This window comes from uncultured Paraglaciecola sp., assembly GCF_963977085.1.
Taxonomy (GTDB): domain Bacteria; phylum Pseudomonadota; class Gammaproteobacteria; order Enterobacterales; family Alteromonadaceae; genus Paraglaciecola.
In genome coordinates this window covers 1-115,343 of sequence record NZ_CAXBNC010000006.1, presented here as the reverse complement: position 1 = coordinate 115,343, position 115,343 = coordinate 1, and the positions used below count along the sequence as shown (strand labels likewise).

The window sequence follows — 115,343 nt, the reverse complement described above, 5'->3', positions numbered from 1 at the left end:
ACAGGCGAAGCTACCCCGTCTTGGGTGGTAAAAGGACAAGATAAATTTAATCAAGCAATGAAAGCCCTCCCCTAGCCGACTGTCGTTCACTATTAAACTGTTAAAAGCCAATGCAAAACATTGGCTTTTTTGTATGTGCTGTCAGAAAAGCGTTATAAATGGGAAGGTTGCAGGGTCAAAGGAGTTTCAAGCATTTTTTGTTGTCTCAAACCTGCTCTTTCGGTAACCATGAGTTGCAATAAAGGCTGCCAAACTTCGGGGCAGTCTTGCTGCCCCCCCCTAAAAATTTTTGTTGCTCTTCTGGGTAATGTTGAGAAATAAGATTAGTCTTTAACCAGTTGAGAGGTGGTAACAATAGGTGGCTACATTGACTTGATACGGCTATTCGCAAACCAGCTAAATCAAAATCACCGAAGTAAATAACCGGACGTTCATGACGACTAAGTCGCCAATGCTTGAGCAACTTAGTCGCAGCTACTGAATAGTGACTGTCGCCACGGTAAATTGCTAATACTGTTCCTAATTCACAAGCTATTTGTGTTTGGAATAAATGCCAATCATTAAAGCTGTCACGGTTTTCAATTATGACCAATGAATCATAGCCAGTAAAATCCAACTCACCTAAATCGAGCTCAACATTGACTTGACCGCTTTTGTAAAACGCCTGCTGAAATCCATCAAAGCAGGCATTATTGTTGAGTGCTACCAAAATAAGATGGTCAGTGGGTTTGATTTTTCCTTGTTTCTCATCGGCACTTTTAAAGGAAGCACTTTGGTGAGTATCTTCAGAAAAATCCGCAAAAATATCTTTTGCCATAACAACCAGATAAGCATCTCGAATTTTGTTGATAGCTTCACGGCTGAAACGATATTTCTTACTGGCAACTAACCATTTACCAGGCTTGATATCTTCATGTTCACACCACTTTATAATATCTTTAACTGTTGCTACTTTTGTTGTGTAGGCTGTGTCATCGTGCATCAACATATCATGTTGCTGTGTTAACAGTATCTTAGCCTTTACACTCAAACTGCCCTCATCACAGTCTTATCCTGCAGCCTGAAAATCACCAAAGAAACGCATACCAACAGTGACATCTTGAATAATATGTAACTGATTAAATCGGCTTTTAGGGGAGCTGTCTTTTTCTAGCATAAAACTATGTTTGTTCTGCTCTGGCAAACCTTGATATTCCGCCACAATTTGAAATAGCCACATTTCTGGCTCCCAAGGTAGTTCATGCTCAGTCAAATAGTCCACTCCGCTTAACGCTTGGGGGCTTTCTATCACCCGAATAAAAAAATCCTCTACATCTTTGGCGAGCTGTTTTTGTTCAGTGGCGACTAAGTTTTGTAGCGCCATTGTAAAACCTTCCGTTTGCTGCTGCGACTTAATGTTGTGTTCTGGCTCTCTAGGCACGGCGCGGGCAAGTTCGGCTAAGGTATAACTATCTTGGGGTCTGTCTAAAGCAATAAAGGCTTGAGCGTGGATGCTGTGAGCTTGGTTGATTACCGCAGGTACTTGGCTACGATTGGGGTAGTCACCCACTTGGAAATTAGGATGTTGACGTAAAAAAGCGCTCATACGATTAATTAATAAGGCTTTATCTTGTTGTTGACGGAAGCGGGACATCAACAATACTAGGCGTTTTTGCACTTCTAACAAAGAGCCTGAATGCTCAGAAATGCGCGCCTGTAGTTGACTCACTAATAACTTACGTAATGCACCATCACTGCCCGCTAGTTGGATCAGATCGTCAAAATTGATAATGCCAAAACCGTCGAGTATCCGCCTCAGTTGCCTTTGGGCTAATTCTATTTCTAAAATTTTGTCATCCAAGCTACTCACAAAACCAAACTCGGTATTGAGTCTATGCCAAAGGCTTTCAATGGCATCACCAAATTGCCCTGTCATGTCATTGACACGCTCATTTAACAACTGCAAGTGATGCTCAGTGGCGGCGTAATCACCTTTTTGTCTGGCGGCTTGTAAGGATTGCACTCGAGTGTGAATTTGGTCGAGGTGTTCGCCCACGTCTGAGTTGATTTGACGTTTTCGTTCATCTTGGGTCAGGCTGGCAATCAGCTCGTTAACTATTGGTCGCAAACTTAAAGACTGCTCATCAGGGTAGAACAACACTCGGCTATCCAGCAGTTTTTGTAACCCTTGTTGCGAAAAGGCAGACTCGTTGATTTGCCCTTCTAAATAGCCCTGCATCAAGGCATCAGCATGTTTGCCTATTAACTCTAAGCGCTCTTTGCCTAAAGTAAATAGCGGGTTACTTTGCGCGCTACTTTTTTGTTTAGGCGACTGACTCAAAACATTACCTCTTGTTCTGGGATCTCGTCGTCAATTGGTAGGTTTTCTTCATCTTTGATAAATCGAACTAACTCGATAAGTTGTTCCACTTTACCGGTGACTATATAAAACAAACGATCTTTATGGGGTTGATGCAAATACCCTAATTCTTTGATCCGTTTAAAAACTTGTTTGATCTGCATATCCGGCTTGTCACTGCTGGACTTAAACAGCTTGTCATTAGCAAGATGGCTTAAACGCTGAATAAGCGACTGGTTATCTACCACTTTAGACTCAAAGTCTTGCAGTTTAATGGTATCGCCTAGGCTTAATGCGCCATCACGGCCTAAAGCTTCTTGTACCAGTTGCATCCATTCCAACATAGGCAATAAAGATTGCACTGTAGTGGTAAATTGATGACTAAGATGCTGACGGGCGTTTTGCGTCAAATCACAATAGGCCAGAAAATATACCGAGCCATCATCACTTTTGGCCACACGCCTGTTTAACGGCCTTAAAAAATGATTTAAGTCATCTACCAATTCGTCATTTTGCAACTTATGAAAGCTATGTTCGTCGGTCACTGAACAAATATACTCACCTTCCAATAAACGTTCTAATAATGGACCATTTTCTATCATGAGTTCACCTGCAAGGATTCGTTGCTAGAGGTTTGATTTTGTTGTAAACGCTCAGCAATTCGGCTGAGTTTAGGTTCAATTTTTTCCAGATGTTGTTTCTGTTTATCAATCAAATATCGATGTTTAAACAACATCAACACATCTGACTCTGGATTCGGGAATGCGCCCAAAATATGAATATGGTTGGTGTCACAGGCTTTAAAGAGTTTTTCTACATTGTGATAGGCCAAGGTGCCAATCTCGTCAATAGGCCAATGGATATGGATATTTGCTTGGTTACGCAATAAACGCGTAAAGGCCAATAAAAATTTACACAAAATAAGATAAGCCATGCCGTGACTAGAGGACTCCAGCAGTTGCCTGTCGTTTTTAATCACCAAGTCCGAACCGCCTTCATTAAGATGTAACTCCAAGCGCAACAATGATTCAATGCTGTAATTAGCATCATTGGGTAATACTTCAACCACATCGGCTAGATTATCTAAATAGGTTTCACTTGGCAGAAAATCGTCAGAGGTGTTCCACTTATTGTATTGCTGGGCAAAACGTTTGAGTGGCGCCCAAAAGTTAAGCTCATCAACTGTAGAGATAATTTTCACTTCAGAACGAGCGATGCCGTCTAAGGTTAAATCATCAGAGACTTCATCGGTAAGACGTTTACTTTGCTGAGCGATTTTGCGATTAATATCACTAAAAACAGTGAAGAACTTGTTTAGATCTCCGCCTATGGTTTCTCCTTGTTCAACAATTTGGCGCTGTCGAGATTCTAAAATACTCAATAGTCGCTGCAAAATAGGCAAACGTTCGCGCACATTGGCATCTTCATCTAATACCCCAAAGGCTTGCGTCATAGTATCCAAGAAATCTTTACCCGCATCTTTACCTAAAGTGCCTTCAAATTCGTTTAGTGCTTCTTTGAGCTTTTTCTCTCCTCGGCTGCGGCTTTCGAGGGCTTCAGTACAGCGATTGATGCGCTCAGCTTGATCCCCTAAGTTAACATCATGCTGTTCTGCTGTTTTAAAGGAAAATACGATAGAACTAAGTTGCCTTACCATAGGCTCAATTTCAGTCATCAAAGAAGCAAAGCCTGACAAACTTTTTTCAACGGTCACTAACACTTTAGATAATTCAGATCGTTTAGTTTGGTATTGATTGCGCAAAGTACTTTGCTGCTGATCCAATTGCTGAGCCAGTGCTTTTAATTCAGCTTCTTGTTCTAGTAGTTCTGGACGTTGCTTCAACCAATCGGTTTGTATAAAGGTTTTATATTCGTTTAGTTCATCACGTCTCGAAGTCACACCTTGAAGATGATTCTTTAAGGCTTCTGTTTGCTGTTTCAGCTCCCTTAAGGTATTGGGATCAATGTCTTTGTTGGCTAATTCTTGATTAAACGCATCTTCAAGTTGTTTAATCTGTTCACGGTTTTGTTGACGTTTATAATCGACTTGACGCTCTAACTCTTCAATTTGTTCATCTAAAATTGATAACTCATCTTGCCAACCTGTCTTAAATTCTAAAAGTTGTTCTTCAAAATCTGACTTTAATACATCAATGGCGTTTTGTTTTTGCCCTAAAATTTGTTGTTTTTCATCTAGGTACTGCTGCAAGGCTAGTTTAGCTTGTTGTTTACGCTTTTCTAACACTGCTTTAAGCTCATCGGCAAAACGCTGTTTAGCGCTTTGGGCATAGGCCACTTCTTGTTCAGCCTGTTCAAAGGTGCGATTTTTTTCGGCTACAATTTCTCGCTGTAACTCTGCCTCACGATGACAGTCGTCCAATTCAGACTCAGCATGCTTTTGTTGTTTTTCAGCCGCAGTTAAGTGTTTTTTAGCTTGCTCTAAAGACAAGGTTAAGGCGGTTTCGTCTTGGGCATAATCAGGGGCATCAATGGCGGCTAAATTTAACTTCACACCCAAAAAGCTATTCGCTTCATCCTCACTGATATCCGCAACGATCTGTGGAGATAAATCTTTTTTATTCAGCAATGGCTCATTGATGAGCTTACCTATGCTCTGTTCCCAGCCGGGTTTATGTTCACGGAGAAACTGTCTTAAGCTATCTTGTTCGGGTGAAAGTTGTTTATGTAGTTGCTGCAAGCGTTCTTTAGCTTGCCGCGCAGCTTGCCTTGCTTGGTGTAATACTTTATCTGCTTGTTCTCGTTTACTTCTAAGGGTTTCATAGGTATTTTCGGCTTCCTTCTTGGCGCCTGAACTTTGTTGCCATGCTCGCTGAGCAAGTTCTAAACGTTTGTCGGCCAGTGCCCCGTTTTCAATTTCTTGATCTGTTGCCGCGGCTTGTTTGGCTTGGTGTTCTTGACGCACTATGCTGCGTTCTACTTCTAATAATTGTTGATCAAATTCTTTTGCTTGGTGCTCTCTACGCAGTTCAAACTGACCACGTAAATCCACTTCTTTTTCGCTATGAGTTTGACGAAGCGTTTCTTTTTGCTGACTTATGCTTTTGACTTGAGCCTGATTTTTACGGGATAACCGTTCTAAAGACTCAGACAATTTAAGCTTTTGTTGTTCAAGCTGACTCTGTAAGTCTTTATGCTGCTCTATTAGTAAATTATATTGCTCTAACTTTTGTTCATACTCTTCGCGCTTCAGAGGCAAAGCGTCCATATCTTTTTGGAGTTGCTCAATATCAGAATCTTGATATTTCTCATACTGCTGCTGAATATGATCTAATCGCGAAGACTTAGCTTTAAGGTTTTCAGCGGTTTCACTGACGCGGCTATTCAATAAACCTTCGGCCTGTTCAAAGGAGTCTTTTTCAGTACTTTGTTGGCTTTTAATTTTACTGCGCTGTTCTTGGGCATCGGCCTTTTGTGTAGCCAAAGATTGTAAGTCTTTTTCCAATATAGGCTTAAGCTGTAGCAACTGATTTTCGATGATATTGAGTTTTTCAGTTTGCGCCTGAATTTTCTGATAGTCATTCTGCATCGACTGCAAACGCATAGTCTGACGCATCTGGGTGATCCACTCACGGGCTTTAGTATTTTTCACTGTAGTAGTAGGCTGCACTAAACCATCTTCTTCAAAAATGGCCGCCAGCATAGTGCGCAAAGTGTCCATCTTGCCTTCTTTGGCATGCACCGCACTGACCAGCTTTTCCATATGTCTGATACGATGTTGGCTAGATACTAAACTATAACGACTCGCTAACTGCCTAAGTTTTGTACTTTCACGCCCTGTGCCTCGACCGACACTGACATCATTTTGGATAATATTACGGAATTCACTGGTCGCTTGAATTTTATGAGAAAAATCAATACTTAGCTGCCTGAGCTGTTTTATCCACTGTTCCGGCGACATCGCTTGAACGTTACCTTGCTCGGTATCCACCAAAATTTGTTCTTGGTGATACGCCGCTTCTACAAAGCGATACTGAACCCCATCACTCCCTTTGCGAGTTAATACCACTTGGCAATTCTGCCCGTCTTCCCTTTGATACTCATAAATCAGATAACTATTAGCATGAGGCAAATAAAAATCATCAAACTTTTTACGGGTTTTAGGCACCACTTTACTGGGCAACTCGCCATAAAAAACTGGGATCAAACGTTGTAAAGTGGTTTTACCCGACGCATTAGTACCACAGATATTACTGTGACCGGATACATCAAGTTCAACAAAACCGGGAAGGTGACAATTAATCAGAATTATGCGGTGTAACCCAGGCATAGACTTCCTTAAATCAGGGGGTTAAATAACCTTGAAATTTTACCAAGAAGCGCCTCTCTTTAACACTAGAATCAATACTTATGAGCAGTTTTTAATGGGAGTCAAATTAGCCCTAGATTAAATTCAAGATCCACTATCCCTAATAATTGTTGTCTGACAAAATGTGACGTAAATAAATTAAGGGAAAACCTAGATGATAAAATTGACAGTGACTCATAATATTCAAAGTTTGGCATTTTTCTTAGGGTTAAGCCTAATTACTTTATCTGTGTTAGCCGAAGAAAACAGTGCAACGCCTGAGCATGTGCAACAAGCAGTCATTCAGACCCCTTTAGGCAGTATTGAAATTGAGCTTTATTCAAATCAAGCGCCGCTAACCGTCGCTAACTTTATTCGTTATATTGAGGCAGGCGCTTTTAATAATGGCAAATTTTATCGAGTAGTGCGTTTAGACAATGATAATGGCTCACCCAAAATTGAAGTTATTCAAGGTGGCGCCAATAGTGAATTTGACGACTTTGCAGCCATTCCACTCGAAACCACTAAACAAACGGGCATTAAACATCTAGACGGTGTTTTATCTATGGCGCGGGGGGCACCAGACACAGCAACGTCTGAGTTTTTTATCTGTATCGGTGCGCAACCCTCTCTAGATTTTGGCGGAATGCGTAATCCAGACGGCCAAGGCTTTGCTGCTTTTGGGCGTGTAACTAAGGGAATGCATATTGTTAAAAAAATCCATCAAATCCGTGAAGCCAAAAAAGTAGAAGACAACTATGTAAAAGGTCAAATGTTGGCGCAACCTATACCTATGCTAAATATTCAATTACTAGCAAACTGATCGAATTATTCAATCAATGAGTATTTAATTACAGCATATAACGACTTAACGAGAATAACATGTTCGGTTTTTTAAAAGCAGACCCAGTCAAAAAATTACGTAAAAGCTACGATCAAAAATCCACCGATGCCATGTTGGCCCAGCGTAAAGGCGACATTAAAACCTATTCAATGCTCACCGCCGAAGCAGATGTAATTTGGAAAGAAATAGAAAAACTCGAATCCGTAGAAAAATAGCAATCTATGTACATAGTTACAGAGTAGTTAACTCAGTATTGTCGGTATTCATTAATCGCAGATTGCAGTAACTTGGTTTTAGCCGCCTGAGAAGGAAGTGAGTTAGCTAAAGCTTGGTAGGCATCAAGGTTGTTGGCATTGAGATAAGGGGTGATGTCTTTAGCAACAATTCTTGAAACGTAAACGCTACCGGTTTGCAGCGTTTTCATCAATAAAGCGTCAACCTGCTCAGATAAAGACGGGTAACGGAGCAATTCTTTTAATGCTAACTGCATCACTTTACTGTCATAACTATTGCCAAGAGTGGTTATTAGGCTGTGTGCATTGTTACTATTTGGCGCCTGTTGATGCATCATTTCTAATGCTTTAAATTGTACTCGTCCTAAAGGGCTGCTAATAAATTCATTAATGGTTTTCGCTAAGACGGGATCTTCGTGCTGATATTCAGCATATAAGTCTTGCAAGGATTGCAAACTGTCCACTAGGCGTTTTTCTTGTTCAAACATGGACGCTCTAGGATCTTGTTCATTCGCTTTGCATAATCCTGTTTGCTGGCAAGATCGTGCTGCTTCCAAGCTCGCCATTATGCTTTCTCGAGTTTGATAAAACTCAGGTTCAACTGGCGGAGTCTGTGTAGTAAGAAGCTCAAGATTGGTATTTCCCTCTTTCTTAATCTCGGCTTGTAGTGATTCAACGGCTTGAGCAGGCGTATTAACGTCTGCTTGTTCTAGTTCCGTTTGTTGTTGCTGCCAAATAAATGCGCCCAACCCCATAAGGAACAGCCCTATAAACACAATTTTATACATTGTTTTTCCGCCTAAATATCAACAACACCGACAACAATAAATAGTACAAGGACCCACCCGAGTTTGATGTTGGCTCACTGGGGACTGTGGGTGTACCAGGAGTTGGCGCAGTAAAAGACGTCCAATTTGCAAGGGTTGACTCAGGTAACAATTTACCTGCATATAAATACCCAGTTAATCCATTAGCGCTAACTTGATAATACACTTGATTGTCGTTACCTGTTACCACTGTGTTCAATACCTCGGCCTCAGTGCCAGTAGACAATTTACCTAGACTAGTCGCTCCTTCACCTAGTCTATCAGCAATCGAGACTCCATCAGCTTGAGATATATAAACCTTATCTCCTTGCATCGCAATATACCGAGCACTGCTTGGCAAATCTTCATGATCAAGCGGTGATGCCCAATCAGCAAAGTCCCAAACTCCACCTGCGTAGATATACCCTTCATTGCTACCATCATAGCGGATACGGTAATAGCGGCTTTGATCGGCAGGTGTACCTGCAACTATATCTAAAATTTGATAGGCCTTGCCAACCACGGTATTTGCACCTGTATCTGTGCCTCCAGCCGTTTCGCGAATATTAATCGCTTTTTCAGCTTGAATGCTTTGCCCTACTACAAAACTGTTTTCCAAAAAGCCTAAACACTGATGTTTCTCGTACAGGGTTTGCCCATAAGCCTGACTCTGCTGCTCATCTAATATAACTGCTTGAGCTAGCAAGATGCGATCGAATTTAGCACTTAAACAACTGGCATTTTCAGGCTGTTCAACACAATAAAACTGCCCGTCTTGCAACACGCAAGTCTGCTCGTTGGTGAGTTTTACAAAATTGTATTGCCATAGGTTTTCGGGATTATGTAAGGAATACTCTGGAGGCGAATATTGAGGCAGACAAAACTCCACACCTTCCATTAAACATTCCACATCAATGACAGAAGTTTTATGCTGGTCTGCAATATAGTTAAGCCACGTCTGCGCCGCATACTTGTCGGCAAAACCTTCATCTTGCCATGCGATGTTGTCGTGCCAGCGACACAATTTACTTGGCCCTCCATTGTAAGCAGAGTAAGCAGAACGGGTTCTTTCTAGCCAATTATTGCTGCTCACACAACTAGCAGACTCGGCGTTTTGCCATTCGGCATAAAATATTTCCATGGCGTACACCATGTTTTCAAAAATTTGCCAACCCTTACCTTCATTGATTTGTGCAAAGTGCCAACGGTCATCGATTTGCATCATGCCATGACCGTGCCCAGAATCTCCTCGCATCATCTTCAGTCGCCCATCAATCACTGCATCTCGGTAATGACTCCAAAAGGTTTCTTGATTGGCTAAGGCTTGAATGGCATAAACCCAAGCGTTGATCTCATCCGTTTCGGCATTGGGTTTACGAATTGACAAATAATACTTGGCGGAAGCTGTGATCACAGCGTTCATTTCGTTCATGTAACGTGCACGTTCAGTAGACACAGGCTCGGCTGCATCAAATATAATCTCGTCTAGATAGTCACGTACAAAGTCAGGATCACCAAAAGGTTCGATATCACAATAGGCTGGCGCAGTACCAAAGGTCCAACTGGTGTTCACTTCGGATTTGTGGGCACAAAGATAATAGGCTTCGGTGTCATTTACAGCCGCCCTAGATTGCAAGCTCAAAACACAGAAAAACACCAAAATGACAAATGAAACAACCTTCATTTTTTATTTCAACCCAAGAAAACAATAAGAATAATTTATTCTTATTGTGGAGCTGTGTCAAACCATTTGGGGGAAGGGTGATATTAAAACCTACGCTATGCTTACCGCCGAAGCAGAAGCACTCTGGCAAGAAATAAAAAAAAGAGGCAGATAAAAAATGAGAACCTAAAAAGCTTGTTTACCACAGAGAACACAGAGCGCTTCGCTACACAGAGGAACAGATGGGTGTAAATGCGTAAACCAATTATCATTTGTTTTGCTTTTCTCTGTGCCCTCCTTTTCCTCTGTGGTTCAAATTTTTAAGCTCGTATCGCTCGGTGACCAACTCGTAGCTATTCACTCGTAGCTACTTTCAATCCAGCTTTCAAAAATCAGACATGCCGAGACACTGTCGACTTTTTGTTTATCAAGCTTCTTAAAGCCACCCAGTTCAAATAATCGGGCTTTAGCATCTACTGTTGTAAGGCGTTCATCACAGGTTTCAACTGCGACTTTGTATTTGGCGTTAAGGCGATTAGCGAATTTTTTGGCAGAAAAAGTCACTTGTTGATTGCTGCCATCCATATTCAGTGGCAACCCCACCACCGCCAGTTGTGGAGACCATTCGGCAAACAACTTAGCGACTAATTCCCAATTAGGAATGCCATCTACAGCTTTAAGTGCATTGAGTGGAGAAGCAGTGCCTGTTATCTCCTGCCCTACTGCCACACCAATGCTTTTAGTACCAAAGTCAAAAGCCAATACGGTGCGTTCACCTGGTTTGGTCATAAGTGATTCATCAGGCATGACCTATATCAGGACCAAGCTGCCACACATCAATGCCTAAGCGCTGCACTGCGGTTTCCCACTTTTTATGAATGGGTGTCTCGAATAACAGCTCGTAATCGGCTTCGACCATCAACCAAGAGTTAGTTTGGATTTCTTCTTCTAATTGCCCAGCAGTCCAACCGGCGTAACCCAACATAATCAAAGATTTTGCTGGGGCGTCTTGGTTGCCCAATGAAGAGATGATGTCTTTAGAGGTAGTCACCATTACTTCTGGTGTCATAGTTAAACTTGAAGCCCAACCGGGTTGTGAGCTGTGCAATATAAAACCACGGTCTTGGCTAACTGGACCACCCGCTAAGATGATCTCATCCGCTTTTTCGTCAATGACTTCGGCTTTATCATCAACTTGTTTAACCAAATCTTTTAACTTCATGCCAACAGGCTGATTAATGATTAGCCCCATTGCGCCATGTTCGTTATGTTCACAAATATAAGTGACAGTTCGGGCGAAATACGGATCGTCCATACTCGGAGACGCGATGAGTAAATAATTCTGCAAACTTTGCATTTAGAAATTAGGCTCCTTTGCCGGCAGCAAGTCGATTTTCCCCTAGACGCTTTTCAATGGCATCAAATAACATACCGGTAATATTCACGTCGTATGCCGCTTCAATCTCTCGCACGCAGGTGGGGCTCGTCACATTAATTTCTGTGACTCTATCACCAATCACATCTAAACCAACAAACATCAGACCTTTTTCTACTAGCAATGGCGCAATAGTTTCGGCAATTTTTAAATCAGACTCTGATAAGGGTTGGGGTCTGCCTGTGCCACCCGCAGCCAAATTTCCGCGAGTTTCACCTTTAGTGGGTAACCTTGCTAAGGCATAGGGAACCACTTGGCCATCAACAATCAGGATACGTTTGTCACCGTCTTTAATTTCGGGTAAAAATTTCTGAAACATAGCGTAACGTGTGCCTAACTCAGTAAGCGTTTCAATAATCACTCCAAGGTTATTGCCGTCTTCTTTGACCCTAAAAATTGACGTGCCGCCCATACCATCCAAGGGTTTACATATGATGTCTTTATGCGTTTGGTGAAACCCTCTAATTAACTTGGAATCTCTAGTAACAAGTGTATCTGCCACTAAATCAGGGAACCAAGACGTAAACAGCTTCTCGTTAAAGTCTCGTAAACTTTGCGCTCTGTTGACGACTAAGGTACCAGTTTGCTCCGCCAGTTCAAACATATGAGTGGCATAGATAAACTCATTGTCCACTGGAGGATCTTTACGCATTAAAATCACATCTAATTCAGCTAAACTTTGATGCAATTCGTCACCTAAGGTAAACCATTTTTGAGCACTAGGCTCAACGGCCAAAGCCGCCATACGCGCCATGGGTTGACCATTTTGCAAATACAAGTCGCCCATTTCCATATAAAACAATTCATAGCCCCGCTTTTGCGCATCTAGCAACATAGCAAAACTGGTATCTTTTTTGATATTGATGGCCTGAATAGGATCCATCACTATGCCAAGTTTAATGGTCAAAATTGTTCCTTAAAGGTGTTGTTCAAACGTAAACTGAACGATTAAAAGACTGGTCAGTATAGATGAACTTGATCTTGAGGTAATTATTACAGAATTCAAGCTTGTATTTGACTCAATGCCATAAAGATTGAATTTATAGACGTTAACATAGGTAATTAACCTGCACATTAGCCATGGGCAGGTTATTTTAAGGGGCTAAATCTTCTTCGCGGCCTTTTTGGCCTGTTTAGACAACTCTTGATTATCTGTTTCTGCCAAACGCAAATAAATCACCTTTGCCTCTGACTTCTGGGAATTGAGAGCCATCAGATTAGCTAAACGAAATTCAGCCCAAGGTTTAGGCGACATTCCATCTAAGTCTGGCGCTTTATCGATAAATTCTTGCAAAGCCGCGATGCCAGCAACAATATTTTTCTCACCTAAAACAGCGGTTTTGCCTAGCTGGTACAAAGCATTGTATTTTGCAAGGATACTTTCTTCCGTTTTAGCCTCTTTGTCGATAGCGGTGCTGAGTTCTTCAAAGGCAGCTTGATAATTTTCACTGCGCTGTTGATACATGCCCGCTTGAAAGTAAAAGTCAGGTAAATCTTTATAAGTCAGTTTGGCTTGCTGTAAAAGGTTCTCAGCTAAGACATCGTTATCTTGAGATAACTCGTAGTTTATCTCAGCTTCTAAACCCGCCTTTGGATCAAGTTGTTTAATTTTTTCCAATTGCTCTTTGGCTATATCAAGGTCGCCACCAGCAATGCTAGGAGCACTTGTGTGAAATTGCATCAGCCCATTTCGATATTTTATGGAGTCTGGTTCAAGCTCTACTGCTTGAGTAAAACTGTTCACAGATTTTTCTGCATAACTTAACGCAGAAAAGATTGAGCCAGAAGCCTGACGCCCCATTATTGCACCACGAATATAATAAGTTTCTGCATCTTTTGAAGAGAGGCTTAGCGCTTTTTCAATCCAGTCCTCAGCCTCATCTAAATCAATGTCCATATAAATTTTGGCCAAATACACCAAAGCATTTGGATTTTCTTTTTGTTTCTCAAACAAAGCTATGGCCTGCTCTGTTTGCCCAGACTTGAATAAGGCTACGGCATTATCAAACGGTGATAAGTCGCTGGCAACAGATAAAGTTGCAAAACTGAGGCAGGCTGTAAACACTATCGATGTGGTGAACTTTTTTGACATTATTTTCCTTAATTTAAATTATGCTGGCAAATTATTGCAGGTTTTCGGACGCTGACTTGAGTATTCAGTTCCATTCACTTTATTCACGGTGATGAAAGTTAGCACTCGGTTACCTCTATCAACCATTCATGTCAGAATAATTTAGCATCCCGAAATAACAGTTAAGTTCAGCCAACTTCGCTCAAGGTACGTTGTTGTCTCGTAATTCTTCTAGTTTAAATTTGTATTTTCTACTGACCTTAACACTGTCACCAGATGTTAATTGCGCTAAATATTCACCATTCGAGTTAGGGGTTAATTTTTGCAATTTGCTCAAATTGATCATCGCCGAACGATTCACCCTAGGAAAAAGGCTGGGGTCAAGTTCTTGCTCAAACTGTTTAAGGGTTTTACGAATAATATGGGTACCTTCTAAAGTATGTACACACATATAATCTCCAGCGGCTTCAATCCATGAAATATCATCAAGCTTCACTCTGAGCCATTCTGAGCCACTTTTCATTGAAACCGTTTGCTGCAGTTCACTCATAGAACCACCACTTGTTACTTCTAAGTTACGAATAAATCCATCGATGGAGTTGCCGGTTTTACGGCTAAGGAGTTCATCAAGCTTTTGATGCTGAAGCACTAGATCGCTATCAAAAAATGACGCCACTAACTTCCTTAAACAACTCGCTAATCTGTCATCTGAAAAAGGTTTCAGTAAATAATCAAAGGCCTGAAATTCAAAGGCATTCAGCGCAAATTCCCTAAAAGCAGTCACAAAGACTACTTTAGGTACAGGAGAGGTATTCTTTGACAACTGCTCAGCCAACTCAAGTCCACTTAACCCTGGCATTTCGATATCTACAAAAGCAATATCTGGGTGAAATTGTTCAATCGCTTGCAGCGCATGTTGCGCAGACGGGCATTGTGCCACTACATCAAACCTAGTATCACCCTCTAGCCTAAGCATAAGACCTTCTCTTGCTAGAGGTTCATCATCTACGATAATGGCAGTCAGTTTACGGTACATGAATACTCCATTGGAATTGAGATTTGTACCCGATAACCGGCTATTTGACCACGAACAATGTTAAAGCTGTGCTTATTCGGATATAAAACATTCAAGCGGTCGACAATATTCTGCACGCCAACGCCTTTGTGGCCAGATGCTGTTTGCCCTTTATCACTTGTTGATGTATCCAAAAAAGCGTTATCTTGACTAGGTCCGTTGTCAGTGACTTCCATCTTTAAATAACCATCTTGACACTTAGCCGTTACCTCAATTAAGCCTCCACTAGACATCTGAGCAATAGCATACTTAATAGAATTCTCGACTAGGGGCTGTAATAACAAACTCGGAACAAGTAAAGCTTCCGCTTCAGGTTCGATTTCAAATTTTACTGAAAGCCTGTCATCGAAACGGGTCTTTTCGATTTCCAAATACAGCATCAGTGCTTTTAACTCTTCATACAAGCGGATCTTTTTTTCAGGATCATTGTCTAACGAAAAGCGCAAAAAAGTAGACAAGCGAATCAACATGCCATTGGCTTTATCTTTGCTACCTCTTAACACTAAGGTCGAAACAGCGTTGAGGGTGTTAAATAGAAAATGTGGATTAATCTGATACCGCAACATCTTAATTTGCGAAATATGGGATAAACGAACAGCCTCAATGTAAAGTTTCTTTTCATTGATCAATCGAAAATGGTAATTGATACCAAAATACAAAGTGCTCCAAACAAAAATCATAAAAAACGCATAACTAGCTGACATGAACAACATATACCATCTAAAACCTTCTGAGGGATTACCTGCGATAAGAGATAAAACATCAAAATCTTCGTAGAAGTACCACATTGCGAGGTTTTTTACCGGCGTCCAAATACCCGAAACAATAAGACTGCAAAGCGTTATGGCGGCAATTAACCAACCTGAGGCTAACCCCCAACATTGCCGATAAATATACCTTAAGGGCCACGTTAGGAGCGCTGCAAAGATCCCCGATAACACCAAAGGGAAAAACACTTCAAATCCAAGTTTGTTAAAGTCACGATAGAAAAATACATTGTCCACAGTGAAAATAAACACGTAAGTCATCCACCCCAAACAGTGTAAAAGCCAAAACGAGGGTTTATCTTTGTTGGCTATAAATTTTTCTGCTGCGTCATTCACTTACATTATCAACTTAGTGTACATAAATTAGGAATCAACCCCTAAAAACTCGAAAAGTGAGGCTTTGTGACCCTGTCCGATTTTAACTTCATCACCGTTATTTAAATGTAATAGTGAAAAACGTCCTAACTCACTGCTCAAAGAATTAATTTTATCAACATTGACCATGGCTGACCGGTGTACCCGAATAAACTTTTCTGGGTTAAGCTGCATTTCTAACTTAGAAAGTGTTTCTCTATGCAACAACATACGGTTTGCACAGTGCAGTTCAACATAATTTGCCGAACCTTTTATCCAGATAATATCTTGCACATTTACAAATTCAACCGCACCTACTGATTTCACAGCTAAAATGCTTTTACTTGGTTTGACAGTTTTTCTCTTTAACTTTTCCACTTTTTGTAAAACAGTAGCTAATCGACTATTTTCAAATGGCTTAAGTAAATAGTCTGTTGCCTCAAGATCGAATGCTTGAATCGCGTACTCACTAGAAGCCGTTGTAAACACCCAATGACAATCGAGACTTTTAGCAAGCTTTCTGGCCAACTCAATACCACTACCACCTATAATATTGATATCCATAAAACATACGTCAGGCCGATGTTTTAAGAGTAAACTTTCTGCTTCTTTAAATTCACCAGTTTGGCCCACTACCTGCCAATTTCCTTGCTCCTCAACAAAGCTAGTTATTCTCTCTCTCGCTAAGTTTTCATCATCAATTACTATGCAGTGATACATATTTATCTTTCCTGAATTTATGTGGGACAGAATATACATTTTGAGGGATAAACAATGAACATTTCTGAGACCAAATGCGGTAATTTGGGATCAATGGAGTTGAGGCTTTACAATTTTTGTTCAAAAGAAGAAAAGGCTGCGCATTATTGCAACAGCCTTTGCTTAATTCAGGAAGCAATACATGTTTATAAATTTAGTAAAACATATATTCATCGGGTCACTACTCCGACTATCTTAGTGTAAGTTTATGAGTTTGAATTAAAACCCAAATGTGATGAATCATCCAGATGATGGGATGAACTTCACCATATTTTAATTAGGTAACATCTTGACATAATTAGAAAATAAACTAATTCGGTAAAATAAAAGATATCCCAATTTATGGGCCTTAAATGACGTGGCTAAACCTAACCAAGCTGCGATGTATCATTACGAACGTACAAGTAGCTAATAAGATATACAATCAAATATGAGATTACCTAATTAACCTTTCCTATAATGCTGTGAAGTTTAGAAATAAAAAAACCAGTAGCTATTCACTACTGGTTTTATCTCACTAAATTATTCTAACTTAAATTTAGAAAACGAATTTAGCACCTAGGTAGAAGCGACGAGGTTCAACCCAATCTTTTGCTTCACCGAAGGCAAATGAACCACTACCCGCTACAAACTGTTCTTCTTCAAGAACCGCTTGATCATCTAAGACGTTAAATATGTCAAGGAAGAATTCTGCTGAGTAATCCTCACTAAAGTCATAGGTGTATTTAACACGCATATCTAAAGTGCCGTATGCTGGAGTTTTTTGACTCGCTACGTTACCAGGTGCAATCCACAGACCGTCATAACCACCAAAGTCATAAGATTCTGTTTCACGCAATGGCAAATAACGACCATAAACGTTTGTTGCTTTGTTATATAAAGTACCAGAGTTCCAGTTATAAACCGCACCAATTTCTAGGCCATTATCGAAGTAATAAGTACCAAATACTCGAGCAGAATGTTCAATATTACCTGGTTGATCATCGTACATATTTGGCGCACGTGGATCTAAGTAATAAAAGTCACCCTGTAAGTCAGCGTTACCATCAGAGTTAGTGTTACCTTGAGCATCGTTATAGGTATATGACGCGCGCATGGTCCAGTTATCTGAACGTAATTTACTAAAGGTTACTTCAACACCTTGATAATCACGTTTACCACCCTTAAGGGTGCCGATTACATAGTTTGAACCAGGGTTTTCAGTATAACCAAAATACGCCAATGGCAATGCTAGGCTAGAGCCATCTAGCTGACCACCTTCTGTGTACACACCCAAATCGTAGTCTTCCATGATATCTCTAGTTTTACGATTTGTATAAGTTACAGAAAGGTTGGTATTTTCAGAAAGGTTTTTTGAATACCCTAACAAAATCTCGTCTGTGTAAGGTGTTTTAGTCGTGGGTGAAAAGAATGCATCTTGTGTAGCCACACCACCACGAGTACGGAAAGTACTCCAGTCACCGTTTACAAACACTTGCTCTTCACGAACTGAGCCAGTTAAGTTACCAGCAAATGACGTCATGTCGGTACGAATAGGATCATAATAACGACCAGCGAAAGCCGTTACTTTAGAATCACCGTCGCCATTAATGTCATAAACCGCACTTAAACGATGGGCAATATCCCAGTCAAAGGTGAAAATTGTAGCGCCAGTTGAAGCAATATGTTCCCATTTTTCAGCACGGAAACCAATATTCAAAGTTAGATCATCAATGATGATTTTATCTTGAAGATATAACGTTTGACCTTCAGTTTGAAGTTTTGATTCAGCTTGTTGAGTCTGGATAATACGATAGACGTTGACATCACCAGTAGGATTACCAGCGGTACTGTCAAATACAATTCCAGGTACATCGGCCGCATCGATGCCAGCACCCGCAGCTATACGATCAATATCATCTTCCGATAGATCTCTCAGCCCCACCCAACTAGGATTAGTTGCATAGTCAGTAAAAGTTACACCCGCATCTGCAGCAGAGATAGACGTATATTGTGCACCATCACCGGTATACACTTCGTTAGTGATGTTTTCGTTGGTTTCAGCTGAATAACCGCCTTCAATAGTGTGAAAACCAAAATCAGTGTCTAGGTAATATTCAAAATTAACATAGGCACTTTCTTTGTTGCGGAATCTCAGGGTATCTGAACCCAAGCCACCAAGATCTGTATCTGTTTGAGTGGTGGTTGATGCGTCAGCAAGATAAGCCACATCATTTCGAGTTGATTTATCTTTGGCTAAATCAGATAGTTCTGACTCATGACTCATAAAACCTGCATTAATTACTACATCATCCCAAGTATGGGTGTAGTCAATTTTAATATTGTCTCCACCTTGAGTACGTGCGCGGTCACGGTTTGATAATGTGTCAAACTCGGCACTACCAGAAATGTCAGTAGGATCATTAAAATAGGTCAGTACTAAACGGTCATTTTCAGTGGCTTGCCAAGTCAGTTTACCAAAACCTAATTTACTTTCATTTTCAACTGTCCGAGCAAATTCACCAGTATCAGCATTAGTTACATCATCTTCACGATTTTTAACTTGATAAGAAGCAAAAAACCATAGTTTGTCTTTAATGATTGGACCGCCTAGAGTCACAGCAGTATCAAAAGTTGAAAACCCACCACCAGCTTGAGATTCGTTATCGTAGTCACCCACTAAACTATCGTTTTGCAGGTAATAGTTGATAGAACCATGGAATTCATTACCACCTGACTTAGTGACCACTCGTGACACTAAACCACCACCACCAGCATATTTAGCATCTAAACCACCAGTAATAACTTGTTGTTCTTGGATGATTTCTGAGTTGATGTTACCACCAAAGGTACCAGTAACATTATCGGTTACGTTTACGCCATCGATATAATAAACGTTATCTGTAGAAGCACCTACAGTACCGCCAGCATCAGAGTAGTTAACACCTGATTTAGAAGAAGGGTTACCACCCGTACTTGGTTTGACACCTGGAGTCAATTGTAGGTAAGACTGATAAGAACGGCCTGTTGGCAGTGACTCAGTCATATCAAGAGTAATATCTAAACCTGTTGTAGCTGAAGTGGTATCAATTGCAGCCATAGATCTGCCGGAAACAGTGATTTTTTCCATATCAGAAGATGAACTGCCAATAGCATAACTAAGGTTTAAGCTTTTACCCGTTTGTACTCTAACGTTTGTAGCTTCAAAAGACTGGATATTTGCGCCGTTGATGCTAACTGTATACTGGCTAGACGCGTCTAAGCCTCTAAGTGTTACATATCCATCTGCATCTGTAATAGCGTCTTTACTTGCTAAAGAATCTGGCGCTTTAACTAATACTGAAGCGCCAGATACTGGGCTACCGTTAGCGTCGGTTACTCGAATTTTTAAACCACCGGTATCTAGTGCGAATGCTGCTCCCGAAAAACCGAGGGCCGCTACCACAGCTAAGGCCGTTAAATTTTTTCTAAATGTAATTTTTCCCATGAAAAACTCCCTGATATGTATTTTTAGTTATAAATGATCGATCTACTGCGAATGCAGCTTGCCGATATTACGACGCTATCAAAAAGTTCAATTGGGAAGCTAGCTTAGGGACGAACACAACGCACAGTGTGTCTAAGACCGGATTAATTAGGGACGGAATTTTTGGTTTTCTAAAATTGTGGTAACAAAAAATAAAGCGCTAATTTGCGGTATAAATCATTAGAAAAACAGTGAGCGCTGCCAACCCATTTACAATGGAAATAATATAGGTATAACGTCACTCACTTTGGAAAATCATATTAATTCTCTATAACTTTGCCAATAGAGCGTCATAATCCACTTTGCTCATACGAGCCATGAACTTACCGGTATTTTCGGCTTTGTTTACCATAGCGAAGGTGACTGGGTCATAACCATTACAGACTAAACCTTTACTCACCGCTTTAGCGTTAATACCGCTGTCTCTAATAGCAATATGAAGTTTTATCTTACTATTACTTTTAATAGCCTCACATATTTTGACTAAATTTGCTTCGGTTTTTTTGTCGATATATCTAGCTTGTGCACTGCCAGCCAAAAGAAGCCCTGCTGTAATAATGCTACCAATAATGATCTTTTTCATAATGTCTCACCTTTTGTTTATTTAATTCTGCATGATTGCAACTTCATGCTTAATGTAGAGGCCAAGGTGATTTAAAGATGATTAAAAAAGCTTAAACACGGCTAAATGCGACTAAGCGACCAACCTACTATCTAAAGCGATAAACTATCGTTGTTAATCATAAGTTAATCGAATTGTGAGTTATTTTGTTACATTCTCCTGTGACAACATAATCCAAAAGTGGTCCGCGGACCGTTGCTAAACAACCGTTCAGATTGTACGTTAACGTAACAGAAGTAAATACAGAAAAGCCCTGAAGAACAGGGCTTTTGAAGTGAATAACAGTACAACTAAATTAAAACGCGTTTTCCTGATGAATTTTAATAAACAAATTTGTGCCATGTTTGCTGTAATCTACTTTATATTCTTTACCGTTAATGGTTTGCACAAATAACAAGATTTTTTCTTCACCAAATACATCAATGCTTGTGAGATCGACTAATTCCATATCTTGGTTTTTTGCTTCACGTTTGTTTTCAGGCACTTTTCCAGCATATTCTTTAATGCCTTTATGGGTAACAACAATAGGAGGATGGTCTTCACCATTAACAACAAGTAAATCCAATTTCCGAATTTTATGAATTAGGGTATTGCGACCACTTACTAAAAAGGGCTTCTCGGTCATTTTGTTCTCCGTTGAAAAAGTGCGCTAAATTAATTTTAGTCTATGTTTTTAAGAAGATACCAAAGTTCTTTTACCCTTGCACTCCTTAGTTTTTAAGCAGTCAGGGGGATTCTGACGGAATATTGACACTAGAATTTAAAAACTGGTAGTCAGTCAAGCTTTGTAAAAAAGCAATGAGATCCTGTTTTTGTTGTTGTTGCAGCGCAAAACCCGCCAAAAACGGGCTTTTCAAAGGGTTAGTCACTCCCTGCCCTCTGCCACCTGCAGCATAAAAATCAATCACCTCCCCTAATGTAGCCAAACTACCATCATGCATGTAGGGTGCACTCACTTCCACATTCCGCAAGGTAGGGGCTCTGAACTTGCCCATATCCTGGGGTTGTAGAGTGACTTCAATCAAACCTTGGTCGTTGACGGGGTAAGCACCTTGGTCGTCAACCTTATATAAACCAGTGTTATGAAAGGGTCGTAGATCTAACCTTTGATTTTGGTGTTGACTCGACTGAGTAAAGTTGAATCCCCCATGACAATGAAAACACTCAAATGTTTCTGAGAAAAATAATTCCATGCCCCTTTTTGCTGCATCAGACATAGCATTGTCATTGTTTTGATAAGCATACTCATCAAATGCAGAGGCAAAGCTTGTTAAGCTTCTAACATAGCTGGCAAGAGCTTTTACTATTCGGTCAAAGTTCACTTCACTATCATTAAAGGCATGTTCAAACAGCTTTGCATAATCAGGGGTAACAAATCGTTGCAGAATTGTTTTCTCGTGACCTGTTATGCCTAATTCAATAGGGTCTTCAGAAAACATTGGAATAAGAATTTGCTGTTCTATTTTATTCAACCCAGAATGGGCCCATGTCAGATTGCTGTTATAAGCCACGTTCACTAAAGACTGAGTATTGCGCCTGTGATTTTGACCAGTTGCGCCCACCGCCGTTTTTTTAGGTTCAGAAAAAGCGAACTCTGGCTGATGACAACTCGCACATGACATGGATTGGTTAAACGACAACCTGAGATCAAAAAACAACTGTTTTCCCAAGGCAACTTTGGCTTCTGACATCGGATTATCTTTAGGCACTAATGGACTTGGAAACCCCTCAGGCAAGTGCCAATCATATTCACTTGAACTCACAGAAGGCGGTGTACAGCTTAATAAAACACCACTCAAAATGAAAAAACACCCCACTTTGATAACCCAAGTAGAATTCATGATTAGTGCCACTCAAATACGTCTTGAGTTTTCAGGTTAGACATCAAAATAGCGCAGCTTTGTTGATCGGAATGAAACAAACATGAACCGCCGTTTTCCATAGATACGTTAACTAGCAGTCTGTCCAGGTGCATAACAAGTTTTGCACCATTGTGTTTTTTATCCAAGTGAAAACTGACTCTATTCGGTTGCACACACTCCTCTTGGGGCGCACGCATAGTCGAAACAGCAGTGCAACCAACACTGCCTAGGTGAAATACCCACGTTTTACTGGGACCTTGCATGTCTAACCTAAAAAATTTGTGACCTGAACGCCACGACCAAAACATACTAGGTAGATTCAGCGGAGAAGGTTGTAATAAAGGGTTCTGATGATTTAGCGCAAATGGCACCGCTAGCGTAAACGACAGTTGTTCTGCGGAATCGAGGTCAACGGGTACTGCGAATTGCACATTATTATTGGTAGTAAGTCGCGCCGACTCTACCTGACTGTCTGGTGTTGAATTGTCTTCTACAGCCTCTAGCATTTGAGATTGTGAATCACAGTCATCCAAATTTGGTTGCAGCAACACCACATCATTTGTTTGCCAAGGTGTTGACCTAAGCTGTGGTTGCAGCACAGTGCTTTCGCCAGAGAACTTAACATTACTGATAAAAAAAGCTAATTGTTGGATAGTCCAAACTTGCTGATTATTTTTAAACCCATTACAAGTTAACTCGCTACCATTATGCCAAATTTCAAGGGTGATACTGTCTGCCTCATCTAACCTAGAGCAGCTACTAATAAACGCCATCAAGCAGCCCAAAGAAAACATTAAAAAGATTCTTTTTACCCCTATGGAGAACAAAAAATTGGATATATCAGGTCTAAAAGGTAAGGTGTTAACAAGCTTCATAAAGTAATAGGTAAATTTCATGCGGTGTTTAATTGGCGTCATAATGATACTGGCCATAGGGTACAGTCAAGGCGTTCTAGCCCATGCAGAACATGATAAAGCACGTTTTGTTGCCAACAACGGTGATGATGTTGGTAGCTGCAACAATAGATTTCGCCCTTGTAAAACAGTCACTTACGCCGCTCAAAAAGCAAATAAAGGCGACACTATTTTAGTCGCCCAAGGTCAATATGTTATTGAATCAGAGCAAGACTTGTTGTATTTCACCGGTCAAATTGTCCCCGTTTTAGGAGGCTACAATCAAGTAGAACAATATCAGGGGCAAAATCCCGATACTTATTTAACGTCGATTTCGGGAGTACCAGCCGAATATGCACAACAACTTAGCCAACAAGGCTTTCATGTCATACGAGATACAAAAGGTGCAGCGAAATTAAGTGTGCTAGGCAAAGGCCTCAATCTTTCGCAACTACAATTAATGCAACAAAAACAACGCAATACCACTTGTATTGACGGTAGCGCAGATGGTTTTGAATGCAATAACATGTCGTTATTGGCCCATGTTCCCTTAGCAGACTTTCCCAACAATCCCTCTGCTGCAAACGATATATGGGGTCATGTGGATTTAAACACCGCAAAAGAATACGCCATTATCGGCCTTGTAAATGGTGTAGCAGTAGTCGATGTGACAACAGCAACTTCGCCGGAAGTAGTCGGCAGTATCACTGGTTTTTCGTCATCCTGGAGAGATATAAAAGTGTATCAATACTTTGATACATCCACTCTAAGATGGCATGCCTATGCTTATTCCACCACTGAGGCCAATGAAGGTTTAACTATCATCGACCTAAACGACTTAGACAATGGAATTTCCCTTGTTAAGCGCCAGAAGACAGACAGTAGCGCCCACAATATATACATCAGTAATCTGGATTATTCGCTAAATATTCCTTTGGCTGGGCAAGAGCCTGCGGTGCATATTTTAGGATCCAACAACTTTGGCGGCTCGTTTCGTTCTTACGCATTAACTGATCCTGAAACATTGGGTGCTACCTACTCCAATTCATCAGGCACTCGCAACGATTACACCCACGATGCCGCCACACTTATAGTAAATGACGCCCGAGCGCAAACCGATTGTGTACATGCGAATAATACTGACTGCCTAGTTTTTTTAGATTTCAACGAAGACAAACTCATAGTGTGGGATCACACTGATAAAAATCAGGCGATAGAAATAGGCTCAGGCTCCTACCCTAATGCCGAATACACCCATTCAGGTTGGTGGAGCGAAGACAAACAGTTTGTCATAGTACATGACGAACTAGACGAACAAAGACTTAACCTCAATACCACCTTAAATATTTTTGATATCAGTAGTTTGAGCACCCCTACATTAGTAGGAACTTGGACTGGGCCAACTCGCGCAATTGACCACAATGGCTTTGTTAGAGGTAATCGATATTATATGTCCAACTACGAACGCGGCGTCACCGTTCTTGATATTACTGATCCAAGCGATCCCGTTGAAGTGGGTTTCTTTGATACCTATCCCGTATCAAACAACGCTGGATTTAATGGTGCATGGGGAATCTATCCTTTTTTACCCAGCGGCAACATTTTGGTCAGCGATATCAACAGCGGATTATATATTCTTCAAGACCAAACATTGGAAAACGACACCGGTAATATTGCCTTCGAAACCAAGCAGCTTAGTGTTAATGAAGGCCAAAGTGTCAGTATTCAGGTCAACAAAATTGGAGTTGGAGCCAGTACTGTGGGTTACGAAATACTACCGGGATCAGCCAACCAAGAGGACTATGTAGTAACAAGCGGCGAACTACAGTGGACAAGTAACGACACCCAAGCTCAAAACATAGTGCTACAAACAAGTAACGACACACTAGATGAAATCACTGAAACGCTCTTTATACGCTTATTTGACCCTAAAAAGGGAGCCACTTTAGTCAATCCAAGTATCGCCACAGTGCAAATCATAGATGCACTGCATCAAGGTCAAATTGTATTTGCAACTGATGAAGTAACCGTAAAAGAAACCGATGGAACAGTACAAATTGCAGTAACCCGCCAAGGCGGCAGCGATGGTACTGTAAGTGTGACCTATTTACTTAGCTCAGGAACAGCAATATTGGGCGCCGATGCCAGCATAACGAATGGCACCCTTGAATGGTTAGACGGCGATAATGCAGACAAATTCATCAATATCACTTTATTGAACGACAACGAAACTGAATCACAAGAATCCTTGCTAATCACACTCTTATCTGAAGATTCCAACCTACTTGGCAATCAAGCGACTCTTAACATAGCGATCCGTGACGATGAATCAAACCAAGCCCCTATCGCAACAGTTGCAGATAACTCTGAAGTTAATACTAGGCAAAATGTTACTTTAGTTGGCAGTGGCTCCGACCCAGAAAATCAACCTCTCATATATCAATGGCAGCAAATATCTGGCACTAATGTCACAATTAACAATGCCAATACCCCAGAAGCCAGTTTTACTGCACCCAGTGCTGCTGCAACGTTAGAATTTTCACTGACCATAACAGATGATTTTGGCTTAACCAGCTCTGCTAATGTATCGGTCACTGTTGTGGCAGTAGAACAACCACAATCCACATCATCTGGAGGTGGTAGCATAAACTATTGGTTACTTATGGGTTTATTATCATTAGTATTGATGCGGATTTCCCTAAGCCGCTGCATTCCCAATCATGATATCAATCCAATAAATAAACGACTTAAATAAGATTGATAACAGCAAAGTAGTAGCATAATCCCAAAAAGTTAACGCTTACCACAGCATTAATGAACAATATTTAGGCAGTTGAATTATAAATTGTAAATTCTTGCACTTTCTGACGCGCCAAAGTGATGACAAGTCCAAAAAAACTGCTTATACTGCGCGTCGCTTTTAACCCACTTGGGTTAAAACATGTTTTAAAATTTAAAGTGGCCCTTTAGCTCAGTTGGTTAGAGCATACGACTCATAATCGTCAGGTCCCCTGTTCGAGTCAGGGAAGGGCCACCATTTTTTAAAGACCTTGCCGTGATAGTATCCACTAACCAAAAGCCAAATAACGCTCAGTTTATAGCAAGGTTGTAGCAAAATAATCTGTAATAGCTAATTTCTTTTAATTAATAAAAGCTATATTGGTTTTAAGCGATAGAGGCAAGCGTTTCGTAATAGTGTCAATTAAATGTCTCTAAGAATGTAGAAATATCTACCATTAACTAAAGGATACAAAATCTCACTGTACTACTAATGAAGTGTATGACACTGCGGAGCCAGAGATTCGAATCGTCAATGGTGCGCCATTTTTAAAAAGATTAAGCCTTAGTTAAAACAATTAAAACCTTAAAATAGAATTTATCTATAAATAGTGTATCGTTGATGTTCACTAACTCTAGTGCTAGAATTTCTATAGAAAATGGAGTTAACAATGACTACGGAAAACCAGCAACTAAAACAACTTTCCGAGCTTTTTAGCGCCGTAACTATCCGAAAAATTGCGGATGGAAATTTTGATATTGTTTCCCGCTTCGCTTCACTTTATTGTTCTATTGTTAAAGATTCATTTCTAGACCTAACCCTTGAACAATTGTTTGAAAATTCATTTCATATATTGTCAAAAAAATATCGGAATGAATATACGTATAAAAGCCTATTATTAAACAAAAAGCTGATGGGAACCCATTCAGTAAAAACATCATCAATGTTAAGTGAGCTTCGGGTTGGAAGTGCCAAAGCTGATTTTGTAATGTTGAATGGCGTGGCAACATGTTTCGAAATAAAAACAGAAAGAGACAGTTTGGAAAGACTGCCTAACCAATTGACGGAATATAACGGATACTTTGATCAAACATACGTAGTCCTAAGTGAATGCGATGTTGAGCGCTATCAATTAAAAATCCCTAGCATAGTGGGGATTATATCCTTAACAAATCGCAACCAATTCAGTGAAATCAGACCTTCCTCAATGGAATGTGAAGGCTATACACCTAAAATGGCAGTTAATCTATTACGAGCAATAGAATTAAAACAGATTGTTTCGATATTCAATACAAATGTCGAAAACATCCCAAATACTGAACTTGTGAAATACTGCGAGAAAGAGCTAAATCTAGTAAGTGCGATTGAGTTGAAAGAACTTGTGTTGTCTCAGTTAAAAATGAGAGGAATGCGTAATAATAGCTTTATGGCAGCTCTCCCCAAGAGTCTCAGGGCGGCAGGGGTAGCGTATAAACTTTCTATTGACCAGCGTACCAAGTTAATGATTAACTTAGGGAAAGTTCTTTCGCAAATGGAACGTGCATGTATTACCCCGTCCTTCGAGCTAAACAGTTCGAACTAATAGCTCTTAGAGAGATTGTTTCTCACGACCCGCAATTATTTCAACAATTCACCCCAATAATCGAACCTGTTAATGACACCTATAAGCCTTTTTTACGTGCAATAGAGGCATTAAATTCAATTGACATTACTCCGTTAGTTCTAATAAATCCCACAGTTGGAAAACTTAAAAATGATTGGCTTAATTTGGATGAGCTAGTTGACCTCAATTACTTACCCACAATAGAATTTAACAGCGACACAGAAGAATTGGCGTTACAAAAAGCTACTTCGATAGGGATTGAAAACATAGCAGCTTTTGTAATTGAAGGATGTTCCGTACAAACATTAAAGGCACTTGATGGGGTTGATACGTTAATAGTTGATACAGATATTGTACAAGCGGGGCGTTACCAAAAAAGTCTCAATACAAAGGTAGTGCTTCTACAAGATGGTTTTAGACGACAAGATAAAAATGCAGAATACTCAGGCCGTACAGCTTTCGGCAGTGCCATTGCAGACTATAGAAATTCTAGACTACATGGGTTTTCAGACTATACCATTACTGGAAGGTTTTTTAGTGAAGGTGGAGGCCCTGCATACGTTGTCGCAATACACCTATCTGAGTTATTAAAAGATGACTCTGGCTTCGGGCCAGAAGTGCAAATACTTATCAATCACTATGTTTCTGAAGATAATGGTTCAGCCGTTGATCCAGCTGGAAAATTTATGGAAGCTTTAGCAAAGCTCATAGAGGACGTGAGTGGCAGAACGGAGTGTTTTTTTGATTCTACTGGTTTAATAGACTTTAAATCACTTTATTCGCAAAGACACTTCTCTGGATTAGGCTCTGCTAAAAAAAATTCCATTAAACATCACATCGAAACTATTGCTCAATATTTGCTTGAAAATGACTAAATGTTGTAATACGTGTTTCACTGATAGCGAATTGAGACGTAAGATCCGAACTGATTCGATTAGTGAGGACAGCGATTGTGATTTTTGTACTGGTGAAACTGAGGTAACAGTTAATTGTGAAAGTCTGAAATACGATTTTGAATTCCTCATAGACACTCTTTTTGTAAAAGGGGAAGGTGAGAACTCTGATGATTTATCTATTTTAATACAAAACAAATTATTGGTTTTTAGTGATAATGTAGCTTCGCCTAGTGATTTGTTGAAAAACATACTAAATGATGAACGAATTTATGATGGCTCAACAAGATATTATCCAAGGATGATGGAAGTCGAGTTTTCTAGCTACTGGACTGAACTACGTCAAGAGTTGGTAGAAAAAAATCGTTTTTTTCCACAAAACCGTTTATTTACATCTTTGTTTAGAGATCAGTCAACAGAAAACAGAGTATTTATTGAATTAGTTGGCCAACTTACAGATAGCATTCCAATTGGTAGTAATTTTTGCAGGGCGAGAATAGCTAACAATATTTTGGATGATGATCAAATGGGTAAGCCTCCCAAAAAACTAGCTACCGATGGAAGAGCTAATCCGGTAGGTATTGCATATTTATACACTTCGGAGGAAATAAGAACGAGTGTATCTGAAGTACGCCCAAGTATTGGAAATACTATCTGTGTCGCAACCCTCTCATCTCTATTAAAGCTAAGAGTCATAGATCTTACGGCTCCAAGAAGAAAATTTAATCCCACGACTTTTGAAGATAAAGAGTTGGTTATAGCGCTATCCATAGTTGATATGTTAGAACAGCTTTCTATGGAACTATCTAAACCTATTGCTCAAGACCGAACTTTAAACTATTTACCTACACAGTTTTTCTGTGAATTCATAAAGTCTTTAGATCTAGTTGATGGAGTTAAATTTAGTAGTTCTTTTGACGGACAAAATAATATTGTATTTTTCGAACCAAATAATAGTAACTACTTTTCTATTACGGACAAAAAGCTAGCCAGAATAGATGCGACTCAACACACAATCGTCGATATTTAGTCCATTCAGTACAGTTATTTACAATACTCCAAGTGAAGGTTAAAAAAGTTAAATTTACCTTACCAACCTACCCCACCTGTCCCAAATTGGAATAGGTGGGACAGGTAGTATAGGTGTTTTGCTATTCAAAGATTTCTAATCTTTCATGTCCTAGCAATCTAGCAAAACTTGTCTGCATTTCTTCTGTTGAAGGCAACTCATACATCGCATTTCTACCATGTTTTCCTGACCGATCAATGCCCATACGCTGGACTAACTTGCCAACTGCACTTCGAACTTGAGGGATTACAACGGTGTAACCACTGTCTTCCATCCATACTTTACAATTATTAACTAAATCACCTGTATTTAGTCTGACTGCCCCCCCAAAGGGAGCGTCCTTGCACAACTCAGAGAACATATAGTGCTGATATGGTGTTAAGTTTTGTAGTTTCTCATCCAATAGCGCTTTTGTTACTGGTGCTCTGCGTGGGTCGAAATTTGAAATGTCGCATATCATTAAATATTTGAGCAAATAACTCGGACCATTAGCATTTATCCAATTCCATAGATGATCAAAATATTCACGTTTTTGAGCATATTCAGCAGATGGTTCAAGAACAAGAAAACGCCTTTCTCTACTTCCCGCCCTTAACACCTGCTCGTGATTGCTAGCAAAAATAAAACGAGAGTAACTAGTCATGTGAATAGGATCAATTCCCTTTCGCTCAAGGCATACTCTAGGTTCAGTAATTAGTCCTTTAATCTTATCTGCCGTTCTAGGATCTGTTAGGTCAACTTCATCTGCAAACACCAATTGCTGATTTGCAACAACGCTATTAAATCGCCCCGTTAATTGATAAGCACCGTTTATTTGCGAAGCATGCGTGCCTAAAATACGCTTTAATGGTTCAAAAAAAGTGCCTTTCCCTGTGCCTTCTACTGATTTTAGTACAATAGCCACACCGGGTTTTTCCATGGGCTTTTGCACCAAATGAGCTAAAAAACTTATCAAGTAATCGTATGCTTTTTTATCACCGTCACAAATTACTTGCTTAAGATGAAACAAGTAAGGTTCAACATCACCTTGTAATGCTTCTACACCAAACCCTTCATACAAATTGTAAACTTCAGGTGGGCAACGTTCTGGCTCTGGACAAAAATTCAACCCCGCTGATTTAAATACTTTACCAGACCACCTCAACCAAGCATCGCCAACATTTAGTCCTGCGATACGATGTTCTGTTAGAAAGTGATTTTTAAAATCGCCAATGCTTTCTAAACTAAGTTCGCTTCCAACATGAGGGCATGGAATTTTAGATGCCACTTTATGCTTACCACCTACAACAACATGCGAATATTTTTGGTTTAACAAATTTAATCGGGTAATTTCCGCTTCACTTAGTGATTTGCCATTAACGCAATCAACCGCCTTTCCGTACTCGATTGAAGGCGCTTGATTGCGCCTTCCGCCGTTAACGGAATTTTCTTCCGCATTATTGCGTATTGGTGCGTTAGCACAATTGAGTTGCGTATCGTCCCGCTCAACTTCGTTAGCAAGATCAAGTTCTATATCACTTCGCATTGGAGCATTAACGTATTCACGTTGAAATTCGTCAAATTCTGACGAGTCATATAGGTCAGCTTCAGGATAAATATTATTTTCCATTACACACCTTCCCGATTAAATTAGTTAACTTAGAAAAACTATCCAACCAATTGTCGAGGTCTTCACGCAAGTAGCGCACAGACCGTCCAATCTTAAGAAAGGGTGGCGCAGGTGTTCGTGTTGATCTGTTACCTTCCATTCTAGACTGACGTAGAAATGATCGACTCATGCCGATGTACTCTGATGTTTCTTTTTCTGATAAAGCTCTTTTATCTATGTTCATTTTTTCACCTTGTCATTGAAATTTAATTAATGTCTTTAAGACGACTTCAATGTAACTAGGTGAACAAGTGTGGTGACGTTCTGAGTGATTCAGTGACGGTCTGAGTGATTTTTCACTAACAATTTGCAGCTTTTAAAGCTTTTTTTACTTCCGTAAGTGTATTTTCAAGGGTTCTCAGTGAAACTGTTTTTTCGTCAGTTCGAGAAAGTTTATCTCTCCAAACTAACTTGCCTTCAACCGTTTCTAGAAGAATATTATTGGTATCAAATTTTCTGCTGTCTTCTTCACGCATTGAATCCCTCTCGAGTTCAATGAAAATCTGCTTGGCGCTTGATTTTGATATATTAACGAAGGTGTGTGCCACCAAACGGTGAAAATCATTTTTAAAGGTAATATCCCCAACAGGGTTCGTTACTTTTGCTGGCACACTTGTTTCATTCTCAAGTTTCAACAACTCCAGATCACTTAAAACCAATTCGTTCTTAGATATGTTGATATATCTTCGATTGAGAACGCGCTCTGGGTGTGTATTAGATACCTCACTTTTCGATATTGAGCTAAGTACATTCACATAAGTATGCATTAAACCAATGCCTTCAGTAGGTAGTAGAATTACAGGGATCTCGCTATGACGTATACGCTCGTCAATTACTCCATGCCACTTAGCAATTAAATTGTTGGGCACACTAAGATCAAATGGATAATCTATTGAAACGTTTTTTGGAAGATTACCTTTAGGTAATAACAGGGTATCTAGTGAAACTTTACTATTAGATGCGATATCCCTTACTTTTGGCTTAGGGACATATAGCAATCCAGTATATGAAAAAGTACAAAAACCAATTATGCGCTGATTTTCCCATTTACCGACCATTAGTTTTTGCTTATTAACTAAGGTGGAAAAACGAACCACGTCATTTTCCATGTAGTAGCTAATGTCTTCCTCAGAAATACCTTTTAGCTTCTGTAACTCACTAATTCGATAGTATTGTTTATTGACACTAACCATTACAGCGGAAAGCCAATTCCATACGATAATCGGTATCAGTACCGGGACTAACTATTCCCAAAGTCAATTTACTTGCAATAGCCATGCTTTTATCAACTTTATTTGCATCCTCTTCGCTATCAAGAACCCCCTCATAGATGGATTTCATTGATAATATCGAATAAGACTTGTCTTGATGTGCGCAGTAACGTTCTGCATTTCTCGTAGCCCTTACTAGTGCTTTGTCTTTAGAAGCCGCAGTTGTGCTTGTAAAAAGACTGCCATCTTCCATGGGAAGTACTGGGCTATATAAATTGGGTTGTGAAGAACATGCCGCAAAGGTTCCGGCAAAAATTATTCCAAATAGAGATTTATTCATTACGATAATTACATCCTAAACTTTAAAGTGACTTACTATAAAAATATAATGCCAAAGGAACCCGCTTTTACAGCTCCGGATTTCTTGTTTTATTAGCTTCATTTTCAAGGTCGCGCTCATGCAATCCCGTATCGGTAAATTGACTTGATGATTTTCCCTGAGTCCAAAGCAAGTACAAGAATAAAAACACAATTACCAGAGTACATATTTTGTAGACGTCTAATGGCAAATGAAATGATAGTGGCATCATAGAGCGTAAGAAAAGAAGAAGCCAAACTGTAGAAACAAATACGCTAAGAATTTGGTTGATCTTGCTGACTGAAAATTGAGCTGGAGATGTTAGTGGATTTCCTGAAGAGTTGTCTTGCGTTACAGCCACAACTTTGTAGAGAGGACCAAGTGTCATGTCTTCTAGTAGATCAACATGTCTCTCCCAGTTGCTTTGCCAAAACTTACTACCTCGATTCACTAAATACCAAGCAAACGAAAAGACAAGACCAAGAGCTGCAAACAACATAGAAAGCCAAGGTTCTGGATTAGCTGCTTTATATGTTAACGCGTAACCGGCGAACGCGGCAGCAATGAAAGCCCAAAAATACGTTGCCCGCTTCCAATACAGCTCAATTTCAAATTTTCTGATATCTAGCGCATAGTCTAAAGCCCTACCAGCTCGTAAGTCCGATTCCTTCGGGTCATCTTTACTTTTTCTTTGTTTTGGTTCTGCAAATAGCTCTTTATACTTTTCTGTATTCAATTTGTGTTTCCCTGCGGTTAATAGTTTAAAAATACCAACGCTTCGCTCTGCGGCAAATTTGGCACGCATTTGTCCGAAAGCATTGCCTTGTTATGTTTCTTAATACATATCAATACTGTCTATCTCACATTGAGCAGAACTTATTTTTACACTCGTTATTTCCTTGTATGAACTGAAAGAAAAGTTGAAGCTCATGGTTTCGCTATCACTTCCATGGGCGTAAAGACTGTGTGATTCATCTTGTGAGGCAGAGTCTGATTGTGTCGAATATGTTTCTCTTCCCTTGTATTCGATCTCTATGACGCATTCTACCTCTACATCAACATATGCCCCTCCACTATAATCTGTAGAAACCTCATACCTTAACGTCGCATCACAATCACGGTAATAGTTCCCCTCATAGCTTTCATTACAATCTAGATCACCACTGCTTACTTCAACGCAGACTTCTGCATTCGTCTTGTACTCTGTTTCACAATCATCACCGCTTACGCCTTGTGCTCTACGTCGCTGAATTTCAGCGGCAAATGCTTTTTCTAATTCCTTTTGTTTATGAATTTCCTGTGGCGCCATAAGTACACATGATGTACCACTCTTCTTAAACCCGTTATTACAAGCCCAACCACTGCCGTAGACATCAATACTTGCATTTTCCGGAACGACAACCTTTGCGCAATTTTTGCCAGACTTGTAATAGCCTCGATTGCAAGCCCAACCACTGCCGTAAACATCAATACTTGCATTCTCTGGAACGACAACCTTTACGCAATTTTGGCTAAACTTGTAATAGCCTCGATTGCAAGCCCAACCACTGCCGTAAACATCTATACTTGCATTTTCAGGGACTTGAACCTTTGCACACCCCTGATTTGATTTGTAATACCCACGGTTGCAAGCCCAACCACTGCCGTATCCATCAATACTTGCATTCTCTGGAACGACAACCTTTACGCAATTTTGGCCAGACTTGTAATAACCACGGTCGCAAGCCCAACCACTGCCGTATCCATCAATACTTGCATTCTCTGGAACGACAACCTTTACACAATTTTGGCCAGACTTGTAATAGCCACGGTTGCAAGCCCAACCACTACCGTATCCTTCAATACTTGCATTCTCTGGAACGACAACCTTTACACAATTTTGGCCAGACTTGTAATAGCCTCGCTCACAATCCCAGCCAGTTCCAAAGATGCTCGGATCTGAGTTGGGAGGCGTATCGGCTGCAAATAAAGCACAGGGTGCTATTAAGAGTAATAATGCAAAAATAAATTTCATGTGTTTTGCTCAAAAGGAAACATTACATAATATTATGTAGAAGCCAAAGTAACACTCCAACGAATACAAACATTCAGATTCATTAATCTGCCATACAAACAATAAGTTAGAAAGGCTTTTGTATATGTTTGCGACCTTGAGTTTCTAGTAATTCACTTATCCGATCAAATTAACAGCAGCGGCCTTATGTTCTGGCGCAAGATGTGCGTATCGAATGGTCATATCCAGATTTGCATGCCCCAATAATTCACGAACGGTATTCAAATCAACGCCAGCCATAACCAACTTACTTGCGAAGTGATGTCGAAGATCATGGAAATTAAACTCTGATATTTGGGCTTCACCTAGCAGATTATTCCAACCTTTTTTCACATCTGTAATTGGTTTATTTGGTTGCCATTCAAAAACGTAACCATCTTTTTTAGTATCCTTTTGCCATCCGTGTAAGGTTTCTAGCGCTTCATTATTTAGGGGAATATGTCGGGCTTTACCTGATTTGGCATTTTCTGCAATAACCTTAACAACACTATTACTCAAATCAACGTTATCCCAACGCAAATTAAATAACTCACTTTTTCGCATTCCAGTATTCATTGCCAACAAAACCAAAGGCTCTAGATGATCAGCAAAATGACGATCTCTAAGCTCTGGTAACAATGTGTAGCTGCGTTGCTGTCTAAATTTATTACCGTTTTCTCGTTCTGATTTGATCCGCTTATCCCTTTCCTTTAAAGCAACGCGAAGAGAAGACTCTTCTTCCTTATCTAAAAATCGAATTCGAGAATTATCGACCTTTAAAGCTTTAACTTTTTGTAAATCATGACTTTCAATCAATCCCCACTCAACTGCTCGACTCATTGCACCTTTTAACGGGTTAACATAGCTATTTACTGTCGCAGGCTTCATGTTCAATCTACTTTTTTCAGCTCGCCACTTTTCGATCTCCCAAGCAGTTATATGAATAAGCTGACTATCTAAAAGTTGAGGAAATCCAGTTTTTATTGTTTTGATGGTTTTATTGGCTGTTTTGGCGTTTCGAGTTTGTAACCACTCAAAATAAGTATTATCGAGAAAAGTTTCTAATTTGGTATGTTTAGCTTTTAGCGTTTCCCGCTTAGCCTGCTTTTTTACATCCTGAACATCAACACCATTTGCCACCTCCCCCGCTTTGGCCTTAGCTAAATCTCTAGCTTGAGCAGGAGTAATGTGACCATGTTGACCTAACTTATAGTTAACCTGCTTATCTGCAAGTCTATAGAACAAGTAGTAGGTGATTTTACCCTTAGGAGAAATAAGAGCATGAAAGCCGGATATTTCTGTATCATTGACCCGCTTATCTTCGACAATCAGCGCCTTGATACTGGAATTCGTTATTTTCTCTCGCTTTGCCATTTCAACACACCCTTTTCACTTTGTAGCAATTTTATAGCGTGACGAATGTACTTTAAAAAACAAAGACGAACAACAAGGAACTGAACAATACGACATAAACCACTGTTTTATATCGCTTTTAAAAGAAAAAACCGTTCATAACTGTTCATTAAAATTCACTGAAAAACACCATGAAAAACGACTCATAATCGTCAGGTCCCCTGTTCGAGTCAGGGAAGGGCCACCATTTTTTAAAGACATTAAAAGTAACTATCCACTAACTCGTTTATATTTTCCTTTTTGAAGAATCCTATCTAATAGTACTATTTTCATACCTATACATTTTGCATATACAATTTATTTCTTGTTCTTTGGCCAGTTTAAATACCCTGCTTTAAAGAGTCTGCTTGAATACAATTTTCAGTTCAAAGGCCTATTCTAAAGACATGATAGAGCGTTGAATGAATAAAACTTTAAGGTATAAAAAATGATAGGCAAATTGAATTTCAGTACGGTATTCAATATACCCTTCCTTTATTTAGCTTTAATTTTTGCACTGACTATCTTTAATACAATGGCGGATTTCTATTTTTATCAGAAAATGTACTTTTCTAACGACAGAACTTTAGAAGGGCCTGACGTTATATACTTCAGTGGAAAAAACTATAATTATCAATACAGGCAAAGTTTCACCCATTGATTTTAATATAACTATTTAATAGTAAGGCAGTTTGTATTAGATTGGTTATAAAACTGCACTAAAATTCACCACTACAAGGTTGAACCATGCCGTTTCTTTTACGGGGGTAGTTGAAAAAATGGGGACAGGTCAAAAAGCGTGAATAACTTAACAAAATATACCAACACCCCCATTATTGGCCTGCTAATAAAAAAAATAATGGATTTTACAGTCAATCGCGAAGTCAAGACTGTCGCTCGTCATTTTTCTACTTATTTACATCCGTTAATCGCCGAGAACAATGAACTTTGCAACGAGTCATATCGGATAAGAAATGATGTGTTTTGTAAAGAACTAAAGTGTTTGGATATTGGGCATAATGGATTAGAAACAGATGACTTTGACAAATACTCAACTCATTGTTTGATTCAACATATTGCAACGACACGATTTTCAGGAACAATTAGGGTAATTAGACCTGAAACAAACCAAGATACCATTCCACTTCAAAAATATTGTTCAGAATCAATTTCCAAAGGGAAAATTAATCCACAGGATTTTGCCCCACATGAAATATGTGAAATTTCGCGATTAGCTGTTCCAAAAGACTTCAGAAAAAGACTAACAGATAATTTCAACGGCGCCGCAACGGGTGTGATTAATCAGTCAATATATTCAGAAAATGAATTACGTTGCTTCCCGTTTATTGCTGTCGGCTTATATTTATCTGCTGCGTCTGTAGTAATGAAAAATGACATAAAACATACTTTTGTAATGATGGAGCCAAGACTGGCTAGGAGTATGAATTTTATAGGTATTCAGTTTGAACCTATTGGCTCTACTGTAGATTATTATGGAAAACGAGCCCCTTATTATATTAACCCCTCGTTATTGATGGAAAATTTAACCCCTGGTTTTCAAGTGATGTTAAAAGACATAAAAAAATCCCTTTACCATTCATCAAAACATAAGACATTTTTTTAATTTAAATCTCCCGATTTCATAAAAACTTACAAACAAGTGTCAACCTTAGTTAAGAATTGGTCTTCTATCGAGATAGTGGTTAGATAACGGACGCCATCACAACAATGACTAAAAATAAAAGTCAAACTGAAAAAATCAAAGACCCTCTAATTTTCTAGGTACATAATCAACAGGTTTAAAGTGACAAAAAATATTTGCAAAATATTTGCCTTTAAATGCCTTTGGTCGCCCGTGAGTAAGACGCCCACCTTCATATAAAACCATATCTCCTGGCTTTAATATTATATGGTGAGTGCGGTAGTAATTATCCTCAATTTCCAGCGGCCAATCCTCATCCACTTCTTGGGCGACATTAATTATGGCACTTATAATATGCGTCTCCAAGCGATCTCGATGAGACTTCAGTACCGCCTGTTCATGATAGATTCGGATGCCATAGACGTAAGTGGGTTCGAGTGTTTTATCGCACCACTGCTCCATTAAGGGCTTCATCAGATCGTGAATTTCTTTTCGTAATTCTGCGCTCAAATTGATTAGTGTACTGCTATTTTTAGATTTATCTTTTTCATTAAAAATAAAATCGCCAGGCACGGTTTCAATAATTTGCCCCTGCTTATTCGCACAAAAAAACGCTAGAATTTTTTGAAATAAGGGCTTTGGTAAGCGTCCTTTGATAAAACCCGTATTTGTGTAATTAGGAATATATTCATTCGCTTCTTTAATAAACATTGAAGGTTTTGCTGGCAGCGCACTATAACTCCTAAACCATTTAGTGATTACGGCCTTATAGCCCTTAATCACAGGTAACGCTTGATGCATAGTGTTCACATTGGTCGAACCATCAGGATTTAAACTATTCCATATCACAGCCATGCCAGTACGAGGCTGAAACTTTGCACCAACACGAGTGAAATGGGTTTCTCCTCCTTTTTCGACGTCATTCAAATAAATCATGCAAGTAAAAGTGCGTTGCCCCATTTCACCACCATGAGTCAGAATTTCATTCTGTTCAAAGTAGTCGGTGTGTGCTTTAAATTGCTGCCCCTCCTCATAATACTGTCCCTGAATAGCCTCGGAATATGAAGGATGAATGCCTAAAATTTTACAAATTCTAGAATCTATATCCTGAACTATTTTGTCGTTCAATACTGTAAGCTCACATGTCCGACTGGTGCGATAACTCTCGTCTGCTTCATAGCTAGACAATCCAGAAGGCTTCAATTTTGATTTAATTGATCCAATCAGATGCTCGCACTCTGAAGCATTCAAAAAGTCATCAAGGCAATATAGCTCTATTGTAGGATCATTGCATTTTTTCCCATTCGGAATAAATAGTCGACTAGGATCAACTTGGCTTCCATGGTTATGTACTTGATTGACCTGTTTTTTTTGTGCTGCGACCTTCAAAGGATTGACTAAAAGCATTGTGGGTATGCTAGGCGTGAAATTCATTTCCTTACAGATCGCATCATATGCATAACCTTCATCTAACAGTATTTTAAAAATACCGTTTTTATCTTGGCCATTATCGATATTGGTTTTGATCCAGTTTTTCCAGTCTGCATTAAATTCAGAGGTCATGATAGAGACTCTTAGCTACTTGATTGTCTTAATGAGCAAAGCACGCAGGCTCTCATTTACTATTATCGACTCTTTTAAGAAAGAGTTACCCCGAAGCTTATGCTAGCAAATTCTGTGTGTATAGTGTGACGACCATAGAACAATAAAGATTAGATTTTAGATTTTAGATTTTAGATTTTAGATTTTAGATTTTAGATTTTAGATTTTAGCAGTACCCCAACAGCTAAACATCGGATCTTCCAACACACAATACACCTCTTGCGTATTTAATCTCTTTCCGTATTGCTGCAAGACAAAAGATACCCTGTCACCTGAATATAAAAACCCAAATGTCGTTCTTTTGCCCTCTTTAATTAGAATTTCACCTCAAATAGCTCCCGCTGGATATAGATGATCATAAACAATCGCAAATATTCAAAATGTACTTTGCACTACAATAGGAAGCGCTTGTTTTGAATTATGTGAAAACAGTTGAGTAATAGGCCAAAATATCCGACTATAACGTCCGTAAAGGTATAAAAGAGAGCCAAATATGGAAATAGTGACGTTTTATTTTACCTATTCTGCGAGGCCGAAATCGTCCTCCAGTCAATTTAATAAGCGTCTTTGCAAAAATGGATACAACGAAAAAAGCCTGATGGAATCGGAAGAAACAGTGCGATACCTTTAATGTCTTTATTTTGCGACAGTATATGTGTTTGAATTTAAAGGGTTTAATATTAACTTATTGATTTCAGTCTCATTTAAATAACATTTCATAATTGAATATTTGTGAAGCTAGTATAAAAATCAAAGGTAACGTCCTGATATACATACTAAAAATTAAGACTGGCATAATAATTGATAAGTTCGAAGAATGTGATGATAAGTTGCTCTTTATCGTTTAAGTATAAAAATTAATATAATAAAAACGCGAACCTTATATGCAATCAAAATCAGTGTGGGAACAAAGTTCAAACAAAACTAAATCAGCAACTGTCAGTGATTTATTTCAGTTAAGCCCTTTGCACCGCTTTGGCCGTTATTTTTGGGTGGAGAGTGGCGTAAATCACATGATGTCACCAACTAAATGCGATGAAATTTATCGACTAAGGCATAAAGTTTACTGCGAAAAAATGGGCTATGAACCAGTAAATAATACTGGGATAGAAACAGATGATTTTGACACTCGTGCTCACCACGTAGCTATTACCCATCAAAAACTAGGTGATGTGATCGGTTGCACTCGAGTAGTCAATTGTTATCACCAAGATGACTTGTTGCCCATGGAAGTTTTGGCGCAAAATCAATTGTTAGATTCTGATTACCATCCTGAAAAATTTGGCCGTGATAATATCTGTGAAATTTCTCGCCTAGCAGTGGATCAAGAGTTCAAACAAAATCTACATCAAGAAACAAGCGAACAGGAACAAAAGCTGTATCCATATATCGCTTTACATTTATATTACACTTCACTGAAGCTAGCCGCAGAATCAAATCGCCCACATGTTTATTTATTATCCGAATCAAAATTGATCCGCAGTATGCGTTTAGTGGGAATTAATATTATTCCGATTGGTGATTATGTAGCCCATAAAGGATTACGTAAGCCTTGTTATATTAATGCCCAAGAATTTATTGATAATTTACCACGCAAATTTATGCCTATGTCTCAAAATGAATATAGTCGAAATCCCCTCACCGCTGCCCCAAGAACTCTATCAGTGGTGAATGCTTAAAACACTTTTATGAATTTGTGGTATGAACACCTTGTATCTATGGTGTTCATACCACAATCTAAAGCCTCTAAATTATTCAACCTGCCATAGCTATGTATATTTAGTAGCCGCATTAATAGTTATATTCAAAAGGGCTATTATCTGCGGATACTAGTGCCTTTGTTTGAAAATATGTGCTCAATACCCCCACTAGCCGCGATTTAAATATAGCTCAATAAAGGCTTGCGAATTCAGCAATAGTGGACCTCTTTCAAATTGATACAACCCAGAGTATGCTTATTTACCCCTCAGACTAGGGAATAAAATAGGAGTATTTTATTATGAAAACTAAAAGTGGAAAGGCAGTCACTGTTGTTGCCCCCTCAAAACCTGTTGAAGCCTTTGAAGCCGATGAAGCCGATCCTGGAAAGGTGGCAGAGGTAAAAGCTAAACAAGTTGAGAGCAAAAAGGGCAAATATGGCTCAACCGTCGCACCTGCACATAAGGCAATTGAAGACCAAACCCCAGAGGAAAAAAAAGAAAAGACCAGTTGGATCGAGATTGAATTATTGGATGAAGAAGATGCCCCTGTCCCCGGGGAAAAGTATCAGATTGAATTGCCAGACGGCAGTATTGCTAAAGGCACTTTGGATGGCGATGGTTTTGCGAGAGTGGACGGTGTTAAACCTGGAGAATGTAAAGTTACTTTTCCTGAGTTAGACAAAGAAGCTTGGTCATAGAGTTAGCATTGTAAAATAATAGTTTGCGTTACGTTGGTGTATGATTCTAAATCACATAACCAGCATGTTGGACTTGGACTCATGGTGGGATAGTTACGAGTTCAATTCATTCACCCAGTGTTTCAACAAAAAGTAAAAAACGAGCCTCTATTGCATAGAGCAGCTATTGCGCTTACTCTTGCCCTAATTTCTCCCCGTCGAAAATACTCGTTTACAATATTGTTTTTAGCCACTTTTTCCACAAACTGCCTATTACAAATGTACGAATGAAGAAAAGCTCAAAGGATTAATGCTTAGTTATTTAATTATTCTGGTGGCCATCGCAGCAGCTGCCTTGTTACTTTATCCCAAAGTAGCAAATAACTTACTTTGGCGCGCCGCAATTACGCCCTTAGCCTCTATTATTGGCAGTGGATTTTTGGTGTTGGGTCCAATATTGGTGGCATCCTTCGGACAATTTGCGCCTCTTTTTATGATGACCTTATGCATTGTGGCTTACCTTTTTGGCGCGGCAATTCGTTTCAATATAGTAAGGCTAGCCGCACTTAGTGGCGTAAGAACTGCGTTCGAGGAAAAGCTTGAAACACTTTCTTCTTGGGCTCTAGCCTTTGCCTATATTATTTCAGTAGCCTATTACTTAAATCTGCTTGGATCTTTTGCGGTGAGCCTTACACCTCTAAACGATGCCTTCAATGCGCAACTAGTAACCAGTGCTGTATTTGCAATCATACTACTAGTTGGTTGGATCAGGGGATTTCATGCACTAGAGCGTATGGAACAAGTCACTGTCGGAATCAAACTGTCTATCATCGCAGGGCTTTTGTTTGGTCTTGGGTGGTACTTTATTGATAAAGCAGTAGCCAGTGAACTGGTACGAGGCTCCACAACTGTGACTGGTTGGCAAGCCATTGTACTGACGGCAGGTTTACTTGTTACAGTACAGGGATTTGAAACATCACGGTATCTTGGAGACGAATACCTCCCCCTTACAAGAATTCACTCTATGCAGTTTGCACAATGGATATCTACAGCAATCTATATGATATACATTGCTTTTCTAAGCTACCTATTTATTCCTGAAAACTTAGTATTAAGTGAAACAGCGATTATCGATCTTATGGCTGTTGTGGCGCCTGTATTGCCACTGCTGTTGATTGCCGCTGCCATCAGCGCACAATTTAGTGCTGCAGTGGCAGACACGGGTGGCTCAGGAGGTTTGATTACTGAACTGACTAAGGGTTGGGTTTCCCCACGAGCGGGTTATGCTGTTTTAGTAAGCATTGGATTAGTGCTGACATGGGCAATGAGTATTTTTGAGATCATTAGTTACGCATCTCGAGCCTTTGCTTTTTATTATGCACTTCAAGCTTTCATAGCAGCAAAAGGAAGTTACTCAGAAAACGGCTTGACATATAAAGGCACAGGATTCGCCTTACTTGGCATTCTAGGGCTAGTTATTACGGTTTTCGGAACCTCTGTAGAGTAGAGGACTTATCACATTATCCTTTGTGTGAGTATTAATTTAAAAAACTCGCAATCTCGGCTGAATGATACAAGCTTCTTGGTTACTCTGCAGGGTTTGATACTAAACTGCAAAGTGACAAATGACTTATGTCCAAAAACAAGGAATAATTAATGAAAGCATGCCTGACTGGAAATAAACAAAGGCCAAAAATGACAAAATTCAAAGTGATGACGTTAAACGATTTAAAACTCACAATCCCACTATTATTTGCCTCCTTTATAACCAATGTCAGCGCTGCAGCAGATGTCGACCAATCAACAAAAGCCAATGGGGCTTATTGCGCACCGGGTTCAGAACAGGTTCAACTGGATTTAAGCAATGTTAGCTTAACCCGAGAGCAAGGTATTCCATTGATATATCAAGGAATGAACAATATTGAAGGTCCACTTTGGCATGATGGCGCATTGTATTACTCAAACCTAGGCTCTCATCAAGCCAACGATCAGGACTTTGTGTTATCTAACCAAAGTACCATTTGGCGCTGGGTACCAGGCACTAAACCTGAAGTGTGGCTCGACGATACAGTAGCTGGCACTAATGGACTAGCAATCGATAATAATGGCAATTTAGTTGCAACCCGTCAGCTTGACGGCTCGGTTGTTTATATCGATTGGCAAACTAAAAAAGTGAGCCCAATTGTGACTCGTTATGAAGATAAACGTTTTAACTCACCAAATGACCTTACGATCGCTGATGACAACACAATTTATTTCACGGATCCAAATTGGAACACTCCTTCTAATATTGATCCCGCTAATACCCAAGGTGGTGGTGCGCCTGGCTCTCAAGTGCCAGGTCAGCGTATTTACCGCGTTAGCGCCGATGGTAAGGTTAATCCAACACTCGTGACCGAATTAGTTCCGGCTCTACGAGATAAACCAAATGGCATTACTTTGTCTTTGGATCAAAAACAATTGATCGTAGGCGGCATTGCGGGGCTGTGGGCATTTGAATTGAAATCTGGACGCGTATCTAACCCTAAACAACTACTCAACACTCCTATAGACGGATTAGGCAAAGATTGCAGTGGTAATATATATGTCACAACCACGCGTAATTCTCCTACCAGAACTGACGATCAATTAGTGGTGATTCTAAATAAGAACTATGATGAAATTGGAACATTAACTGTCCCAGAGATCCATATAGTGACCAACATTGCTTTTGGTGGGGAAGATGGCCGCACCTTATATGTGACGGGTCTGACTGCTCCGATGGATGGTAACAAAGTACGACAATGTGGTAACGCCGACTGTTTACCTGCGGGTATTTATCGCGCTAGACTCAATGTTCAAGGTTTTCCTTATTAGTCAACTAGTGGGCAAAGGTAAAAATGACGATGATGCGAGCAGTTTGGCGAAGATGACCCAGCTGTATTTATAATTATGTTTAAATAAGATTATTACCCGCCCTAGTAGTAAAACTATCCCTAAGTTTTGCATAACCTAAAGCAGTAATTGAATACAGCTAAAACCAAGGAACCTTCCATGAGTTGGTTATTAAAAATTATTGTGCTGTCACTGACCCTTGGAGCCGTCTCAAATGCCAAAGGGGCAGACAGTGTTAACTTACTGGTAATGATAGAAGACGCCGATAAACACTCTGTCCCAAGAGATAGTCAGATTAATAAACGGGTTCACGCCAGTATTAGTCAACAGCTTAATCAGGTTGCTGATGTTTATGACGAAACTAGCGTCACTCTTAATACTTTTAATCAAGGCCCGGGGCGTCGAACCGATGCAGAGTTACTCGATATTGCTCGCTCTGTCACGCGCCCTCCTATTGATATAGTTGTAGTGCTGAGTACTTATACTGCGGTGACCACAAACGAGTATGCAAAAAAAGCTCGAGCCCGGGTTGCCGGTAAGATATTGAATGCTAAGTCGGGGCAATTTCTGGATAATTTTGAAGTGCAAAGCCCAAGAACTTGGTCTATCCCCTACGCCTGTGACAGACAAACTTGTATCCTTGAAGAAATGGGAGATGAAGCCAAAGTATTGGGTGATGAGTTAGGATTAATTTTAGCTGAAAAATTAAATTGGTTGATAAATGCAGGATCACCTGAATCAAGCACTGCCGAAAAAGCAGAATTAGTGAACGACTACTATTTAGAATTTGATGGTTTTAGCGCCAAACATGTCGCCAACATTGAAGAGTATTTATTGCTATTTTCGGGTTATGTGTCTCATCGCCCAACACAGCAAAGGTTTACCCGCACAACTTTGCTCTATCGCTCTACCACTGGCACAGCAATGCTAAGTAGAAACCTTCTAAAATTACTCGAAGAATTAAACATGCGCGCCACTATTAACTTTGAAGGTAATGCTTTTAGCATAAAACGTATCACCTTAAGGGGTGAAAATGCCAACAGGGATATTACCGAAGGTTGGTAAGGTTTTTGCATTTGCAGCTAATACAGTTTGATTTAACTTAACCAACACAAGTATTTTTAAAGCAACTATGCCACTCCATGCAAAGCAACGCACAATAAACCATCTAATAGGCACCATTATTGGCCTATTATATTTGTGGGTGCAGACAAGTGTTGCCGCTGAACGCTGGAAAATTGTGGTATTACCCGACAAAAACTACCATACCCCAAACCAGCTTCCCCCTTTGGCTGATATTCACAGCACCCTTTCCCAAGGCCTGACAATTGCCTTAACAAACGCAGATTTTGACGTGCTTAATTTGCATTATTTGGGCTTACCAAATTGTATTATTGAAGACTGTTCCACCTTAACCGACCAAGCCATTCGACAAGGGGCAAAACGCTCTGGAAAAGAAGTGAATCTTGCCTTGTTGTATCAACTCACTGCATTTAAACAACGTCAAGCCGCGTCACAAAAATGGTATTTTGGGTTATCTGGACGTTTATTAGATTTACAAAGTGGCGCACAGCAAGATGCCTTTGCGGTTGATAATTGGGCCAATTCTCCAAACCAAAACTGTATAGGTGATTGTCTACATAGCTGGTTAGATCAAAACCTTGCTTTACTGGCGCAGGACTTGGGTGCGGTGTTAAGTGAAAAGCTTAGGGCGTTACCTAGGCGTTTTAATTATCAGTTACAGCTAAATGACTTCAATAGTGCCGAGCTGCAACAAATCGATGAATATTTAAAAAACATCGAAGGTTATGTGGCCGACATTTTATTAGGTGATGCGCAAAGTAAAAACCAAGCACTCCCCCAAAATTCACAGCGCACATACCAATATATCTCTGAACTAACGGCTTCAGAGTTAGGCGCAAAGCTTGAAAAATTAAAGCAGCAATATACGCTGCCACTTGAGTTTGAGTACCACAATGCACAGCGCCAGTTCACTTTAATAGCGACCACTCAATCCGACTCCTGGGACACTTTTAGAGAATTGATTACTGACTTATTTGTTGATTCCTCTGAGCAGCCTCAAATGCAACCATCCGACTTGCCTGAAGAATTAGCGGATACACTCCCTGAGCCACAGCCAGAAACAGATGAAGAAAAAGAGGCTCGCAGAGACCAACAAATGTGGCAGCAAGCTGACAACATTAATACTCTAGAGAGCTACCAACAGTACCTGTCTATTTGGCCTCAAGGCCAACACTTCATGGAAGCCCACACCGCCATAAAGAATTTCCAAGACGATGAGCAAATTTGGCAGCAAACATTGCAGCAATCAAACAGTCAGGCTTTTCAACAATACCTGAGCTTGAAACCCACTGGCAAATATAGAGAACAAGCGAAACAGCAGTTAAAGCGGATACGAGCACTACAACAGCTAGTGCAAAAACAACAACAAAATAAAGCATTAGCAGATGATTATTATTATCAGCGACAAAACTATCCAGAGGCACTGTATTACTATACTCAAGCAGCAACCTTGGGTGATGCGGCGTCACAGTACTTACTCGGAAAAATGTATGCCGACGCACTAGGGACAGAACTCAATATGCGGCAAGCAGCAAACTGGTATGCTCAAGCGGCCAATCAAGGCCACAGACAAGCACAAGCCACTCTAGGTTATTTATATTCTAAGGGTAACGGCGTCAGTCAAGATTATTCTCAAGCGATCAACTGGTATCAAAAAGCCGCCGAACAAGGGCACATTAACGCTCAATACAACTTAGCTTACCTGTATTCAACAGGCCAAGGTGTACTAAAAAACTATGTATTAGCAGCATATTGGTATGAAAAGTCAGCTGCTCAGGGAGATGCAGATGCGCAAAACAGCCTAGGTAAACTTTACGAAAGAGGCTTAGGAGTGAATATAGATTTAACCAAAGCCAAAAACCTGTACCAACAAGCCGCGGCCCAAGGCAACCAAATTGCCCAGCTTAATTTACAAATGTTGAAAAATTAACGCTCTTTTAGGCCATTCCCAATAAAAACCCTTCTAAGTATTGCATAACCTCCATTGGAGGAACGTTATGCAACAACAGACTAATCACGACACTAGCACCCAAGCCATGACCGAAGTCGCTCTAGGACTATCTATGGCATTTTTTTCTTTGTTAATTTTGGCTCTATTTTCTATTGGTTTACCAGATAACGCACAAAAAAATCAGCCATCCCTAAGCACTGACGAGCAACTTAAATTGGCAGGCAATAACGAAACATCTTCCTCCAATTCAGGCTCAGAAAATAAAACCCATCAATATGCCTTTTACTTCAATGGAAAATTTTATGATAAGCAACTTAACCTATTAAGTATCAATCACTTGTCACTTTTTGAGCCACAGCAACCCTTGATCCTTGCGGTACAAGATAAGCTACCTTTGCTGCAAATAATGGCGCTTCGCAAGCAAATCAATCACCCCAACCTTTCCATCACTATGCTTAACCAAACATGGCAAACGCAGTTGGAGAACATACAATGAATACCCCGTCACTCTTCAAAATATTCAGTCTTTTAGTGATATTTTTAACACCACAAGCTGCAGCAACTTATTACTACAATAGTGAAGATATTCAACAACGCATTATTTCAGAAGCCAATCGGCAAAATATCACACCATCATTGGCGCTAGCCATTGCCAAAGTAGAGTCGAACTTTAACCCTAATGCCTTAAGCTACGCTGGTGCCAAAGGTGTAATGCAAATTATGCCTCGAACGGCAGAACAAGCTTTTGGTGTACCTAGAGAGCGATTATTTGAACCCGATGTCAATATAAAGATCGGCGTCAAATTTATTAAACAACTGCTTGAACGTTATAACAATCGTTTGGATATTGCTTTATCACACTACAATGGGGGTTCAGGTGTAAAAAACTCACAAGGAGAGCTTAGAGTGATGCCTGCCACTCAAGGCTATGTCGATAAAGTACTAGGCACCCAACAAGAGTTTTTGCAACACGACAAGCCGATGCCATTTGTTTCTGGGGTTAGGCAATCTCCTATTCAAGCAAGATATGCAGATACTGAAATAGCACAAACTGACCTAGAAATATTTGAGCCACCTTCTCAAAATCCACAAGTAGAAACCTTACGGGCGTTGCGATTGCATAACATTACTCGCAACTACCAAGATAAAAGAAAGCTGACTGCAAACAATAAGGTCGTTCATGTTAAAAATTCGCAACTCGATAATGTCTCACGCCAATCAAAAATGGCAAAGGTCAGGCAATGGGAGTCTATTTATCTAGATTAGGAACTGCATATCCGTTAAATTAAACCTATGACGATAGCAGCAGCAACCCTAGTCAGGCCGAATGACCAATATTATTAACTACGGTATTAGTGAGACCTTAAAAGCCCTGTTTGCCCAGCTAAAAGAAACCCCCGGCCTTAACGGATACAAATATCATCATAAAGATGTAGAGCAACTTTCTAGATATATAGTGTGTCGCAACTATGGCTCGATTTGTTATGAATTGAGTTTTCTGTGCTGGGCAATAGTCAACCATCCTCAGTATTCGTCCTCACCTTTATTGACTTTTTTTTGGGTACAAGAAAATATCCAGCCTAAGACTTTCAGACAAGCATTGAGGGAACCATTACAAACCTCTTCAGGCAAAGCCTGTATCGGTCAGGAGTATTTAGAGCTCCACTTAGGCGACATCGAATTTACGATTTCCCCTACCCGCATTGGTGTCTTAGCTGTGATGTTAGAATTAATTGCCAGTATTGACCCTGCCCAGTTAGCGAATATTGAAAAGCAACTAGTAGATGCCAATGGTCAAGCAGTTAAAAAACTATCCTCAGAACTACAAAAACTGATTTATGCCTACTTAAAAGAACATATTCCAGAAGCCAGTACTCAAGAACGTTTTCGATCAATAAGCGGATGGTTAAAACGACATAAACTGACAACCCAAACTATCTGTGACCAAGATGTACTCAATTTTTGGCTAAATCCACCGGCGCAACCTAGCTATATCAAATATTCCACTGTATTAGACGACCTACTCGACGCCATCCACGCCATTGAAGTGGTTGAAAACAGCTTTCATGCTGACCATGCGTTGAGTTTAGGCAATCAAAGTAACAGCAGTGAGCAAGGTGAAATTAATGCAGATTGGGTACATCATTCTGTGTTTGAACAAGTCGAAAACAACACTGATTTAAGTTGGTTATGCCAATCGCCGAAGTTCTTAACCTTGGCTCAATATCACCCTATGAGTGCTATTTTAAGCCACGGTAAATTGGCGCGCCAATTACCCTTGTCTTTTTTACGTTTAAGTATTTTTGGAGGCTGGCAATCCGTATTGATCCAAGCCAAAAGGAAGTCGCCTCAGGAGGTGACCGATAAACTGCAACACCCCCCCAATCGCCAATACCAAGATTACGTAGCCGAACTCAACGACTCGGAATTGCAATGTAAATATGTACAACAAGTGATTGCGCACATCTTTTACAGTCTGAATAGCCCTTTGTTTATTGGCATTATGCTCAAACAAATGCCAACAGATTTACAACAAGCAATGAAGATTTGGATGCGAGCGCAACTCGCCAACACAACCCAACCTGAAACAAGTCTTTTTTTGCATATCCGGCAATGGTTATCAGAGCACCCTAAGGCACAATTCTGGTTAGATGAAGCGGCAAACCTCTTCAAAAATAATAATAAGGATGGCTTTAAAACCCTGCCTGCAATTACAGATTTGGATATTTATCAGGATGGCAGCGACGCACTCGACCATTGCCATGAGTTGGTTGCCCGCTATTTGTTGGTCATAGCAAAATTAAATCATAAAAATACTCAGTTAGCGGAAATTTATCGCTCTGACCTATGCATATACAGTAATAGATTTAAGCAAATTTATGGAGCATCCCATGCCTGATCAACACTACCTCGCACAGGAGCAGTTATTTACCGCCAAAACCCTGTACCGCGAGTTACATCAGCAATCATCTGAACAAACTCAACTCAGTAAGTCCTTGGTGTTTAATGATCTTGTGCAACTCGCCCAGGCCAATCCAAAAATTGATGAAAAACGGGTGATGCAACAAATTAATCAATCACTAACATTGCGTCGCCAATACATGCAACTGCTGCAAAGAATGGCGTTTGCCATCAGTCCTGTGCAGGCGGCCGCCAGTTCGCAAACTGCAATCAGCAGCCGTAAGTCTGCAGAATTCGAATTGTTATTTAAACGCGACAAGCAATTTTCTGGGCAAGTGTATGTGATACTTAAAATCCCACATACGGCAGAGAAACATCATAATCAAGGCGTTCGTGTGAATTGTTGTTCCGATAAAGTGATTTCCTCATTGCACTTCCCACCTATTGTGGATGGTAAAACGCAGCTATTAATGGAAGAATCAGATCAGAAATTTATAAACATGTTTGATGCCGAGTTTGCAATATACCTATCCTAACCAAAACCTAAGGGTTAAGTCGCACTTGTTTGCCGTTTCTGTGATGACTACAGGGATGCAAACTAGATGAAGACTCATATCTTTATCGCCACCACTCAAGGATTAGTGGCGATACAAAATATCACCCCTATTGATGACGAAGATATCAGCTCGGTGGTGTCCGTTAATGGCACATCTACCACTGCTAATATCAGCAGTAGTTACCACAATTTTGTCAAAAAAGGCGTGGGCATTATTCAGCAAATGTTTGGCGCTTGCAGTTATCGAGTCGATATTAGCGCCCGCATCGACCAAGGCAATAGTTGGCAAGTCGCCATGTATTTGGCCCACTTAGCCCAATCAAAAGGTCTGCTGGGCAACGGCGAAGTCAAACAAGGTGACAAGGTCATTTGTGCCACCGGCGAGGTGAATACCAGCAACCTGCAAGTGTTAGCTGTGAGTGAAGTTGCACTGAAATTTAAATTAGCACAACCACAGCTGCAACACTGGAAAGCGAGCGGTGCTGAGGTACAGTTTTTACTACCACAAGCGAATCAATCAGACCTTCAGCACAACTCCTTTACATTGATAGTTAACAATCTGGAACAGGCTGCAACCGCATTACCCAGCAGCTCACCACAGCATTCGGCAGCTAATATAAAGCACAACAAGTTAGCAAGTGTTAACTTTCGATATATAATTGCCATAACGGCAACAATATTGGCTTTATTAATGTTTTTTGGGGTGAGGGAATTCACCTCTACCACTAATACACAGCAGCAAACTGTCACAACAAAAGACGTTATATCTCAAGAAGATCCCAGCAAAACAATACAATTATTGGCGCAGCTTAAGCAAGATAAAAGCTGTGCCCAAACCGCAATTAAGAATGTATATTTAAGCAATCAAACTTTTAGTGAATTAGCGCTTAGTCAACTCTGTAAGTTGCACCTAAAAATACCTAAATCACAGCTTCAAGTGTTACTGATTGCCCAAGATGCCTATACTGTATTGCCCCTTATTAGAAGTCCACAAGGATGGCAGATACCCTTGCCTAAAAACCGTTTATCAAACCGTCATTATTATTTAGTGACTCTGTCACAAACCCTAAATGAAGAAAAAGTTGAACGCTTAAGAATTTACCGCGAAGCCATGTCTAAACCTGACATGTTATCTGAATCTGCCCTTACACAGTGGTTGCAAACACAAGATGTCGACTTTGTAATTTACACTCATAAGTTAGTGGTGAAATGAGCTCGATAGCAACATAGCTTGCCTACTCATAAAAAGCTTATAACCTAAAAATGTAACGGTTCTAGATTTTTGCACTAGTCTTGAGGGTATTCACCGACATGGATGACACCGAATATGCGCTCGCCTATCTTCTGCTTAACTTTACAGATAATTGTACTATTAACTTGTGTTGCAAGCTTTTGTAGTACTACCAGAGAATCCATTGCAACTGCCAATGCATACAACTCACAACCGCTACAATTAGCCAGTTTGTACCAAGATGACGTAGTGGTAAAAGCCTATTGGATCAGTGAAAAATTAGATGGTATTCGCGCCCGATGGAATGGTGCGGCACTTATTACCCGAAATGGCAATATTATTCACGCGCCAGCTTGGTTTGTGAAAGGTTTCCCGCTCCAGTCCTTAGATGGTGAATTATGGTTAGCGCGCAGCAGCTTTGAAAAAACAGCCTCTATTGTGTTACGGGACACACCCACTGCCGAGTGGAAAAACATCCAATTTATGCTGTTTGATCTACCTGAACATAAAGGCACTTTTACGCAACGTTTGACTGACTTATATCATGTGGCAGCGACCATAGACAGCCCTAATGTAAGGGTGGTCCCACAGTTCAAACTCGCCAATCAAAGTCAACTCATGGATAAGTTAGATGAATTCGTAACCCAAGGAGCAGAAGGCCTGATGTTGCATCATCAAGACGCTTATTATCAGGATGGAAGAAGCACCAATTTGCTCAAATTAAAAAAGTACCAAGATGCCGAAGCCAAAGTAATTGCGCACCTTCCTGGCAAAGGTAAATACCAACACCTGTTAGGTTCTATGTTGGTCGAGATGGACAACGGCATACAATTTAAGATCGGTAGTGGATTGTCTGATAAACAACGGCGACAACCGCCTTCTATAGGCACTATCATCACCTTTAAATATTATGGCCTTACCGCAAAAGGTATTCCGCGTTTTGCAAGTTTTTTGCGGATCACGCCTAAAACAAAAGAACCAAGAACAAAGCAGTTAAAAAACTAAAAAGCCCCTTGGTCACTTCAACTCCCAAGAGGCTTGTAGATTATTGTCTTCCAGTCTCCCCCTACACCACTGACTGGGCTTAGGCCGTTAACTTGGCTTACCTAAAGACTTTACGCTTTAAGTTGATTACCTATAGGCAACTGCCTGATACGCTTGCCACATGCAGCAAAAATGGCATTACACAAAGCCGGAGCATAAACGGGAGTGGCTGGCTCACCGACACCCGCTGGTGGCGCTTCACTGGGGATAATCTCCACCTCTATTTCTAGTGGAGAATCACTCATGCGCGGCACGCGGTAATCGTGAAAGTTACTTTGCTGTGCTCGACCTTTATCAAAAGTAATACCTTCGCTAATAGCGGCAGTTATACCGTAGATAGAGCCACCTTGTACTTGGTTGATCACGGTATCGGTATTCACTACCGTACCGGCATCAATACTTACCCAAGACTTAATAATGTTCAGATCACCGCTATCTGACACTTCTACTTCAACCACTGTGGCCACGTAAGTTAAAAAACTTCTATGGGCTGCGATCCCCAGACCTCGCCCTTTAGGCAGTTTCCTACCCCATTGACTCATCTCCGCGACTTTTTCAATGACATGGCGAAGTTTACCGATATCTAAGGGGTAGGTGGCTTTATCGGCACCGTAGTTGTCGTATTCAGCATTTTGTTCTGTCACATCCAGAATACGAGCGGGGCCAATGGTTTCCAGCAAATAGTCTTTTTGATCTCGCCCTGCTTTGTGTGCGGCTTCGGCAATAAATGACTGAATAGCAAATGCGTGATAAATATTTGATACCGAACGCATCCAGCCGATGCGTGTTTTGGCTGGCGCTTCACCGTTTTCTAACTTCATGTTGGGCGTGTTAATGGGATTATCGGTAAAGCCTAAACGTAACTCGAAGCTACCGGGCGCCGTAGCACCTTCTTGAAATGTTGAAGCAATAGGTGAAAACGCAGTGCGGTGCAAATAGGCTTCTATGGCGCCATTTTCATCTAGCGACGCTTCAATGTGTTGAGCCGATACTGCATGGTAGAAACTATTCTGAATATCGTCCTCGCGGGTCCATTGAACACGAATAGCCTTTCCGGTTTTCATTGACAGATAAGCGGCTTCTGCCGAGAAGTCGGGCTTCGATTTTCGGCCAAAACCGCCACCTAACATAGTTACGTGAACGTTAATTTTTTCTTTCGGCATTCCTAGCATGGCACTTACAGTGGCCATATCGGCTTGAGGGTTTTGGGTGGCAGCCCACACGTCTACGTGATCTTTATAATACATTGCGGTTGCGCAAGGCGGCTCCATAGGTGCCTGAGCCAGATGGGGCGCATAATAATCTGCTACCAGCTTATCACTGGCTTTGGCAAGGATACTGGTCGCATCACCAATTTCACGGACAGATGACTGTGGCGACGAAACAGTGGCAAGTAAGCTGGCCTTAAAGGTTTCTGAATTGTAATCGCCATTTTTTCCATCATCCCATGTCACCGACAATGCTTTGCGGCCTTGTATGGCGGCCCAAGTATTATTAGCAATTATAGCAATCCCACCTTTTGGCTGAAATACAGGTGCGCCTTGTGGTGCGGGGATCTCTACGACGTCTACCACACCCTTAATTGCTTTTGCTGCTTTTGCATCAACACTTTTGACCTTTCCACCCACTACAGGGGGGCGCACAATAACAGCAATGAGGGCTTTAGGCTCCAATACATCGGCAGCAAAAATCGCTTTACCCTTCACTATGTCTTTTAAATCGATATGCTCCATGGCGGTATTGATATAACGCCATTCACTGCGTTTTTTAAGGGTAATTTTATCTAAGGCTGGGGGCGTAATGCTCAAGGCATCATTCACTAGCTCTGCATAAGTAAAGGTTTTCCCGGAACTATGAGTAACAAGATGTTGCTCTGCAGAACATGAGTCAATAGCCACAATCCACCGCGCTGCCGCTGCTTGTCGCATTAGGTAACGAACACTGGCACCCATCTCACGTAAACGTTGCATATTGTAGCGAATACTCCGTGAACCATCGGTATTTTGGTCGCCATACTTAGGATCACCCTTGCCCTGTATCACCACAATTTTGTCCCAGCTGGCTTCCATTTCGTCAGCCACAATTTGCGCCAGAGCGGTACGGATTTGTTGACCCATTTCAGAGCGGTGACAAGTGATTTCAACTATGCCATCAGGACGTAGCGCAACAAATAAATTGGCGGCTTTTGCGGACTCTGATGATTTGGCAAGTACCCCTGCCATTGCTCTAGGTGCTGCGCCAGCAAAGTAAGTACCTAGCACTAAAGCGCCAGCCGCGGCACTAGACTTTAAGAAACTACGACGAGTTAAATCAAAATATTGGCTCATGCGTTTTCCCCCTCAGTGTCAGGAATATAGTACTCAACGCCTGCCATATTTTTGGCTGCAGATTTAATTGCTTTATGAATTCGAGGGTAAGTGCCGCATCGACAAATATTGCCCGACATACCCTGTACAATTTCTTCATCAGTAGGCGTAGGATTACTGGCTAGTAGACTGGCGGCTTGCATCATTTGCCCGCATTGGCAGTACCCACATTGAGGCACTCTATGCTCTATCCATGCTTGCTGAACAGGATGATCACCGTCTTTACTCAAACCTTCAATGGTAGTTATTTTACTGCCTGACACCGCTGCAACCGGCAACACACAAGAACGCTGTGCTACACCATTAACGTGAACAGTACATGCACCACACTGTGCCATACCACAGCCAAATTTAGACCCAGTCAGTTGTAATTCATCCCTTAAATACCAAAGTATCGGCGTAGTAGGATCCCCCGAAAACTCGCGAGTTTCGCCGTTGACGGTAAACGTAATCATAGTTTTATCTCCATTGTCGTAAGTAAACGATAGTCGCTCATTGGTTTACATTGCTTGTTTAAGTTTAAAGAATGAAAAGGTTGCTATACATAAGCTGACTTATGACTCGATAACTACTAATGACCTAAGATACTAGTAAGTAGTTTCATAAAAATGAATCAATAAAATAAAGGATCCGCCCCTATTATTCAACATGCAAACCATGCTGACTTAGCAGACGTGTTTATAATCGACCAAGCTTACTTCTTGACAAAAGTCAGAGTGAACTGACTAATCTTAATTAAGGCTTATGCTTTGACTCTGTTTGAGTAGGCAGCAAAGGCACATTGGAGAATGTTTGTGTATATTTGGCTTCTTTTTCTAATGCTTTTAGGTCCTTAACAACCAGTTGGTTACGCTTTTTATCTATAGTGCCGTCTTTTTTCCAAAGCTGTAATTGCTTATTCACTATCTGGCGGACAGTGCCAGACATTCGCGCTAAGGTGTCATCATTTAAACCATTAACTATATGCTGCTGTTCGTCTTCTTTTCCGCTGATATAAAACTTAATTTTATTAATATGTTTTAAAATTATACGACTCAAGCGCGTGGTGACATTGTGCAAAACCAAACTACTGGCGAGTTCTTCTTTTTCTCGCATTTTTTGCGCTAAATAGGGCATAAATTGTTGATTAAATTCTGGATAGTTCCACAACCATTGGCGCATCGTTTCAAGTTTAACTGACAGCAACTTCACAGTAGTTAAGGGCGCTACAATCACATCATGAGGTTGGTCATCCAAGAGCACAATCAAGTCGAAACAATCACCTGCATACAACATGTCTAAGGTTGCTTCTCTGCCAGTTTCAGGATTGGTTTGTTTAATTTCTACCTGCCCTTCTATTACCACAAAAAAACGCTCTGTTAATAAAGCAGAATTAAAGTAGTCACCTTTGTGCCATTCGTTAAGTTGAAATTCTTGTTGAAAATCGTCAATAAGCGTTGCCGGTAAATCCGCAAAAATATTAGCTTGTTTAACTAATACCGGACTGGCTTTGTGAGGTAGCTGGGAAATGTGTTTCTCCATAGTGAAAGCGGTATGGGTTCTAGCTTAATACCAACCCCATTTAAGAAGTGCTTTTATTCTACCTTGTTGTGACTGGATAACAAAAGCGATTGTTATTTTTCAGTCTAGGCCTTGCCCGCTAATTTATTGATTTTTATATTCAAAACTTAATAAAAACAATTTAGCAGTTACTGTCATATTTGTGACAGAAGCATTTTTTGGCCCTGCGTATGATTGCCCCACTAACCAAACAGCTAAGATTAAACCAAACAGATTAGTCGGTTTATACAAGGTTGTTTATGTAGTCAAACTGCTTAATGGGATAAGCCACTAAGCATCAGACTTTTTATATTAAATGATAGGTGATTATTATGACTAAGATTATTGGAATTGATTTAGGTACAACAAACTCATGCGTAGCTGTTATGGAAGGCGGTAAATCAAAAATTATTGAAAATGCAGAAGGTAACCGCACCACACCTTCTATTGTAGCTTATGCCAACAATGAAACCCTAGTAGGCCAACCAGCCAAAAGGCAAGCTATAACCAACTCGAACAATACCTTATTTGCGATTAAACGCTTAATTGGTCGTAAATTTGATGATAAAGAAGTGCAAAAAGACATTAAATTAGCCCCTTATAAAATTGTTAAGGCAGACAACGGTGATGCTTGGGTAGAAGTCAATGGTAAAGCCTTGTCTCCACAAGAAGTGTCAGCACAAATTTTACGTAAATTGAAAAAAGATGCCGAAGCCTATTTAGGCGAAACGGTAACAGATGCAGTTATTACCGTACCAGCTTACTTTAATGACTCTCAACGCCAAGCCACCAAAGACGCGGGTAAAATAGCCGGATTAAATGTGAAGCGTATTATTAACGAACCCACGGCCGCTGCATTAGCTTATGGTGTGGATAAAAATGCGAAGTCCGACCAAAAAGTCGTAGTTTACGATTTAGGTGGCGGTACCTTTGATATTTCAATAATTGAAATATCCAACATAGACGGTGAAAAACAATTCGAAGTGTTAGCCACCAATGGTGATACCTTTTTAGGGGGTGAAGATTTCGATTTACGCCTGATTAATTACCTAGCGGATGAATTTAAAAAAGACACAGGTATTGATATTCACCAAGATTCGTTAGCCTTACAGCGTATTAAAGAAGCCGCTGAAAAAGCTAAAATCGAGTTGTCATCTGCCCAGCAAACTGAGGTGAACTTACCTTATATAACGGCTGATGCCAGCGGGCCTAAACACTTAAATGTAAAAGTGACTCGCTCGAAATTGGAATCATTAGTGGATGATTTAGTGAAAAACACCATAGCACCTTGCGAGTTAGCCTTAAAAGATGCGGGTATAAGCAAAGGAGAAATCAGTGAGGTAATTTTGGTAGGTGGTCAAACACGTATGCCAAAAGTACAAGAAGCCGTTAAAAGTTTCTTTGGCAAAGAGCCTCGTAAAGATGTCAATCCTGATGAAGCGGTAGCTATGGGTGCGGCGATTCAATCGGGTGTGTTGTCGGGAACCGTTGATGATGTGTTATTGCTGGATGTCACCCCATTAACACTGGGTATTGAAACCTTAGGTGGTGTGATGACTAAGTTGATTGAAAAGAATACCACTATCCCCTTTAGAGCGTCAGAGGTGTTTTCCACTGCTGAAGATAATCAAGCAGCAGTAACAGTACATGTGTTACAAGGTCAGCGTGAAATGGCGGTGGATAATAAATCCTTAGGTCAATTCAACCTAACGGATATTACTCAAGGTCCACGGGGTTCGGTGCAAGTTGAAGTGACCTTTGATATTGATGCCAATGGAATTCTCAATGTATCGGCTAAAGACAAAGCAACAGGCAAGGAGCAAAGCATTAAAATTACCGCCGCAAGTGGCTTAACAGAAGATGAAATTAATCGTTTGGTTAAAGATGGTGAACTCCATGCAACTGAAGACAAACAGAAACGTGAGTTAGTTGAGCAACGTAATCAAGCGGACCAATTGATTCATACTGTGGAAACCTCAATGCCGAGTTTAACAGAGGAGCAACAATCACAGCTTAAAGCACTGATTGAGCAACTAAAAATGGCGGTGAATGGTGATGATAAAGCCGCGATTGAAATGCGTCACAAGGCATTACAAGATGCGTACAGTAACATCATGCAAGCACAACAGGCGCAGACTCAACAAGCAGACGGTCAGCAGCAAAATAACGCTGCCAAGGATAGCGCCAACGACGATATCATTGATGCCGATTTTGAAGATGTCAGCAACGGCTAGTGACAAGTGACAAGTGACAAGTGACAAGTAGATTGTACGAAATCACTCAGTACAAAAATCAAAACCCCTAATATTCACTATTAGGGGTTTTTTATTATCTATTTATCCACTCTCAAAAATTACATTTTCCAGGATTTAAGAGGGATTTTAATTTCGCTATCACTAAACCATTTGATTTCAAGTGGCTCGCCAGCATCTGCAATAGTCTCTTCACTGACATCTTTACCTGTGCCCATATTAACTTGAGCACCAGGGTTTTTATTAACATTGAGCACCATCACTAAACGACTACCTTTTTCGATTAATTTGGAGATCATAGTGCTATTAACGATTGGAATAAGTGTTTTTTGATTCGGAGTGAATAATTGACGATGACTCATGTCTTTTGCATAACTAGCTCGACTTATATAACGCGCCAGTGCAAAGGTTTCGCCGTTGGCTTTGAGTTCGTAAAACTTAAAGCCAATATCCACATCATTTTTATTAATTGCCAGCGCAAAATGACCAGTCACCGACCCTGTTAATTCTTGCGGTTCCTGAAATGTTTCAGTCACAAAGATTAAACCATTAGGTTCGTTAAGTTCTTTTTGGATCACTTGCCACGATTGAGCGTTGTGGTGCGTTTGTCTATCACTCATATCAACAATTTGTGGTATAAAATCCGTTTCATTTTGAAGCTTAGTGGTGAGTTGATATTGGTTTTTATCATTTATATTTTTCCCTAAATGGTAAGTCACTCCTTGTTTATTAAGTGCCATAAGTGACGGTTTGTGCTGCCAAGTATTACTGCCCATTAGTTGATAGTTGATGGTGTCCTTAATGAGTTTTGGCTTAGGTTGGTTGAACAACAAATGATCAAACCATTCAAAGGTCATTTCTTGGGTGTCTTTTTCCAAAGCAACGTCATCTAATTTATAGTTACTGTGATAAGTGCGCGGTATGCCTTGTGCCGTTCCGTGACCATAAGGACCAATAAGAAAGGTGTGATCCGCGTTTGAATTGTATCGCTTATGTTCATTGAAAAAATAGCTAGCAGAAATTGACGCCCCAAAATACCCCGTGATACTCAATACAGGTATATTAATTTTTTTATAGTCTTCTTTGTAAGGCAGCATATTCTGGTAGTAACTATCATAGCTAGAATGCCCTAACCATTTTTGAAACCATGGGTTGGGTTTACCTTCAATTTTATCAATATCTTTAAAGGCACGACCACTTTCAAATAAGGTATCGTAAGCATTTTGCCAATGTTTCCAATCGTTATAAACTGAGTTATCCATGGTTTTATTGTTGGTGACATGGAATGCCCATTGGTAATTAGGAGTGATGAAAATGTTATTTTCAACTGGCAGGCCAACAAAAGGATGCGCAGCTTCAATAGGCACAATAGTTTTTAGGGCTGGATGCGCGTATTTTGCTGCAGCCCACTGGGTAAAGCCCAAATAACTGCCCCCATACATGGCAACATTTCCATCACTCCAGGCTTGTTTCGAAATCCATTCAATCACCGCATTTGCATCTTCACCATCATGCTCCCATGGGATGATGTTGTCGGGGCTTTTAGCTTTACCACGAGTATTGGCAATAACCCCAATATAACCATGGGCTGCGGCATGCATAGCTTGTTTAATTTGCCATTTTTCATCTGCGTAAATAGTAAACTGAAAAGCCGTGGGTCTTTTTTTGCTGTCGCCACGTTTTCTAACCACAACTGCAGATATCGTTGCGCCACCGGGGGTTTTCACCAACACATCGGTTTCTGCCAAATAGCGTTTATTTTCCTCTGCCTCAATTGCTGGCACAACAACAGGCAAAACCGCCTCGTATACTTTGTAAAGCTGATAATTGGAAATAAGGTTGATAGCTTGATATAAGCTTAATTTTTCTTTTTGCTGATAATCAGTGAAAAGACCAAACATGTAATCCTGCCCCATAGGCAAAGACCAGCCCATAGTGGAGCTTGTTTGGAACAATTCTTCATCAGAAAACCCAAGTATTGCACCACTAAAAATTTGTTTTATCCGTTGCTGAAGTGTTTCTTTGGACGATGATCTTTGTTGTGCTTGGGAATAAAGAACATGATGATAGTAATTAACGGGGTATTTCTGATCCCCAATCAAACTCAATGTTTTGTTATGCTGAGCGAGCATTGAGCTAAGTGAAATACCTTCTTGAGTCGTTAAATCAGCAGGAACAATAGCGTCTATTTTCTCAGCCAAACTCAGTAATTGCTGTTTTAGATCTGAAGAGTTCATAAGCTTTATCACATCTTGGTTATTTTCAACCTTATGTTCTAATAGTGATGACGGAGTATTAAAATTGACTGGCTCCACCTCTTCTGCCATTAAAAAACCAATCCAAGGAGTGAAGATTAAAAACCCTAAGCACATTACTGTAAGGTGAATACTGACTCTGTAAAAGTCTTGCATAAATGTCATAGTAAATTTCCTTTAATCAATGAATAATTTCAGAAAGGAGGTTAGTAGCGTTCCAGTGTGAAGTAGTGATAAAACAGTGAAGAGTTGTGACTTTTGGTGACCAAAGCAAACAAAAATGCTATTTTTCCGTAACTTAGACTAGTTTTTGGTAGACGATGCGTTGGCAAATTGAAGCGTTTTTGTTTTGTGAAAAGCAACAAACCTTAAGCAGTGAGCAAGAAGTGCTGCAACTTGAACCCATGGTGGTTGAGTTATTGGCTTATTTTTGCAGACATACTAATCAAATTGTTAGTCGTGACCAGCTAATTGAAGAGGTTTGGCAAGGGCGTGTTATCACCGACAATGCGGTAACTAAGGTCATTAATAAGCTTCGTAAAAACCTCAATGACGACCCAAGAAAACCTCGATTTATAGCCACACTTCCTAAAAAGGGTTATAAATTTATTGCAGCAGCCACTGAGTTGCTTGAAGAAAATACTGCAACGCTTGCGAACCATGAAACGTCTCAGATTTCTGCTACTAAACCCTCGGCACAAATATCCCCCCTTTCAAAAGAAAAATTGCCAATCATTTGGCCGTTAATTGTATTCGGCTTAATGGTGCTAGTAGTTTGGTTACTTGTCCTATTTCAAAACGATAAAGCGCACTCTCCCATTACACAAGTAAAGGCATTAACGCGCTCAGCGGGAAATGAAGCTTGGCCACAAGTGTCACCCGACGGCAACTACCTTGCCTTTATGGAATTTGGTGAAAATAAAGTTCACCTATGGGTAAAGTCTTTAATAGACGAAAAATCAGTAGAGATTACCCATGGCGAAAAAAATGCGTTAGGCGTTGGCCCCGCTGCGTGGAACAGTGATGGAAGCAAGCTAGTTTACCTGGTTGCCTCGTCAGATTCTTGCCAATACTATATTCGTGAAATTAATGGACTAACTCTTGGCGAGCCGAAGTTAATCCACAATTGCCCTGCGGGAAGTTATGGAAGAATCAGTTTTACCCATGATGACAATCGTGTGGTGTATAGCGAATCTGATAACTCACCCTATACCTTGTTCGAGCTGAACTTGGTAACAGGCGTCAAGCGACGCTTAAATCAGCCAGAGCAATTTATTGGCGGCAATAGCCAGTTTGATCTACACCCTACACAAAATATTCTATTAATATCATCTCCCGATAAACAACAATGGGAAGGTTATTACTCTCTGGACTTAGAGACAGATGAGTTGACGTTATTGTTTAAACAGGACGCGTATATTTGTTGTGGAATTTGGGATCACAGTGGTGAACGCGTGGTATTAATGGGGGAACATCCAGCCTATCAATTGGTCAGTTATGATCAACATGGCAAGGATAAACAAGTGCTCTATTCAGGTAGCCAACAGCTGCGAACACCTCTAAGGCATGCTAATGGCAAGGATTACATGTTTATTGCAGGATACATGAATCAAAATGCGCTGTATTACAACTTCGAAAGTCAATCTGATATATTTGTGGCCAATACATCCGTTGACGATAGACTCGCGGTATTTTCACCCCATGATAATCAGATTGCCTTTATTGGTTTAAGTACAGGGAATGAAGAAGTTTGGTTTACCGATAGGCAAGGCAGTCAATTAACTAAGCTAACTCAATTTAATGATAGCCGTCACTTCATCTCCCTTTTATGGTCTTTTAGTGGAGACTATCTGCTTGGACTGACACTCAACCAAATTTATCTGATTAATAGCAAAACGGGGAACGCAGAGGCCCTTAGAATACCACAAGTGGAAATCCGCGGACTCTCTTGGAAAAGTGAGCAAGTCATTTCCTATAGCACTAAAGGCAAAAATGGTTGGCTCGTTAATTATTACGATTTAAATACTCATCAAGTTTCCTATGAAGATGAAAAGTGGGCCTTTATCCAATATTCAGAGGATCCAGATGATGTGTTATGGCAAGCGCAAAATGGCGACTTATTTGTCACTTTGGAGCAAACACCTGTGCTAGATAAAGAGCTCAATGCAGTAAATTTTTTAAGTGTTCGTCAATTTAATTTGAAAAAAGTAGGCGCTAATTGGGCTTGGCAAAATTTCACTGAAGGGCAGTATCATTTAATGCTTAAAGAAGGATTAGATAATACGGCAAAAATGATAGTAGAAACCGGCAGCTACCATTTTGACCTTTCGAATGAGGGGTTACTTTACCATTCGACAGATAAGTTAAACGCCGATATCTATCAGACAGTAGCAAAATAGCCAGGTTATATAATAGAGATTGTGAACAGCAGTGTTAAAATCCTCTCCATTATACAGTGGAGCCAATCAAATAGAATGTGATACCTAAATGTAAACTAATGATTGTTAAAATAGTCTGACCTGCTGTGACTATGTAATCAAAAATAGGAAAGCAATGACATCTATGTTTAGGCAAACCCGCCCTAGTAAAAAGCTGATGGCCATTTTGTTATTGGCCGCTTTGTTGGTTATCGTGTTTTTTTATCGCCGTCCTATTGCCATCAAAAGCATCGAATATTTTGCCCAGTCACAGGGTATAAAGGTTAACTGTCTAGATTTTTCACTGGATTGGCAACTTAACCTCAAGGTTAAACAAGCTTGCATCGACTTTGCAGCAGGTGAGCTTTTGGTGCGTGAAGCAAAGTGGCAACCCTGGTCCAATGTTTTAAGTATTCAGCTGTTACACCTTAACCACCTAGCAACCAACAACCAAGTTGCTAAAAAGTCAGCAGATGAACCACAAACCAATGAATTAAATTTACCCGATGCTTTACCCAAATTAAGTATCGCCACTATCGAAATCCACTCTCCTGAATTACGCGAGCCCTTACACCTAAGTATTCATGCCACTTCGAGTAACCATTTAAGTATCACGGGTGATATCAAAGCGGATATCAAAATGCAGCAAAACACTTTAGTAGGTAATCTAGAGTGGAGATTATCAGATCTCACTAAATGGCTACCGCAAGCCCAAAAGTTAACGTCAGAAAACCCTGAGTTATTAGCAGAACTCGCTGCTGATGACAGTAAAATACACACCCGTATTTTTTTTGATGGCGAAGTGCTAGGGGCAGATAGTCGTTTAGAAATGGGCAGTAGTGTCAAAATAGCAAACTGCCCTCTAGAGGTGGCTATTAAAGGGGAGCTATTCGTTGAACTGGCCTTATCTAGCCTAAACCTCAGTTTGGATTTAAGTGAACTTGAAAGCAAACTTAAGGCAGCCCATTGCCCACTATTGCAAGCCTATTTTGCAGAAGACGATTTGCCACATCTTTCGTTTATATTGCCGCAAAAAGTGGTGATAGACGAAACACAGCTTAGCCTGCCCGAATTGCACCTTATTGATAAGCAAAATAGTAATCGGAGTCTCGATTTAAGGGAGCTAATCTATCAATTTACAGGCGAACTTGCAGTGTCTTACAAGTTAGCAGTGAATCAGCCCATTGCAGCCAAACAACTACAAGCGGGAAACTTAAACCTACAAGCACAGGGTAACTTGTCTAGCAATCTTTCTTCTTTAAGTACCCAGCAGCCAGTCAGTTTGGAAATCAACGACGCTCACAACCTGCTAGTCGTCAACCATTTAAAGATGGACTCCTTAAATATAGCCGACATAAAAAGTGAATTTACCCTACAGTATTCTGATAATCGGCCACTTAACATTCACGGTAGATTGACTAGCTCAGGTATAAAAATAGGCGACATTAAACTGACAAAAACCATTAGCGATTTTATTATTAAAGGGGCAAGTCTGAGTGATTTGCAACTGAGTATCGACAACCAACTTATACAGCTGGCCCACCCTGAGGCCAAAATACAGAATATTAGCAACCACTTAGATGTGAATATAAAAGAGTGGGCAGCACTGAGTTTTACCGGTAATTCAACTGTCACAAATTTAACCGCACAAAACATCAAGTTTCAGCCAATCACAATGACACATACAGGCCAAGCAAATTTGCCAGATATAACAACAAGCAGTGAGCACAACATTGGCTTAGAGCAAGGTTTTGAGTTGGCTCTAAAGCAGCAAAACACTGAGCTAGCACTGCACATTGCACAACAAGAACTCAAAAGTTTACAAGGCATCATCTCTCAGCTAGAAAACCAGCTCATCCTTGAACAAGGCAGTCTCTCAGCAACTATAGACTTTACCTTACCTCAAGAAGAGCAGCCTTTTATCGCAAAGGGCAGCTTAGCTATCCAAGACGTATCAGCAAAATATCAAGATTACATACTTAACAACATAAATTATCAAACACCACTCACTTTTGATTCAGCGGGACTTCAGTTAGCTGAATCTACTCTACACATCGATTCCATTAACGCTGGCGTACCCATTGAACAACTTGATGCTAAGGTTATTGCAAAGGACAACGTATTTCGATTAGAACAAGTGCAGGGTGAAATTTTCAATGGTAAGTTTTCAAGCCGGCAGTTATGGTTAGATGGACGAGATCAGCAGGTTAATATTGCATTCCAGAATATTGATTTGGCTCAGGTTGTGGCACTACAAAAACAACCGGGCATCAAAATCACTGGAAACCTTGATGGCGACTTGCCAATGATTATTAACAAACAAGGCATCAGCATAGACGAAGGTTGGGCTTCGAGTCTATCCGGAGGGAAGTTGACTATAGTGGATAATCCTTCATTTGATTCGATTAAACAGCAGCAACCTGAATTGGCATTATTGGAAAATCTTGATTTCACCCAACTTAAAAGCAAGGTGAAATTTACCCCTGATGGCTGGATGTTTTTCGATTTTGCGCTAAATGGGAATAACCCTGATAAAAAGCAAAGTGTTAATTTTAATTATACTCATCAAGAAAATATATTTTCTTTGCTTGAGTCGATACGATTAGTGAATGCAGTAGAAAATAAAATTGAACAGAAAATAACCCAAGGTGATAAAAAGTGAAAATAACAGTTTTAGTGCTTATGGCGACGGGGTGTTTATTGGCTTGTACCCACACAGTACAAGTTGAAACCAAGGAGCCGATTACAATCAATATTAATGTCAAGATTGATCATGAAATTCGGGTGAAAGTGGATAAAGAACTTGATGATGTATTCAGTGACGACAGTAACTTGTTTTAAACCAATTTAGGAACAACCTCATGAAAAACTCAATAGTGAAATCTCTTATTATTGTTAGCATGCTTTTTAGTAGTATTGCTTTCGCCTTAGATTTAGACGAAGCCAAAAATAAAGGTTTAGTGGGCGAAAAAGACAATGGTTACTTAGGTGTGGTTGTCGCGCAACAAGATGCCCAAGCGCTAGTCGCTGATATCAATGCCAAACGCAAGGCAGTGTATGCAGACCTAGCGGCTAAAAACGGTATCACAGTGCAACAAGTTGAAAAATTAGCGGCCAAAAAAGCCTATGACAAAACCAGCTCTGGCCATTATTTGTGGGTGAACGGTAAGTGGACTAAAAAGTAGCTGAAGTTTGTGGGATTGGGGGGATAAATTTCAATGCTAAAATGCAGCACTACAATCCCCAAACCATCTCCCCTGTTCCTCGACATTTGGCGGCCCAGTAAATATTAAAGACGCTTACTGGGCCGCGTCTCAGCATTGGCTCTAAAAATACATGTCTTAAACTTACACTGTCACTTTGGTAAGCCTTAACACTTCTGTTGCAACCAACATTTCACCAATAACGTCAAAGCACTTTTTGATATGTGGCGACTGTGAATGCGCATTCAAGTCAGCTTCTGATTCCCAGGTTTCATGAAACATAAAAATGGCGTCATCAGTGTTACAAATATGCAGATCATAGTTAATACACCCTTGCTCTTTTTGAGTAGGAGGCACAATTTTAATTAATTCTGACAATACCATTTCTTTGTGTTCTTGTTGCGCAACAATTTTCGCAATACATGTCAATTTGCTCATTCTGAGTCCTCTTTCTATGTGTAATTAAATTAATGAGCCAATTTCATTGGCCAGGATACATGGCTATTTTTTCGAACGCTCAGCAGCATTGATAAGCAAATTATCGCTAAACATTTGATGATTCACAGCACAGGCTTGACAGATACAGGATGTGTTTTTATCTGCATCAGCTACTTGGCTTAACAAACTGTCAGGGAAACTAATTGCACTATCCATACACCAACAGGCTTCATTGTTATTAGCGGGTGACAAATTTCTACAAAGGTTACTCTCACCACACAAAGGGCAATGGTTAGCAGCGCTAGTTTTTTCTAAACTCAAGACCGACTCCAGTAAAATTTAAGATTTAAATCTAAGGGTTGTTAGTTGTGAAACCTGTCTGCTTAACTTTTAATTGTGCTGTGCTTTTATATCGAGACAATTCCAATATATTAAACCCGTATAATCTGACTTATTGCCCCTACCTAGGAATGACCGACACCCTAACATTTCAAGCTCTACACCTCTTTGCTACAGCCGCTGTTGAAATAAAAGTAACTAAAATAGCAAAAATGATAAACTTTTTTTCATTGATACTCCCTAAATATTCGCTCAACGCTGCACTCTGCGAATTTTTAGAAGCCAACGAATAAATTTTCCATCATTGCGCCTTGTTAGGTATTTTGTGTCACCTTGACGATATTGAACCCTTCAGCGGATGTTGGAGCCATAAAATACTTGGTAATCTGCTCAAACATAGCGGGTGTATCTGTTGCTGCCCTTTCAGGCTGTTGTTGGCGCCTTTTTCTTATTTGTTTTAAGCAGACCTCATTTGGTAAGTCGATGTATATCAAATGATGTGGCGCGTCGATCTCTAAGAAGATACTCCGAAACCAATCTCTTTGGGAAAGCGTATTTGCTGGAAAGTCCATCACCACATGAGTTCCCGCAGTCAATAGCGACTGAACAAGCTTTTTAATCTGAGGCTTAAGTAGATTCGAATATTCAACATAGTCTTTAAGTGATGCAATTTTATTGGGGTACAGTGACGCCAGCCATTCATCTTCACAAAGCAAGACCGCCCTGCCTTGCTGTGCAATTTCACTGGCTTTGGTAGACTTTCCTGCCCCCATTTTTCCACAAAAAAAGGTCAAAGTGCCTTTGTTCATTGTTGCTCTCTATTTTGACTTACAAGGCTTCGCTAACCAAAATGTAATTTAGCACTCCTAAATTACAAATTACCCAATCACTGCCTAATCAACAAGTGCCTCTTTCTTAAAATAAGGATGGTATTAATTTTTTTGAAATAAATAACCAAACTGCAAACTGACAAGATAAAATAGGCTTCTATTTTATCTTGTCAGTTTAATACCTCTAATATTGTTTATTCAGCTTCTAGTTTTTGACCTAAATTATCAATGACATCCTGTGCGCTGTAAGTGTCTTCATTGGGTTTGAGTCCTTTACCTAAGCGTATCTCTAAGATGCTATGGACTTCTTTTCGCTCCTGACCCATACCAGCGTTAATATTCACTCCTACTTGAGTAGACGGACGACTATATGTTTCACAAGTTAACAAGCCACAATGCCTTTCAACTTGGCGTGTTTGTGATACACCAACAGATGAAGCGGGTTGAAGTTTTTCTGACTCAACAAAGGTTTCTTTGCTGGTCACAACAAACCAATCATAGCCTTGTTGCTGGGTTAATTGGGCAGAACGTAACAATGCAAAATCTGCCGCATCCGCCACTGTTTTTGAATAACTCTTAAACTGCACGCGATAGCGGTCGTCAGTAATTTTTTGTTCACTATAACCAACAGAACCATTGGTGGCCGGTCTAAAATCAGGCTTACTTGCACAACCAGACAATAGTAATAATGCACTTGAAAAAATAATTGTAATAAGTTTCATAAATCACCTCTTTATTTGTTTTCTGACTGCCAATCTAATTGAATTGCTTGTTGTTCTTGGGCTCTATCTAATGGTGCACCACTGATCATCTTATCTATCATCTGATCTAACTGCTTGTTGCTTGATGCAGTCTGATAATCGCCCGAATTTTGTGTGCCTTGCACGGCTGATTGCACTGCAACTTGCCAACCAGCACTGTGTTTACAGGCTATTTGTGCGCTACTTCCTTGGTTACTTACCATTTGGAATTGACGACAAAACTGCCCTTGTAGATTGGTAAAACTCAACTGTGCGGTAATCGCTTCACCCTCTGCTAAATAGCTTGTATCACCACTTAATGTATTATCTAAAACGGCCGCCACTTCTTGAGATAATCCTGTTTGATTAGATTGCTGAGAAAAACTCAACATACCCACAGTCACCACTAAGGCCACACCCGCAGCCATTGAATACGGCCCGCTTATTTGTGAAGTCACTTTTTGCCATTTCGAAATCTGAACCACTTTATTGTCTGTGGGTATGTCTGTATTAGCGTGTTTAGCATCTATTTGTTGCGCTAGTGCCACTATTTTCGCTGGCACGGGAGTGTGGTCAATCTGCTGTGCATGTTCCACCACCCATTGGTCGACTTGGGAAAGTTCGGCCATACGCATCACTAAATCATCGTCAGTTTCTAGAGCTAACCTCACTTTTTCCATCTCTTCTGGTGCCAGTTCAGCATCTAAAAATGCACTTAACATCTGGTCAGTTATCTTCATGCGTTTTCTCCTAATGCTTGTGGATTAACCAAATTCAACAAGGTATTTCTGGCTCTCGACAAACGACTCATCACTGTGCCCACTGGCACTTCTAAGGTGGTCGCCACATCCTTATATGACATACCTTGTAACGCCACTAACGACAATATAGAACGTTGGTCCTGAGGTAAGGTATCCATAGCAGTATTGACCTTAGCTAACATTTGTTGTGATTGTTGCTGTTGGCTTGATTCAACCGTCACTTGTTCTTGCAGCTCTGGCGCCTGTGTTGCGTTTTGCCTCACTTTCCGTGAACGGTACTCGTCGATCCACACATTACGACATACCTTAAAAGCCCACTTAATGGTTTCTACGTCTTCAGGCATGCCTTTACTCAAGATCTTTTCAAATGTGATCTGCACCAAATCATCAGCGTCGGCGGTGTTACCTGTTAATGAATAGGCAAACCGTCTTAACATGGGTATGATATTTTCAAAGGATTCATTCATTGTGTTTACTCTTTTTTTGCTCATTTACAAAGGTAACGGATGAGCTGTATTTTTATTCCAAAAAAAATGAAATTTATTTTTTGCTGAAACGTTAACTCTTTAGATTTAATTGTTTTCAGCACGAGGTCACTATGACATTAAGCAAAGTTACATTCTTTAGTTTACTGGCGTTTAGCCAAATATCATCTGCACAACTGGTTAATACAGACGGTATTGTAAACCAGGTGGGCCAGTTACCTGTCATTATTGAACCTATAAGCGATCGCCTAACAGAGCCAAAAATTGAGCCTCCCTTTGCTTTGTCTAGCTTACCGCCTATCAAAGATGTGATCACAAAACCTCTAAACCAATTACCCAAAATCTTGCCTATTGGCACCGATATCAGCAAACCAGTATTGATAGAAGTGGAAGTAGAAGATGGCTGGCGCGCTGTTAAAAACCAATGGATGGTGTTAGCCGACGCTAAAAGTGAACAAGCATTAATTAAGTTAGGCGCTACAATAGAATCAAGCAAAGTGTATCAAGGTTTGGGTCTTAGCCTATTGCACTTTACTGTACCAGAGACATTTGACGGCAAATCACTGTTAGCACAACATTTAACCGAAAAGAGCCTAGCGACGCTCGACCGTAATCATATTTATCAAGCGCAAAATACTCCCACTGACACAGACACTGTCCCCGACACGAGCCAAGCTTCGGTTTGTGATACTGCCGTCAATATAGGCATGATAGACAGCGCCATTAATCAACAACACAGAGCCTTTAAAGCAGCACACATCACAGCAAAATCATTTTTAGTTGCCGGTTTAACCTCGCCTTCTCACCATGGAACCGCAGTGGCCAGTGTACTTGTTGGCGAAGCGGAGCAGCTTTCACCTTTATTACCTAATGCACAACTGTACTCGGCTGAAGTGTTTTATCAGCAATCTAATTATACCCAAGGCGCCACGTTAAGTGCCATGATAGAAGCCCTTAATTGGTTAGTTGAACAAAAAGTAGCGGTGATTAATATGAGCTTAGCTGGCCCAGATAATAATATCTTGCAGCGGGTCATTTCTGCTGCAACCGATAAAGGCGCTTTTATTGTGGCTGCAGCTGGTAATGAAGGCCCAGCGGCCACACCGGTTTTCCCAGCAGGCTATGCCGAGGTAACGGCTGTCAGTGCAATTGACGCTTCGAATCAACCTTATCGTTGGTCTAATCGTGGCGATTACATCGATTATGCTGCATTAGGTGTGAATGTATTGACCGCTCAAGCAAAACAAGGCTTAGGCAAAGAATCAGGTACCTCTATGGCGGCACCTGTAGTGTCTGCGGCATTGGCATGTTTACTAGCAAAGCAGAGTACGTCTGAAGGCTTAAAAAGGGAGGGGGTACTGACAAACTTATCTAAACAAGCCGTAGATATGGGACCCAAAGGTAGGGACCCTATCTATGGATATGGGGCAATTAATAGGCATCAAAAAGAATAATTCAGTCTGACGCTGGTAATATTTTGTTCATAGGTCTGACTAGAGATTAATGACTGGTAGTCTCCATATTGCCATTGTGCATTAACAGACAAATTATCTAATACATGCAACTGCCAGTTAAGCTCTACTATTTTTCTGTTTTCGTCTCTTTCAATATTTTCATTGTCCTGCTGGGATTCTAGGTTAAAGGTTTGATAGTCCTTTTTCTGATAACGTAAACCTAAGCCTACTTTTGACGACAAACCAAACACATCAAATTTGTGGGTTACTTTGGTATTAAAACCCACAGCCCAATAATCGAATTGTTGCTCTTCAGCATTTTCTTGCTCGGCATTGACCCCTAGCAATAGCATAGTATTGGCACCATTCAGAAAATGGAACAAGTCAACATTGGCCCCTACTCCACTGGCATCCCGTGAGGGTAACTCTGTAAAAGATTTAACTTTGTGTTTAATGCTAGAGCGCAGATAGGTTTCGGGCTGCAAAAATTTGCCATGGTACACACTCACTTGTTGATAGGTTAAAAACGTATCGCCTGCTAAGTCTGCACTTGCGGCATCGATTCGCATGCCCAGCTCACTGCTTTGTAACTGATAACTTCCATCTACACTTATTTGATGTAAAGCCAAATCATACTGAGAATATTCGCTATATTGTTTTTGATTGTAAGCGTAACTTGCCATGAGTTTCGCTTTATCTGTTGCTTGCCACTTTGCCTTTATCGAACCGTATAATTCATGACCCGAATCACTTTGTGAAGAGACATCATCTAACTCGTCGACACTTAAAGCAGAATTATGGATTAGCCCTGCGCCTAACTCAGCGTTAAGTATAAAATCAGACTGATTGTCAGCCCACACTAAAGAGCTCGAAGTTAAGGCCAAAGCACAAGTTATATTATTAAGAGATAGTTTCATGTTGATCACCAAAAAGCTGAGAAGGACGCCGGCTAACAGCCGGCGTAAAGTTGAAGAGAACGCAAGGGTTATTAGATGCCTAGGTCTAGGTCACTGTTGATGCTATTTGCCACTTCGGCAGCGGTCACTGTGGCAACTTCGCTACTCACCTGATCTGTCACTAAAGCGCTAATTTGACTACTCACAGTTTCCGATACCGAACTCTCTGCATTACCTACTATGTTCTCGGCAATCGAAGTGCTGACAGACTGTTCAATAACTTGAGTTGCCTGCGACGCCACGTCTGCACTGGCTAGTTGCGCTAGATTGGCCGACACATTATTAGAGATATCTGTCACTTGAGTTAACCCAATACTCTGGCTGAGTTCAGAGACTTCTACCATGTCAGAGGTGGCAGTATTCGTATCTTCCATTGACTCGGCTTCTGCTATTACTTCTGACTGTTCTGCCATAGAAGCTGATGTATTAGGCATACTCAGTGCCGATACTGTAGACAAACCATTACTGACTAACACAGTCGTTGATTGGCCAGCCGAGTGAGTGATGTCTGTCACTTGAGCTAATGAAACACTATGGCTTAGTTCAGAGGCTTCTTGCATGTCAGCAGTTTCAGTATCGGTGTCTTCGATTGACTCGGCTTCTGCTATTATTTCTGACTGTTCTGTTGTTGAAGTGTTGACTGCCGATGTATTGGGCACAGTCAGTGCCGACACTGTAGACAAACCGTTATTGACTAACACAGTCGTTGATTGACCAGCAGAATGAGTGAGACTTTGACTATTTTCAGCTGCTACATCATAACTGAGGTTAGTGCTGTTTTGACTCGCAGACTCTGAGCTTTTTTCGGCCGTTGTCTCAGTTGTTTGTTGCTCAGAACTTGTGTCGGTATTCGCTTGAGCTTGAGTGTCATTAGTTGCTGCCGTATCAGTTTGCACATTTGCATCTGAATTGCCCTGCTCAGTATCCATATTCTGCGACACACTTGTTTGATGACTGAATTGAGTGTTTTGACTCACTTGTACATTTGCGGCCAAAACTGAACCAGAAAAATGTGCTACACCTGCGATTACCATAATATTTACTATTTTATTTAACTTAGTCATTTTCATTTCCTCGTGTTTTATTTAGATGACACTGAGGTAACGAATTAAAAATAGATTTATTCCCAAAAAAAATGAATTAATTGATTAATAGTGTAAAAAGTTAATGTTTTGAGATAAAAATACTAAGGCACAACATAGAGGCGGCGGGCACTGAGAGGAAATAATGATTGGCAATTTTAGGCGTTCTTGATCGGCCTTTCGCTGGGGATAATAACTTTTGTCATACCCCAACCAAGCACTTTAAGGCAACAATAGCCATACCACCCACAGCCATTTAATCGACTATTTTAGATAAGATCAAAAGTGACAGCCTTATTAACAAGTTATAATGGTAACAATCTATAAATCAGTCTAGATGCAGTTTTTAAAACGTGGCGCTACATAAAATATGCATAGCTTTAATCTTTATCTACTGACTTTAAACCCTGTATAAAGGTATATAACACTTTCTTAGTGATAGGTTCGACGTTCACCCGGTATCGATTAGTGAATACTATAATAGCAATACCTTGCTCAGTTAAACGTACAAACTCTGTATTAAAGCCTGCAACTTGCCCATAGTGAAAGGTGGCCGGTAGCCCTTCAAAATCTTCAAGCTCCCAACCATATCCATAATGGGGATTTTTGCCACGGGGAACTAAAACTTCACTCCACATTTGCTCTTTAGACTGCGAACTTAACACGCTGTCATCACTCAGCGCCTTATCCCATTTTGCAAGATCAGTCACCGAACTAAGTAGCCCTCCCGCCCCTAACGTAGAAGAGGTTTCGGTAGGGTTTCTATTGATAAGGTCATTGGTTTTATTCACCCAATACCCCGAGGCACGATGAGCAATAATTGCCTCAGGATCCGCCATACGCGTCTGAGTCATTTTAAGAGGGGCAAAAATACGCTTTTCTAAGACCTTAGCTAATGGCAAACCTTCAATTTTTTCAACTATCATGCTCAGCAAATAATAGCCGGTATTACTGTAATACCATCCTGTACCTGGTTCAAAATCCATAGGGCGAGACTGTGCAATTTTAATTATATCCTCTGGGGTAACCCGCAGGCGATAAATATCATAACTGGCAATTTCCTCGTAGTCAGGGATCCCAGAAGTGTGGGTCAATAATTGATGAACAGTCACCCCCAACCATTCACTTGGCAAAAAAGGAAGATAAAGATGAATAGGATCACTTACCTTTAATTTGTCCTGCTCTACCAGCAGCATGGTAGCAGCGGATACAAACTGTTTACTGATAGAGCCAATTTCAAACACAGTTTTGTCGGAAACAGGCACAGATAACTCCACATTCGCCATGCCATAAGCATTGAAATACAGTAATTTTCCTTTCGAAGCTACGGCCACTGCCACTCCTGGAATATTCTTTTTCCTAGAAAATTCTCCTATAAATGCTTCAAGCTCACTTAAAGACTGAGTTGTGGGTGTATCAAGAGTTGGCTTTGCTTGTGATATTCCTATTGAGAATTGAACTAATATCATTGAGAGGCTAACGATTAGCATTGGCTTGAGAAAGTTTGAAAATAGAAATGTATTCATTTACCTATCCCTATGGAAATTAATGAGAAAATTATGATAGTGGGAAAAACACCTGAAAACGCCAAGGTTTTGAGGCGGACGGTGATTGGCTTTTAGATAACATGTCAGTTATACAGAGACTAAGGACCATTTTCTAGCAACCATTCACTGTACACTGCATGAAGACACTCTCTTTTAACCTGAGAGCAATCCTGATTATTAACGCCATTTCATTTTACCACCCCGCAAAAATCGCTGCCTTTGAGGCATCAATACAGGCGATTTGTTATAAATTTTTATCATTTTCTTTTCCGTCCCAAACTCTCAAAACATAAATGACCTCAGCGGAAAATAAATAGCGAATCGTATATTGACCAACATAAAGATCACGAATGTTTTCTGGATCAGAAGCTTTTAAAACTGGTAGGCCAATCTGAGAGAATTGTTTAAGTTTCTGAACGCCTTCTTGAAGGTATTCAATCGATTCTGGTGAATATTTGGCATTCATGGTTTTGGAGAAGAAGTTCTCGCGCCAGCACTCCAGCTATTAAACCAAGGGTTAACGTCTGCTTCATCTACAGTCAGACCTAATTTTAAAGACTCAAGTGCCACAAGCGTATCTTGCCATCTAGTATCTTCAAGTGATTGTTTTGCCAAAATTCCTTGATCGCCTGATTGATTAGATAATTTTTGCTCCTATCGAGTTTTTTGCGAGAAAATCTAGAGGCGTATCCAAATTGTCATTAAGGTGAACATTTATCATACTCATATTATTATCTAACTTTAGCTATTAGTATTACATGTTCGTACCAAGGTAAATAATGGGCTAAATAAACTTATAACGTCCCATAATTCCAGGGAAACGAGCACAGCGAGATGAGATTGGAATAATTGGTTTGTTGTATGAATTTTGATTCATTTCAGAGCTTCTTTACTACAATTCCAGCAAATTTCAAAAGATGGATCATTTGTTTCATTACATTCTGAGCACACCCAGTCTTTTAAAGAGTCTTTACAGTCAACAGTGGCCAATAATTCCATCGCTTTAACGTAATCTGAATCATGGTTAATCCATAATTCCATGTATGCCAGATGAGGATGCGCCCCCGTTGAGACATGCTCGTTTTTAACAGAAACAGAAATACCTTCGTTACCCAGTAAGTTTTTCGCATTATTTACGAGAATGCTGCTTTCATGTGTATAAACCATTTTCATTCTAAACGCCCCCACAAACTGTGATTACTATTGGCCATTTCTAACACAGCCACTAAGTCATTGTACAGGTGAACTTTATTACCCTCCCTTAAATTAAAACAACCAAGAGGAGAACGAAAACAAAGTCACTTTTTAAACAAAGGTCAGAAACCTCTATTCTAAGCATGTCAGCGGCCACATTAGCATCAAAACGCAAACCTCGAATTCAACAAATTTTCCTTTCCCAACAAAAAATTCCTCAAAGGTTTTTATAGCCAAAGTTACAACCGTAACAGGAGTGATTTATGACCTACTTATTATCAACCCAATATGCCCTTAGAGTGCTGGCTGTGATATTCGCAGCCACGTTTATCAGTGGCTGCTCGTCTACGACTAAAAGTGAGCCTAGCTTGCCTATTAGTAATAACAGCAACCACGCCCCTTATATACCCACTGATTATTACCAATCCATAGATGGGGCGTGTGAACAACAGGCAATGGAAATGGATAGTTTTGCACAACAATCTGGACAGGCGGCTCAGTATTTAGCCTCTGCTAAGGTGATGTTGCGCTGTGTCAATGGTATTCAGTTTCCCAGTGGCCACCCAGATGCCGACAAAGCCTTGCGGTTAATGGCCATGTCGGTGATCAACTTAGTGAAAGGCGGCGATATCAACGCAGCTCATGTGGCGCTTCGAAAAACTCAATCAAAATTCCCGAACAAAGATTTGTTTTTTGCTGACTACAGCTCATTTTTTGACACCGCCACAGCCTTACTCGAACAACAAAAATTGACGCGCCACCAGCTTGCCGCTTTGAATATCAGTGCCGAATTACGTACTGAAATAGAGCGCCATCAATACTGGTTAAGCCACTAACAGGAGCATCTAATATGAACACTCGTAACATTTTATCGTCGCTTATTTTAACCCTAAGCCTTAGTTGCACTCCTTTAGTGTTGGCAAGTGAAGGCCGTAATTGGGATCCAGTAGCAAGTGATAAGTTAATTAAATTGCCTGCCAACATTATTGAAAAACGCATTCAACAAGACTTTGAAGCTTCGCCGATGGCGTTACATTTAGTGGAACTTGAGCAACAAATGCAAGGCAAACTTTCGCAGTTAAAATCCTTGCAAGAGTTGATTTCTGAAAGTGAAGGTGACGAGTTGATTGATCAACGATTTGAGTTAGTTCAGCAAAAGTCAGAGTACTTAGACTTAATGCAAGAAACCCAAGAATTACGTCAAAATGCCTTAGCCAAAAAACAACGCTTATATGAAACCGTTTTGGGAAAACTACGTAATAAAAATGGCAATGCCTCTCAAGGCGAAGTGTACCAGCTCAAACAAAAACAAGACCAAGCCCGCCAAAGAATGCAAAAGGTTTTGGCGCAGGTAGACAACAGCTTAATACATTTAGGCTTAGATAAACGTTCTCCTTATGCCGATGAGTTTGCTTTAAATTTGGCGAAAGTAGAAGACTTAAAAAATGCCATCTCAAAACATAAAGCCAATGCCTCCCCTACTTTGGGTGACGTAGAAGTGACCAGCGAAGAATACGTGCGTCAATTGTTAATGGAAGCCTCCACAGAACAATCGTTATTAGATCAAGAAGCCTTGATGTTTAGTTATATGGCGAAATTGGTCGCTCTGGATGCCCAAGCACTGGAATATGAAATCAGCTTTGGCGATGAAAATACCGAGTTAACGCAACGTAACCGCACTAAACCAGCAGATGTCGCCGACATGTTTTTATAAGGCCATTTTTTAACAGGAAACCATCATGAAAATATTACTTTTAATTGCCACAGTGGCGAGTTTAATTAGCCCCAAAATATTCGCTAACAGTTTATTTAGCTTAGAAAATTTAGAAAGAGAACGAGCGGCGTTGTTAAGTGCACAACTTGATAGTTCGCTAGACCTAAATCAACGTCAACAAAAGGTACAAAGTATCTACCGCCGTTTGGTGGATATTGAGCGCATGGTATTACGCGACGACAGAGTCACCTCAAGTAATAACGCACTGGCACAAAACGCCTTTAATCAATACGAGCTGACTTTTTTAGTGCACTCTAGCGCCGAAAAGAGCCTGCCACCTTTGTCCCATTGGATGTCTGAGTTGCGTTTAACCTCAGGCAGTATTTTATCTGCTAAAGCAGGTCACAGATAATGTTTGTCCATAAAGTCTTGCCAGCAACCAGCCATGCCATTGGTTTGTTTTTTGGCACCGGCATTATCTTGTTAGCCCTAGCCAGTTATCTCACCCAAATGCCGGTGTTAGATTTAGTCACTTGGTTACAAAACGTCTTTAGTTGGAGTTTTGTAATCATCTTTAGTGGCTTGTTTTCTCTGGCGGTGGTGGCGGGTGCATCCATTAAAGCCGGCAAAAACAACGCGTTTTTTTACGATGCAGGCATGCAAGCCGCCAATGGTATTTCAACCTTGGCTCTAACCTTTACCTTGTTAGGTATCAGCTTAGGCATAGGCACATTGTCAGACCAACCACTCACGCCAAGCTCAGTGAATGGCATCATTGGTGAGTTAACTAAGCAATTTTCAATGGCTTTTATGACTACAGTTGTAGGCCTACCCAGCTCCGCCATTTTGCGTGCTTGGGTCAGCTTACGCTATACAAAAATTGAGAAGGAATAACCCATGAAAACCCTATTTTTTATCGCCGCACTAGCCGGAGCCGTCTATTTAATTATGCAAACCCCAGCAGGCCAAGCTTGGTTACAAGAAAGTGAGCCAGAATTAGAAATCCAACAGACAGCCGAAAAAGTACACCAGGTGAGCACCCAAGTGGCGCAAAACCTCGAAAACACGGTCACCGAACTCGCACAAGACTTGACTCAAAAACAACAAGTACAAATCGATCAACTTGAAGATCGCATTGCCGAGCTAGAAAATGAACTGATAATGGGCCGTGTTGCCCAAAAGCAGCAAAGTATGGCAGATGGCGTGGTCACCCTACACCCTTACAATCAACCTGAAGCAGCAAAAGTAAACACCACTAACAAACAAAACGTTGATATCAATGCAGCAGCCCCAGAGGCACTTGCTGCCGCCTCAAACAACCAGTTACAACGTCAACGTCAACGTCAGGCTAGGTTACAAGACATTGCTGACAGAATGGAAATGTCGTCATTACAAGCCTTGGTAAACTGAGTTAAATGCTTTTTTTACAAAACAATAATTGGCCTGCAAGCGCTGTTTTTCGCAGCTTGTTGACTATTGTTTTTATACTGTGGCTGGCAACAGTGATGTTGCAATACAACAAAAACAAAGTTGACAATAACCCCAAAATTAGCGAAAAGCCGCCAATCAGTAATATTGTGATTGAACAGCTAACTCTGCCGCCTGTGCCCAAAGCTCTCGCCAAGGCACAAACAACGACAACAACAAAATCAAAAGCTGAAGAACAGCCGCCAGAACCCAAAAATGAAAAAGTGACACAATCACCCACAACAAACCAGCAACAAGTACAACAGGTCTACCAACAGCTCAGTGATCAGGGAGTAGATATACAAATTGCCTGGCCACAAAATATGTCTATTAACCGTGCCGCATTAGATTTTATGTATCAATGTGCGGGCATGCAGTTTGCGGTGTTAATGGACAACAATATCACTAAGGTCAATCAGTTTAGTTTAAGCAATTACAGTGACTGGATACGCGTCGCCCAAGGTAATTTGTCACAAAAAGAACAACACTGGTTAACGGCCTATGCCCTAACAGGTACACCAATTAGATTGTTTCCAAGGGAAATAGATTTACGCTTAGCGCAACATTTAACAGTTGCCTTAAGAGGCGCGCCTTTAGTGAATTTAAGAGCCAACTACCAAGTGACTGATCAAACACTACTTCTGAATAACATCCAGTTAAACCAACAAACTGTAAAAGGCAGTTGGCCGCTTTATCGGGGTAAGTGTGGATAATCACCCAGATAGTTCTTTTTGCTCATTGAACACTTCAATTTAGAAGTTTAAATACCGTTTATTGCTTTGGTGAATGACTGTTTTGAGCGATCAGAAGACAGCCGACGACGTTCACGCCTATTGCAGGTTTACTTAGATTGCAGTCAGTGACATCCTCTCGAATATCTACCGTCTGCAATCTGTTATAAACGCTAACTCGGCAAGCGAGACATGACTGTCGGGAAATGGCACATTTGAGTAATTCGGGTTTGGGCGATAAGCAGAGAATAGTAATAATAAAAAGCAAATGACTAAAGCTTCTCACCACAGAGTGCACCGGGTGCCGGGTGCCGAGCACCGGGTGCCGAGCGCCTCGCTGCACAGAAAAAAGAGATTAAAGACCCTAAATATCTTTTCCTCTGTGCTCTGTGCTCTGTGCTCTGTGCTCTGTGCTCTGTGTGCGCGACACCCGGTGTCCTCCGAGGTTCAATATTTTTGCTTCAAACTACCACAGGAATGACAGGTATTGGCGCATAACGATAAGTACCGAAAATCCCTGATTTTCTCTTAACTAAAGTTGCCGTAGAAACTAAGAAACTCAATCAGCAGTAAACAATTTAGCCCGCACTGTTGCTCGGTATTCACGAGGCGAGGTGGCCAGTAGTTTTACAAACAAAGCGGTGAAATGCCCTACATCTTGGTAGCCAATTTTGTCTGCTACTTCACTGACGTTTAGATTGCTGGTTTGCAATAAATCTTTGGCAATTTCTATTCTTACTCGTTGTAGATATTGTAGCGGTGTTTGTTCTGTGGCATTTTTAAAGCGACGGTTAAAAGTACGTACACTCATCTCAAAACGTGTTGCCACTTCACTCAAATTAATCTGGCGATGATAATTATCTTGCAACCATATTTGCGCCTGCACTATTTCCTCATCGGGATGCTGTTTGGTGCTACCTTCAAAATAACTGGTGTTTTCATAAGAACGGCGGATTTCATGTGAAAAATTTCGCTCAACAAAACTGGCTATGGCTTCACCATAGAGTCGTTTAACAAAATGTACTGTGAGATCAGCCATTGCATTTACGCTGGCCGAGCAATACAAGTTGCCAGCCTGTGTAATAAAATATTGGCGTTTGAGTTTAACCCGCGGATAGTCTCGTTGAAACTGATCAAAATAATGCCAGTGTGTAGTTGCGGGTTTATCGTTGAGCAACCCCGCCTCGGCTAAGAAACAACACCCCGTGCCCACCGCAGAAATCATCGCGCCATTTTCATATGCTGTGCACAACCAATCTAATATTTCTGGGTGTTTTTTCACAATTGGCCGCGGGTTTCGCCATAGTGCTGGCAGGTAAATAATATCGCTGTTGCCTACCTCTTGCAGTTCAGTATCGGGCATTAATGAAAAACCAATACTGGTGTTAACGGCTAACTTATTGATCGCAGTAGTTTGAATCAGCACGGCTTCAGCATGGCTACCACCTTTTACACGAGCCGCACTTTCAGCGGCCCTTAACATTTCAAAAGGCAAGGTAGTGCTGGTAGCCAGCATATTGTCACAAAGTAAAAAGGTAATTTTATGCACAAGTCGATTTTGTTTTTTACTGTATATTCTGCAAAGATACCGAAACATTGGCTAAAATACCAAGACTTATGGCCAATATAACCCTGCCAGAACACAAACCAAGGCATTACACTGCTGTTCATTCAAGCTTTAGGTATTTTATGTATGTCATTATTGCCCGTTATCGTTGGATTTGGTGGCTTTAACGCCGCAGGTCGCAGTTCGTTTCATCACGCTTACAAACGAATGGTGATTGAAAGTTTAGCTGCCAGTGAACGTCAAGCAACCATGCTAGGTTTGGCCACTATGATGAAATTAGTGCGCTGCGAAAATGGGATCTATATTGACAACAACGAACAATCTTTAACTCCTGAAGAAGTTGTTGAGCATTATTCAGAGCAAATACTAAATTCGACACTTATTCGCAAGATTGAAAAAAGTCACTTTGATGTTGACGCTGTTCATTGGCAGAAAAACCTCTCTCTACGCTCCACTGATAAACAAGGTATTTGTTTTGAGGTAAGTCGCAAACAGTTACCTGATCCTTTGCCTGCTAACTGGCAGATGAGTGATATCGATAAAGACACAGTTAAAATTGAAATTATCGGTGAAGTTGAGTTCAAGGCTGATAGTTATCGTGAATGTTCAGTAAAAGTTGCCGGACAACTACCAACAGGGTTTAACCCTGAAGATCACTATAATGCTCGCTTCCATCCCCGTGGTTTACAAATGGCTATCATGGGTGCTTCAGACGCCATTCGCTCATTGGGCATGGAGTGGAAAACAGTTGTGGACGCTGTCAAACCTGACGAAATAGGCGTTTACGCCAGCAGTGGTATGTCGCAACTTGATGAAAATGGCAACGGTGGCATGTTGCAGTCACGGTTAAAAGGTGGCCGAGTCAGCACTAAGCAGTGTCCTTTAGGTTTAAACAGCATGCCAGCTGATTTTGTGAATGCTTATGTATTAGGGAGCGTAGGCCACACTAGTGCCATTGCAGGTGCGTGTGCCAGCTTCCTTTATAACCTTGCAGCGGCAATTGAAGATATCAATAATGGCAAACGTCGGGTGGCGGTTGTTGGCAATGCCGAGGCCCCAGTATTACCGGAAATCATTGATGGTTATGCCACTATGGGCGCGCTGGCCAGTGAAGACAATTTAAAACGTTTAGACCAAACTGACACAGTCGATCACCGCCGCGCCAGTAGACCATTCGGCGAAAACTGTGGTTTCACCATAGCCGAATCCACTCAATACGTAGTGTTAATGGATGATGCCTTAGCCATTAAGTTAGGCGCGGATATTCATGGCGCAGTCAGTGATGTGTTTATTAATGCTGATGGTTATAAAAAATCCATATCTGCACCGGGTCCTGGCAATTACATCACTATGGCTAAAGCGGTCGCTGCTGCGAGAGCGATTGTAGGTGACGAGTCGATTCGTGAACGTTCATTTATTCAAGCCCATGGTTCGAGTACGCCTGCCAACCGCATCACTGAGTCGCGGATCTTTGATGAAGTGGCCAAGCTATTTAATATTAAAGACTGGCCAGTTACCGCGCCAAAAGCCTATGTGGGCCATTCGCTCGCTCCCGCCAGTGGTGAGCAACTGATGGTGAGTTTAGGTGTGTTTAAACATGGCTTTATCCCCGGTATTAAAACCATAGATAAAGTAGCAGACGATGTATTTGATGCACGTTTGCATATTTCAACCACTGACATTAATAAAGGCGCCGGAAATGTCGATGTCGCTTTTTTGAACTCTAAAGGGTTTGGTGGCAATAATGCTACAGCGTCAGTATTGTCGCCTAACATTGTCGAGGGTATGTTAGCCAAAAAATACAGCGCTGCTGACATTGCTTCTTACGAGGCTCGCAGAGAACAAGTACGTGAAAATGCTAACGTCTATGACCACAAAGCCAATCAAGGGCAATTTGATACCATTTATCATTTTGGTCAGGATCTGATCGACGAGAACAACATTCAGATGACCAATGAAGAAATTCGCGTACCGGGATTCGCCAAGCCGATCAACTTAAAAATTACAAACCGTTTTAAAGACATGATCTAGAGACTGTTGCTTAATGGGACTGTTTTATGCCCCGAGGAAACTCGGGGTCGTTAAAACGGAACAAGAGTGATAAACCAGCATTCACCGTGGATATCATTTTTTACTGTTTTCTATGGGCTCAGGTAATTTTCGAGCAAGAATAAAGGAATCGATAATTGCCACTCCCCAAAATCCCAGTAATAGAAGACTCGCAAGGTGCGGCGCTTCACTCGCACTACCATATAGTTGCGAGGATATCTCAGCCATGATTCTGCTTATATCGAATGGCATTTTCCCACTGACTAACTTTTCACTAATATCATTAGCAATACCCATAACAAAGGTCATTAAAACGTACAAACACCCCGCTGAAAATATAGAGAATACCGCCCCTCTTAAGGTGCTTTTTAAGAAAAAATGCCCGCAACCAGGGAAGATAAACGCAGATATTAGCGCTGCTTTTGTTGCTCTATGCATTTACTACCTCAGTATGATGTCTCTTCATTCTTGTTCAACGACCTGTTTTTAGTGACATATTCAAAGCTATCCACTATTGACAAGTAGAACGCCTGATAGTTGCCAAACCTTAGCAACTTTAACCCTTTGCGAAAGCTAATTGTAACCTCCCTTTCCCCTCTAGATTGGTAAATATATATTATAGGTCCCCTCTATTATCCTCTAGGCAATAAGCGATATAATAAGTAGGCATTATTTTAGTGTGATGCATTAACTTTAAAGGATAAAAAAATGAGTAAGCAGAAAAAGTCATCAGCGAAAGCCGATACCAGTGCAACAGATTTGGGGCGCGGAATCATTAAAGATAATTTTCTCGCCGCGTTAGTCACATCAAAGCAGTATAAGTTACAAGTTATGCAAGCCAAAAAAGGCAAAGGTTCGTATCAACGTAAAGCTAAAAATCTAAGACAAGAGTCTTATTTAATAGCGGCTTAAGAGCATACTTAACGCCGCTATTAAATAAGGTTTTTAACTTCCCTTCCCCTATCTAAAGACTCAAAGAAAGGATAACTGCCCGTTATTCACTAGCACTGTACTTTTAATAAAGGACATATTTTCATTTCAATCATTTACTAATTTGCTTTTTACAGCGATGGACTAATACCTCCACTTGCCAATATTACATCAATTTGCATATTTTGTATTTTATAGTAATACTAGGTACTTCAACTCTCTTACAGGCTGGCTAATGCATATTAAAACTCACATCACGCCTAAATCCATCATTCTTAATGTGTTGCGATTAACCCGTGGACATTATTGCCAATCGGCAAAATTGATCGCTGTTGGAGAGTTATTTGATTTTAAAGCCAGCACTGTAAGGGTGGCACTAACTCGACTCCTTAGTGCAGGAAAACTAGAAACCGACGGTAGCAGTGGTTATCGGTTGAGTGCAAATACAGACTTATTGAGTGACTACATTGAGCAGTGGCGGCTAGGAGACTTACGACGAGGAGACTGGCAAGTTGATGGTTGGTTAATGGTTATATTGCCGAGCAACCCCGACCGTACAATTCGCACAGTAAGCCAAACAACTTTGCAATTTTTTGGATTCCGCAAGGCCAAAAACAAAGTCTGGGTTCGCCCGAATAATTTGCTTCCTACCTTGAATGATTTACGAGACTTGTATCAGTTAGTGGGACTCGAAAAAGAAGCCTTATTATTTAAGGCTTCTGATATACCTTATCCCGAGCAGTTTATTTGGGAAAGTACCCTATGGAACACCGAAGACTTACAATTCACTTACGAACAGCAACTAGTCAAATTAGCCAAAAGTAAAGCGCGTCTCCATAAGCTCAAGATTAAAGATGCACTGCGGGAAAGTTTTATTATTGGTGGAGAAACCATTAATTTACTAGTTAAAGACCCGCTGCTCCCTGACGAAATGTTTTGTACTCCTAAGCGAGAAGAGTTGCGTCATGCCATGTGTGAATATGATGCCTGTGGCCATAAAATTTGGACCCAGTTTATGGGCGACGCCTTAGAGCCTAACCATTATCAAAACGAGGAGAAATAGATGAAAGCCCATGACATCCTCAGCAGGCAAGAAATTCTCCAATTGATGACCAAAAATAACCTACGCGCCACTATATTGATAATGAACAGTTGGGCATGGGTAATAGCAGCCATGGCACTGGTAGCCATATGGACTAATGTTGTCACTATCATTTTGGCGGTGTTAATAATTGGTGGGCGGCAACTAAGTTTTGCGATTCTAATGCATGATTGTGGTCATAACAGCCTTTTCAAATCTAGCAAACTCAATCAGTTTGTTGGCACGTGGTTGGCGGCAGCCCCTATATTCTCTGATATGCAGACTTATTCGCGTCAACATAGCCTTCATCACAAAGACGTAGGCACGGCTAAGGATCCCGACCTAGGAAACTATGCCGGTTATCCCGTCAGTAAAATGTCGTTATTCCGTAAAATATTACGGGACTTAAGCGGATTAACTGCACTCAAATTTTGGTTTTATATACTGAAAACAAGAGCGCAAGACAACAAAAGCATGGTCACCAACATCGCCTTTTGTAGAGGTTTGGCAGTCAATTTGATGTTATTCTTAAGCTGTTACTTAGCTCATGTTCCTTGGCTATATTTGCTTTGGTTGCTGGCTTACAACACCACTTACTTTCTATTTTTACGCATCCGCCATGTAGGTGAACATGCAGCCGTACCCAATCCACTGAGTCGCAATATGTTTGAAAATACTCGCACCACACTCTCAAGTTGGTGGGAGCGAATAATAGTCTGTCCGGTATATGTGAATTATCATATTGAACATCATTTATTACCCTCAGTGCCCCCCTACAATCTCAAAAAAATGCACAACTGGCTAGTAGCTAAAGGCGCATATAAACACACACCTTTACCCTCGGGATATATCGCCATGCTACGCAGTGTGGTTAATTAATAGCAACCAGAACCAAGAAATATATGAATAATAAAAACAAGATAGTGCAACAAATAAACGCTCAAGCCCCCAAGTTCATTGGCATGCTGGGTGGTGAGCTAATTGATTTTGATGCTGACAAAACCGCTTGTACCTTTGAATTTAATATCAGCAAAGACTTTTGCCATTCAATTGATATCGTTCAAGGAGGCTTTGTTACTGCCATGCTTGATGCCGCAATGAGTCATGCTATTTTTATTGGCGCTCAAGAGATGATAAATGTTTCCTCTCTCGAAATTAAAACTTCTTACCTTGAAGCCACTCGGGCTGGAAAGCTTCGTGTTGAAGGTTGGGTCATAAAACAGAGCTACAAAACAGCCTTTATGGAAGGTCGAATTTATAATCAAGATAATCAGCTAACGGCAACGGCAAGCTCGGTCGCTAAAATTGTACGCACGTCTAAATAAAAGACGTCAATATAATGGTTTTGATTCTTTAGGCTTGCTGTGATGATTCCGCTACAAAGACAAATAGACGCTTCTATTCAGAAGGCGCCTATTGAGTCCACAGGTTATTTGTTGCGAATAAATTGAGTTTTGATTTTTTTGCGGAACATAATTAGAAAACCCCATCCGGTTAACAATAAACCGCCAGGTTCTGGCACATCAGTCACCAATTACCTAAGACACTTTTTCAGTATTATCTACAGTGCATAATGTGACAAATTGCCTTTTTATTTGGCAACAAAGTTGCATCCAAGTGCTGCAAGAAAACTCAACGAAAAAAATACGAATTAAAGATGAGCCGCTAAAATATAGGGTAATCAAACACTAGTAGTTATTTTGGCTGTCACTACTCAGACAACTTTATTTGAAGTGTTTAGCTCCTGATATCCATCAGGAGCTAATATTCAGTCGATTAAAATCAGTACATCAATTTTAATTTTAAGTTTTGTACAATTTCCACTTTGCCTGAGTTGCTAATTTTATTATCAACGGGTTTCTGCCCTTTATCACCCCAAAGGATGGCAATCAATTTAACAGGGTTATTTTTAAAGGTATTGCCTTCTAGTACTAAATTCACTATTCCTCGATTCTTAATGAGGGTGCCACCCTTTTCACCCGATTGAGTCACAGTATTATTTGCAAAAACTAAGTTTCCACCAATAGTCGATTCGTCATAACCACCTCGGTAATAATCTATAACTGAGCCAGAAACATTAATAAAGCTAGTGTTTTTAATGGTAACAAACTCAGAGTTGTAATCACCCTTGTCGTTAGTTTCTTGATTTAATAGAAAACCGTTTTGAGTATTCTTGATGATTGAATCTAACACCACTATGTTGTCAGCAAATGAACCTTTAGAGACTTCCAAGACATTCTTAAAATCAGAAATTTCAGAGTTGTTAATCGACAAATCATACGCTTTAGACATGTACTTATCTAAAGTAGTAAATGCATTCTGATTTTTATTTCCTTTGATAATAACGTGATCTAATAATAAATGCCCTTTGGGTTGCATAGAAAAAGCAGTATTTTTTGCAGTGAAATTAATGGTCGATTTATTGTTTTTATCAGCCGAAACAATGGTAATTTTTTTATCAATATCTAGAGTATCTGTAACTGAGTAGTCAGAAGTCGTTAACTCAATAACATCACCAGAGCTTGCCCTTCTAATAGCGTTAGATAACTCACTTGAGTTAGCAACCTTAAACACCTTAGATTCCCTAGGTTGCTGTTCTGCAGAAAACCACGTTGTTCCGTACTTTGTTTTATCAACTAATACGCTGTTTTTTGACAGTGGACTGATAGTGGCTCCAACCGCCTGGTTTGATGCTCTTTTAGCTCCAAATAAATCTGTTTCGATCTTATCAAAATCAAATCCGTTATAAACCTCAGAGTGGTTAGTGGATGGCACTAAAAAACCGTCAGATATGGTTTTCATTATTAATGCTTGTTTAACAATGCCATCTGATTGTACGTCTGTTTTATTATCATGATTAGATATATTGTTTTTAAAAGTCACTCCATCCACTTTGTCGTAATGATAAATGGGGTATTCTGCTTTGGCTGAGTTATAAATTAGGTTATTGGCGAAGAGCGTACGAATAGGTCGTGCTGAGCGTATTTCAGATTTTGGCAGAACGGCACTTTGATCAACATTTGAGCCAACACTAAAATACCAAGGAGTGGGCGACTCTATCCAAGAGTTGTAAGCCACAACAGTATCAGTCACTTGGTTATATCTATTTAATGGTGATTTAGGGATGCCATTCATAACAGCAATTGGTGCTCTGAATTTTTCACCTTTTAGTTTATAAAAATAGTTATTGGTGATCCAATGACCGGTATTGATCACCCGAATACCACCAAAAAATTCTGATTCACCATCACCAATAAACACATTGCCATCTATGGTGGCGTAATTGCCATGACGCAACACTAAAGAGCCTTCACTTTCAAAGAAAATATTGTGTTTGAAGACATTGAAATTAGATTTACTTGAAATAATTTCGACTTCACCATTACAACGATCAAAAAAGTTATTTTCAATATTGGTGTAAGACGGTGTCATTGACGTGCTGCTATCACCAATTTGCATGGTTTCACCATGAGGGCCGCCCTTTCTTGGTCTTGGTCCAAAATGATTATTCACAATTTGATGATGGTTATTGACGTGTTGATTACCCTTTAACTGCACCATGACTGTGGGACCAAAGTTTGATTTACCGGCAATATAGTTGTTACTTAACTCATTGTGTTGCCCCCAAAACTCTACCCAATGATCGGACACATCTCGATCTAATTGCGTAAATTCTTCAATAACACTGTTGGTTACTTTCGAGTGGAAGGCAATTTTTTCATCATCAATTTTGAAACGAATAACGGCTTTTGATGGTGTGTAACCATTTCTAAAATGTAGGCCTTCTACAAAAAGGTACTGACCGCCAATTTTGAGGTTTGATTGCCCTTCTATGAACACTTTACCCGCGGTTTCCGCCCTTAAAACAATTGGGTTCTCTGCAGTGCCTTCTCCATAGAACTCAATTTCGATGTCTTGATAAGTCCCGTTTTTAAAGACTATATTATCGCCTGCATTGGCGTTTTTAATGGCTGCGTTTAATTGTGCTTCATTACTGACTAAAATGTTTTTTGCAGTTGCCAAATGAGCAACAACTAACAATAAAAATGCACTTATGACTAACAATGACTTGTTCATACTATCCTTTATATTTAATCGATAATGTGAGTTCACAATAGTCATATTTGTTGTGCTACGCAATACACCCATCGACAATTCGTCCATACCCGTATCCCAAAAGCTAAGAGTGAACACAACAATAGAGGTTAGCGCTGATTAGCTTTAATTGAGACAACAATTATTAAATGCACAGCCTCCTCAAAATGCCCAATCATGACTACAATGAAAGTATTCCTTGAAGATAAACTAACAATGCAGATTGATTAAACACAACCACTGTATATAATAACAGTAATTTACTTTATTACAGTCTTAACAACGGTGCGATCAAATGTCCAAATCCTTCATTTCAGAACCCGTTCAACTTAGTCTTGATGAAATTTATAATGCCATATTAGCTAAAGAACGTGATTACGCGACGCAACTCTACGCGCAATTTAAAGGCATTACTCTAGCTCGTGCTGAGCAAGCTATGTCAGTGATTTATCGGGTTTTCCACCTTGGTTATGAAGATTGTCTTCACAATGTCAGCATTGATGATATGCCTGGCTTTGAAAATAAAATGTACGTAGATGTGTGGCAAGCTGGGTTTGCTTATGCGCTTAAATTATCCACATTTAAAGTAAAAAATAAAAAGTTTAGCACAAGCTCAACGGCATTAATTTGTAATGAACGAAGGGGTGAAATACGCCAAGTTAACCTTGCTCCTTAAGAACTGAAGTTACATGCTCTGTTGGGTACACTACCCACTTCGGGTTCAAGTATTACTCAATTCATAGCGGTGTTTTTGTCGTACCACTAGCGTAATTAAATATAAATCCATCCACCATTCGCTTGTTCTTTGCTGATTTTCCAGGTTCGTTCGAGCGAAAGTGCCCCAGGGATCCTTTGGGATGGTGTTGTTTTTGCGATGTCGTATAAACCAGGAACGTATAATTGATGTAAACGCCTAGCGGCAATGTTGTTATGTGCTTGCATATTTACACTCCCTAAGCCATCGGGGTGTTGTACCGATACATTATTACCCAAGCCTTTATATGCTAACAAAGGTTTATCTACCCTAGCGCGTATGAGTACCCCCATATCACTCCATTCGGGCGGGACACAACAAAGTACTCTTGCTGCCATAGCAACATGCACATTTTTTTGCTGAGCAAAACTGCAAAGTTTTTCAAATTCCCCTGATTCTACCCACCATCCCCCAAGTATGGCTTGTGCTACGTCAACCTGACTACTTGCAAATCGCCAAATAACGGTACCTGACTTTAGTTTATGTTCTTGAGGGGCAAGCATGCCACCAGTTTTTGGATGGGCAACAGTGTTACCATATTGATCAACAAGTAACGTCTTTCGGGTGTCTATACCCATAGCTTGCTGACGGGCGCCAACATGACTAAATGCAGCAGAATTGGCGTACATGATGTTCTCCATAACTGACTGATAGCTAAGTTTGCATTTATCATATCGTTCATTAACCAAGCAGTCTATCGATAAAAAAACTACCCTTACAATTCACCTTATATTTTTAGGTTACAGCCTCCCTTAATATGTTGGCATGAATAAGACCATCTGAAATTATCCATGCTAGGGCCAATCAGAATGACGTGCACATTCCATTTTTTTACCAACTACAATGCTGTCTTTCACAAGGTACATTATCGTTATCCCCATCTATTTTAACATTAGGGCAATGAGCCAAATAATACTTTGCTTCGTCACAAGAGGTCATTTGACTGGATTGGCTGCATTCTAAGGGATTCGGGTGACTGGTTAATTTTTATTCGATTGAGACAGTTCTATTTATAGACTTTGTGAATAATGCCGTTTATTGTCCTATCTCACAATATATGGTTTCCGCTTATATTATTTAACTTTAACTCAGTAGACTTGCTATGTCTGGCCACACTGAAAAGCATTGTTACAGTTACTCAAAGCAAAGTTGGGTTATCCACATTGAGTTAATTCTGCTGTCGTGGTTGTTGAGCCCTATACAGGAAACTATTTGATTACTTCATTCAAATAGGAAATAGAGGGTGTCATGGCAAAAACATACACAGACTTAATGAAAGGCGGCTCGGTAGACAATTTTGTACCTAGCATCGATTTAGGTGCTTTTGACGTGCAGTTTGATATGGTCAAAAAAAAGATGAATGTGCTGATCAAATTCGCACTCAAAGCCGGAACCGTTCCCCCCGGAGGCGGGCAACTATATCAAGCCAACGAAGTTGCTCAACTCAACCAACAACGATTCGCAAAGGCATATGTTAAACAAATACCTACCGCTTGGAATGGCAAAGCAAAATTTGTATCAACCAAGCAAGATCAGGGTTGGAAAGATCTCACCATTGAGCCTACATTCAAAGTACAACAGGCTCCACTTGCAAGTGCTCACTACGAAATTGAAGTCATTCCCGAATCAGTAGAGCAACATACACTGCGAGATCCGACCGGTATTGTTACTCCCCTTCCAATTAACACCAATGCAGGATTTCAAGCGCGACAAGCCTATATGGGGTCCGAATCGATCACCAATACAGGTATGAAAAATTACGGTCAGAATATGAGATGGGACTTAGATAAAGGGGTATCAATCCCCCTAGAGTTTTTAGCAATGGCAACTGTCTGGAGTCCAGATTCAGACGCCAGTGGTTGGTCTAGGCTTCGTGCTTATGTGCGTAATACCGAAAGATTCAAAGTGCCCCGTAAGTTTCGATCTTCAACTCGACCAAAAGTCAAATTGATCGGCTCAGGAATGGGCAGTGATAACAGTAACATTGCGCTGGCGAGAAATATCCACGACCATTTAAAAACCGTTGGATTTAAAAGCCCCGTAACCTATGAATCTGGTGTAACCAATGGGGAGAAAAACATTGAGCTGAAAATGGATAAAACAGAACTCAAACAATTGTTTCCGCCACGAACAGCAGAAAAAAACAGTCTGTACAAACAAATTACTACCGCACATGAATTCGGCCACATGTTAGGACTACCCGATGAATATCTTTGTATGCATCAAAGAACTCAGGATGCGATGTCTGAAGTTTATAGCGATCGTGTTACACAATCATTGATAGGAAACGCTGGCAACGCAATCACCGACGATGCAACCAAACATATTGTTGTTCATCAAGGGGCTTATGTTAAGTTATGTGCCGAGGCAGGAGTTGTTGCTCCACCTTTCAATCGGCTTTCGTCCAGTATCATGTCAAACGGTATGGTTTTACATCCATGGCACTACGTAACGCTATGGGAATGTCTAAAAGATTTTTCCGAAACCTCAGATTGGAAAATAGTCATGAACTAGGGGCTGATTCTTAAATTCGACTTGCCTTTACTTCTGTAATCAGCTTGCCATAAATTCAAGGGCTTTGCGCTGTTTATTCGGGGGGAAGGCTTCCCCCCCACTTAAATTCTATTTCGGTAGGTTAGGATAACTAGCTTCATTCTAACCTCGAAATTCCGTTGCAATTATAACAAGTTACCTTTATTCCAATGTTATTCTAAAGGTTCGTTGCCTCGTGTATCACTTTTAAAAAAGTTAACACCTTGCTATTAACTACTACTATTCGGTCACAATGATTTCACCATGTCTTTTGGACCAATAATAAAAAGGGAGCCCCGCAGCAATTAAAACAGTGCCCTGCAATGCAATCATGAGGCCTGAGCCAATCAATGCAAAAATAGAAAAGACTAAAGCTACTAGGGCAATAATAAAGGATGACCATTTGTAGTTTTTGTACTCAGAATATTGCTTTTTCTGCAGTACCAATTCTGCCATAGCTGATGTGACGTAAGGTAACAGTGTCGCTAATGTTGACAATAATATCAGTGTTTTAAACGCTTCTATTAAGCCTTCTGAAAAATTCATTACCACTAAAAGCGAGGCCAATAAACCTGAAAAAACAATCGATACTGCTGGTGCTCCGGATTTATTCAACCCAGCAAAATATTTCGGAAAGATACGGTCTTGCGACATCGCCTGAGGCATAACTCCTACAATAAAAACATTCGCATTAACGTTACTAACTATTGATACCAAGGCAACAATAGCAATCAACACTGCTCCCCAAGAGCCAAAAATAACCGACGCAGCATCCGCAATGGGTGACGTTGAGTTGGCTAAACTTTCCAAAGGAACCAACGCCATAACGCCGTAAGAAATCAAAAAATACACTGCCATGACAGTCAGCGTGCCTACAATAAGTGCCTTGGGAATGTTCTTTTGAGGTAAAACCATATCATCTGAAGGTAAAGTTACCGCTTCAACACCAACATAAGCCCACATGATGATCATGATCATTTCGGAAATATTAAAGAAGGTCGCCTGCTCTTTAGGAGCGGCTGCTGCAGTCTCGGAGATGTCACCAATCAACAAACCTCCACCGGCAATGATAAAAAGAGGTAATATTTTGAATAATGAAGTGAATAATTGAAAAGTACTAGACGCCTTAACACCTACCACATTAAGCCCAGTCACCACCCAAATTAATGATAAAGAGACAATTCCACTATATAGTGGACTCTGATTTAAACTAGGAAAGAAAAAACCAAGATAACCGGTTACTGCCAAAGATCCAGCAGCAATGGCGGTGATAACCGCTATCCAATATCCCCAGCCAATTAAAAATCCAGTAAGGTCTCCAAATGCTTCTCGAGTATAAGCATAAGGGCCGCCAATCATAGGATTACGCTTGGCTAACAAACCAAACATCAAAGCGATAAACAGGGTCCCCACACCGGCAAGTATCCACCCTAGCAAACTCATCTTACCAAATGGAGCCAAAACAGTAGGTAACATGAAGATACCATTACCTATCATTATTCCCACTACTAAACCCCAACAACGCCAAAACCCCATGACCTTTTTCATTGCGTAAACTCCATTACTTTTCTTTATTATTAGTCAACACGCAATTCCCTTGGAAGAGCTGTGCATTTTTTAACCACCTTATCACATAAAAAAATGAATAAAACACAATGAAGAAACTTTTGCAGCACCTCCAATGCTATTAAAACTGCAGTAGATAAATGGGTTACATTGGATCCGCCTTTGTTATTCCAAATTAGACAATAAAATTGAAAGTCCCTGTCATATGTTATTTAGAATATAGTGGTTGCTTGTGGTTCTGAGGTTGTGATCTTTATTAATATTATGATTGGCCAATGGTCTAAAGTACGAAGAAGCAGTGCGTCAAGTCATGACTATTCTTGGTGAATGCAAATTTTTTGCCTTTACTCAAGATTAGCTTTTAACGCTTGCCCAATAAAATCAAACACTCTGCGCACTCTACGGCTAGTACGTAACTCTTGATGGCATACCAACCAAATGGGTAACGTCATAATCGGCCCTAAATGCTCAAAAGCCCTGACTAAACTAGGTTCTTTCGCGGCTACATCCTCGGGCAAAAAAATAACACCTAACCCTTGTTTAGCGAGGGCGAGTTGTAACATTTGATTGGAAGTGATCAGAGAAAAATTTTGTTTAGTTAACTGCCAGCCTTGTTTATTCAATAAGTCGATGACTAAATTACTATTATCAAAACCTATCATTTGTATATCTGTCAGCTCTGAATGACTTGTTTTTTCTGGAAATTTGTCTAAATACTCTTGAGTGGCATACAGCCAAATCACCTCATCACCCAATTTTTTTGCAATCAAATCATTTTGTTTTGGATGAAAGTTTCTAATAGCAATATCAGCTTCACGGCGTTTTAAATCGCTCGCTTGATTCGTCACTACCACTTCAATAGTTATCCCCGGCTCTTCTAAACGTAAATGTGCAATTATTTGTGGCAAAATAAATGCCGCGGTTAATTCGCTGGCAGAAACCACTACTGAACCTTCAATTTGTTGTGATTGCCCAGTGGCCGTTAATGAAAAATTCAACGCCCCTTTACCCATTTCATGGGCATGTTCCAATAACTCTATACCACTTTTGGTAATAATAAGGCGCTGCCCTAACCGTTCAAATAACGTCAGTTTTAGTTGGGCTTCTAGTGCACAAACCTGACGACTCAAGGTAGGTTGAGTTGAGCCTAAAGCCTTAGCAGCAGCTGAAAGCGTGCCTTTCTCAGCAGTGACTAAAAAAGCTCGAATATGATTCCAATCAAAGTTAACAGCTTGCCAGTTCATGCGTTTATGTATACCTAGAATACAAAAATGCCAGTATATATTTCATATTTGTATAGGTAAAGTTATCTAACATACACTGAATGACAGGAAATTATTAATGACAACTTTGGTTGTAGGGGCCAGTGGGGCCACTGGACGTTTATTGGTAGAACAACTACTGGCAAATGGAGAACAGGTTAAAATTATTGTGCGCTCCCTTGCAGGCTTGCCTGACACCTTCAAGCAACATCAAAATCTATCGATAACAGAATCTAACGCGTTAACTATGACAGACGCAGAATTGCTTGAACAAGTGCAAGGCTGCGATGCTGTTGCTTCATGCCTAGGCCATAACTTAACCTTTAAAGGGATCTACGGTACGCCCCGGCGCTTAGTGACGGATACAGTGAAGCGTTTATGTGAGGCAATTAAACAAGAATCAGCGCTTAAATCAACTGCCATAAAATTTGTTTTAATGAATACCACAGGTAATCAAAACAAACAGGACGGAGAAAAAATCTCTGTTATGCAAAAAATTATAGTGGCTTTGATTCGTTTTATTATTCCGCCCCACGCTGACAACGAGCAAGCTGCCGCCTATTTACAATCAACATTTACAACGCAGCAAGCACAAATTGAATGGACTGCAGTAAGGCCAGATACATTAACAAATGAGAGTGTAGTTTCAAATTATCAGGTGAACGCTTTCCCAACCCGAAGCGCAATTTTTAATGCGGGCATTACCAGCCGCATCAACGTCGCACACTTTATGGCGAAACTGATCACCAATCAAAACACCTGGAATGCATGGAAAAATAAGATGCCAGTTATCTACAATCAATAGCCACAGGAAGTGGCAAACTATTATGTGATTAAAAGCGCCAGACTTATGAGCCCTCTTCGCGCTTATTCACTATTGAACCTGATTGCTAAGCATTGTTTAAAGTTTAAAAAGCCGCTTTCGCGGCTTTTAGGGATTTTGATTCTACAGAGGTAAATTTAAAGACTATTCAACATAGTGTCTGCGTCACTTACTTCAAACTTACCAGCGGACTCTACGTTAAGGGCTGTTACCACACCATCATCCACCAACATTGAATATCGCTGTGAACGAACGCCACCAAAAGTGGCAGTTTGCTTTTCTAAACCAATCCCTTGGGTAAACTCCGCTCCGCCATCGGCTAACATGGTGATCGCTTCAGCATTTTGTGTCGCGCCCCATGCACTCATCACAAATGCGTCGTTTACCGATAAACAAATAATATCGTTAACACCTTTTGCATGGAGCTTATCAGCCAAAGCAATATAGCCTGGTAAATGCGCTTCTGAACAAGTTGGGGTAAATGCGCCAGGCACAGCAAACAATACCACTTTTTTCCCTGCAAAAAGTTCGCTCGTTGTTGGGTTACTCGCTTCGCCATTTTTACGTAAACTAAAGGTTACTTCTGGTAATTTATCGCCAACTTTAATCATGTTCTATCCTATTTACTTGTTATTTAATATTTAACTACCCATTTTACAAAACTGTTTTTTATTCAAAAAAATAAGGTTACATTTTTAGATGGTAGAGACACCTTAAACATAAAAAATGTCGTGATTCTATGAGTGTTTTGCCATTACAGGTTATCACCCGCTTCAATTAATTAATAAGAAAACTTCATGTTATGTGAATACATATCTGTCACTTAGTTGAGTAGCTATCATCTAAAATAGTCCCTCACTTTTAGTCATTGTCTGCAAACCCGAAGTTTTTGAATCCTAAGAATGGAGGCGATTTGAGACTATGGCGTTTCCGCAATTTGAAATGGCACAGACTCTCTTACTTGCTCGCTCCAAGTAAGTGCATAACACTAAATACAGTGCATTTTGTATTCCATTAATGAACTGAAAAATCTTAAACCACGCCTAACCATTTGATTTAATTTTCTTTTTAAGAACCTCCCATTTTGTAAGTAAGGGCACCAATACTGCATATTACTTAATAAAAAATGGATACATTTAAATCCGTCACCCAATATTTTGGAGGTTCAGTGCACCTTATTACTCGTTTTCAATTCCCCCTAGCTATATTTACTTTAGTCATTTTAGGCTTAAGCGCTTGTTCACCATCGCAAACTAAAAAAGAGCTGATTGAACCACCCGCTCCTATGGAATTTAACGATGAAATTAAAACTCGTCAGTTAATTACCCAAGTGGCATTAGGGCGAGAAAATGCAGACTTAATTGTACACAATGTAACCCTCTTAAATGTTTTCACTCAAGAGTGGCAACCACAACAAGATATTGTGGTTGCGGCTGGTAGAATTGCATGGACCGGAGATTCTGGACAATGGCCAGGTACAGCAATTGAAGAATTTGATGCGAGTGGTATGTGGGCAGTACCGGGGTTTGGAGAATCACATAAACATATTGAAAGCTCTTATTTAACACCTGAATACGAAGCCGCACTAGTTATCCCCCAAGGAAATACTTGGACTGTTGAAGGTTCTCATGAAGTATCAAATGTAGTGGGCACTCGCAACGCGGAGTTTTGGCTGGCTGCTGAACAAGCGGGTAGCCCACTAAAAATATTCCCAGCCATTGGTTCGGCCACTCCGCCAACAGTATATGAATCTGGCGGCGGATATTATGGCTATAAAGAAATGCACGATTTTATGCAGCACGACTTACGCGTAGTCGCCCTGGGTGAAGTTATGGATTGGTCTGCGGTAATTAATGCTGACAACGGCGGCCATCAAAGATTATGGGAAATGATACAAGCCACCTACGATAACAGAGGTGTGGTTGAAGGCCATGGTATGAATCTACACTCACAAACCGATATTAGTGCGTTTGCAGCTGCGGGATTAGCATCAGACCACGAAGTGCGATTAGCCCAAGAAGGCATTGAAAAACTAAGACGTGGTATCTTTTTAGAAGTGAAACACGCCGCTTTCGACACCCTGCTACCAAAGTTAATTGAAATGGACTTACAAGACTGGAGCAATATTTCGGTCACCACAGACGACAGAGATGTCTTTGCGACCTTGCAGTTAGGCTCAATGGATTACAATATTCGCAGCGCCATTGAACAAGGTGTTCCCACACAAATCGCCTATCAGCTTGGCAGTTATAATACCGCCCGACATTTTCGAATTGATCACCTTGTAGGCTCACTCGCACCGGGCCGATACGCTGATATAGTATTATTAAGCAATCCAGAAACCGTTGCCATAGAACGAGTCTATGCCAGTGGATTATTAGCTGGGATCAAAAAAGAGTATCAACTACCTATTGCCAAAATAAACTACCTAAGCTGGGCAACAGACACCATGAAGGTAGGTCGTACATTAACTGCAGAGGATTTTTCTTTACAGGCTCCATCAGGAAAAACATCGGTTGAAGCGGCTATTTTACAACCCTTTTGGTTTAAGCCAGATTTCATGACTCGCACATTGCCAGTATCAAGCAATGGCACAGTTGACGCCAATCCTAAGGAGGGCCTCATTAAAGTTGCCATGGTTGACCGTTATCACGGTACAGCAGCAGTATCAAAAATGATTTGGCAAAATGTAGGCCCTAAAACTTCACATTCAGCCCTCGCCAGCTCACAATCACACGACTTACACAATATTTGGAGCATGGGTAACAACGATGCAGCAATGGCATTAGCCGCCAACACAGTGGCAAACATGGGCGGTGGATGGGCACTAGTGAAAGAAGGTAAAGTTGTAGCAACTGTTAAACTTGATATCGCAGGATTAATGACCTCTCGACCAGTGCAAGAAGTGGCCGACGAAATGGAACACTTATTACAACAGGCCGATACCATGGAGTGGATAGGCATGCCGGGGTTACCTGAAAGAATGCGCTTTGCGTTCTTAACCGCAGCACCTTGGAAGTGGCAATTGGTTGCTCCATATGAAGGTAACCCAGGAGGTTTAGTGGATGTAACAACAGGTAAAACCCATCCGGTTATTTGGTAGTGACTCAGTACTATAAACGCAGCCTAATAAAAAGGCTTGCTTATCTATTCGGGCTAATGTGGTGCTTGTCGATGCCAAGCCAAGCGCATTTATTGAATATGACACGTATCACACTGAACGAAGACCTTGAACAAAACATTAGCATGACAGTAGTGATAGACCTCACTCGCGCGGCAGGTAGTGGTGAAAACTACTACCTGTTAAGCCAACAGCCAGATCTTCTCACCCATACACCCTTGTTGCATATAGCTCAGCGAATACAGCAAGCCAGTGAAGTCACCATTAATGAACAACTCTTAAATTGGCAATTAACGTCAGTCAACTTACCCCATGATACAGCCCAGTCTGATTTTGTATCAGGCTTAGCATGGCCAATGTCGACTTTTGTATTTACTGCAATTGTGCCTGAAGGCGAACGCAATTCTGATGCAGCCACCTTGCAGGCAAGATTTACCCCAGAATTTCAATTTGAAGAACCCATTGCTTTAAGTATTCAACAACTTAAAAGCAAACGCAGCTTAAATCGCTGGTTAGTGCGAAATCAACAAAGTCCAGCGTTTAACCTCAATGCCCAACTGACTTCTCTACCAGAAGATAATACAGAAAACATCTGGGTAGAATATTTATGGCAAGGCATCATCCATATTTTGCCCAAAGGCTGGGATCATGCATTGTTTGTACTCGGCTTATTTTTAGGCGCCCGTAAAGTACGCGATTTGGTTTTGTGGATCACCGGTTTCACCATGGCGCATACAGTCACTTTAGGTTTAGCATCTTATGGTGCCATTGTTATTTCGCCCGCCATTATTGAACCGGTGATCGCCCTTTCTATCGCATGGATTGCCGTTGAAAACATATGGCAACGCTCTACCACAACAAACCGTGCTTCAACTTGGTGGCGTTTAGCGGTTGTTATACTATTTGGTCTAGTCCATGGTTTAGGTTTTGCTGTAGTATTAAAAGAACTAGGGTTTCCAGCACAAGGTTTTATCACAGCATTAATCAGCTTTAATATTGGCGTTGAAATAGCGCAATTAATAATAATTGCAGCAGCATTTGTATTGTTAGGGCGTTGGTTTCAACATAATTACTGGCGCACTAGAGTTGTGATACCTGGCTCAGCGATTATTGCTAGCATCGCCCTTTTATTAATGGCAATGCGTTTAATCTAAAGCCACTGTTGAAAATAGCTTCTCGTCTTTTCAGCGAAATCCCATGCTTAAGTTTATTTAAATAGATGACTTGCCCTGCGGTTTTATATTTTGTAAAACATCTAAACCACCTTGACCATTATTTTATTGTACCATCTACACTTTACCGTCCTTAAACCACCTACTATTCCAAGCATAATGAGCCAAACATTCATCCTACGCGATTACCAAACCCAAGCTGTTGACGCGGCCGTAAAGCACTTCCGGCAAGGCAATGATCCAGCTGTGATTGTATTGCCTACAGGTGCAGGTAAAAGCTTAGTGATTGCTGAACTAAGTCGACTGGCCAAAGGTCGAGTTATTTGCCTTGCCCACGTAAAAGAATTGGTTGAGCAAAATCATGGAAAATTTCTAGCAACGGGTTCGCCAGCGGGAATTTTTTCGGCGGGGTTAAGTGAAAAAACGAGTACTGCAAAAACCACCTTTGCCAGTATTCAGTCTCTATCTGCTAACCTAGATGCTTTTCAAGCACCCGCCAGCCTGATTATTATTGATGAATGTCATCGCGTAGGCCAAGACGAAAGTGGTCAATACCATAAAACCCTAGCGCATTTTCGCGCTCTTAGTCCCAAGGTAAAAATTCTAGGCTTAACCGCAACCCCCTATCGTTTAGGCAGCGGCTGGATTTATCAGCATCACTACCATGGTTATACGCGGCCCTGTACCAGCTCATTTTTTAAAAAGTGTATTTTCGAACTGCCCCTGCAGCACATGGTAAAAAAAGGCTATTTAACCCCGCCTATTCATTACGATGCCGCCATTGCCCACTATGACTTTAGTTTATTGACTCAAAGCTTAGACGGTGAACAAAACACCGATGACATCGCCTTAAATGAACTCATCCACAAACACCCACGAGTGACCAAGGCGGTGACCGAGCAAATACTCCAGCTTAGCCAAGACCGCCAAGGCGTGATGATTTTTGCCGCGACCATAGATCACGCACAAGAAATCAGCGGTTATTTACCAGCTGAGCAAACCGCGTTAATTACCGGCAGCACAAAAACAAACCAACGCGATGCACTAATCGCCGCATTTAAAGCCCAAAAAATTAAGTATTTGGTGAATGTATCGGTATTAACCACAGGCTTTGATGCGCCCCACGTGGATGTGATTGCTATTTTACGCCCCACCCAATCGGTCAGTTTATTTCAACAAATTGTCGGCCGAGGTTTGCGCCTAAGCCCAGGCAAGAAAGACTGCCTAGTCTTGGATTACACCAATAACGGCTACAATATTTTTCAGCCAGAAATTGGCGAAAAGAAACCCACACAAGATTCAGTCGCGGTACAAATCCATTGCCCTGAATGCGATTTTGCCAATGTGTTTTGGGGTAGAAAAGATGCAGACGGGAATATTCTTGAGCATTTTGGTCGTCGTTGCCATGGCTTGATTGCAGCCCCCGAAAACCCAGATGTCGAGACACAATGCACTTACCGTTTTCGCTTCAAACATTGCCCTTATTGCAATCAAGAAAACGATATCGCCGCCAGACAATGCCAGCATTGCTCAGAAAAATTAATCGACCCTGATGATGTTTTAAGAAAAGCGCTAAATTTAAAAAATAATAAAGTATTACGCTGCGCCGCGATAACCCCAAAGATTAACAAGGCTGACAATAGTGTAAAAATCACCTACCACGACGAAGACGGCCTAACGTTATCGGAAACCTTTCACTTTAATTATAAAAATTCCAGACAAAGCTTTAACGATTTATTTGCCCGAAGATTAGCCAATGGTAGTCAGTCGATTCAGTTCAACTCAGTTGAAGAGTTAGAGAGATTTTTACCTTACCTACCAGTGCCTGACTTTGTGATAGCCAAAAAGCAAAAACATCACTGGCAAGTGACCGAACGTTTATTTGATTACGAAGGGCTTTATCGAAAGGCGAATGAGCTTAGTTAAAAATAAACAACGACTCTAGATCAAAAAAGACAAACCGGAGTTTGTCTTTCTATTGACCATAAAAACGATGAATTAGGCGGCTCTGATAAGATAATCAAAGGCAGACAAGGACGCTTTTGAACCCTCGCCTATCGCTATCACTATCTGTTTATAAGGTACAGTAGTGACGTCTCCTGCGGCAAATATACCTGGCTCTGACGTGGCAAGTTTTTCATCAATAATCACCTCACCAAATTTAGTCAGCTCAACCACATCCTTTAAAAACCCACTGTTTGGTACAAGGCCGATTTGTACAAACACCCCAGAAAGTACCTGTGACTTTACTTCACCGGTGTTTCTGTCTTCGTATTCTAGGGCTACCACTTTGCCATTTTCAGCAATGATTTGTTTGGTAGCTGCATGTTTGATGATGGTGATTTTAGGGTTGGCTTCGGCTTTTTCTACCAACACTTTATCGGCTTTTAATTCGGGTAAAAACTCAAATACAGTAACGTGATCAACCATTCCCGCTAAGTCAAGTGCAGCTTCGATACCAGAGTTGCCTCCACCCACTACCGCCACATCTTTACCTTTAAAGAATGGGCCATCACAGTGAGGGCAATAGGCTACGCCAGAACCAATATTTTCTTTTTCGCCCGGTACCCCGAGTTCCCGCCAGTTGGCGCCTGTGGCAACAATAATCGTTTTAGTTTCAATTACCTCACCACTGGATAAGTGTAGTTTTTTGATGGCTCCTTTTTCAATTTTATCTACCCGCAAAAATTCTTTTGTTGTCACGTTATAGTCATTCAAGTGACCCAATAAATTTCCGGTTAATTCCGTACCTGTGGTTTTTTTCACTGAGATAAGGTTTTCAATACCCACGGTATCTTTTACTTGGCCACCAATACGATCAGCGATCATGGTCACGTTTAAACCTTTACGGGCGGCATAAATAGCAGACGCAACGCCGGCAGGCCCACCACCAATGACGGTCACATCTTGTAATGGCAAAGCGTCACTTTGCTCGCCTTCAACAATGTAGGGATAACGCTTAATAAGCTTATCGACCAACTGGGCAGTATCGATTTTTCCATTGGCAAATAGTTCGCCATTTAAGTACACGCTAGGTACACCTTGGATATTGCGCTGTTGAATAATATCTGGAAACAAACCGCCATCAATCATTTCGCTACTGATATCGTCATTCAACAAAGCGAATTGATTTAACGACTGAACAACATCAGGGCAGTTGTGGCAACTCAGTGAAATAAAGACTTCAAAGTGCAATTGGTCTTTAATTTTTTGCACCATAGTTCTCAGGGTTTTATCGAGTTTAAACTCAGTACCAGAGGACTGTAAAATGGCTAAAACCAAGGAGTTGAATTCATGCCCACTTGGGATCCCAGAAAAGCTTATACCATTATTTTCGCCATCTACTTCTAAGTTAAATGTGATGGGGCTACGTAAATTATCATCACGCTCAATCAGCGTTAAATTGTCTGATACTGAGCACAATGAAGTTAAAAATTCGATTAATTCTTGACGTTTTTCATGTTCACCAGTTTGTAAAACTAGTGACACCTTGTTAGTCATATTTTGAGTATAAGATTTTAGAGCATTTAAAATATCGTTACTTAACATAGTGTTACCTTTATTCTTGTTAATAAACTGGTGAAAAAAAGCGGGCTAAAAAACATTTTTTTTGCCCGCAAACTTAACTGGCTTATATTTAAATTTTGCCTACTAGATCCAAGCTAGGTGTTAAGGTTTCTTGACCCTTTTCCCAAGCGGCAGGACATACTTCACCATCGTTTTCACGCACGTATTGAGCAGCTTTAACGTTACGAACCATATCTTTTGCGCTTCGGCCAATTCCGCCAGCATGAATATGTGCCACTTGAATCACGCCATCTGGGTCGACTAAAAATGTGCCGCGGTGCGCCATGTGATCTTCTTCAATCATCACGTCAAATCCACGTGTAATGTTGCCGGTTTGGTCTCCTAACATTGGGTATTGAATTTTACCAATGGCATCTGAAGAGTCGTGCCACGCCTTATGCGAAAAGTGGGTGTCAGTAGAAACGGCATATACTTCAACACCAAGACCTTGAAGCTCTTCGTAATGTGTTTGCATATCTTCAAGCTCTGTAGGACAAACAAAAGTAAAATCTGCAGGGTAAAACAAGAAGATGCCCCACTTACCTTTTACACTTTCAGAAGTGACTTCTACAAATTCACCATTGTGGAATGCTTGTGCTTTAAATTCTGGGATAGTTTTGCCGATTTGAGCCATGGTTATTTCCTCGTTTGTATTGTTTAAATTAACAGTAAGTTTTGTTTTAAAAGCCGTAGTGCTTTCGACGGAATGAATAATAGGCTGATAATATTGATAAATAAATTTAATAGAATTGATATTGATGTTCTATTTTTTAGAACTATTAAATTCCTAATTTTCTGGATATAGTTCTAGTTAATTATATCAATAGAAATTTATGTTCAATTATTTGGGATAACAAAAATGGTTTCTTTAAAACAACTTAAATATGCCTTGGCAATCGAAAAAACGCGGCATTTTAAAAAAGCCGCTGAAGCGTGCAATGTTTCTCAATCAGCCCTGAGTACCGCCATAACCGAATTGGAAAAACAACTTGGTTTGCCCATCTTTGAACGAAACAATAAACAGGTGTTGGTGACCGCAGACGGCGAAATAATCCTGACAAAAGCTAAACGCATTAAAATTGAGATGGATGAGTTACTGCAGCTTTCGCAAAACAACAGTAGGCTTTTTTCAAGGCCAATGACCCTAGGTTTTATCCCCACTATTGGGCCATACATGTTACCAAAGGTATTACCCGAGGTACGTAAACAACACCCTGATTTCAAATTAAGGATAGTAGAAGAGCAATCTCAAGTGTTGGTGGATTTAGTCCGCAACGGCGAAATCGACGCGGCGGTTTTAGCTTTACCTTACCCCATCGAAGGACTGATCAATTTCCCCTTTTGGCGAGAAGATTTCTATTGGGTTAGCCATAAAGATGAAAGCCCCAGTCAGATGAATGAAATTACCGCTGAAGAGCTTGAGATTGAAAAACTGATGTTATTGAAAGACGGGCATTGTTTGAAAGATCACGCATTGGCCGCATGTAGTTTACAAAACAAAAAGCAACAGTCGGATTTTGATTCTGCCAGTCTGCATACTCTGGTACAGATGGTAGCCGGTAAATTAGGCTCTACCCTAGTTCCGCAAATGGCACTAGATCAGCTTATCCATAACCAGTCAGAATTGCGTGCTATTCACCTCAACGAACCTGGACCACACCGCACCTTAGCACTGATCATTCGCCCCAATTATGTCAGAACCGCAGAGCTGAGCATTTTAAAGGATATTTTTCATCAGCAACTACAAGAAAAATGTAATCTGCAGGAAGTGATTTAGGTTGCAAAAACTAAAGGTTGATAAAGTACTTCAAAAAAATCGAACTACTTTATTGAATTAATTAAATATAAAGAACGTAAAAAATACCCCATGATGGTCACTAGTTCAAACCACAGGTGATCAACATGAAAATTATTGTTAATAACATAAAAAACATTTTTAAGACAAAAGCAGTGAAAAACGTACAGCACCATTGTAACTATGCAAATAATTACTTTGGTGATCAAATTTGTAGTGCCAGCTTAAGAAAAGGCGATGCAGTCTAAAACATCCTACTGGGAAGACCTCAATTTATTTGGTTATCCCGAAAGAGTTTTAAGAACTCAAGGATAGATCCCGACTTATAGCACGTAATTAGACACCCTTTTTAGATGAAGTAAATTTCGACGGGTGTCATGTTAACTTCTGGCCTGAAACCTTAAATGCGGAAAAACAGTGGTGGTGCCAGCTAAGCGGCTATCGGCGAGAGCGATACTTTTGATTTCGTCGTCTTTGACCCGCAGATCATGCTATTGTTTCGCCTCTTTAAAATACGCATCTATTAGGGACGTATTCCCGTGTATTGTGCATTATAGAATAACCAACTACTTGGCGTTTTTTTAAAGGTAAAAGATACCCTCATGGAAAATCTCTGTTCGCTATTTGGGATAGTGAAATAAAAAGTCCAGATTTCACAAGTGTTTTAAACATGAATCTACCTTTAGTTAGTTAATAATTTTTCAATAGCACTTGTCATCACTTTGCTTGATTTAGGAAAGGAATTTACGAGTGGATTTAATTGCAACCAGAATAAGGGGACCCCATTAAAATGAAACTAGTTTGATGTTTCAAGGAGATGTCATTCGTAACAAAGCGTAACTGACTCTCAGTGGGATGATCACAACTATCTGGGATCAGAATAAACTTTTTGAATATCTATTGGAGCTCCTAATTCTTGCCCTTCCGATTTAATTTAAAACGGATCTGCCCCCTTAATACTCAAATTTCTCCCATTCTTTAAATGAACCAAAACCAAAACAAGGGCGTACAACCAAGCCAATACAATAAAATAGTGTAGAGATGTGCAATGAATGCTCCTGCTTTCGCTTTAACAGATTATCCAATTCATCCGGCGCCGAAGAATTCCTCTTCCAAGATGAATGCCATTATCGAAATAACCAACCTCAGGCTCAGAACCTTTATCGGGTTTAACCAAGAAGAAAAAACTAAACAACAAGACATAGTGATCAATGCTGAAATTCATTATCCCCTTAATAGTGGATGTTTGGAAGATCAGGTAGCCGATGCACTTAATTACAAAACGATCACCAAAGCCATTATCAAACATGTCGAATCTGGACGCTTTTTATTGCTCGAAAAGCTGGTTGCAGATGTACTCAATATTTGCAATGAGCACCAAGACGTTGTCTATGCCAAAGTCAAAATAGATAAACCTCATGCACTGCGTTTTGCCGATTCGGTATCGCTTTCACTCGATATTCACAGCAATAGTTCACAGGAGAAATAATCATGACACCACAAACAGCGACTTTGAGTATTGCTAGTGAAAATCAGTCGTCTAGCCCAATCAGCCAAGAAGCATTAATGGTTAGAAATGCATTGATCAAGCGTGGTTTAGAAACCCCTATGATAGACAATCAACTGACCGACAAACAAAAACACGCCAAAATCAAAGACAGTTTTACCGATATAGTCACCACTCTGGGCTTAGATTTGGCAGACGATAGCCTGTGCGAAACACCGCATCGGCTGGCCAAAATGTACGTGAAAGAGATTTTTTCTGGTTTAGATTACAAGAGCTTTCCTAAAGTCACAGCCATCGAAAACAAGATGAAAGTTGATGAAATGGTTAAAGTAGACAAAATTAGTTTGATCAGTACCTGTGAGCACCACTTTGTAACTATTGATGGCACTGCCCGCGTAGCTTATATCCCTAACAACAGCATTATTGGCTTATCCAAAATCAATCGAATTGTGCGATTTTTTGCCCAGCGCCCACAGGTGCAAGAGCGCTTAACCCAACAGATTTTAGTGGCGCTACAAACACTGTTGAATACCGACAATGTGGCAGTGTCAATTGACGCAACCCATTATTGCGTTAAGTCCCGTGGCGTGATGGATGCAAATTCTCATACCACAACCACAGCCCTTGGCGGCAGTTTTAAAGATAATGCCATAACTCGCCAAGAGTTTTTAAACTAGATGCCAACTGTTGTGATAACAGGAGTGGGGCAACGCTTAGGCTTGTGTTTGGCCGAGCACTTTTTGGCCAAACAATATAGGGTAATCGGTACTTATCGAACCGAGAGAGCCTCCATCGAACAATTACGCGTAAAAGGAGCCCAGTTGCATCAGGTGGACTTTTACGATCAACAGCAAACCCAGCAGTTTATTGCCGCAGTCACTAGCAATGTTGACACAATAGACTGCTTGATTCATAACGCATCGGATTGGCATGATGATAACGATGTTTTAGCTTTTGCAGATTATCATCAAATATTTTCTAAAATGATGACCATCCATGCTGAGGCCCCTTACCAGTTAAACTTGGCCTTTCATCCCCTTCTGATCCCTAAAGATGATGATCAGTTTGGCGACATTATTCACATTAGTGATTATGTGGCATCTAAAGGTAGTAAAAAGCATATTGCCTACGCGGCCAGTAAAGCCGCACTGGAAAATTTAACCTTGTCATTCGCCCAGCGCTTTAGTCCACATATTAAAGTGAACACTATAGCCCCTGCTTTGTTAGCGTTTAATGAAGATGATGATGATAGTTATAAAACAAAGGCTAGGAATAAATCCTTGATGCAAACCGAAGGTTCGTTTCAAGAAGCCATCAACACTGTTGAGTGGTTATTGGCAAGTCGTTACATCACTGGGCGTACTATACATCTTGATGGAGGAAGGCATTTGAAGTAGAAGTTTGTTTACGAGGGTATCATGACGCCCATTGTAACAGTGGCGGAGCCACCAAAGCGGTTATGACAATTACCATGAGAGTCTTGTTAATACATTCCTACCACCCGCCTCAATCTTCCTCGTCGCAGAGATTGAATTTGCGCCAGAAGTTACGCACAATTGAACCCATGATTTGTCTTTGGGTTGCAGGTTGTTATGAAGTTTTTTGTACAGGTTTTTATATTATTAGGGCTTATACCTAGCGCAGCTGCAAAATGGGATCCGCAAGCCCTTGATGAGACAGTAACCAGCGCCTTAGATACGTTTCACACCCCAGGCATGAGTGTGTCAGTTGTGCACCAAAACCAGTTGATATATGCAAAAGGCTTTGGCCTTGCCGACATTGCGAAACAACAAGCTGTCAATGAAAACACTTACTTTCGCTTAGCTTCAACAAGCAAGGCCTTCACAGCCGCAGCCTTAGCCGTACTCGTTGACCAAGAAAAACTAGACTGGCATGACCTTGTTATCGACCACCTCCCCCACTTTAGAATGCAAGACGATTACGCCACGCGCCATTTTACCATTGAAGATTTACTCACCCACAAAAGCGGCTTAGTCAGTGGTGCAGGCGACAGTATGATCTGGCCTGAGCCTAGCGGCTTTAGTCGTGAAGAAGTCGTCAGTAATTTACGCTTTTTAACGCCTCGCGATCAATTTAGACAGAGCTATGCATACAGCAATGTGCTTTATATTACCGCAGGTGAAATTGTCGAGAAAGTCTCAGGAAAACACTTTGAAGACTTTGTTGATCAGTACGTATTTAAGCCTTTAGGCATGCAGTGCTACGCTGGGGATATGCCCAAAACCGCATTGAATAAAAGCGCCATGAGCTACGGGCATAATGACAGCAAAGGTATCTACCCTATTCCACGCAACGCCATTCAGGGTGCCGCGCTGATGTCTGCGGCTGCTGGTGGCATGGTGTGCAGTGCTTCAGAAATGAGCAAATGGGTCAATGCGCTATTGCACGACGCTAATATCAATGATGAGCTAAGTCACTCTGACGAAACAAACGAACAACCAGTAAGCAGCCAAAAGTTGCCTTTTTCTAGCAAACAGTTAGATAAAATGTGGCAGCCGCATACCATATTAAGCGTATCAGACACCGATACTGAATGGGATTCCACCTATTTTCGTAACTACGGCTTAGGGTGGCGTGTAAGTAACTACGAAGGCTATAAACATATTTCTCACACCGGCACACTTTCGGGTTACCAAGCTTTTGTTGCTCTGATACCAGAATTGGAGCTTGGCGTAATCGTGCTGAATAACGGTTCTAACTACGGCGCACGGGGCGCCGTGATGCAATCCATTCTAAAGATGTTTATTGATACAGAGCAAAAAAACTGGGTTGCTGAGTATGTTGCTTTTCAAGACGAGCGTAAGCAAGCTTTATTAGCTCGCGGCGATGACACTCCAAAAGCCCTGACCAAAGGTACGCTTAGTAATGAGCAAGTAGTGGGTATATATCGTGATCAATGGTTTGGTGACTTCATCATTACTGAAGAAGTGACTAGCAAAAAAAGGCATAAACTGCGTATCACCTCCTCTCGGATGGCGAATTTACGCGGCACCCTTAGCGCCTTCCAGGATGCAAGTTACAAAATTGAATGGGACAATAAAAATGCAGCTTCCGACGCCTTTATGCATTTTGAACTCGACGTTAAGCGCAATGTCATTGCCGCAAAACTTCACCCTTTTACTACCAAAATTTTAAGCTCACATGAGTGGCGAGATATGCACTTTGAAAGGGTAGAGTGAATCGGGAATTTTAGAAACACCTATCGTAATTAAATGGCTCTGCCCCCGCAGTTCTCCCCAATTCTATTTTTGCACCCGATATTTTCCGATATTTTACTGACCCCGATATTTTACTGACCCCTAAAGGGTGTCCTGGTAGTGTCCTTATTTTTTGCACACTTTTTTATTCTAGAACATGTAACTTAAAGCTATGGCATAGGGGATTAATAATGTTCTCCAATGCCTGATGTTACGCGTAGCTTGGCATATTGAAAATACACCTATGTATAACACTGTCTTAATTTTCTTAAAGGAGAGTTGTGTGGATAATACGATAATAAAAGTAGCTGCTATTTTATTTGGCCTTTCTATGGCGTCATGTGGCAGTAGTGATGATGGTGATAGTACAGTAGTTGATGATAGTGATTCAGATGAGTTATCTGTTGTCTTAGACGTTGATGCCACTTTGTTTTTAACCAGTGATAATCTCAGTGTGGATACCGTATCTTGTACATTGACCGATGGTACCGAAACACTGTGTTATGAAATCACGTCTAAACACGTCGCATCGGAACATGACATGGGGCCTTGGTGTCCAGAAACCATTTATGATACCGCGGAAAGTGGCGGGTTATGGTTTGATAACGGTGAAATAAACGACCTTGATGGCCCGTTTATTTTAAATCTCGCGACATACTATGATGATCCAGGCTTTAAGATGTATGAAGATGACGGCAGTGTGCGCAGAATGGAAACTGCAGAGCAATGCGAACAGGGTGCGGATCCAAATATAGAAGATGAATTTACTAATATGTGCGCACAATGCCTACCTGAATGGGTGAGTACTGAGACTTCATATTTAATCCCCATTACACCTAGTAAACAAGATGAACCTGTAGTGTTAAGTGACGGGCCCACTTTAGAGGAACGAGGCGTTGAGTATGGTCCTTCGGTCAGAGGGCTTGCATTTAATGGTGTTAATTTTGACCATCCAGCAGACATAGATATTATTCTTGCAGGGTATCAAATTGCGCCTGTAGATGATGCCGGTGGGCATGTAAATAATAGTGGGGGATACCATTATCACGGTGATACTGGTATGACAACTAGAATTGAACAGTCTGACGACCACTCTGTCATGATTGGATATGCTCTAGATGGACATGGGCTTTACGCAAAATTAGATGCGAATGGAAATGACGCGACTGATTTAGATGAGTGTAGAGGACATGAAGATGAAACCAGAGGTTATCACTATCATGTACTGTCTTTAGAAAGTAATGAATTTCTCGATTGTTTCTACGGTGCTTGGGCTGAAAATGAAGACGAAGGTGGTGGTGGACCTCCTTAACTGCAACAAAAAATACCTGGATCCCAATAAGTTGATTCAGTTTTTACCTAAGCAAGCATATATTTACTGGATTTATTTTTATGAAACTTACTATGTTTTTATTCTTTTTATTGTGTTTACCGTTAGGAGTTAAAGCCCATGGATTTGACTATTCGGTTATAGTGTTGACCGAAACGGAAAATAATCTTTGGAATTTACGTATTACATCATCTTTGGATGCCTTTAGAAAAGAAGTGCGAATACACTTCTCCGATTCACCTTACGCCACTCCTGAACAATTTAAAGAACAATTACTAGAGCATTTAAACTCCACACTTAAAATCACTGTAAGAGATAAAAATATGGCTCTGGATAAGGGCAAGGTAAAAGATAAAAGCATAGCGCTCGGACAAGGCACTGTAAAATTGGGACATGAAGCATCGGTGTCTTTTATGCAGATAAAAATACCTAAACAAGCAAGTGTTATTCAACTAATAAATGGTGCAGTCAAAGATATTTATAGGCACAGCACAAAGCTATTTATTAACGTTCAGGGGGAAGATAAAAAGTCATTCATTTTAAACAAGTCGAATAACTTTACGGCTGATTTTTCAGTATAGAGACTCAAAAGAGTCTCTAGCTAATTTTATTTAAGTGGGACTGCGGGGTCAGAGCTGTTGCGCATATCTGGGGTCATATCTGGGGTCAGAGTAAACTTTTCAACTATCGGTCATATCTGGGGTCAGAGTAAACTTTTCAACTATCTATTGAGATCTCTTAATTATTGGTCTTCCCATTTTGGCTGGGCGCATTCTTCTACCTGTTACAGCTTCTATTTGTTTTTTAAACTCTTCACTGCCAACAGCCATCCCTCTATTCGTCGCTTGTCTAATATCCGCTATTAACGTTTTATCCACACGTTCAGAAATAAACGCTCGGTAACTTGCTAACCGTCGACTAGTTTGCCTATCAATTGCCAGATATAAAGGATGTGCAGTACAAAGCTCTGATAGCTTGCCTAATCCATTAATTTGATAACTTGACCATTTATACTCTGCGGGTTCAGCTACCATATTCGCCCTAACCGGATTCAGCTCAATATAACGATATAACTCAAGCAAATAATCCTCTGCTTCAACCAAGCAAGATTTATAACGCCCTTCCCATAATGTGCCGGTTCGTTTATATGTGTAGTTAAAATAACGTACATACTGCCTTCCAAGTGATTGCATGACTTGTCTAATACCCTGCTCATTCCAAGGTGTACAAAGTATGTGAACGTGATTTGTCATCAACACCCATGCATGAATATCAACTTGGTATTTTTTAGAGTACTCCTTTAACCAGCCAATATAAGCACTAAAATCTTGATCTCTGACAAAACAAACTTGGCGGTTGTTACCACGCTGAATAATATGTTGAGCAACTCCGATTGGATTAACTCTTGGCAATCTAGCCATCAGA

At 40.5% G+C, this 115,343-nt stretch carries 102 protein-coding genes, 1 tRNA gene and 1 pseudogene (1 of these 104 running past the window's edge); 52 read left to right on the top strand and 52 right to left on the bottom strand.

Annotated features, from left to right (window positions below):
• Positions 1-75: the 3' end of an NAD/FAD-utilizing enzyme gene (locus AAC000_RS09265; protein ID WP_339722055.1), read on the top strand. It extends 483 nt beyond the left edge of the window; the window shows 75 of its 558 coding nt (coding positions 484-558); its start codon lies off the left edge, out of view; the stop codon is at positions 73-75.
• A 130-nt stretch (positions 76-205) separates the two neighbouring features.
• Here AAC000_RS09265 and AAC000_RS09260 read toward each other — a convergent pair whose 3' ends face one another.
• Genes AAC000_RS09260 through AAC000_RS09245 form a run of 4 tightly spaced genes read right to left on the bottom strand, consistent with a single transcriptional unit; the run spans position 206 to position 6,626 of the window.
• A complete protein-coding gene (locus AAC000_RS09260; RefSeq protein WP_339722053.1) occupies positions 206-1,030 on the bottom strand; it encodes a hypothetical protein in 825 nt (274 codons plus the stop codon).
• Positions 1,031-1,048: 18 nt separating this feature from the next.
• Positions 1,049-2,320, bottom strand: coding sequence for a hypothetical protein (locus AAC000_RS09255; protein ID WP_339722051.1), 1,272 nt, complete (start codon positions 2,318-2,320; stop codon positions 1,049-1,051).
• Positions 2,317-2,940 carry a hypothetical protein gene (locus AAC000_RS09250; RefSeq protein ID WP_339722049.1) on the bottom strand — a complete coding sequence of 208 codons (624 nt, stop codon included), beginning with the start codon at positions 2,938-2,940 and terminating at the stop codon, positions 2,317-2,319. Before AAC000_RS09250 ends, AAC000_RS09255 begins: the two co-directional genes overlap by 4 nt.
• A complete protein-coding gene (locus AAC000_RS09245) occupies positions 2,937-6,626 on the bottom strand; it encodes an ATP-binding protein (protein ID WP_339722048.1) in 3,690 nt (1,229 codons plus the stop codon). Before AAC000_RS09245 ends, AAC000_RS09250 begins: the two co-directional genes overlap by 4 nt.
• A 193-nt stretch (positions 6,627-6,819) precedes the next feature.
• Here AAC000_RS09245 and AAC000_RS09240 point away from each other — a divergent pair, with 193 nt between their 5' ends.
• Positions 6,820-7,467, top strand: a complete 648-nt coding sequence (locus tag AAC000_RS09240) for a peptidylprolyl isomerase (protein WP_339722047.1) — start codon at positions 6,820-6,822, stop codon at positions 7,465-7,467.
• Positions 7,468-7,526: 59 nt separating this feature from the next.
• Positions 7,527-7,703, top strand: coding sequence for a DUF6435 family protein (locus AAC000_RS09235; RefSeq protein WP_339722045.1), 177 nt, complete (start codon positions 7,527-7,529; stop codon positions 7,701-7,703).
• 32 nt (positions 7,704-7,735) lie between these two features.
• Here the strand turns inward: AAC000_RS09235 and AAC000_RS09230 are convergent, their stop codons facing one another.
• The 14 genes from AAC000_RS09230 to AAC000_RS09165 form a co-directional block, all read right to left on the bottom strand.
• Positions 7,736-8,509 carry a hypothetical protein gene (locus AAC000_RS09230; RefSeq protein ID WP_339722044.1) on the bottom strand — a complete coding sequence of 258 codons (774 nt, stop codon included), beginning with the start codon at positions 8,507-8,509 and terminating at the stop codon, positions 7,736-7,738.
• A complete protein-coding gene (locus AAC000_RS09225; RefSeq protein ID WP_339722042.1) occupies positions 8,502-10,211 on the bottom strand; it encodes a hypothetical protein in 1,710 nt (569 codons plus the stop codon). Before AAC000_RS09225 ends, AAC000_RS09230 begins: the two co-directional genes overlap by 8 nt.
• A 336-nt stretch (positions 10,212-10,547) precedes the next feature.
• On the bottom strand, positions 10,548-10,979 hold the full coding sequence (gene ruvX, locus AAC000_RS09220) for a Holliday junction resolvase RuvX (RefSeq protein WP_339722040.1): 432 nt from the start codon (positions 10,977-10,979) through the stop codon (positions 10,548-10,550).
• Between the two features lie 10 nt (positions 10,980-10,989).
• Positions 10,990-11,547 carry a YqgE/AlgH family protein gene (locus tag AAC000_RS09215; protein ID WP_339722038.1) on the bottom strand — a complete coding sequence of 186 codons (558 nt, stop codon included), beginning with the start codon at positions 11,545-11,547 and terminating at the stop codon, positions 10,990-10,992.
• Between the two features lie 7 nt (positions 11,548-11,554).
• Positions 11,555-12,532, bottom strand: coding sequence for a glutathione synthase (gene gshB, locus AAC000_RS09210; protein ID WP_339722036.1), 978 nt, complete (start codon positions 12,530-12,532; stop codon positions 11,555-11,557).
• A gap of 195 nt (positions 12,533-12,727) precedes the next feature.
• A complete protein-coding gene (locus AAC000_RS09205; protein WP_339722034.1) occupies positions 12,728-13,717 on the bottom strand; it encodes a hypothetical protein in 990 nt (329 codons plus the stop codon).
• A gap of 181 nt (positions 13,718-13,898) precedes the next feature.
• Complete coding sequence (locus AAC000_RS09200; protein WP_339722033.1) at positions 13,899-14,732, bottom strand: LytTR family DNA-binding domain-containing protein; 834 nt, start codon at positions 14,730-14,732, stop codon at positions 13,899-13,901.
• Positions 14,717-15,874 (bottom strand): histidine kinase, encoded by a 1,158-nt coding sequence (locus AAC000_RS09195; RefSeq protein WP_339722031.1) that lies wholly within the window; start codon positions 15,872-15,874, stop codon positions 14,717-14,719. The genes AAC000_RS09200 and AAC000_RS09195 overlap by 16 nt, the downstream gene beginning before the upstream one ends.
• A gap of 27 nt (positions 15,875-15,901) precedes the next feature.
• On the bottom strand, positions 15,902-16,612 hold the full coding sequence (locus tag AAC000_RS09190) for a LytTR family DNA-binding domain-containing protein (RefSeq protein ID WP_339722029.1): 711 nt from the start codon (positions 16,610-16,612) through the stop codon (positions 15,902-15,904).
• A gap of 577 nt (positions 16,613-17,189) precedes the next feature.
• On the bottom strand, positions 17,190-20,117 hold the full coding sequence (locus AAC000_RS09185) for a TonB-dependent receptor (protein ID WP_339722028.1): 2,928 nt from the start codon (positions 20,115-20,117) through the stop codon (positions 17,190-17,192).
• A 307-nt stretch (positions 20,118-20,424) separates the two neighbouring features.
• Entirely contained in the window at positions 20,425-20,739 is a 315-nt protein-coding gene (locus tag AAC000_RS09180; protein ID WP_339722026.1) for a DUF3718 domain-containing protein, read from the bottom strand.
• A gap of 334 nt (positions 20,740-21,073) precedes the next feature.
• The gene (locus AAC000_RS09175) at positions 21,074-21,403 is read right to left on the bottom strand and encodes a hypothetical protein (protein WP_339722024.1); all 330 of its coding nucleotides are present in this window, start codon (positions 21,401-21,403) and stop codon (positions 21,074-21,076) included.
• A gap of 100 nt (positions 21,404-21,503) precedes the next feature.
• Positions 21,504-22,619 (bottom strand): MbnH family di-heme enzyme, encoded by a 1,116-nt coding sequence (locus tag AAC000_RS09170; RefSeq protein ID WP_339722023.1) that lies wholly within the window; start codon positions 22,617-22,619, stop codon positions 21,504-21,506.
• A 2-nt stretch (positions 22,620-22,621) separates the two neighbouring features.
• Positions 22,622-23,413 carry an MbnP family copper-binding protein gene (locus AAC000_RS09165; RefSeq protein ID WP_339722021.1) on the bottom strand — a complete coding sequence of 264 codons (792 nt, stop codon included), beginning with the start codon at positions 23,411-23,413 and terminating at the stop codon, positions 22,622-22,624.
• Between the two features lie 121 nt (positions 23,414-23,534).
• On the opposite strand from AAC000_RS09165, the gene AAC000_RS09160 reads away from it, so the two are divergent.
• The 5 genes from AAC000_RS09160 to AAC000_RS09140 all read left to right on the top strand — a co-directional run bounded on the left by AAC000_RS09160 (position 23,535) and on the right by AAC000_RS09140 (position 29,838).
• The gene (locus AAC000_RS09160; RefSeq protein WP_339722019.1) at positions 23,535-26,288 is read left to right on the top strand and encodes a choice-of-anchor B family protein; all 2,754 of its coding nucleotides are present in this window, start codon (positions 23,535-23,537) and stop codon (positions 26,286-26,288) included.
• Positions 26,289-26,493: 205 nt separating this feature from the next.
• Positions 26,494-26,570: transfer RNA gene (locus AAC000_RS09155), tRNA-Ile, on the top strand.
• A gap of 412 nt (positions 26,571-26,982) precedes the next feature.
• Positions 26,983-27,894, top strand: a complete 912-nt coding sequence (locus AAC000_RS09150; RefSeq protein ID WP_339722017.1) for a sce7726 family protein — start codon at positions 26,983-26,985, stop codon at positions 27,892-27,894.
• On the top strand, positions 27,855-28,790 hold the full coding sequence (locus tag AAC000_RS09145; RefSeq protein ID WP_339722015.1) for a sce7725 family protein: 936 nt from the start codon (positions 27,855-27,857) through the stop codon (positions 28,788-28,790). Before AAC000_RS09150 ends, AAC000_RS09145 begins: the two co-directional genes overlap by 40 nt.
• A gap of 31 nt (positions 28,791-28,821) precedes the next feature.
• On the top strand, positions 28,822-29,838 hold the full coding sequence (locus AAC000_RS09140; protein ID WP_339722014.1) for an RES family NAD+ phosphorylase: 1,017 nt from the start codon (positions 28,822-28,824) through the stop codon (positions 29,836-29,838).
• A gap of 121 nt (positions 29,839-29,959) precedes the next feature.
• Here AAC000_RS09140 and AAC000_RS09135 read toward each other — a convergent pair whose 3' ends face one another.
• The 6 genes from AAC000_RS09135 to AAC000_RS09110 form a co-directional block, all read right to left on the bottom strand.
• Complete coding sequence (locus tag AAC000_RS09135; RefSeq protein WP_339722012.1) at positions 29,960-31,486, bottom strand: primase-helicase family protein; 1,527 nt, start codon at positions 31,484-31,486, stop codon at positions 29,960-29,962.
• Positions 31,487-31,824: 338 nt separating this feature from the next.
• Positions 31,825-32,718 carry a hypothetical protein gene (locus AAC000_RS09130; RefSeq protein ID WP_339722011.1) on the bottom strand — a complete coding sequence of 298 codons (894 nt, stop codon included), beginning with the start codon at positions 32,716-32,718 and terminating at the stop codon, positions 31,825-31,827.
• Entirely contained in the window at positions 32,711-33,076 is a 366-nt protein-coding gene (locus tag AAC000_RS09125) for a hypothetical protein (RefSeq protein ID WP_339722009.1), read from the bottom strand. The genes AAC000_RS09130 and AAC000_RS09125 overlap by 8 nt, the downstream gene beginning before the upstream one ends.
• Before the next feature lie 67 nt (positions 33,077-33,143).
• Complete coding sequence (locus tag AAC000_RS09120) at positions 33,144-33,899, bottom strand: hypothetical protein (protein ID WP_339722008.1); 756 nt, start codon at positions 33,897-33,899, stop codon at positions 33,144-33,146.
• Between the two features lie 30 nt (positions 33,900-33,929).
• A complete protein-coding gene (locus AAC000_RS09115) occupies positions 33,930-35,108 on the bottom strand; it encodes a hypothetical protein (protein ID WP_339722007.1) in 1,179 nt (392 codons plus the stop codon).
• A 156-nt stretch (positions 35,109-35,264) separates the two neighbouring features.
• The gene (locus tag AAC000_RS09110; protein WP_339722005.1) at positions 35,265-36,500 is read right to left on the bottom strand and encodes a site-specific integrase; all 1,236 of its coding nucleotides are present in this window, start codon (positions 36,498-36,500) and stop codon (positions 35,265-35,267) included.
• Between the two features lie 817 nt (positions 36,501-37,317).
• Between AAC000_RS09110 and AAC000_RS09105 the strand changes: the two genes are divergently transcribed.
• On the top strand, positions 37,318-38,142 hold the full coding sequence (locus AAC000_RS09105; RefSeq protein WP_339722004.1) for a PEP-CTERM/exosortase system-associated acyltransferase: 825 nt from the start codon (positions 37,318-37,320) through the stop codon (positions 38,140-38,142).
• 135 nt (positions 38,143-38,277) lie between these two features.
• Here the strand turns inward: AAC000_RS09105 and AAC000_RS09100 are convergent, their stop codons facing one another.
• Positions 38,278-39,723, bottom strand: a complete 1,446-nt coding sequence (locus AAC000_RS09100; protein ID WP_339722002.1) for a 2OG-Fe(II) oxygenase — start codon at positions 39,721-39,723, stop codon at positions 38,278-38,280.
• Between the two features lie 923 nt (positions 39,724-40,646).
• On the opposite strand from AAC000_RS09100, the gene AAC000_RS09095 reads away from it, so the two are divergent.
• The 12 genes from AAC000_RS09095 (at position 40,647) to AAC000_RS09040 (ending at position 53,740) form a co-directional block, all read left to right on the top strand.
• Positions 40,647-41,441 (top strand): PEP-CTERM/exosortase system-associated acyltransferase, encoded by a 795-nt coding sequence (locus tag AAC000_RS09095; protein WP_339722000.1) that lies wholly within the window; start codon positions 40,647-40,649, stop codon positions 41,439-41,441.
• A 320-nt stretch (positions 41,442-41,761) separates the two neighbouring features.
• On the top strand, positions 41,762-42,160 hold the full coding sequence (locus AAC000_RS09090; protein ID WP_339721999.1) for a hypothetical protein: 399 nt from the start codon (positions 41,762-41,764) through the stop codon (positions 42,158-42,160).
• 289 nt (positions 42,161-42,449) lie between these two features.
• A complete protein-coding gene (locus AAC000_RS09085; RefSeq protein ID WP_339721998.1) occupies positions 42,450-43,646 on the top strand; it encodes a hypothetical protein in 1,197 nt (398 codons plus the stop codon).
• 188 nt (positions 43,647-43,834) lie between these two features.
• Positions 43,835-44,995 (top strand): SMP-30/gluconolactonase/LRE family protein, encoded by a 1,161-nt coding sequence (locus AAC000_RS09080; protein ID WP_339721996.1) that lies wholly within the window; start codon positions 43,835-43,837, stop codon positions 44,993-44,995.
• A gap of 177 nt (positions 44,996-45,172) precedes the next feature.
• Positions 45,173-46,078 (top strand): hypothetical protein, encoded by a 906-nt coding sequence (locus AAC000_RS09075; RefSeq protein ID WP_339721994.1) that lies wholly within the window; start codon positions 45,173-45,175, stop codon positions 46,076-46,078.
• 67 nt (positions 46,079-46,145) lie between these two features.
• On the top strand, positions 46,146-48,026 hold the full coding sequence (locus AAC000_RS09070; protein WP_339721992.1) for a tetratricopeptide repeat protein: 1,881 nt from the start codon (positions 46,146-46,148) through the stop codon (positions 48,024-48,026).
• A gap of 67 nt (positions 48,027-48,093) precedes the next feature.
• Entirely contained in the window at positions 48,094-48,543 is a 450-nt protein-coding gene (locus AAC000_RS09065) for a hypothetical protein (RefSeq protein ID WP_339721990.1), read from the top strand.
• Positions 48,540-49,313, top strand: coding sequence for a lytic transglycosylase domain-containing protein (locus tag AAC000_RS09060; protein ID WP_339721988.1), 774 nt, complete (start codon positions 48,540-48,542; stop codon positions 49,311-49,313). Before AAC000_RS09065 ends, AAC000_RS09060 begins: the two co-directional genes overlap by 4 nt.
• A 61-nt stretch (positions 49,314-49,374) precedes the next feature.
• Positions 49,375-50,946 (top strand): hypothetical protein, encoded by a 1,572-nt coding sequence (locus AAC000_RS09055; protein ID WP_339721986.1) that lies wholly within the window; start codon positions 49,375-49,377, stop codon positions 50,944-50,946.
• Complete coding sequence (locus AAC000_RS09050) at positions 50,939-51,484, top strand: hypothetical protein (protein WP_339721985.1); 546 nt, start codon at positions 50,939-50,941, stop codon at positions 51,482-51,484. Before AAC000_RS09055 ends, AAC000_RS09050 begins: the two co-directional genes overlap by 8 nt.
• Positions 51,485-51,550: 66 nt before the next feature.
• Positions 51,551-52,717, top strand: a complete 1,167-nt coding sequence (locus AAC000_RS09045; RefSeq protein WP_339721983.1) for a hypothetical protein — start codon at positions 51,551-51,553, stop codon at positions 52,715-52,717.
• A 114-nt stretch (positions 52,718-52,831) separates the two neighbouring features.
• Positions 52,832-53,740: a DNA ligase gene (locus AAC000_RS09040; protein WP_339721982.1), complete on the top strand. Its 909-nt coding sequence runs from the start codon at positions 52,832-52,834 to the stop codon at positions 53,738-53,740.
• A gap of 110 nt (positions 53,741-53,850) precedes the next feature.
• On the opposite strand, the gene AAC000_RS09035 is transcribed toward AAC000_RS09040, so the two are convergent.
• From AAC000_RS09035 to AAC000_RS09025, 3 genes are all read right to left on the bottom strand, one after another.
• Positions 53,851-56,106: a molybdopterin cofactor-binding domain-containing protein gene (locus AAC000_RS09035; RefSeq protein WP_339721981.1), complete on the bottom strand. Its 2,256-nt coding sequence runs from the start codon at positions 56,104-56,106 to the stop codon at positions 53,851-53,853.
• Positions 56,103-56,600: a (2Fe-2S)-binding protein gene (locus AAC000_RS09030; RefSeq protein WP_339721980.1), complete on the bottom strand. Its 498-nt coding sequence runs from the start codon at positions 56,598-56,600 to the stop codon at positions 56,103-56,105. Before AAC000_RS09030 ends, AAC000_RS09035 begins: the two co-directional genes overlap by 4 nt.
• A gap of 280 nt (positions 56,601-56,880) precedes the next feature.
• On the bottom strand, positions 56,881-57,666 hold the full coding sequence (locus tag AAC000_RS09025; protein WP_339721978.1) for a Crp/Fnr family transcriptional regulator: 786 nt from the start codon (positions 57,664-57,666) through the stop codon (positions 56,881-56,883).
• A 350-nt stretch (positions 57,667-58,016) separates the two neighbouring features.
• Between AAC000_RS09025 and dnaK the strand changes: the two genes are divergently transcribed.
• Positions 58,017-59,918: a molecular chaperone DnaK gene (gene dnaK, locus AAC000_RS09020; protein ID WP_339721976.1), complete on the top strand. Its 1,902-nt coding sequence runs from the start codon at positions 58,017-58,019 to the stop codon at positions 59,916-59,918.
• 119 nt (positions 59,919-60,037) lie between these two features.
• On the opposite strand, the gene AAC000_RS09015 is transcribed toward dnaK, so the two are convergent.
• On the bottom strand, positions 60,038-62,356 hold the full coding sequence (locus AAC000_RS09015) for a CocE/NonD family hydrolase (RefSeq protein ID WP_339721974.1): 2,319 nt from the start codon (positions 62,354-62,356) through the stop codon (positions 60,038-60,040).
• A gap of 155 nt (positions 62,357-62,511) precedes the next feature.
• On the opposite strand from AAC000_RS09015, the gene AAC000_RS09010 reads away from it, so the two are divergent.
• The 4 genes from AAC000_RS09010 to AAC000_RS08995 all read left to right on the top strand — a co-directional run bounded on the left by AAC000_RS09010 (position 62,512) and on the right by AAC000_RS08995 (position 67,793).
• Positions 62,512-64,590 carry a winged helix-turn-helix domain-containing protein gene (locus tag AAC000_RS09010; RefSeq protein ID WP_339721973.1) on the top strand — a complete coding sequence of 693 codons (2,079 nt, stop codon included), beginning with the start codon at positions 62,512-62,514 and terminating at the stop codon, positions 64,588-64,590.
• Positions 64,591-64,744: 154 nt separating this feature from the next.
• Positions 64,745-67,270, top strand: a complete 2,526-nt coding sequence (locus AAC000_RS09005) for a YdbH domain-containing protein (protein ID WP_339721971.1) — start codon at positions 64,745-64,747, stop codon at positions 67,268-67,270.
• A 20-nt stretch (positions 67,271-67,290) separates the two neighbouring features.
• A complete protein-coding gene (locus AAC000_RS09000) occupies positions 67,291-67,449 on the top strand; it encodes a YnbE family lipoprotein (protein WP_339722321.1) in 159 nt (52 codons plus the stop codon).
• 20 nt (positions 67,450-67,469) lie between these two features.
• Positions 67,470-67,793: a YdbL family protein gene (locus AAC000_RS08995; RefSeq protein WP_339721970.1), complete on the top strand. Its 324-nt coding sequence runs from the start codon at positions 67,470-67,472 to the stop codon at positions 67,791-67,793.
• Between the two features lie 162 nt (positions 67,794-67,955).
• Here AAC000_RS08995 and AAC000_RS08990 read toward each other — a convergent pair whose 3' ends face one another.
• The 6 genes from AAC000_RS08990 to AAC000_RS08965 all read right to left on the bottom strand — a co-directional run bounded on the left by AAC000_RS08990 (position 67,956) and on the right by AAC000_RS08965 (position 71,386).
• The gene (locus AAC000_RS08990) at positions 67,956-68,249 is read right to left on the bottom strand and encodes a putative quinol monooxygenase (protein ID WP_339721968.1); all 294 of its coding nucleotides are present in this window, start codon (positions 68,247-68,249) and stop codon (positions 67,956-67,958) included.
• A 63-nt stretch (positions 68,250-68,312) separates the two neighbouring features.
• A complete protein-coding gene (locus AAC000_RS08985; protein WP_339721967.1) occupies positions 68,313-68,570 on the bottom strand; it encodes a cysteine-rich CWC family protein in 258 nt (85 codons plus the stop codon).
• A gap of 332 nt (positions 68,571-68,902) precedes the next feature.
• Positions 68,903-69,397 (bottom strand): ATP-binding protein, encoded by a 495-nt coding sequence (locus AAC000_RS08980; RefSeq protein ID WP_339721966.1) that lies wholly within the window; start codon positions 69,395-69,397, stop codon positions 68,903-68,905.
• A 215-nt stretch (positions 69,398-69,612) separates the two neighbouring features.
• Positions 69,613-70,140, bottom strand: a complete 528-nt coding sequence (locus tag AAC000_RS08975; RefSeq protein ID WP_339721965.1) for a hypothetical protein — start codon at positions 70,138-70,140, stop codon at positions 69,613-69,615.
• An 11-nt stretch (positions 70,141-70,151) separates the two neighbouring features.
• Positions 70,152-70,898 (bottom strand): hypothetical protein, encoded by a 747-nt coding sequence (locus tag AAC000_RS08970; protein WP_339721964.1) that lies wholly within the window; start codon positions 70,896-70,898, stop codon positions 70,152-70,154.
• Positions 70,895-71,386, bottom strand: coding sequence for an RNA polymerase sigma factor (locus tag AAC000_RS08965; protein ID WP_339721963.1), 492 nt, complete (start codon positions 71,384-71,386; stop codon positions 70,895-70,897). The genes AAC000_RS08970 and AAC000_RS08965 overlap by 4 nt, the downstream gene beginning before the upstream one ends.
• 131 nt (positions 71,387-71,517) lie before the next feature.
• Here AAC000_RS08965 and AAC000_RS08960 point away from each other — a divergent pair, with 131 nt between their 5' ends.
• Positions 71,518-72,858 carry a S8 family serine peptidase gene (locus AAC000_RS08960; protein ID WP_339721961.1) on the top strand — a complete coding sequence of 447 codons (1,341 nt, stop codon included), beginning with the start codon at positions 71,518-71,520 and terminating at the stop codon, positions 72,856-72,858.
• Here AAC000_RS08960 and AAC000_RS08955 read toward each other — a convergent pair.
• The 6 genes from AAC000_RS08955 to AAC000_RS08930 form a co-directional block, all read right to left on the bottom strand.
• Positions 72,846-73,775: a hypothetical protein gene (locus AAC000_RS08955; protein ID WP_339721959.1), complete on the bottom strand. Its 930-nt coding sequence runs from the start codon at positions 73,773-73,775 to the stop codon at positions 72,846-72,848. The genes AAC000_RS08960 and AAC000_RS08955 overlap by 13 nt on opposite strands.
• A gap of 71 nt (positions 73,776-73,846) precedes the next feature.
• Complete coding sequence (locus AAC000_RS08950) at positions 73,847-74,878, bottom strand: hypothetical protein (RefSeq protein ID WP_339721957.1); 1,032 nt, start codon at positions 74,876-74,878, stop codon at positions 73,847-73,849.
• 398 nt (positions 74,879-75,276) lie between these two features.
• Entirely contained in the window at positions 75,277-76,422 is a 1,146-nt protein-coding gene (locus AAC000_RS08945; RefSeq protein ID WP_339721955.1) for a serine hydrolase domain-containing protein, read from the bottom strand.
• 265 nt (positions 76,423-76,687) lie between these two features.
• Positions 76,688-76,909, bottom strand: coding sequence for a type II toxin-antitoxin system RelE/ParE family toxin (locus AAC000_RS08940; protein WP_339721954.1), 222 nt, complete (start codon positions 76,907-76,909; stop codon positions 76,688-76,690).
• Positions 76,906-77,058 (bottom strand): hypothetical protein, encoded by a 153-nt coding sequence (locus tag AAC000_RS08935; protein WP_339721952.1) that lies wholly within the window; start codon positions 77,056-77,058, stop codon positions 76,906-76,908. Before AAC000_RS08935 ends, AAC000_RS08940 begins: the two co-directional genes overlap by 4 nt.
• 258 nt (positions 77,059-77,316) lie before the next feature.
• Positions 77,317-77,610, bottom strand: a complete 294-nt coding sequence (locus AAC000_RS08930; protein ID WP_339721950.1) for a DUF2007 domain-containing protein — start codon at positions 77,608-77,610, stop codon at positions 77,317-77,319.
• A gap of 290 nt (positions 77,611-77,900) precedes the next feature.
• On the opposite strand from AAC000_RS08930, the gene AAC000_RS08925 reads away from it, so the two are divergent.
• The 6 genes from AAC000_RS08925 (at position 77,901) to AAC000_RS08900 (ending at position 81,531) form a co-directional block, all read left to right on the top strand.
• Positions 77,901-78,473 carry a hypothetical protein gene (locus AAC000_RS08925; RefSeq protein WP_339721949.1) on the top strand — a complete coding sequence of 191 codons (573 nt, stop codon included), beginning with the start codon at positions 77,901-77,903 and terminating at the stop codon, positions 78,471-78,473.
• 14 nt (positions 78,474-78,487) lie between these two features.
• Positions 78,488-79,351 (top strand): hypothetical protein, encoded by an 864-nt coding sequence (locus AAC000_RS08920; protein WP_339721947.1) that lies wholly within the window; start codon positions 78,488-78,490, stop codon positions 79,349-79,351.
• Between the two features lie 25 nt (positions 79,352-79,376).
• Positions 79,377-79,763, top strand: coding sequence for a hypothetical protein (locus AAC000_RS08915; RefSeq protein ID WP_339721946.1), 387 nt, complete (start codon positions 79,377-79,379; stop codon positions 79,761-79,763).
• Positions 79,763-80,245, top strand: a complete 483-nt coding sequence (locus tag AAC000_RS08910) for a hypothetical protein (protein WP_339721944.1) — start codon at positions 79,763-79,765, stop codon at positions 80,243-80,245. Before AAC000_RS08915 ends, AAC000_RS08910 begins: the two co-directional genes overlap by 1 nt.
• Positions 80,246-80,248: 3 nt before the next feature.
• The gene (locus tag AAC000_RS08905; RefSeq protein ID WP_339721942.1) at positions 80,249-80,761 is read left to right on the top strand and encodes a DUF2730 domain-containing protein; all 513 of its coding nucleotides are present in this window, start codon (positions 80,249-80,251) and stop codon (positions 80,759-80,761) included.
• A gap of 95 nt (positions 80,762-80,856) precedes the next feature.
• Positions 80,857-81,531, top strand: coding sequence for a hypothetical protein (locus AAC000_RS08900; RefSeq protein WP_339721940.1), 675 nt, complete (start codon positions 80,857-80,859; stop codon positions 81,529-81,531).
• A gap of 577 nt (positions 81,532-82,108) precedes the next feature.
• Here AAC000_RS08900 and AAC000_RS08895 read toward each other — a convergent pair.
• Positions 82,109-83,098 (bottom strand): helix-turn-helix domain-containing protein, encoded by a 990-nt coding sequence (locus AAC000_RS08895; protein WP_339721938.1) that lies wholly within the window; start codon positions 83,096-83,098, stop codon positions 82,109-82,111.
• A gap of 144 nt (positions 83,099-83,242) precedes the next feature.
• Here AAC000_RS08895 and AAC000_RS08890 point away from each other — a divergent pair, with 144 nt between their 5' ends.
• Positions 83,243-85,147 (top strand): beta-ketoacyl synthase, encoded by a 1,905-nt coding sequence (locus AAC000_RS08890; RefSeq protein ID WP_339721937.1) that lies wholly within the window; start codon positions 83,243-83,245, stop codon positions 85,145-85,147.
• A gap of 93 nt (positions 85,148-85,240) precedes the next feature.
• Here the strand turns inward: AAC000_RS08890 and AAC000_RS08885 are convergent, their stop codons facing one another.
• Complete coding sequence (locus AAC000_RS08885) at positions 85,241-85,603, bottom strand: hypothetical protein (RefSeq protein WP_339721936.1); 363 nt, start codon at positions 85,601-85,603, stop codon at positions 85,241-85,243.
• Positions 85,604-85,873: 270 nt separating this feature from the next.
• Here AAC000_RS08885 and arfA point away from each other — a divergent pair, with 270 nt between their 5' ends.
• The 4 genes from arfA to AAC000_RS08865 all read left to right on the top strand — a co-directional run bounded on the left by arfA (position 85,874) and on the right by AAC000_RS08865 (position 88,501).
• Positions 85,874-86,077 (top strand): alternative ribosome rescue factor ArfA, encoded by a 204-nt coding sequence (arfA, locus tag AAC000_RS08880; protein WP_339721934.1) that lies wholly within the window; start codon positions 85,874-85,876, stop codon positions 86,075-86,077.
• Between the two features lie 253 nt (positions 86,078-86,330).
• Entirely contained in the window at positions 86,331-87,158 is an 828-nt protein-coding gene (locus tag AAC000_RS08875) for a transcriptional regulator (protein WP_339721932.1), read from the top strand.
• Positions 87,159-88,055 (top strand): fatty acid desaturase family protein, encoded by an 897-nt coding sequence (locus tag AAC000_RS08870; RefSeq protein ID WP_339721930.1) that lies wholly within the window; start codon positions 87,159-87,161, stop codon positions 88,053-88,055.
• 23 nt (positions 88,056-88,078) lie between these two features.
• The gene (locus AAC000_RS08865) at positions 88,079-88,501 is read left to right on the top strand and encodes a PaaI family thioesterase (protein WP_339721928.1); all 423 of its coding nucleotides are present in this window, start codon (positions 88,079-88,081) and stop codon (positions 88,499-88,501) included.
• Between the two features lie 457 nt (positions 88,502-88,958).
• On the opposite strand, the gene AAC000_RS08860 is transcribed toward AAC000_RS08865, so the two are convergent.
• Positions 88,959-91,340, bottom strand: a complete 2,382-nt coding sequence (locus AAC000_RS08860; protein ID WP_339721926.1) for a chondroitinase-B domain-containing protein — start codon at positions 91,338-91,340, stop codon at positions 88,959-88,961.
• Positions 91,341-91,566: 226 nt separating this feature from the next.
• On the opposite strand from AAC000_RS08860, the gene AAC000_RS08855 reads away from it, so the two are divergent.
• Positions 91,567-91,947, top strand: coding sequence for a hypothetical protein (locus tag AAC000_RS08855; protein WP_339721925.1), 381 nt, complete (start codon positions 91,567-91,569; stop codon positions 91,945-91,947).
• A gap of 95 nt (positions 91,948-92,042) precedes the next feature.
• Here the strand turns inward: AAC000_RS08855 and AAC000_RS08850 are convergent, their stop codons facing one another.
• Together AAC000_RS08850 and AAC000_RS08845 are read right to left on the bottom strand one after the other, a co-directional pair.
• On the bottom strand, positions 92,043-92,654 hold the full coding sequence (locus AAC000_RS08850) for a hypothetical protein (RefSeq protein ID WP_339721923.1): 612 nt from the start codon (positions 92,652-92,654) through the stop codon (positions 92,043-92,045).
• Between the two features lie 202 nt (positions 92,655-92,856).
• Positions 92,857-92,970 (bottom strand): annotated as a pseudogene (locus AAC000_RS08845) (excalibur calcium-binding domain-containing protein); the annotation flags it as partial.
• Between the two features lie 303 nt (positions 92,971-93,273).
• On the opposite strand from AAC000_RS08845, the gene AAC000_RS08840 reads away from it, so the two are divergent.
• Positions 93,274-94,539, top strand: a complete 1,266-nt coding sequence (locus tag AAC000_RS08840) for a hypothetical protein (protein ID WP_339721922.1) — start codon at positions 93,274-93,276, stop codon at positions 94,537-94,539.
• A gap of 258 nt (positions 94,540-94,797) precedes the next feature.
• Here AAC000_RS08840 and AAC000_RS08835 read toward each other — a convergent pair whose 3' ends face one another.
• Positions 94,798-96,105, bottom strand: a complete 1,308-nt coding sequence (locus AAC000_RS08835) for an amino acid permease (protein ID WP_339721920.1) — start codon at positions 96,103-96,105, stop codon at positions 94,798-94,800.
• A gap of 362 nt (positions 96,106-96,467) precedes the next feature.
• Positions 96,468-97,367, bottom strand: a complete 900-nt coding sequence (locus tag AAC000_RS08830; protein ID WP_339721918.1) for a LysR family transcriptional regulator — start codon at positions 97,365-97,367, stop codon at positions 96,468-96,470.
• A gap of 97 nt (positions 97,368-97,464) precedes the next feature.
• On the opposite strand from AAC000_RS08830, the gene AAC000_RS08825 reads away from it, so the two are divergent.
• The gene (locus AAC000_RS08825; protein WP_339721916.1) at positions 97,465-98,190 is read left to right on the top strand and encodes an NAD(P)-binding oxidoreductase; all 726 of its coding nucleotides are present in this window, start codon (positions 97,465-97,467) and stop codon (positions 98,188-98,190) included.
• 155 nt (positions 98,191-98,345) lie between these two features.
• Here AAC000_RS08825 and AAC000_RS08820 read toward each other — a convergent pair whose 3' ends face one another.
• Positions 98,346-98,819 (bottom strand): peroxiredoxin, encoded by a 474-nt coding sequence (locus tag AAC000_RS08820; protein ID WP_339721914.1) that lies wholly within the window; start codon positions 98,817-98,819, stop codon positions 98,346-98,348.
• 557 nt (positions 98,820-99,376) lie between these two features.
• Here AAC000_RS08820 and AAC000_RS08815 point away from each other — a divergent pair.
• From AAC000_RS08815 to AAC000_RS08805, 3 genes are all read left to right on the top strand, one after another.
• Positions 99,377-101,311, top strand: coding sequence for an adenine deaminase C-terminal domain-containing protein (locus AAC000_RS08815; protein WP_339721912.1), 1,935 nt, complete (start codon positions 99,377-99,379; stop codon positions 101,309-101,311).
• 71 nt (positions 101,312-101,382) lie between these two features.
• Positions 101,383-102,483, top strand: a complete 1,101-nt coding sequence (locus AAC000_RS08810; protein ID WP_339721911.1) for a HupE/UreJ family protein — start codon at positions 101,383-101,385, stop codon at positions 102,481-102,483.
• 177 nt (positions 102,484-102,660) lie between these two features.
• Positions 102,661-104,427: a DEAD/DEAH box helicase gene (locus tag AAC000_RS08805; RefSeq protein WP_339721909.1), complete on the top strand. Its 1,767-nt coding sequence runs from the start codon at positions 102,661-102,663 to the stop codon at positions 104,425-104,427.
• Between the two features lie 72 nt (positions 104,428-104,499).
• Here the strand turns inward: AAC000_RS08805 and ahpF are convergent, their stop codons facing one another.
• Together ahpF and ahpC are read right to left on the bottom strand one after the other, a co-directional pair.
• A complete protein-coding gene (gene ahpF / locus AAC000_RS08800) occupies positions 104,500-106,050 on the bottom strand; it encodes an alkyl hydroperoxide reductase subunit F (RefSeq protein WP_339721907.1) in 1,551 nt (516 codons plus the stop codon).
• Positions 106,051-106,138: 88 nt separating this feature from the next.
• Entirely contained in the window at positions 106,139-106,702 is a 564-nt protein-coding gene (gene ahpC, locus AAC000_RS08795) for an alkyl hydroperoxide reductase subunit C (RefSeq protein ID WP_339721905.1), read from the bottom strand.
• A gap of 225 nt (positions 106,703-106,927) precedes the next feature.
• On the opposite strand from ahpC, the gene AAC000_RS08790 reads away from it, so the two are divergent.
• The 8 genes from AAC000_RS08790 to AAC000_RS08755 all read left to right on the top strand — a co-directional run bounded on the left by AAC000_RS08790 (position 106,928) and on the right by AAC000_RS08755 (position 114,499).
• A complete protein-coding gene (locus AAC000_RS08790; RefSeq protein ID WP_339721903.1) occupies positions 106,928-107,845 on the top strand; it encodes a hydrogen peroxide-inducible genes activator in 918 nt (305 codons plus the stop codon).
• 125 nt (positions 107,846-107,970) lie between these two features.
• The gene (locus tag AAC000_RS08785) at positions 107,971-108,111 is read left to right on the top strand and encodes a hypothetical protein (protein ID WP_339721901.1); all 141 of its coding nucleotides are present in this window, start codon (positions 107,971-107,973) and stop codon (positions 108,109-108,111) included.
• Positions 108,112-108,980: 869 nt separating this feature from the next.
• Positions 108,981-109,352: a dihydroneopterin triphosphate 2'-epimerase gene (gene folX, locus AAC000_RS08780; RefSeq protein ID WP_339722320.1), complete on the top strand. Its 372-nt coding sequence runs from the start codon at positions 108,981-108,983 to the stop codon at positions 109,350-109,352.
• A 2-nt stretch (positions 109,353-109,354) separates the two neighbouring features.
• Entirely contained in the window at positions 109,355-110,047 is a 693-nt protein-coding gene (gene folE, locus AAC000_RS08775) for a GTP cyclohydrolase I FolE (protein ID WP_339721900.1), read from the top strand.
• Positions 110,048-110,767, top strand: a complete 720-nt coding sequence (folM, locus tag AAC000_RS08770) for a dihydromonapterin reductase (protein ID WP_339721898.1) — start codon at positions 110,048-110,050, stop codon at positions 110,765-110,767.
• Between the two features lie 195 nt (positions 110,768-110,962).
• Positions 110,963-112,570 (top strand): serine hydrolase, encoded by a 1,608-nt coding sequence (locus AAC000_RS08765; protein ID WP_339721896.1) that lies wholly within the window; start codon positions 110,963-110,965, stop codon positions 112,568-112,570.
• 301 nt (positions 112,571-112,871) lie between these two features.
• On the top strand, positions 112,872-113,900 hold the full coding sequence (locus tag AAC000_RS08760) for a YHYH protein (RefSeq protein ID WP_339721894.1): 1,029 nt from the start codon (positions 112,872-112,874) through the stop codon (positions 113,898-113,900).
• An 80-nt stretch (positions 113,901-113,980) separates the two neighbouring features.
• Positions 113,981-114,499 (top strand): hypothetical protein, encoded by a 519-nt coding sequence (locus tag AAC000_RS08755; RefSeq protein ID WP_339721892.1) that lies wholly within the window; start codon positions 113,981-113,983, stop codon positions 114,497-114,499.
• A 144-nt stretch (positions 114,500-114,643) separates the two neighbouring features.
• On the opposite strand, the gene AAC000_RS08750 is transcribed toward AAC000_RS08755, so the two are convergent.
• On the bottom strand, positions 114,644-115,343 hold a 700-nt coding region (locus AAC000_RS08750; protein ID WP_339721890.1), incomplete at its 5' end, for a transposase.

Coding starts and splice junctions, on each gene's coding strand:
- AAC000_RS09250 (WP_339722049.1), bottom strand. CDS start 2,940: ATGATAGAAAATGGTCCATTATTAGAACGTTTATTGGAAGGTGAGTAT.
- AAC000_RS09245 (WP_339722048.1), bottom strand. CDS start 6,626: ATGCCTGGGTTACACCGCATAATTCTGATTAATTGTCACCTTCCCGGT.
- AAC000_RS09240 (WP_339722047.1), top strand. CDS start 6,820: ATGATAAAATTGACAGTGACTCATAATATTCAAAGTTTGGCATTTTTC.
- AAC000_RS09235 (WP_339722045.1), top strand. CDS start 7,527: ATGTTCGGTTTTTTAAAAGCAGACCCAGTCAAAAAATTACGTAAAAGC.
- AAC000_RS09230 (WP_339722044.1), bottom strand. CDS start 8,509: ATGTATAAAATTGTGTTTATAGGGCTGTTCCTTATGGGGTTGGGCGCA.
- AAC000_RS09225 (WP_339722042.1), bottom strand. CDS start 10,211: ATGAAGGTTGTTTCATTTGTCATTTTGGTGTTTTTCTGTGTTTTGAGC.
- ruvX (WP_339722040.1), bottom strand. CDS start 10,979: ATGACCAAACCAGGTGAACGCACCGTATTGGCTTTTGACTTTGGTACT.
- AAC000_RS09215 (WP_339722038.1), bottom strand. CDS start 11,547: ATGCAAAGTTTGCAGAATTATTTACTCATCGCGTCTCCGAGTATGGAC.
- AAC000_RS09205 (WP_339722034.1), bottom strand. CDS start 13,717: ATGTCAAAAAAGTTCACCACATCGATAGTGTTTACAGCCTGCCTCAGT.
- AAC000_RS09200 (WP_339722033.1), bottom strand. CDS start 14,732: ATGTACCGTAAACTGACTGCCATTATCGTAGATGATGAACCTCTAGCA.
- AAC000_RS09190 (WP_339722029.1), bottom strand. CDS start 16,612: ATGTATCACTGCATAGTAATTGATGATGAAAACTTAGCGAGAGAGAGA.
- AAC000_RS09185 (WP_339722028.1), bottom strand. CDS start 20,117: ATGGGAAAAATTACATTTAGAAAAAATTTAACGGCCTTAGCTGTGGTA.
- AAC000_RS09180 (WP_339722026.1), bottom strand. CDS start 20,739: ATGAAAAAGATCATTATTGGTAGCATTATTACAGCAGGGCTTCTTTTG.
- AAC000_RS09175 (WP_339722024.1), bottom strand. CDS start 21,403: ATGACCGAGAAGCCCTTTTTAGTAAGTGGTCGCAATACCCTAATTCAT.
- AAC000_RS09170 (WP_339722023.1), bottom strand. CDS start 22,619: ATGAATTCTACTTGGGTTATCAAAGTGGGGTGTTTTTTCATTTTGAGT.
- AAC000_RS09165 (WP_339722021.1), bottom strand. CDS start 23,413: ATGGCGTTTATTAGTAGCTGCTCTAGGTTAGATGAGGCAGACAGTATC.
- AAC000_RS09160 (WP_339722019.1), top strand. CDS start 23,535: ATGCGGTGTTTAATTGGCGTCATAATGATACTGGCCATAGGGTACAGT.
- AAC000_RS09150 (WP_339722017.1), top strand. CDS start 26,983: ATGACTACGGAAAACCAGCAACTAAAACAACTTTCCGAGCTTTTTAGC.
- AAC000_RS09145 (WP_339722015.1), top strand. CDS start 27,855: ATGTATTACCCCGTCCTTCGAGCTAAACAGTTCGAACTAATAGCTCTT.
- AAC000_RS09135 (WP_339722012.1), bottom strand. CDS start 31,486: ATGGAAAATAATATTTATCCTGAAGCTGACCTATATGACTCGTCAGAA.
- AAC000_RS09130 (WP_339722011.1), bottom strand. CDS start 32,718: ATGGTTAGTGTCAATAAACAATACTATCGAATTAGTGAGTTACAGAAG.
- AAC000_RS09125 (WP_339722009.1), bottom strand. CDS start 33,076: ATGAATAAATCTCTATTTGGAATAATTTTTGCCGGAACCTTTGCGGCA.
- AAC000_RS09120 (WP_339722008.1), bottom strand. CDS start 33,899: ATGCGTGCCAAATTTGCCGCAGAGCGAAGCGTTGGTATTTTTAAACTA.
- AAC000_RS09115 (WP_339722007.1), bottom strand. CDS start 35,108: ATGAAATTTATTTTTGCATTATTACTCTTAATAGCACCCTGTGCTTTA.
- AAC000_RS09110 (WP_339722005.1), bottom strand. CDS start 36,500: ATGGCAAAGCGAGAGAAAATAACGAATTCCAGTATCAAGGCGCTGATT.
- AAC000_RS09100 (WP_339722002.1), bottom strand. CDS start 39,723: ATGACCTCTGAATTTAATGCAGACTGGAAAAACTGGATCAAAACCAAT.
- AAC000_RS09095 (WP_339722000.1), top strand. CDS start 40,647: ATGCAATCAAAATCAGTGTGGGAACAAAGTTCAAACAAAACTAAATCA.
- AAC000_RS09090 (WP_339721999.1), top strand. CDS start 41,762: ATGAAAACTAAAAGTGGAAAGGCAGTCACTGTTGTTGCCCCCTCAAAA.
- AAC000_RS09085 (WP_339721998.1), top strand. CDS start 42,450: ATGCTTAGTTATTTAATTATTCTGGTGGCCATCGCAGCAGCTGCCTTG.
- AAC000_RS09080 (WP_339721996.1), top strand. CDS start 43,835: ATGACAAAATTCAAAGTGATGACGTTAAACGATTTAAAACTCACAATC.
- AAC000_RS09075 (WP_339721994.1), top strand. CDS start 45,173: ATGAGTTGGTTATTAAAAATTATTGTGCTGTCACTGACCCTTGGAGCC.
- AAC000_RS09070 (WP_339721992.1), top strand. CDS start 46,146: ATGCCACTCCATGCAAAGCAACGCACAATAAACCATCTAATAGGCACC.
- AAC000_RS09065 (WP_339721990.1), top strand. CDS start 48,094: ATGCAACAACAGACTAATCACGACACTAGCACCCAAGCCATGACCGAA.
- AAC000_RS09060 (WP_339721988.1), top strand. CDS start 48,540: ATGAATACCCCGTCACTCTTCAAAATATTCAGTCTTTTAGTGATATTT.
- AAC000_RS09055 (WP_339721986.1), top strand. CDS start 49,375: ATGACCAATATTATTAACTACGGTATTAGTGAGACCTTAAAAGCCCTG.
- AAC000_RS09050 (WP_339721985.1), top strand. CDS start 50,939: ATGCCTGATCAACACTACCTCGCACAGGAGCAGTTATTTACCGCCAAA.
- AAC000_RS09045 (WP_339721983.1), top strand. CDS start 51,551: ATGAAGACTCATATCTTTATCGCCACCACTCAAGGATTAGTGGCGATA.
- AAC000_RS09040 (WP_339721982.1), top strand. CDS start 52,832: ATGCGCTCGCCTATCTTCTGCTTAACTTTACAGATAATTGTACTATTA.
- AAC000_RS09035 (WP_339721981.1), bottom strand. CDS start 56,106: ATGAGCCAATATTTTGATTTAACTCGTCGTAGTTTCTTAAAGTCTAGT.
- AAC000_RS09030 (WP_339721980.1), bottom strand. CDS start 56,600: ATGATTACGTTTACCGTCAACGGCGAAACTCGCGAGTTTTCGGGGGAT.
- AAC000_RS09025 (WP_339721978.1), bottom strand. CDS start 57,666: ATGGAGAAACACATTTCCCAGCTACCTCACAAAGCCAGTCCGGTATTA.
- dnaK (WP_339721976.1), top strand. CDS start 58,017: ATGACTAAGATTATTGGAATTGATTTAGGTACAACAAACTCATGCGTA.
- AAC000_RS09015 (WP_339721974.1), bottom strand. CDS start 62,356: ATGACATTTATGCAAGACTTTTACAGAGTCAGTATTCACCTTACAGTA.
- AAC000_RS09010 (WP_339721973.1), top strand. CDS start 62,512: ATGCGTTGGCAAATTGAAGCGTTTTTGTTTTGTGAAAAGCAACAAACC.
- AAC000_RS09005 (WP_339721971.1), top strand. CDS start 64,745: ATGACATCTATGTTTAGGCAAACCCGCCCTAGTAAAAAGCTGATGGCC.
- AAC000_RS09000 (WP_339722321.1), top strand. CDS start 67,291: ATGGCGACGGGGTGTTTATTGGCTTGTACCCACACAGTACAAGTTGAA.
- AAC000_RS08995 (WP_339721970.1), top strand. CDS start 67,470: ATGAAAAACTCAATAGTGAAATCTCTTATTATTGTTAGCATGCTTTTT.
- AAC000_RS08990 (WP_339721968.1), bottom strand. CDS start 68,249: ATGAGCAAATTGACATGTATTGCGAAAATTGTTGCGCAACAAGAACAC.
- AAC000_RS08980 (WP_339721966.1), bottom strand. CDS start 69,397: ATGAACAAAGGCACTTTGACCTTTTTTTGTGGAAAAATGGGGGCAGGA.
- AAC000_RS08975 (WP_339721965.1), bottom strand. CDS start 70,140: ATGAAACTTATTACAATTATTTTTTCAAGTGCATTATTACTATTGTCT.
- AAC000_RS08970 (WP_339721964.1), bottom strand. CDS start 70,898: ATGAAGATAACTGACCAGATGTTAAGTGCATTTTTAGATGCTGAACTG.
- AAC000_RS08965 (WP_339721963.1), bottom strand. CDS start 71,386: ATGAATGAATCCTTTGAAAATATCATACCCATGTTAAGACGGTTTGCC.
- AAC000_RS08960 (WP_339721961.1), top strand. CDS start 71,518: ATGACATTAAGCAAAGTTACATTCTTTAGTTTACTGGCGTTTAGCCAA.
- AAC000_RS08955 (WP_339721959.1), bottom strand. CDS start 73,775: ATGAAACTATCTCTTAATAATATAACTTGTGCTTTGGCCTTAACTTCG.
- AAC000_RS08950 (WP_339721957.1), bottom strand. CDS start 74,878: ATGACTAAGTTAAATAAAATAGTAAATATTATGGTAATCGCAGGTGTA.
- AAC000_RS08945 (WP_339721955.1), bottom strand. CDS start 76,422: ATGAATACATTTCTATTTTCAAACTTTCTCAAGCCAATGCTAATCGTT.
- AAC000_RS08940 (WP_339721954.1), bottom strand. CDS start 76,909: ATGAATGCCAAATATTCACCAGAATCGATTGAATACCTTCAAGAAGGC.
- AAC000_RS08930 (WP_339721950.1), bottom strand. CDS start 77,610: ATGGTTTATACACATGAAAGCAGCATTCTCGTAAATAATGCGAAAAAC.
- AAC000_RS08925 (WP_339721949.1), top strand. CDS start 77,901: ATGACCTACTTATTATCAACCCAATATGCCCTTAGAGTGCTGGCTGTG.
- AAC000_RS08920 (WP_339721947.1), top strand. CDS start 78,488: ATGAACACTCGTAACATTTTATCGTCGCTTATTTTAACCCTAAGCCTT.
- AAC000_RS08915 (WP_339721946.1), top strand. CDS start 79,377: ATGAAAATATTACTTTTAATTGCCACAGTGGCGAGTTTAATTAGCCCC.
- AAC000_RS08910 (WP_339721944.1), top strand. CDS start 79,763: ATGTTTGTCCATAAAGTCTTGCCAGCAACCAGCCATGCCATTGGTTTG.
- AAC000_RS08905 (WP_339721942.1), top strand. CDS start 80,249: ATGAAAACCCTATTTTTTATCGCCGCACTAGCCGGAGCCGTCTATTTA.
- AAC000_RS08900 (WP_339721940.1), top strand. CDS start 80,857: ATGTTGCAATACAACAAAAACAAAGTTGACAATAACCCCAAAATTAGC.
- AAC000_RS08890 (WP_339721937.1), top strand. CDS start 83,243: ATGTCATTATTGCCCGTTATCGTTGGATTTGGTGGCTTTAACGCCGCA.
- AAC000_RS08885 (WP_339721936.1), bottom strand. CDS start 85,603: ATGCATAGAGCAACAAAAGCAGCGCTAATATCTGCGTTTATCTTCCCT.
- arfA (WP_339721934.1), top strand. CDS start 85,874: ATGAGTAAGCAGAAAAAGTCATCAGCGAAAGCCGATACCAGTGCAACA.
- AAC000_RS08875 (WP_339721932.1), top strand. CDS start 86,331: ATGCATATTAAAACTCACATCACGCCTAAATCCATCATTCTTAATGTG.
- AAC000_RS08870 (WP_339721930.1), top strand. CDS start 87,159: ATGAAAGCCCATGACATCCTCAGCAGGCAAGAAATTCTCCAATTGATG.
- AAC000_RS08865 (WP_339721928.1), top strand. CDS start 88,079: ATGAATAATAAAAACAAGATAGTGCAACAAATAAACGCTCAAGCCCCC.
- AAC000_RS08860 (WP_339721926.1), bottom strand. CDS start 91,340: ATGGACGAATTGTCGATGGGTGTATTGCGTAGCACAACAAATATGACT.
- AAC000_RS08855 (WP_339721925.1), top strand. CDS start 91,567: ATGTCCAAATCCTTCATTTCAGAACCCGTTCAACTTAGTCTTGATGAA.
- AAC000_RS08850 (WP_339721923.1), bottom strand. CDS start 92,654: ATGTACGCCAATTCTGCTGCATTTAGTCATGTTGGCGCCCGTCAGCAA.
- AAC000_RS08840 (WP_339721922.1), top strand. CDS start 93,274: ATGGCAAAAACATACACAGACTTAATGAAAGGCGGCTCGGTAGACAAT.
- AAC000_RS08835 (WP_339721920.1), bottom strand. CDS start 96,105: ATGAAAAAGGTCATGGGGTTTTGGCGTTGTTGGGGTTTAGTAGTGGGA.
- AAC000_RS08830 (WP_339721918.1), bottom strand. CDS start 97,367: ATGAACTGGCAAGCTGTTAACTTTGATTGGAATCATATTCGAGCTTTT.
- AAC000_RS08825 (WP_339721916.1), top strand. CDS start 97,465: ATGACAACTTTGGTTGTAGGGGCCAGTGGGGCCACTGGACGTTTATTG.
- AAC000_RS08820 (WP_339721914.1), bottom strand. CDS start 98,819: ATGATTAAAGTTGGCGATAAATTACCAGAAGTAACCTTTAGTTTACGT.
- AAC000_RS08810 (WP_339721911.1), top strand. CDS start 101,383: ATGCCAAGCCAAGCGCATTTATTGAATATGACACGTATCACACTGAAC.
- AAC000_RS08805 (WP_339721909.1), top strand. CDS start 102,661: ATGAGCCAAACATTCATCCTACGCGATTACCAAACCCAAGCTGTTGAC.
- ahpF (WP_339721907.1), bottom strand. CDS start 106,050: ATGTTAAGTAACGATATTTTAAATGCTCTAAAATCTTATACTCAAAAT.
- ahpC (WP_339721905.1), bottom strand. CDS start 106,702: ATGGCTCAAATCGGCAAAACTATCCCAGAATTTAAAGCACAAGCATTC.
- AAC000_RS08790 (WP_339721903.1), top strand. CDS start 106,928: ATGGTTTCTTTAAAACAACTTAAATATGCCTTGGCAATCGAAAAAACG.
- AAC000_RS08785 (WP_339721901.1), top strand. CDS start 107,971: ATGAAAATTATTGTTAATAACATAAAAAACATTTTTAAGACAAAAGCA.
- folX (WP_339722320.1), top strand. CDS start 108,981: ATGAATGCCATTATCGAAATAACCAACCTCAGGCTCAGAACCTTTATC.
- folE (WP_339721900.1), top strand. CDS start 109,355: ATGACACCACAAACAGCGACTTTGAGTATTGCTAGTGAAAATCAGTCG.
- folM (WP_339721898.1), top strand. CDS start 110,048: ATGCCAACTGTTGTGATAACAGGAGTGGGGCAACGCTTAGGCTTGTGT.
- AAC000_RS08765 (WP_339721896.1), top strand. CDS start 110,963: ATGAAGTTTTTTGTACAGGTTTTTATATTATTAGGGCTTATACCTAGC.
- AAC000_RS08755 (WP_339721892.1), top strand. CDS start 113,981: ATGAAACTTACTATGTTTTTATTCTTTTTATTGTGTTTACCGTTAGGA.